98 protein-coding genes, 2 tRNA genes and 1 pseudogene are annotated in these 110,079 nt (G+C 41.1%); 49 read left to right on the top strand and 52 right to left on the bottom strand.

From position 1 onward, the window contains the following. Positions 1–112 precede the first annotated feature (112 nt). The 5 genes from RMY32_RS11735 to hsdR form a co-directional block, all read right to left on the bottom strand. Positions 113–487 carry a Fic/DOC family N-terminal domain-containing protein gene (locus RMY32_RS11735; RefSeq protein WP_322713776.1) on the bottom strand — a complete coding sequence of 125 codons (375 nt, stop codon included), beginning with the start codon at positions 485–487 and terminating at the stop codon, positions 113–115. A 61-nt stretch (positions 488–548) separates the two neighbouring features. Further along, positions 549–1,916 (bottom strand): restriction endonuclease subunit S, encoded by a 1,368-nt coding sequence (locus tag RMY32_RS11730; protein WP_322713775.1) that lies wholly within the window; start codon positions 1,914–1,916, stop codon positions 549–551. A 28-nt stretch (positions 1,917–1,944) separates the two neighbouring features. After that, positions 1,945–3,741 carry an N-6 DNA methylase gene (locus RMY32_RS11725; protein WP_322713774.1) on the bottom strand — a complete coding sequence of 599 codons (1,797 nt, stop codon included), beginning with the start codon at positions 3,739–3,741 and terminating at the stop codon, positions 1,945–1,947. Positions 3,742–3,801: 60 nt separating this feature from the next. Then, complete coding sequence (locus tag RMY32_RS11720) at positions 3,802–4,848, bottom strand: hypothetical protein (RefSeq protein ID WP_322713773.1); 1,047 nt, start codon at positions 4,846–4,848, stop codon at positions 3,802–3,804. Between the two features lie 46 nt (positions 4,849–4,894). After that, entirely contained in the window at positions 4,895–7,285 is a 2,391-nt protein-coding gene (gene hsdR, locus RMY32_RS11715) for an EcoAI/FtnUII family type I restriction enzme subunit R (RefSeq protein ID WP_322713772.1), read from the bottom strand. A 596-nt stretch (positions 7,286–7,881) separates the two neighbouring features. Between hsdR and RMY32_RS11710 the strand changes: the two genes are divergently transcribed. Both RMY32_RS11710 and RMY32_RS11705 read left to right on the top strand, forming a co-directional pair. Further along, on the top strand, positions 7,882–8,250 hold the full coding sequence (locus RMY32_RS11710; protein ID WP_409882782.1) for a hypothetical protein: 369 nt from the start codon (positions 7,882–7,884) through the stop codon (positions 8,248–8,250). Between the two features lie 122 nt (positions 8,251–8,372). Continuing rightward, entirely contained in the window at positions 8,373–10,202 is a 1,830-nt protein-coding gene (locus RMY32_RS11705; RefSeq protein WP_322713770.1) for a DUF262 domain-containing protein, read from the top strand. Positions 10,203–10,238: 36 nt separating this feature from the next. On the opposite strand, the gene RMY32_RS11700 is transcribed toward RMY32_RS11705, so the two are convergent. Further along, positions 10,239–10,451: a hypothetical protein gene (locus RMY32_RS11700; RefSeq protein ID WP_322713769.1), complete on the bottom strand. Its 213-nt coding sequence runs from the start codon at positions 10,449–10,451 to the stop codon at positions 10,239–10,241. Between the two features lie 93 nt (positions 10,452–10,544). On the opposite strand from RMY32_RS11700, the gene cas12k reads away from it, so the two are divergent. Beyond that, positions 10,545–11,528, top strand: a complete 984-nt coding sequence (gene cas12k / locus RMY32_RS11695) for a type V CRISPR-associated protein Cas12k (protein ID WP_409882779.1) — start codon at positions 10,545–10,547, stop codon at positions 11,526–11,528. 606 nt (positions 11,529–12,134) lie between these two features. On the opposite strand, the gene RMY32_RS11690 is transcribed toward cas12k, so the two are convergent. Further along, a tRNA-Pro gene (locus RMY32_RS11690) sits at positions 12,135–12,208 on the bottom strand. Between the two features lie 140 nt (positions 12,209–12,348). Between RMY32_RS11690 and lipA the strand changes: the two genes are divergently transcribed. Together lipA and RMY32_RS11680 are read left to right on the top strand one after the other, a co-directional pair. Beyond that, entirely contained in the window at positions 12,349–13,233 is an 885-nt protein-coding gene (gene lipA / locus RMY32_RS11685; protein WP_322713768.1) for a lipoyl synthase, read from the top strand. Positions 13,234–13,257: 24 nt separating this feature from the next. After that, the gene (locus RMY32_RS11680; RefSeq protein ID WP_322713779.1) at positions 13,258–14,193 is read left to right on the top strand and encodes an NAD(P)H-dependent glycerol-3-phosphate dehydrogenase; all 936 of its coding nucleotides are present in this window, start codon (positions 13,258–13,260) and stop codon (positions 14,191–14,193) included. Between the two features lie 121 nt (positions 14,194–14,314). Here the strand turns inward: RMY32_RS11680 and RMY32_RS11675 are convergent, their stop codons facing one another. Continuing rightward, positions 14,315–14,452 (bottom strand): hypothetical protein, encoded by a 138-nt coding sequence (locus RMY32_RS11675; protein WP_322713767.1) that lies wholly within the window; start codon positions 14,450–14,452, stop codon positions 14,315–14,317. A 446-nt stretch (positions 14,453–14,898) separates the two neighbouring features. Here RMY32_RS11675 and sigC point away from each other — a divergent pair, with 446 nt between their 5' ends. Both sigC and RMY32_RS11665 read left to right on the top strand, forming a co-directional pair. Next, positions 14,899–16,149 (top strand): RNA polymerase sigma factor SigC, encoded by a 1,251-nt coding sequence (gene sigC / locus RMY32_RS11670; RefSeq protein WP_322674151.1) that lies wholly within the window; start codon positions 14,899–14,901, stop codon positions 16,147–16,149. Between the two features lie 418 nt (positions 16,150–16,567). Further along, positions 16,568–17,023, top strand: a complete 456-nt coding sequence (locus tag RMY32_RS11665; protein ID WP_292844215.1) for a Fur family transcriptional regulator — start codon at positions 16,568–16,570, stop codon at positions 17,021–17,023. Between the two features lie 131 nt (positions 17,024–17,154). On the opposite strand, the gene RMY32_RS11660 is transcribed toward RMY32_RS11665, so the two are convergent. Further along, entirely contained in the window at positions 17,155–18,285 is a 1,131-nt protein-coding gene (locus RMY32_RS11660; RefSeq protein WP_322713766.1) for a peptidoglycan-binding protein, read from the bottom strand. A gap of 9 nt (positions 18,286–18,294) precedes the next feature. After that, entirely contained in the window at positions 18,295–22,425 is a 4,131-nt protein-coding gene (cobN, locus tag RMY32_RS11655) for a cobaltochelatase subunit CobN (protein WP_322713765.1), read from the bottom strand. Positions 22,426–22,520: 95 nt separating this feature from the next. Between cobN and RMY32_RS11650 the strand changes: the two genes are divergently transcribed. Next, a complete protein-coding gene (locus RMY32_RS11650; RefSeq protein ID WP_322713764.1) occupies positions 22,521–24,554 on the top strand; it encodes a GAF domain-containing sensor histidine kinase in 2,034 nt (677 codons plus the stop codon). Between the two features lie 184 nt (positions 24,555–24,738). Here the strand turns inward: RMY32_RS11650 and RMY32_RS11645 are convergent, their stop codons facing one another. The 3 genes from RMY32_RS11645 to RMY32_RS11635 form a co-directional block, all read right to left on the bottom strand. Further along, positions 24,739–25,362: a hypothetical protein gene (locus RMY32_RS11645; protein WP_322713763.1), complete on the bottom strand. Its 624-nt coding sequence runs from the start codon at positions 25,360–25,362 to the stop codon at positions 24,739–24,741. 127 nt (positions 25,363–25,489) lie between these two features. Continuing rightward, on the bottom strand, positions 25,490–26,320 hold the full coding sequence (locus RMY32_RS11640) for a RimK family alpha-L-glutamate ligase (RefSeq protein WP_322713762.1): 831 nt from the start codon (positions 26,318–26,320) through the stop codon (positions 25,490–25,492). Positions 26,321–26,402: 82 nt separating this feature from the next. Beyond that, positions 26,403–27,299 (bottom strand): hypothetical protein, encoded by an 897-nt coding sequence (locus RMY32_RS11635; RefSeq protein WP_322713761.1) that lies wholly within the window; start codon positions 27,297–27,299, stop codon positions 26,403–26,405. Positions 27,300–27,435: 136 nt separating this feature from the next. Here RMY32_RS11635 and RMY32_RS11630 point away from each other — a divergent pair, with 136 nt between their 5' ends. Further along, positions 27,436–28,353 (top strand): metallophosphoesterase family protein, encoded by a 918-nt coding sequence (locus RMY32_RS11630; protein ID WP_322713760.1) that lies wholly within the window; start codon positions 27,436–27,438, stop codon positions 28,351–28,353. Positions 28,354–28,572: 219 nt separating this feature from the next. Here the strand turns inward: RMY32_RS11630 and RMY32_RS11625 are convergent, their stop codons facing one another. Continuing rightward, positions 28,573–29,601, bottom strand: a complete 1,029-nt coding sequence (locus tag RMY32_RS11625) for a DMT family transporter (RefSeq protein WP_322713759.1) — start codon at positions 29,599–29,601, stop codon at positions 28,573–28,575. 252 nt (positions 29,602–29,853) lie between these two features. On the opposite strand from RMY32_RS11625, the gene RMY32_RS11620 reads away from it, so the two are divergent. The 5 genes from RMY32_RS11620 to RMY32_RS11600 all read left to right on the top strand — a co-directional run bounded on the left by RMY32_RS11620 (position 29,854) and on the right by RMY32_RS11600 (position 33,817). Then, positions 29,854–30,234, top strand: coding sequence for a hypothetical protein (locus RMY32_RS11620; protein ID WP_322713758.1), 381 nt, complete (start codon positions 29,854–29,856; stop codon positions 30,232–30,234). 305 nt (positions 30,235–30,539) lie between these two features. Then, positions 30,540–31,274: a DUF4079 domain-containing protein gene (locus tag RMY32_RS11615; protein ID WP_322713757.1), complete on the top strand. Its 735-nt coding sequence runs from the start codon at positions 30,540–30,542 to the stop codon at positions 31,272–31,274. Beyond that, positions 31,274–32,737, top strand: a complete 1,464-nt coding sequence (locus tag RMY32_RS11610; RefSeq protein WP_322713756.1) for a sensor histidine kinase — start codon at positions 31,274–31,276, stop codon at positions 32,735–32,737. Before RMY32_RS11615 ends, RMY32_RS11610 begins: the two co-directional genes overlap by 1 nt. A gap of 64 nt (positions 32,738–32,801) precedes the next feature. Continuing rightward, positions 32,802–33,476, top strand: a complete 675-nt coding sequence (locus RMY32_RS11605; protein ID WP_322713755.1) for a response regulator transcription factor — start codon at positions 32,802–32,804, stop codon at positions 33,474–33,476. A gap of 47 nt (positions 33,477–33,523) precedes the next feature. Next, positions 33,524–33,817: an antibiotic biosynthesis monooxygenase gene (locus tag RMY32_RS11600; protein WP_322713754.1), complete on the top strand. Its 294-nt coding sequence runs from the start codon at positions 33,524–33,526 to the stop codon at positions 33,815–33,817. A 48-nt stretch (positions 33,818–33,865) separates the two neighbouring features. Here RMY32_RS11600 and pcrA read toward each other — a convergent pair whose 3' ends face one another. Next, entirely contained in the window at positions 33,866–36,190 is a 2,325-nt protein-coding gene (gene pcrA, locus RMY32_RS11595) for a DNA helicase PcrA (RefSeq protein ID WP_322713753.1), read from the bottom strand. A 202-nt stretch (positions 36,191–36,392) separates the two neighbouring features. On the opposite strand from pcrA, the gene RMY32_RS11590 reads away from it, so the two are divergent. From RMY32_RS11590 to RMY32_RS11570, 5 genes are all read left to right on the top strand, one after another. Continuing rightward, positions 36,393–36,644, top strand: coding sequence for a hypothetical protein (locus RMY32_RS11590; protein WP_322713751.1), 252 nt, complete (start codon positions 36,393–36,395; stop codon positions 36,642–36,644). Further along, positions 36,638–37,054 carry a type II toxin-antitoxin system VapC family toxin gene (locus tag RMY32_RS11585; RefSeq protein WP_322713778.1) on the top strand — a complete coding sequence of 139 codons (417 nt, stop codon included), beginning with the start codon at positions 36,638–36,640 and terminating at the stop codon, positions 37,052–37,054. The genes RMY32_RS11590 and RMY32_RS11585 overlap by 7 nt, the downstream gene beginning before the upstream one ends. Before the next feature lie 447 nt (positions 37,055–37,501). Continuing rightward, positions 37,502–38,470, top strand: a complete 969-nt coding sequence (locus tag RMY32_RS11580) for a sodium-dependent bicarbonate transport family permease (RefSeq protein WP_322713750.1) — start codon at positions 37,502–37,504, stop codon at positions 38,468–38,470. A gap of 4 nt (positions 38,471–38,474) precedes the next feature. Further along, positions 38,475–38,786 carry a P-II family nitrogen regulator gene (locus tag RMY32_RS11575; protein ID WP_322695628.1) on the top strand — a complete coding sequence of 104 codons (312 nt, stop codon included), beginning with the start codon at positions 38,475–38,477 and terminating at the stop codon, positions 38,784–38,786. Between the two features lie 15 nt (positions 38,787–38,801). Then, positions 38,802–39,515: a carbonic anhydrase gene (locus tag RMY32_RS11570; protein ID WP_322713749.1), complete on the top strand. Its 714-nt coding sequence runs from the start codon at positions 38,802–38,804 to the stop codon at positions 39,513–39,515. 119 nt (positions 39,516–39,634) lie between these two features. Here the strand turns inward: RMY32_RS11570 and RMY32_RS11565 are convergent, their stop codons facing one another. After that, positions 39,635–41,359 (bottom strand): ATP-binding protein, encoded by a 1,725-nt coding sequence (locus tag RMY32_RS11565; RefSeq protein WP_322713748.1) that lies wholly within the window; start codon positions 41,357–41,359, stop codon positions 39,635–39,637. Positions 41,360–42,392: 1,033 nt separating this feature from the next. On the opposite strand from RMY32_RS11565, the gene RMY32_RS11560 reads away from it, so the two are divergent. Then, positions 42,393–42,830, top strand: coding sequence for a CAAD domain-containing protein (locus RMY32_RS11560; protein ID WP_322695631.1), 438 nt, complete (start codon positions 42,393–42,395; stop codon positions 42,828–42,830). A gap of 415 nt (positions 42,831–43,245) precedes the next feature. Here the strand turns inward: RMY32_RS11560 and RMY32_RS11555 are convergent, their stop codons facing one another. Together RMY32_RS11555 and RMY32_RS11550 are read right to left on the bottom strand one after the other, a co-directional pair. Beyond that, positions 43,246–44,418, bottom strand: a complete 1,173-nt coding sequence (locus tag RMY32_RS11555) for an S-layer homology domain-containing protein (RefSeq protein WP_322713747.1) — start codon at positions 44,416–44,418, stop codon at positions 43,246–43,248. Between the two features lie 145 nt (positions 44,419–44,563). Beyond that, the gene (locus tag RMY32_RS11550; protein ID WP_322713746.1) at positions 44,564–45,292 is read right to left on the bottom strand and encodes a Uma2 family endonuclease; all 729 of its coding nucleotides are present in this window, start codon (positions 45,290–45,292) and stop codon (positions 44,564–44,566) included. 262 nt (positions 45,293–45,554) lie between these two features. Between RMY32_RS11550 and RMY32_RS11545 the strand changes: the two genes are divergently transcribed. Beyond that, entirely contained in the window at positions 45,555–46,913 is a 1,359-nt protein-coding gene (locus tag RMY32_RS11545) for a sensor histidine kinase (protein ID WP_322713745.1), read from the top strand. A 504-nt stretch (positions 46,914–47,417) separates the two neighbouring features. Here RMY32_RS11545 and RMY32_RS11540 read toward each other — a convergent pair. Continuing rightward, on the bottom strand, positions 47,418–48,917 hold the full coding sequence (locus RMY32_RS11540) for a glycosyl hydrolase family 57 (RefSeq protein ID WP_322713744.1): 1,500 nt from the start codon (positions 48,915–48,917) through the stop codon (positions 47,418–47,420). Between the two features lie 436 nt (positions 48,918–49,353). Here RMY32_RS11540 and RMY32_RS11535 point away from each other — a divergent pair, with 436 nt between their 5' ends. Then, positions 49,354–50,592: a ScyD/ScyE family protein gene (locus RMY32_RS11535; protein ID WP_322713743.1), complete on the top strand. Its 1,239-nt coding sequence runs from the start codon at positions 49,354–49,356 to the stop codon at positions 50,590–50,592. A 176-nt stretch (positions 50,593–50,768) separates the two neighbouring features. Here RMY32_RS11535 and RMY32_RS11530 read toward each other — a convergent pair whose 3' ends face one another. Continuing rightward, a complete protein-coding gene (locus RMY32_RS11530; protein ID WP_322713742.1) occupies positions 50,769–51,590 on the bottom strand; it encodes an SDR family NAD(P)-dependent oxidoreductase in 822 nt (273 codons plus the stop codon). Positions 51,591–52,708: 1,118 nt separating this feature from the next. On the opposite strand from RMY32_RS11530, the gene RMY32_RS11525 reads away from it, so the two are divergent. Both RMY32_RS11525 and RMY32_RS11520 read left to right on the top strand, forming a co-directional pair. Continuing rightward, the gene (locus tag RMY32_RS11525) at positions 52,709–52,837 is read left to right on the top strand and encodes a hypothetical protein (RefSeq protein WP_322706159.1); all 129 of its coding nucleotides are present in this window, start codon (positions 52,709–52,711) and stop codon (positions 52,835–52,837) included. Positions 52,838–53,657: 820 nt separating this feature from the next. Then, on the top strand, positions 53,658–54,989 hold the full coding sequence (locus RMY32_RS11520; RefSeq protein ID WP_322713741.1) for an HlyD family efflux transporter periplasmic adaptor subunit: 1,332 nt from the start codon (positions 53,658–53,660) through the stop codon (positions 54,987–54,989). A gap of 362 nt (positions 54,990–55,351) precedes the next feature. Here RMY32_RS11520 and RMY32_RS11515 read toward each other — a convergent pair whose 3' ends face one another. Further along, positions 55,352–57,067, bottom strand: a complete 1,716-nt coding sequence (locus RMY32_RS11515) for an alpha/beta hydrolase (protein ID WP_322713740.1) — start codon at positions 57,065–57,067, stop codon at positions 55,352–55,354. A 459-nt stretch (positions 57,068–57,526) separates the two neighbouring features. Next, positions 57,527–58,441, bottom strand: a complete 915-nt coding sequence (locus RMY32_RS11510) for an ion channel (protein ID WP_322713739.1) — start codon at positions 58,439–58,441, stop codon at positions 57,527–57,529. Positions 58,442–58,763: 322 nt separating this feature from the next. Here RMY32_RS11510 and RMY32_RS11505 point away from each other — a divergent pair, with 322 nt between their 5' ends. Beyond that, positions 58,764–59,045 carry a hypothetical protein gene (locus RMY32_RS11505; protein ID WP_322637582.1) on the top strand — a complete coding sequence of 94 codons (282 nt, stop codon included), beginning with the start codon at positions 58,764–58,766 and terminating at the stop codon, positions 59,043–59,045. 379 nt (positions 59,046–59,424) lie between these two features. Here the strand turns inward: RMY32_RS11505 and RMY32_RS11500 are convergent, their stop codons facing one another. The 3 genes from RMY32_RS11500 to RMY32_RS11490 all read right to left on the bottom strand — a co-directional run bounded on the left by RMY32_RS11500 (position 59,425) and on the right by RMY32_RS11490 (position 62,844). Next, positions 59,425–60,297, bottom strand: coding sequence for a YsnF/AvaK domain-containing protein (locus RMY32_RS11500; protein ID WP_409882765.1), 873 nt, complete (start codon positions 60,295–60,297; stop codon positions 59,425–59,427). A 357-nt stretch (positions 60,298–60,654) separates the two neighbouring features. Next, the gene (locus RMY32_RS11495; protein ID WP_322713736.1) at positions 60,655–61,560 is read right to left on the bottom strand and encodes a DUF2382 domain-containing protein; all 906 of its coding nucleotides are present in this window, start codon (positions 61,558–61,560) and stop codon (positions 60,655–60,657) included. A 471-nt stretch (positions 61,561–62,031) separates the two neighbouring features. Beyond that, complete coding sequence (locus RMY32_RS11490; protein WP_322713735.1) at positions 62,032–62,844, bottom strand: DUF2382 domain-containing protein; 813 nt, start codon at positions 62,842–62,844, stop codon at positions 62,032–62,034. 236 nt (positions 62,845–63,080) lie between these two features. Between RMY32_RS11490 and RMY32_RS11485 the strand changes: the two genes are divergently transcribed. The 4 genes from RMY32_RS11485 to RMY32_RS11470 all read left to right on the top strand — a co-directional run bounded on the left by RMY32_RS11485 (position 63,081) and on the right by RMY32_RS11470 (position 66,691). After that, positions 63,081–63,815 (top strand): DUF1995 family protein, encoded by a 735-nt coding sequence (locus RMY32_RS11485; protein ID WP_322713734.1) that lies wholly within the window; start codon positions 63,081–63,083, stop codon positions 63,813–63,815. A gap of 161 nt (positions 63,816–63,976) precedes the next feature. Further along, complete coding sequence (locus RMY32_RS11480; RefSeq protein ID WP_322713733.1) at positions 63,977–64,723, top strand: NDP-sugar synthase; 747 nt, start codon at positions 63,977–63,979, stop codon at positions 64,721–64,723. Positions 64,724–64,737: 14 nt separating this feature from the next. Further along, positions 64,738–65,736, top strand: coding sequence for a hypothetical protein (locus RMY32_RS11475; RefSeq protein WP_322713732.1), 999 nt, complete (start codon positions 64,738–64,740; stop codon positions 65,734–65,736). After that, complete coding sequence (locus tag RMY32_RS11470) at positions 65,729–66,691, top strand: carbohydrate kinase family protein (RefSeq protein ID WP_409882762.1); 963 nt, start codon at positions 65,729–65,731, stop codon at positions 66,689–66,691. The genes RMY32_RS11475 and RMY32_RS11470 overlap by 8 nt, the downstream gene beginning before the upstream one ends. Positions 66,692–66,935: 244 nt before the next feature. Here RMY32_RS11470 and RMY32_RS11465 read toward each other — a convergent pair. Both RMY32_RS11465 and RMY32_RS11460 read right to left on the bottom strand, forming a co-directional pair. Next, a pseudogene (locus RMY32_RS11465) lies at positions 66,936–67,196 on the bottom strand (element excision factor XisH family protein); the annotation flags it as partial. Positions 67,197–67,302: 106 nt separating this feature from the next. Further along, complete coding sequence (locus RMY32_RS11460) at positions 67,303–70,323, bottom strand: zinc-dependent metalloprotease (RefSeq protein ID WP_322713730.1); 3,021 nt, start codon at positions 70,321–70,323, stop codon at positions 67,303–67,305. Positions 70,324–70,868: 545 nt separating this feature from the next. Here RMY32_RS11460 and RMY32_RS11455 point away from each other — a divergent pair. Next, complete coding sequence (locus tag RMY32_RS11455) at positions 70,869–72,638, top strand: pentapeptide repeat-containing protein (RefSeq protein ID WP_322713729.1); 1,770 nt, start codon at positions 70,869–70,871, stop codon at positions 72,636–72,638. A 172-nt stretch (positions 72,639–72,810) separates the two neighbouring features. On the opposite strand, the gene RMY32_RS11450 is transcribed toward RMY32_RS11455, so the two are convergent. From RMY32_RS11450 to RMY32_RS11405, 10 genes are all read right to left on the bottom strand, one after another. Next, a complete protein-coding gene (locus tag RMY32_RS11450) occupies positions 72,811–73,731 on the bottom strand; it encodes an NAD(+) kinase (protein WP_322713728.1) in 921 nt (306 codons plus the stop codon). A gap of 6 nt (positions 73,732–73,737) precedes the next feature. Next, on the bottom strand, positions 73,738–74,043 hold the full coding sequence (gene nuoK / locus RMY32_RS11445; protein WP_006199065.1) for an NADH-quinone oxidoreductase subunit NuoK: 306 nt from the start codon (positions 74,041–74,043) through the stop codon (positions 73,738–73,740). Between the two features lie 60 nt (positions 74,044–74,103). After that, positions 74,104–74,718: an NADH-quinone oxidoreductase subunit J gene (locus RMY32_RS11440; protein WP_322672193.1), complete on the bottom strand. Its 615-nt coding sequence runs from the start codon at positions 74,716–74,718 to the stop codon at positions 74,104–74,106. Positions 74,719–74,829: 111 nt separating this feature from the next. Continuing rightward, positions 74,830–75,414: an NAD(P)H-quinone oxidoreductase subunit I gene (ndhI, locus tag RMY32_RS11435; protein WP_322713727.1), complete on the bottom strand. Its 585-nt coding sequence runs from the start codon at positions 75,412–75,414 to the stop codon at positions 74,830–74,832. Between the two features lie 105 nt (positions 75,415–75,519). Continuing rightward, positions 75,520–76,638 carry an NADH-quinone oxidoreductase subunit NuoH gene (gene nuoH / locus RMY32_RS11430; RefSeq protein ID WP_322713726.1) on the bottom strand — a complete coding sequence of 373 codons (1,119 nt, stop codon included), beginning with the start codon at positions 76,636–76,638 and terminating at the stop codon, positions 75,520–75,522. A 337-nt stretch (positions 76,639–76,975) separates the two neighbouring features. Further along, entirely contained in the window at positions 76,976–78,112 is a 1,137-nt protein-coding gene (locus RMY32_RS11425; protein ID WP_322713724.1) for a citrate synthase, read from the bottom strand. A 108-nt stretch (positions 78,113–78,220) separates the two neighbouring features. Further along, positions 78,221–78,715, bottom strand: a complete 495-nt coding sequence (gene sixA, locus RMY32_RS11420) for a phosphohistidine phosphatase SixA (protein WP_322713723.1) — start codon at positions 78,713–78,715, stop codon at positions 78,221–78,223. 197 nt (positions 78,716–78,912) lie between these two features. Continuing rightward, positions 78,913–79,356: a DUF29 domain-containing protein gene (locus RMY32_RS11415; RefSeq protein ID WP_322713722.1), complete on the bottom strand. Its 444-nt coding sequence runs from the start codon at positions 79,354–79,356 to the stop codon at positions 78,913–78,915. A 175-nt stretch (positions 79,357–79,531) separates the two neighbouring features. Next, the gene (locus tag RMY32_RS11410) at positions 79,532–80,815 is read right to left on the bottom strand and encodes a bifunctional oligoribonuclease/PAP phosphatase NrnA (RefSeq protein WP_322713721.1); all 1,284 of its coding nucleotides are present in this window, start codon (positions 80,813–80,815) and stop codon (positions 79,532–79,534) included. Positions 80,816–81,474: 659 nt separating this feature from the next. Further along, the gene (locus RMY32_RS11405) at positions 81,475–81,972 is read right to left on the bottom strand and encodes an HNH endonuclease (RefSeq protein ID WP_322713720.1); all 498 of its coding nucleotides are present in this window, start codon (positions 81,970–81,972) and stop codon (positions 81,475–81,477) included. Positions 81,973–82,402: 430 nt separating this feature from the next. Between RMY32_RS11405 and alr the strand changes: the two genes are divergently transcribed. The 9 genes from alr (at position 82,403) to RMY32_RS11360 (ending at position 96,619) form a co-directional block, all read left to right on the top strand. Continuing rightward, entirely contained in the window at positions 82,403–83,590 is a 1,188-nt protein-coding gene (gene alr, locus RMY32_RS11400) for an alanine racemase (RefSeq protein WP_322713719.1), read from the top strand. 107 nt (positions 83,591–83,697) lie between these two features. Beyond that, positions 83,698–83,779 (top strand) — tRNA-Leu (locus RMY32_RS11395). Positions 83,780–84,660: 881 nt separating this feature from the next. Continuing rightward, positions 84,661–85,728, top strand: coding sequence for a response regulator (locus RMY32_RS11390; protein ID WP_322713718.1), 1,068 nt, complete (start codon positions 84,661–84,663; stop codon positions 85,726–85,728). A 62-nt stretch (positions 85,729–85,790) separates the two neighbouring features. Further along, complete coding sequence (locus RMY32_RS11385; protein WP_322713717.1) at positions 85,791–86,168, top strand: response regulator; 378 nt, start codon at positions 85,791–85,793, stop codon at positions 86,166–86,168. 4 nt (positions 86,169–86,172) lie between these two features. Beyond that, on the top strand, positions 86,173–86,670 hold the full coding sequence (locus RMY32_RS11380) for a chemotaxis protein CheW (RefSeq protein WP_322713716.1): 498 nt from the start codon (positions 86,173–86,175) through the stop codon (positions 86,668–86,670). Positions 86,671–86,731: 61 nt separating this feature from the next. Then, positions 86,732–89,542: a methyl-accepting chemotaxis protein gene (locus RMY32_RS11375; RefSeq protein WP_322713715.1), complete on the top strand. Its 2,811-nt coding sequence runs from the start codon at positions 86,732–86,734 to the stop codon at positions 89,540–89,542. A 197-nt stretch (positions 89,543–89,739) separates the two neighbouring features. Beyond that, the gene (locus RMY32_RS11370; RefSeq protein ID WP_322713714.1) at positions 89,740–92,760 is read left to right on the top strand and encodes a hybrid sensor histidine kinase/response regulator; all 3,021 of its coding nucleotides are present in this window, start codon (positions 89,740–89,742) and stop codon (positions 92,758–92,760) included. A 238-nt stretch (positions 92,761–92,998) separates the two neighbouring features. Continuing rightward, a complete protein-coding gene (locus RMY32_RS11365) occupies positions 92,999–93,436 on the top strand; it encodes a hypothetical protein (protein WP_322713713.1) in 438 nt (145 codons plus the stop codon). A gap of 150 nt (positions 93,437–93,586) precedes the next feature. Next, positions 93,587–96,619, top strand: a complete 3,033-nt coding sequence (locus tag RMY32_RS11360) for a HEAT repeat domain-containing protein (protein WP_322713712.1) — start codon at positions 93,587–93,589, stop codon at positions 96,617–96,619. A gap of 90 nt (positions 96,620–96,709) precedes the next feature. Here the strand turns inward: RMY32_RS11360 and RMY32_RS11355 are convergent, their stop codons facing one another. Continuing rightward, entirely contained in the window at positions 96,710–97,078 is a 369-nt protein-coding gene (locus RMY32_RS11355) for a DUF5615 family PIN-like protein (RefSeq protein WP_322713711.1), read from the bottom strand. After that, positions 97,075–97,305 carry a DUF433 domain-containing protein gene (locus RMY32_RS11350; RefSeq protein ID WP_292779210.1) on the bottom strand — a complete coding sequence of 77 codons (231 nt, stop codon included), beginning with the start codon at positions 97,303–97,305 and terminating at the stop codon, positions 97,075–97,077. The genes RMY32_RS11355 and RMY32_RS11350 overlap by 4 nt, the downstream gene beginning before the upstream one ends. A gap of 397 nt (positions 97,306–97,702) precedes the next feature. Between RMY32_RS11350 and RMY32_RS11345 the strand changes: the two genes are divergently transcribed. The 3 genes from RMY32_RS11345 (at position 97,703) to RMY32_RS11335 (ending at position 99,303) form a co-directional block, all read left to right on the top strand. Then, positions 97,703–97,921, top strand: coding sequence for a hypothetical protein (locus RMY32_RS11345; protein WP_322713709.1), 219 nt, complete (start codon positions 97,703–97,705; stop codon positions 97,919–97,921). A 150-nt stretch (positions 97,922–98,071) separates the two neighbouring features. After that, positions 98,072–98,644: a Uma2 family endonuclease gene (locus tag RMY32_RS11340; RefSeq protein WP_322713707.1), complete on the top strand. Its 573-nt coding sequence runs from the start codon at positions 98,072–98,074 to the stop codon at positions 98,642–98,644. 86 nt (positions 98,645–98,730) lie between these two features. Beyond that, on the top strand, positions 98,731–99,303 hold the full coding sequence (locus RMY32_RS11335; protein WP_322713706.1) for a hypothetical protein: 573 nt from the start codon (positions 98,731–98,733) through the stop codon (positions 99,301–99,303). Positions 99,304–99,444: 141 nt separating this feature from the next. Here the strand turns inward: RMY32_RS11335 and RMY32_RS11330 are convergent, their stop codons facing one another. Further along, the gene (locus tag RMY32_RS11330; protein WP_322713705.1) at positions 99,445–99,729 is read right to left on the bottom strand and encodes a DUF427 domain-containing protein; all 285 of its coding nucleotides are present in this window, start codon (positions 99,727–99,729) and stop codon (positions 99,445–99,447) included. Positions 99,730–100,511: 782 nt separating this feature from the next. On the opposite strand from RMY32_RS11330, the gene RMY32_RS11325 reads away from it, so the two are divergent. Beyond that, on the top strand, positions 100,512–100,685 hold the full coding sequence (locus RMY32_RS11325; protein ID WP_409882752.1) for a hypothetical protein: 174 nt from the start codon (positions 100,512–100,514) through the stop codon (positions 100,683–100,685). 415 nt (positions 100,686–101,100) lie between these two features. Continuing rightward, positions 101,101–101,502 (top strand): hypothetical protein, encoded by a 402-nt coding sequence (locus RMY32_RS11320; RefSeq protein WP_322713703.1) that lies wholly within the window; start codon positions 101,101–101,103, stop codon positions 101,500–101,502. On the opposite strand, the gene RMY32_RS11315 is transcribed toward RMY32_RS11320, so the two are convergent. From RMY32_RS11315 to RMY32_RS11275, 9 genes are all read right to left on the bottom strand, one after another. Then, the gene (locus RMY32_RS11315) at positions 101,499–101,819 is read right to left on the bottom strand and encodes a hypothetical protein (RefSeq protein ID WP_322713702.1); all 321 of its coding nucleotides are present in this window, start codon (positions 101,817–101,819) and stop codon (positions 101,499–101,501) included. The genes RMY32_RS11320 and RMY32_RS11315 overlap by 4 nt on opposite strands. Positions 101,820–101,832: 13 nt before the next feature. After that, positions 101,833–102,018, bottom strand: a complete 186-nt coding sequence (locus tag RMY32_RS11310) for a hypothetical protein (RefSeq protein WP_322713700.1) — start codon at positions 102,016–102,018, stop codon at positions 101,833–101,835. Between the two features lie 10 nt (positions 102,019–102,028). After that, positions 102,029–103,213: a transposase gene (locus RMY32_RS11305; RefSeq protein ID WP_322713699.1), complete on the bottom strand. Its 1,185-nt coding sequence runs from the start codon at positions 103,211–103,213 to the stop codon at positions 102,029–102,031. A gap of 376 nt (positions 103,214–103,589) precedes the next feature. Further along, a complete protein-coding gene (locus RMY32_RS11300) occupies positions 103,590–104,282 on the bottom strand; it encodes a hypothetical protein (protein ID WP_322713698.1) in 693 nt (230 codons plus the stop codon). A gap of 96 nt (positions 104,283–104,378) precedes the next feature. Beyond that, the gene (locus tag RMY32_RS11295; RefSeq protein WP_322713697.1) at positions 104,379–104,570 is read right to left on the bottom strand and encodes a hypothetical protein; all 192 of its coding nucleotides are present in this window, start codon (positions 104,568–104,570) and stop codon (positions 104,379–104,381) included. Between the two features lie 97 nt (positions 104,571–104,667). Further along, on the bottom strand, positions 104,668–104,985 hold the full coding sequence (locus RMY32_RS11290) for a hypothetical protein (RefSeq protein WP_322713696.1): 318 nt from the start codon (positions 104,983–104,985) through the stop codon (positions 104,668–104,670). Positions 104,986–105,069: 84 nt separating this feature from the next. Beyond that, positions 105,070–105,276: a hypothetical protein gene (locus RMY32_RS11285; protein WP_322713695.1), complete on the bottom strand. Its 207-nt coding sequence runs from the start codon at positions 105,274–105,276 to the stop codon at positions 105,070–105,072. Beyond that, positions 105,273–105,446, bottom strand: coding sequence for a hypothetical protein (locus RMY32_RS11280; RefSeq protein ID WP_322713694.1), 174 nt, complete (start codon positions 105,444–105,446; stop codon positions 105,273–105,275). The genes RMY32_RS11285 and RMY32_RS11280 overlap by 4 nt, the downstream gene beginning before the upstream one ends. An 83-nt stretch (positions 105,447–105,529) precedes the next feature. Beyond that, entirely contained in the window at positions 105,530–105,724 is a 195-nt protein-coding gene (locus RMY32_RS11275; protein ID WP_322713693.1) for a hypothetical protein, read from the bottom strand. Between the two features lie 233 nt (positions 105,725–105,957). Here RMY32_RS11275 and RMY32_RS11270 point away from each other — a divergent pair, with 233 nt between their 5' ends. The 5 genes from RMY32_RS11270 to RMY32_RS11250 all read left to right on the top strand — a co-directional run bounded on the left by RMY32_RS11270 (position 105,958) and on the right by RMY32_RS11250 (position 108,617). Beyond that, positions 105,958–106,368 carry a hypothetical protein gene (locus tag RMY32_RS11270; protein WP_322698426.1) on the top strand — a complete coding sequence of 137 codons (411 nt, stop codon included), beginning with the start codon at positions 105,958–105,960 and terminating at the stop codon, positions 106,366–106,368. Positions 106,369–106,442: 74 nt separating this feature from the next. Further along, positions 106,443–106,829, top strand: a complete 387-nt coding sequence (locus RMY32_RS11265; protein WP_322713692.1) for a hypothetical protein — start codon at positions 106,443–106,445, stop codon at positions 106,827–106,829. 78 nt (positions 106,830–106,907) lie between these two features. Continuing rightward, positions 106,908–107,144, top strand: coding sequence for a hypothetical protein (locus RMY32_RS11260; RefSeq protein WP_322713691.1), 237 nt, complete (start codon positions 106,908–106,910; stop codon positions 107,142–107,144). 69 nt (positions 107,145–107,213) lie between these two features. Beyond that, a complete protein-coding gene (locus RMY32_RS11255; RefSeq protein ID WP_322713690.1) occupies positions 107,214–107,954 on the top strand; it encodes a hypothetical protein in 741 nt (246 codons plus the stop codon). A 63-nt stretch (positions 107,955–108,017) separates the two neighbouring features. Beyond that, on the top strand, positions 108,018–108,617 hold the full coding sequence (locus RMY32_RS11250) for a DUF4102 domain-containing protein (protein WP_322713689.1): 600 nt from the start codon (positions 108,018–108,020) through the stop codon (positions 108,615–108,617). Here the strand turns inward: RMY32_RS11250 and RMY32_RS11245 are convergent. The 3 genes from RMY32_RS11245 to RMY32_RS11235 all read right to left on the bottom strand — a co-directional run bounded on the left by RMY32_RS11245 (position 108,541) and on the right by RMY32_RS11235 (position 109,794). Beyond that, positions 108,541–108,879, bottom strand: coding sequence for a hypothetical protein (locus RMY32_RS11245; RefSeq protein WP_322713688.1), 339 nt, complete (start codon positions 108,877–108,879; stop codon positions 108,541–108,543). The genes RMY32_RS11250 and RMY32_RS11245 overlap by 77 nt on opposite strands. Before the next feature lie 184 nt (positions 108,880–109,063). Further along, positions 109,064–109,216 (bottom strand): hypothetical protein, encoded by a 153-nt coding sequence (locus RMY32_RS11240; RefSeq protein ID WP_322666158.1) that lies wholly within the window; start codon positions 109,214–109,216, stop codon positions 109,064–109,066. Then, the gene (locus RMY32_RS11235) at positions 109,213–109,794 is read right to left on the bottom strand and encodes a tyrosine-type recombinase/integrase (RefSeq protein ID WP_322713687.1); all 582 of its coding nucleotides are present in this window, start codon (positions 109,792–109,794) and stop codon (positions 109,213–109,215) included. The genes RMY32_RS11240 and RMY32_RS11235 overlap by 4 nt, the downstream gene beginning before the upstream one ends. Positions 109,795–110,079 lie beyond the last annotated feature (285 nt).

Raw genomic sequence — 110,079 nt, 5'->3', positions numbered from 1 at the left:
TAATGTGAAGTTGCACATATCTTGATCCCCCTAAATCCCCTTAAAAAGGGGGACTTTGATAGATGTTTTTCCGGTTCCCCCCTTTTTAAGGGGGGTTAGGGGGGATCGAATTCTATGCAGCTTTATAAAAAATTGGTATTACATCAGATTCTGGCGGAGAAGGATTTATACCTGGAATGCTTAACTGTCCAGTTTCATAGGCGTAGAGGTTGGTAATATCTGCTTGGGTTCCCTCAATACGTGAAGACAGCACTGCCTCCCGGCGAATAAATGGACGGATAAGAAGATTAGGATTGGGCATAGTACGTCCTAGTCCTGCAAGTTCACCCAAGGCTCGATCGGCATCAGAAAGTGTGCGCCAAATTTCTGTATCGAGTTCTAACACTGGTGGTAAAGGGTTGGGAACAAAAGCAAAACAAGGATTTTCTCCTTGTATGATTTGCACTAATCGACCTGTTGGGCTATTTTGAAAGTATTCTGGCTTCATACGGTATTGCTATTTTCTGTGCCAACTATTTATTGGTAAAAAATCTTGTCCCTGCTTTTCTTCAAAGTTCCCCTTTAAATGCTTTGTCCAGAATAGAAGGTATAAGTGCATCAAGTTCTTTCATCGCCTGTTCTCTAAGTTGTTTCATTGTGTCTACTTTGGTTTGGAGTTCATCAAGGTAGGCGACGATGCGGTGTTGTTCGGACAGAGGTGGGACTGGAATTGAGAAAGAAGCAATATGTCCCTGATTAATTTTCCATATACCAGAGGTTGTTTTAGCAACTTCAGTTATTTTTTCTCGCATTAGTGGATTATTCCACCAAGCTACAAAAAATGAGGGCAAGATTTTATGGCTATCTAAAGGGACTAGGATAAATAAATCAGGAAATATAGTTCCTTCTGCAAACTTCTTAACAATCCCTGCTTGACCAACTAAATGTTTGCTACCATTTCCACGAACGATAAAAACATCTTCAGCTTTGACTAAATATTGTTGTGCTTCTTCGTGACTCATTGGTACTGGCTTAGAGTCAGTGCAATCTATCTGACCATCTCTGATTGCAGATAACCTTATGCACTTAATTCCTGATAGTTGCTCAGTTGCCCTGATGGATTTTCCATTCTTAAGATTTGTACGTCCTACTAACTTTTCTATAGAGATACTACTTTCTATATAATTATCAAAAATTTTTCTAGCAAGATTTTTATAAATCAAATTACTTTCCTCAAGTGCTTTTTGACGTAGCGATCGCACTTCCTCAATCTTCCCCACCAGTTCCTCAACCCGCATCATAATCCGGCGTTGTTGCTCTAGCGGGGGTGGGAGTTCTGGCAGTTCTTCAAAACTACCATCTTGTCGTTTCCTCACAACCTCCAAAAAGTTGCTGATAGCCGACTGAATCTCACTATCAACCATTGGCACTAAAATCTTCATCAATTTTTGACCATTGACGTTAGGCTGTGCAGAGCCTTCCTTTTCATCTAAAATTTGTGTCCAGTAAGCATCAGATTGAAAAAATGAATAAAGATACTCAGGTTCTACCAGTGGTTTTGGGCGAATTCGTATCAAGTAGGAAGCAAAAACAGCGTATGGAGCTTCTTTAACAAGATGTGTTTTTCCAGTTGTTGCACCAGTTCTTGCAAACAAAATGTCATTAGGGTAGATCAGATACTTTTCTGGCTCATCACATTTGCAATAGGGTACAGTATCCCAATTGATTCCACCATCTTTTAAATCAGTAATCCGAACAAATTTTGCTCCTATTTCTTCAATTGACGCACTAGCGGTAAAACCGTATTGTGGATTTTCGGCAAGTTTAGAAAGAGCTACAGATGGGTAGTATAATTGATTTAAAGTATTAAATATAATAGTTGAAGCAGCCCGAACAATTACTTCTGCTGAAGTCTGCTTAAATGTCAGTTTTAACATAGATAAGTATTAATATCACCAAGCGAATCTAACCTTCCAACATCCTCTTAATATCTGCCATAATTTCAGATATTCGCCTATCTTTATCTAAGATATCAGCCACCAACTGCTCAGGCGGTAAATGCTCAAAATCCTGCTGACTATTCGGGTTTTTGCGGTCAAGATTATAAATCGCCCAGTAAATAGCATCTCCTTTCGCTTTCTCATCTTTAGCAATCTCGCGCTGAATTTGCTCCGCAGTTTGAGCTTTTTTAACCTCATCCTTAACTATCTGAATCTGATTTTTAATCTGTGCAATATCTTTGGATGGTGAAAAATCCAAAATTGAATTCTGCAAACCTTGGATTTTCTCTGCTAATTCCTTGACTGTCTTTGCAAGTTGATTAGCTGTTTCCTCTGCTTTCTTACCAGCATCCCAATGAGGCGTTGCTTCTTTTATTGCCTGTTTATAAGCTTCCCTAAAGTTATATTTATAAGCTTGTTCATTCTCTTCTCGGTTCTTCCACCATGCCACACATTCAGAAAAATCTTCATCCTGTATCGGCTTAGTTTTCGTATAAGTTTTCCGTCCTTCTGGCAAAGGTAACTCATAGTACCAAATCTCATCCGTTTGTCCAGAACGGTCAAAAAATAACAAATTTGTAGGAATGCCAGTATAAGGCGCAAATACCCCATTAGGTAAACGGACAATGGTATGCAGGTTAAAATCCTTGAGTAAATCTTCTTTGAGTTTGGCGCAAGTATTATCCCCAAATAGCACCCCATTAGGAAATACTACTGCTGCGCGTCCTGGTTTCGATCTTTGTCTGAGACGACGCATAATCAACTGAAGGAATAACAACGCCGTTTCCTTGGTTTGTCTATCTGGGGGAAAGTTATTTTTAATTCTGTCTTCCTCCTCACCCCCAAACGGCGGATTTGTGAGAATCACGTCTACCCAATCCTTTTCACCCATCTCCGAAAGGGTAAACCGCAGACTATTTCCATCATCAATATCGGGATATTCAAAGCCATGTAACAGCAAACTCATGTGCGCTAACATCAAAGGCAAGGATTTTGCCTCACCGCCAATAATGCTTTTTTGTAATATCTGCCAATCTTGGGCGCTACAATTCTTTTTCAGGTATTCATACGCCTCCACCAAAAAACCACCTGTTCCGCAAGCAGGGTCAAAAATGGTTTCTCCCAGTTTCGGTTCCATCACCTGCACGATAAACCGCACTACCGGACGCGGGGTGTAAAACTCTCCCGAATCTCCCGCAGCGTCTCGCATTTCCTTCAGCATGGACTCATAAAGGGTGCTGAGGAGATTCACTTCTTCTGATTTATCAAAGTGAATATCATTTACCTTATTCAGCACATCCCACAGCAAAGTCCCGCTAATCATGCGGTTAGTGACATCTTTGAACACCTTGGCGATGACATCAGCGCGATCGCGTCCCGTTTTGCTTTTGAGATTCCGCAAATAGGCAAGCAACCCTGCACCTTTCGTGCCATCAGGTAAAATTGCCTCATCATTGTTGATGAAACTTTTCAGGCGATCGCCCATAAAATTTTCATTAGCAGCCCAATCCCGCCAACGATAAGGCGACTGAATTGTTGGTTTATAGGATATTCCCTCTAATTCTGTTTCCACCTCATGCAGTTTTTCGGAATCATCCAAAAGTTTCAAAAACATGATCCAAGTCAACTGGGGAAGACGGTCTAATTCTCCATTTAATCCCTTATCCGTCCGCATGATGTCACGCGCTGACTTAACCACGCTACCTAATTTTTGGGCTGTAGTGACGGGTTTCTCGTTTTGTTTGCTAGTGCGTTTGGGCATGAATATTTTAGTGCAACTATCATTATATTTAGTGAGTAACTGAAAATCAAATAATATTCGTTATTCTTGGTGATACAGTAATTTTTCTAATTGTTCAATATCATCTTTGTAAGATACAAAAATACTATTCTCCCTAAAAAAACTTGTTTCTCTTAAAAAATTGCTTTTATCCTTATCATTTAAACTGATAAACCACAATTTTATTTTACTCTCAGAAATACCTTCATATTTATCTAGTAAAAATTCCTTATGATTACGCAACTGATTAATTGCCATTTTCCTTGAAGAAGAGTTCGTTGATAATATTTTTATTTCCACCAGCCATTCTTCATTGTTACTCATCGAAGCTCTGATATCCCACGGATTATTATTTTTATAATCATGGGTATAAATATTTGTAGTTTGAGGAAGAAATATGTTATCCTCAACACCAAATAGTTTACCTGGAACATACTGATTATTAAAATTCATTATTAGGTTTTTTATTCTTGACTCTGATTCTTGAATCAGATACTTAACCCTTATAGAAATCGGTAGATTTGCCTGTCGAATCTCTGGAAGATATTTTACCTGAAAATTATTATCTTGAATATTTTTTTCTAGTAAATCAAGAAAATCATTCATAATGCTTGATATTAGCGTTATGACTTCGTTAACTTCTAGACTAACAGCATAATGAACTATTTTATTTCGATACTTTGTTAGTTCATCAATATTACTTCTTAGTGCGCTTATTTTAGATAATTCACTAATATCTAGCATAATTGCGGCACGCTCTACTGCTTTTTCAAAACCAACTGAGAATGCAGGTTTTTCTTGTTCAAATAAATCTAGTACAGACGCTTCAATTGTTTGAGGTTGATTACGCAGTTTAGCCAGTTTTTCTACTGCTGTATCTATATTTTCAAATATTAGATATTCATTAGTTTGAACGAGTAGCTGTTTGATCCCAAGTTCAATGCCATGATGAATCCAAATAACTGCTTCTTTGAGAAGCCAGCCATCTTGCTTTCTTTGCCCCTCTCCCCATAATTCGTAGCCTCTCTTGAGAGAATGGTAACAATTTTCAACTAATCCTATGCGTAAACTTGGTGGATTTTGATTCATTTAATACTCCATAAATTGAATTCTATAGTTGGCTAGGATTAAACTTTTATGCACTATACAAATATTCCTGTAGTTGATTCACCGCTTCCCTCAGTTCTTGAACTCCACCAAACCTTTGAGCGATTTCAGCCACATTGCCATATTTATCAAACTCGCGGTTAGCCTTAAATGTGGTTGGGATATTAAACTCATCAACTCCTTTGTCTGCATACTTGTCCAAAATAATCTCTAAAATTGCCCTAGCATCTTCCCCATATTGTTCAAAAAAATCAGCCTGACGACGACGCAAGCTTTCAGCCCTCTGCTTGCAAGTCAGCACTGGAGCATCAAAGGCAATATGACATAGTAAATCAAAAGGGTCAGCTTCGGGAAGCTTAGTAACTTGTTTTAACTCATCAAAATCAATATCCCTATCCGCTAACAACTCAATAATCTCTGAACGCTGTTCTGGATCTGCCCAGCATTGCTGTATTTCTATAGTGGAACGATACAGGATACGAACTTGTTCTCTGGTGTAGTCAATTAATCGAGGCAAGCGCAGTTGATTATCTGGATTTAAATCATAAATTCTTTCTTCAACAATCTCTTCGCTTCCCCCGTCAGCGTAATATTTCCGAGGTAGTATGTCATCATCATCTGGAAGTCCTGGAAATCCAGACCTTTCATCGTCTTCCAAGTCGTCTGCTTCCTCTTCTAACTCTTCTGACTCTAATTCCTCTTCATGTTCAGAGAGTATTTGCCCATTATCATCTATCTCTGATTCATTAATCAGGGCGGGTTCTCCATCAAAATCTCTATCCTCAAACAACACCGTGCTATTGGTGTAGTCGAGTATATTAAACGACCGTTTACCCCGTTCTTCTCGTACACGGGTTCCTCGCCCAATAATCTGCTTAAAGTCTGTCATTGAACGAATAACACGGGCAAGCACAACATTTTTACAGGTGGGAATATCTACCCCTGTTGTTAGCAACTTAGCAGTAACAGCAATAATGTGAGTTTCATCTAAGACATCTTTAAATTTGTAGAGATGTCCTTTACCCACATCACCAGCATCAGATGTAATGCGAGTTATATAGTCAGGATTTGTTTTGGTGATATCGCTGTTGAGGTTGCGTAATTCCTTGATCATTGCCTTAACGTGTTCCTCATCCACGCAAAAGACAATAGTTTTGGCATAGCGATCGCCACTTCTCAAAAAATCAGTAATGTGTTGTGCGATCGCTTTTGTCCGTGCTTCTCTCACTAACTTCTGCTCAAAGTCTGGAGTGAGATAAACTTCATTGGGAATTGTTCTTCCATAACGGTCAATCTGTCCAGCGTTAGGTCGCCATCCTTCGCGATCAGAACGGGTAGTAATCCGATAAACTCGATAGGGAGCTAAGAAACCATCATCAATCCCTTGTTTGAGAGAATATGTATAAAGGGGATTGCCAAAGTAGCGATAGGTATCAACGTTGTCATCCCGTAGCGGTGTTGCTGTAAGTCCTAACTGATACGCAGGTTCAAAATGTTCTAGAATTTGTCGCCAGTTACTTTCATCCCTGGCGCTACCTCGGTGACACTCATCAACAATAATCAAGTCAAAATAATCAGGATTATATTCTCTGTAAAGTCCAAAACTATATTGTGTATCACCAATAGCTTGATAAATAGCAAAGTAGAGGTCACGTCCTTTTTTCGCTTCCCCCTGAATTTTGTAAATTTTCTCTTGATTAAAGGCAGAAAAATCCTTATTCATGGGATCATCTACCAAAATATTCCGATCTGCCAAAAACAGAATTCTAGGAGAACGAGATTCTCCAGAAGTATTCCACTCCAAACTTGACAGTTTCCAAGCTATTTGGAAAGCAACAGTAGTTTTACCCGTTCCCGTTGCCATTGTTAGCAGTAGGCGCTTTTGACCTTTGAAAATTGCCGCTAGTGCAGCATTAATAGCATTTCGTTGATAGTAGCGCAGTGGTTTATCTGGAATTGGATAAAACGGAGTTAACAGTTTTTCTGCTATGTTCTCTCTAATTTGCTCCTTTGCTTCCCCAGTTAGTCGTCGCCAAAGTTCATCAGGAGTGGGAAACGATTCCATCACATCAGACTGCTTACCTGTGATGAAATCAAACTCTACAATTCCTTGTCCGTTAGTCGAGTAAGCAAACTTCACCCCTAGAAGATTGGCATAGTCTATTGCCTGTTCCAGTCCCTCATCAGGAGTTTTGTGTTTCCTTTTCGCCTCTACTACCGCTAAGGGAAATTCTCCGTTATACAGCAGCAAATAATCTGTAAACTTCCGTTGACCACGAGGTTGGCGCTTATTTTTCGGGCGAATTTTGCCATTAGTGAAGTAATACTGCTCAGTATAATCGTGAGGCTCTTTTTCCCACCCTGCATCTCTTAGTTTTGGCTCAACATACTTACGGCAGGTATTAGCTTCATTGCTCATTGCTTGCTATTTTACTAGTTAGTTTTCTAACTTAACACCTAGTTATGTCTACGCACAAAAAAATCATATTACCCTTGTTATTGAAGATGCAAATAATACTTGAGCGATAATCAGCGATCGCACTGCTTTTCTACATACATCGTGGCTCATAATATCTTTAATATAGTCACGAATCGTGAGTAAACGTGTTACTCAGATCAAGTAAGGTCATAGACATCATTCGCCCAAGGGCTGAATATAGAATCGACGCGCTCAGTGAAAAGCCCTTGGAGCCGATGGAATACTGTAAAAGATGGGTTGATATGTCCCCCGATGACCGGGGGTACAGAAAAGCCTGCATAGCCGCTCTCGCCGAAGCAACTGGGCTGAGTCCAAGGACTATAGGTAATTGGGGTTCTAATTTCGAGAAGCGCCCCAATTATGCAACGCATATCTTACGCATGGCTGATATGCTCAACCAAATCAAAAAAATAGTCCTACCCCCTGACTTTCCTCAACAATAATTTACTCGTGAATCGTGACTAAAATACTTGTGCTAAGAGCAGATATTTCTTAAGTTGAGGTCAGCAAGTATGGGTTTTGGGTGCAGTAGCTAGGTGTCTTCACAATTCCCTGCTGCTGTAACCCTTACTAACTTACGAACGCCCAAGATGCAAACTGGGAGGCAATCCCATCAAAATAAACATCAAATTGATATCCTCTGTCAGTTGCCCCTGGAACCGATGGAGTATTGTCGTCGTTGGGTTACTCACGAACCAGGACGTAATTATCGCAAAGCTTGCATTAATGCGATCGCGCAAGTTACGGGGACAAGTCCCAAAACTGTAAAAGACTGGGGAAGAAATTTTCGCTACAGGCCCAAATACGTTACCCGAATTTTACGGCAGGCTGATTTAATTAATCAATTTAAACAGCTTGTTACTCAAGGACTTATCAATTTACCTTCAGACTTTACCCAGGAATAATTTAGTCGCTAGTCGCTATCAGTTACTCTAAAAAACCATTGCAATGACTGCAAGGTTTCTTTAACCTTGACATACAGATTATCTTTTAGACGTGAGTGATGGTAGCAACAGCAGAACATCAAATGGATTCAATTTCGACATTTGATATTACAAAATATCCCTTATTCGATGTCATGAAGGACATCAAAATTGGACGCATTCAACTACCAGATTTTCAGAGGGATTGGGTATGGGACGATACTCATGTGCGTCGTTTGCTGGCAAGTATATCGCTGGCTTACCCTATTGGCGCAGTTATGATGTTACAGCAAGGTATCGAGCGCCAACAATTTAAACCGCGTCTGCTTGACGGTGTAATAAATGCTGCAATTCAAACGCCGAATTTGCTTGTGCTTGATGGTCAGCAAAGATTAACCACTTCTTTCATGGTGCTGCTATCTGAGCAACCCGTCGTTATCAAAGACCCCAAAAGCCAGAAATTGGCGAAAAAATGGTATTACCTAGATATTCAAAAATGCCTTGAACCAGAGTGCGATCGCAAAACCGCCATTATCGCTTTACCCGAATCGAAAGTTATGCGAACTCGAAACGGCGATTTTATTGACTGTTCAACTCTCGAAAACGAGTATGAAGCACTTTTATTTCCGTTATCCAAAGTATTCTTTTTCTCTGAATGGCGCAGCAAGTTTTCCAAATATTGGCAGTACGATTCTCAAAGACTCGAACTAATTGACACTTTAGAATTAGAAGTTATCAAGAAATTTGAGCATTATCAAATACCAGTCATTCAACTACGTGACTCATTGCCAAAAGAGGCAGTGTGCCAAGTTTTTGAGGATACTAATACAACCGGATGCGACCTCAATTTCTTCGATTTAATGAGTTCGAGTTACTGCGTGGGTGATTTTAGCCTTCGAGATGATTGGAAATACCGCGAAAATCGCTTTCAAACATTCAAAGTTTTGCGGAAAGTTCGTAGTACCGACTTTATGCAAGCTGTTACCCTAGTAGCTGGTTACGCTCGAAGAACCGAAGCAGCTAAACAGGGTTGGAATTTAGATAAATTACCTGGTGTTGCTTGTGGTCGTACCGAAGTACTAAAATTAACAAAAGAAGAATATCAAATATGGGCTGACCCAGTTAATAAAGGTTTTGAAGAAGCGGCTCGTTTTTTACGCGGTCAAAAAATCTTTGATGCTGATGATATTGCTTGTCCTATCCAGTTAGTTGCTTTAAGTGCAATTTTGACCATTATTGGCGATCGCTCTCGTTCGTTTCAAGTACGTTCCATGTTAGAGCGTTGGCTGTGGTGCGGGATGTTTGGTGAAATTTATACCCACTGGCACGATTCCCAAGCTGGACGCGATATTGTCGAAGTACCAGCATGGATTGAAGGTGGTTCCGTTCCCTTTGGTATCACGCAAGCAAATTTCTCGTTTGAACGACTTCTTAGCGTCAGAAAGCGACTTGGCGCAGTTTATCAGGGATTTGCGGCATTACTACGACGTGAAGGCGCAGTAGATTGGATTACAGGCGAGGAAATTAACGACGTTGTTTATTTTGAAGAACAAATCGATTCCCACCACATCTTTCCCGTAGCATGGTGTCGTAAACAAAGTATTGATCCTAAAAAATATAACTGTTTAGTTAATCGCACTCCTCTAAGTGCCAAAACCAATAAAAGAATCGGCAGCAAAGCACCTTCGGCTTACCTCAAAGAGTTCGAGCTACATGGAACTGCGGTAGCTAGCTTGGATGAAATAATGCGATCGCATCGCATCAAACTAGAAATTTTACGCAACGACGACTTTGAAATATTTTTCCAAGTAAGAGCAAAAGCATTAATGGAACTAATTGGGAAAGCTATGGGCAAAAATTTAAGCCTTGAATTAGTTGAGGATACTGATGGGAATAGTTACAGGCTAGATCCAGAAATCATCACCAAATATTAGGTAATTAGCAGTAAAGTCAAGACTTCCAAGCCAACTCTATTTCTCAGCAGATGCAGACTCTTGTTTTTTCAACCAATCCTTAATAGCATCTTCCAGCGCTGCCGTCTGGGTTAGTTCCAAACGAGCGCAGGCAATCTCAAATGCAATTTTTAACTCTTTAGGGATTCTTCCCCTAACTTCTCTTGTTTCTTCAGTCATCCCAGCACCAAGTCCCTGTCCGGGCTTAATTTTTGCATAGTATATTAACAAAAATGTATTTGCGCTATTTAACTCTTGCGCTCTTGCGTCATTAAGCTCATAATTAAATTGGGTTATTAATTACAACAATGCTTACGTGCATCTATGAGCGTGATCACGATTCAATGTCGTCTAGTTGCAGATGACGAAACCCTCCGCCATCTTTGGGAATTCATGGCAGAGAAAAATACGCCCTTAGTCAATGAAATATTGGAACGATTAGGAAAACATTCTGAATTCGAGATATGGGTTAAAACTGCAAAAGTTCCCAAAACTGCGATCAAAGAATTGTGTGATTCCCTCAAAACCCAAGAACCATTTATAGGTCAACCAGGTCGTTTTTATACGTCTGCAATAACCTTAGTCACGTATATATACAAGTCTTGGTTGGCTTTAAATAGGCGACGACAGCTTAAAATTGAAGGGAAAGAGCGATGGTTAGAAATGCTCAAAACTGATGTTGAACTGGAGCAAGAAAGTAAATCAAGTTTAGAAAATATCAGAATAAAATCAACTGAAATATTAGCTTCATTTGCAACACATAAAACTCATGAGACAAATCATAAAGTGAGAGGCAGAAGAAGCAGGAAGCCTAAAGATGAAAAAGCTGATAGACCAGATAAAGTTGTAACTATTAAACCAAGCCGTCTATTTGAAGCTTATCGTCAAACAGAAGATGCTCTGACAAGATGTGCCTTAGTCTACCTCCTGAAAAATAATTGTCAGGTAAGTTTTGTTGAAGAAGACCTCAAACAATACACCAAACAAAGACGAAAAAAAGAAATAGAAATTGAACGGCTGAAAATCCAATTAACAAGCCGAGTTCCTAAAGGACGAGATTTAACTGGTGAAAAATGGCTAGAGACCCTAGAACAAGCAGTTCAGCAAGTTGCCCAAGATGAAAAGGAAGCTAAATCGTGGCAAGCCAACCTTTTAAGAAAATCGAGTTCTATTCCTTTCCCAGTAGTTTATGAAACTACTGAGGACATGAAATGGGAAATCAACGAGAAGAAAAGACTTTTTGTGAAAAGTAGTATCACCGTAGTTGTTTCAACAACCATCCCGGCTAGGGGTGGGTTGAAAGATTAGCGTTGAGAATATTATCGATTTAATCTCGCGTTTCAACAACCATCCCGGCTAGGGGTGGGTTGAAAGTATATTTTCTATAACCCACAATCTTGATTCGTCGGGTTTCAACAACCATCCCGGCTAGGGGTGGGTTGAAAGTTCGACTTGTATTGAAACTTTCACCCGTTCTTATATATATCCGTTTCAACAACCATCCCGGCTAGGGGTGGATTGAAAAAATTTTTCATCATTACAACTTTATTAATTAAGAGGGTTGAAAGGCGCACTTCGTTCGGGATTATCCTGAATATTTGCATTTAAACCATGTCCATCTTAAAAACTGAAGGTTTTTAAACAGCCTATTGATACATGTAGCTTTTGGTATATAAGCTTTTCAAGCAATATTGATTGCAAACACCACAGGTTTAAACCAGGATAAAGTTTATATTAAACTTTGGGGAGGCTTGATTTTGAACCAGCCCCAAAAAATACAGTCGGCGACATTAATTTGTTAACGGTTGTAAGAGCAACTTTGATGACATTAATTTGTTAACAGCGATATTAATTTGTTAATAACGACATTAATCTGTTAACGACGACAAATAAAGTGTTATTCGACAAAATAAATCGGGATGACTGGATTCGAACCAGCGGCCCCTTCGTCCCGAACGAAGTGCGCTACCAAGCTGCGCCACATCCCGCCATAAAAATGGCATTGTAAATTAAGAATATCACAACCTGCACTAAATAGCAGAATTACATCTATATACATCTGATCGCTTCATCAAAGACTTTGCTTGCTAGGATTAAATTTGTATAACTCTAGTGGTAAAAGCGGATTGTGACTGTAAAACCAGACTGGTTGCGGGTGAAAGCACCTGGGCGTGAGCGCATCGGTAACGTTAAAGAAATTTTGCGGGATTTAGCCCTCAATACAGTTTGCGAGGAAGCGTCCTGTCCGAATATTGGTGAATGCTTCAACGCTGGGACTGCCACGTTTTTGATTATGGGGCCCGCTTGTACGCGCGCTTGTCCCTACTGTGATATTGATTTTGAGAAAAAACCCAAACCACTAGACCCCACAGAACCTACACGACTGGCCCAAGCTGTTCGCCGCCTGAACCTTAATCATGTAGTCATCACTTCTGTAAACCGAGATGATTTGCTTGATGGTGGTGCATCTCAGTTTATAGCGTGTATTGATGCAGTTAACTCTGTTTCACCCAACACCACAATTGAGGTGCTAATTCCTGACTTATGCGGTAATTGGAATGCTCTGGAGTCGATTCTACAGGCTGCGCCAGAGGTATTAAACCACAATACCGAAACTGTTCCACGCCTATATCGCCGGGTGCGTCCCCAAGGAAACTACGATCGCACATTAGAATTATTGCAGCGCACTCGCCAACTTTCTCCTAGCACATACACTAAATCCGGGATCATGGTTGGACTTGGTGAAACTGATGCCGAAATTCGCCAAGTCATGCAAGACTTGCGAACTGTCGATTGCGACATTTTGACCATTGGGCAATATCTCCAACCCAGTCAAAAACACTTGCAAGTAAACGAATTTGTCAATCCAGAACAATTTGCTGACTGGAAGGCATTCGGCGAAGAAATCGGATTTTTACAAGTTGTTTCTTCGCCATTGACAAGAAGCTCCTATCATGCAGAACAAGTCAGGGAGTTGATGGAACGCTACCCACGCTCGAAAGTTAGGAGTTAGGAATTAGGAATTATGAGTGAGCAGATGTACTCCAACACAAAACTTTCCGTTGCAATTCTGGGTGCAGGTGCTTGGGGTGCATCTCTAGCAAATCTCGCTGCCGCAAATGGTCATCAGGTGCGCGTGTGGTCGCGTCAAGGTTCCCAAACTCTCGAAGCAGTTTTAAAAGATGTCCAAATAGTCCTGTCCGCTATCTCAATGATTGGTGTGAGAGATGTTGCTTCCCAAGTTGAGTCTTTCCCCCTTTCTTCAGAGACAATTTTTGTGACAGCGACGAAAGGCTTAGATCCCGAAACTACCTGCACGCCTTCACAAATTTGGCAAACAATATTCCCTAACCATCCAGTGGTTGTTTTGTCTGGGCCTAATTTATCAAAAGAAATTCAAATGGAATTACCAGCAGCCACGGTGGTAGCCAGTAATATTCCCACGGCTGCGGAAGTAGTGCAGTTAGTATTTTCTTCTCATCGTTTTCGGGTATATACCAATCCTGATCCCTTGGGCGTGGAACTGGGGGGAACACTGAAAAATGTGATTGCGATCGCAGCTGGTGTATGCGATGGTTTACAACTGGGAACCAATGCCAAAGCTGCTTTAGTTACCCGTGGACTGACAGAAATGGTTCGCATCGGCAACAACTGGGGCGCTAAGACGGAAACATTTTATGGTTTATCAGGTCTAGGAGATTTGTTAGCAACGTGCAATAGTCCCTTAAGTCGCAATTACCAAGTCGGCTATCAGTTAGCTGGTGGTAAGTCACTTACAGAAACTCTCGCAAATTTACAAGGAACTGCTGAAGGAGTAAACACTTGCCGAGTTTTGATGCAACGAGCCAACCAACAAAACATCGCAGTCCCAATTACCGAGCAAGTTTATCGGTTACTTCAAGGCGAAATCACACCCGGACAAGCACTTGATGAACTGATGTTGCGAGATATCAAGCCAGAGTACAACTACTAGTTAGTGGTCTGTCAAATCAACTTGATAGCTAAATAAGTTAGTACTAAGGACTTTAGTCCTTATATCAAGCATTTCAGTGCTTACTACATAACAAGCTTTCCTTAGCTTGATGGGCTACTAGTTAGTAGTCTGTCAAGTTGAAGTTGGCACTTTCAGACTGACATGCAAAACGACGCAGGTAGATGGAAAGGGTGTTTGATAATTTATCCGCATCTTCTATCTCCGTGTCGAGAGAATTTTCGCCGTTAATGCTAATCACTTTCCCGACATCTATTAGTTCTACTTATACCTGAATAATCCTGAGAAAAAATTGCTAAATCGTCAGGATATTACTTTTGCACCCATGTAAATGTGACTATGCCAATTATAAAGATGACATTCACTGAAGGATGTTTATACTGTGTTACAAAAGTTACTATCAAAAAACCATCAAGGTTGAAATATTAACTAAGTAGTTCAAATATTCCAAACCTAGCTGTGGATTTAAATAGCTATTGGTTTAATCAAAAGTTTAGCAGCCGATTAAGTTCAGTAATTCTGTATCCAATAAAACCCTTACAGTTAATTTCTAAAAAAAATTGTAAGGGAACGTTCAACCATGTTAGTTCATCGTTAATCGCGGGAACAATAGCAACAGTTGAATAGCTGACCGTAATCTAAGCTGACCGAAATCTATTGTTACCTGGAGCCATTGAGACGATCTTTATGCCAGCAACATCTTTTTATGCAGACGCCCCCTACAACACCAAAAAGTCTAGCCAGGCTTTGGACTCGGATCTCACGGTTGATGACAGTGAGTTATCGGTAGATGACCTACAGGAGCTAGAACTGGCAACTGTAGACAATGCTAACTTTGCTGCTAGCACCAACCGTCGGAGTACAGACCTAGTACGTCTATATCTTCAAGAAATTGGTCGGGTTCGCTTGTTGGGGCGCGATGAAGAGGTTTCAGAAGCTCAAAAAGTCCAACGCTACTTACGGATGCGGATAGTACTTGCTAACGCCGCAAAGCAAGGGGATGAAGTGATTACACCCTATCTAAGGTTAGTTGAAGTTCAAGAACGTCTAACCTCGGAACTAGGACATCGCCCGTCTTTGGAAAGATGGGCTGCCACTGCTGACATAATTTTATCCGATCTCAGACCGATTTTGGCAAATGGGAAACGCCGCTGGGCTGAAATTGCTAAGTTGACTGTAGAAGAGTTGGAGCAAGTTCAGTCCCAAGGACTCCAAGCAAAAGAACACATGATTAAGGCGAATCTTCGCTTAGTTGTGTCTGTTGCTAAGAAGTATCAAAATCGTGGTTTGGAATTGTTAGATTTAGTCCAAGAAGGTACATTAGGTTTGGAGCGGGCTGTAGAAAAATTTGACCCAACTAAGGGTTATCGCTTCAGTACCTATGCTTACTGGTGGATTCGTCAGGGTATTACACGGGCGATCGCAACTTCTAGTCGCACGATCCGTCTCCCTGTCCATATTACCGAAAAGTTAAACAAAATCAAAAAAGCTCAACGCAAAATTGCTCAAGAAAAAGGTCGCACCCCAACTCTAGAAGATTTAGCAACTGAGTTAGAGATGACACCTACCCAAGTCCGAGAAGTTTTGTTGCGGGTTCCTCGCTCCGTTTCTTTGGAAACCAAAGTAGGAAAAGATAAAGACACTGAGTTAGGCGAATTACTCGAAACTGACAGTGTAACTCCAGAAGAGATGTTAATGCGAGAATCTTTACAAAGAGATTTGCATCATCTTCTATCAGATTTGACTAGCCGGGAGCGCGATGTAATTCTGATGCGGTTTGGTTTGGCGGATGGTCATCCTTATTCTTTAGCAGAAATTGGCCGCGCTCTTGACTTATCGCGCGAACGAGTCCGCCAAATTGAATCTAAGGCTTTGCAAAAGCTACGTCAACCCAAGCGCCGCAACCTCATCCGCGACTATTTGGAGTCTCTGAGTTAGTCATTTGTCATTAGTCATTTGTCATTAGAAAATTACACTTGACAAATGACTAGGGACAAAAGGATGATTTTATTCCCAGGTCAAAAGCCTTTTATCGGCTTAGAGCAAATAATTAGCATTAAACTGTATAAAAGTTGTCCCCAATCTTTGCTCAGATATCTTGAAGGTGGGGAGCAACTAAGAATTCAAATTTAACTTATGCGAAATTGAAAGTCAAGGGATGCAATCGTTACAAGTATCCTAACTATTAGCTGTATGCAAATTAAATGCACTACAGCTGATTACTTGAATTTTGCTCAAGATTTGATGAATTGTTCTTAAATATTTAGTAAGAATTCTCAATAGGCAATGATTGTTGCAAATTGCTCAAAAGATTTGTTATATTCTCAATTAACGATATTTGTTGAGAAATATTAGTATGACTGTCTACACAACTACTTCACTTAAAGCAGAATTGAACGACCGAGGCTGGCGTTTAACTCCTCAGCGCGAAACAATTTTACACATTTTTCAAGAACTTCCGCAAGGTGAACATCTGAGTGCGGAGGATCTTTATCATCGGCTAGAAACTGATGGTGAAGGGATCAGTCTGTCAACTATTTATCGGACTTTGAAGTTGATGGCAAGGATGGGAATTTTAAGGGAATTAGAATTGGGCGAGGGACATAAGCATTATGAGATCAACCAGCCCTATCCCCACCATCACCATCACTTAATTTGTGTTCGATGCAACTCAACTATTGAGTTTAAAAATGATTCAATTTTAAAAATTGGGTCAAAAACCGCTCAAAAAGAAGGTTTTCACCTTTTAGATTGTCAAATGACCATCCATGCAGTATGTCCCAAGTGCCAACGGGCGCTGATGCCGCTTTAGCACTTGGGTGGATAAATAAGACGAAACTACTCAAATTAACCAAATAAATGGAATCTGAGCAGTTCGTAATTTGCTGTTACTGGAGGCAAGCAACCAGTTGGGAACTGATACTAACGACACCAAAGCGGATGTTAAAAGCGTCCGCTCTTAAGATCCTTAAGACTAATCCCGTAGAATTCTTGGGCTTGTTTAATCGCTTTTTTGGTGTCATCTGCCATCACACCATTGAGCTTGCCTTTATAAAAACCCCGCTCCCGTAGTCGGGTTTGAATTTCTAAGGTATTAAATTCGCTTTTGCTAGTAGTATTAACTGAGCTATATAACTTAGCTCGCGTAGTTGGGCCAGCAACACCACTTGCTGCTAAGAAATTAGCCGCCTGAAATCTCTTTACAGCATCAGCAGTGTAAGGGCCATAGTAGCCATTTGGCTCTCCCTCTAAATATCCTGCCTGGATCAATTGTTCTTGAAGAATTCTAACTGGCTCACCGCGATCGCCTACACGAAGTTTGTCTCGATTGACTACCTTTGAGGGAGCCTCTTCTCCATCACCGATGCCAACTCCCGGCAATTTACTTAATGTTGCTGGGCCCGCAATTCCATCAACGCTTAATTTGTAAGAATCTTGGAACCGCTTGACAGATTCTTCGGTAATTGGGCCAAATATGCCTGTAGCGTTTCCGTAATAAAAGCCTGCGATTCTTAACCGTTCTTGCAAAGCTCTGACATCTTCACCTTCATCTCCCTTAGCAAGGTAGTTGGGATTGCGGCGTTTGCTGGTAGCTGAATTAGTAGTACTGGGCTTTTTGGCTTGTGCGCCTACAGCAGTGGTTCTCTTAGCTTGTGTAGCCCTAGTTGTAGGCTTTTTCGCTTGCCAATTTTCTAATTTTTGCAGGGTGCTTGCTCCAACAATGCCATCCACTGGTAAACCAGCGGCCTTTTGGAAGCGCCGCACAGCTTCTTGGGTGGGTGCGTCATATACTTGGGTAACAGAAGATTGGTAAAAACCTGCTGTTCGCAATTTTTGTTGTAGATTTCTGACAGAAGGGCCTCGATCGCCTTTTTCTAGTGCCATGACGCTGCTAACAGCGCCAAGAATAGATAAAGACAGAGCAAGGGGCAACATATACTTCCAAGCCCTACCTGAAAGCCTTTTCCAGTCTGGTGCAGCTGCGTCCTTAAACAAGGAACTGAGGGAGACCAATTCACTGGGTGTGCTGTCTTCGTAGGCGAAAGCTAGGTGCAAATACGCAAGATTCTCCATATTTGTTTCCTACACCATTGATTTTTCTTCGATCACTGCTTCAGCTTGATGTACTAGGTTCCTCAAAGCTTCTAATGTTCCTATATTTACATCCTCCCATAAATTGCGCTTGTGTGCTTCTAATAATTTTTCAGCAATATCACGCAGTGCGTAAGGGTTGTTTTGCTGAATAAATTCTACAACAACTGGATCGAGTAAATAAGCATCTACTATGCCTTGATACATGTAATCTTCAGCACATTTTGCGGTTGCATCGTAGGCGAATAGATAATCTACCGTCGCCGCCATTTCAAAGGCACCTTTGTATCCGTGGCGCATTACTCCTGCAATCCACTTGGGATTAACTACGCGAGAACGATACACTCGTGCAATTTCTGCTTTCAGTTGACGAACGCGTGGTTGGGCGGGTATAGAATTATCTCCAAAATAAGTTTGGGGATTTTTTCCCTGTAGAGAACGCACGGCTGCTGTTAAGCCACCCTGAAATTGGTAATAATCATCAGAATCGAGTAGATCGTGTTCGCGGTTGTCTTGATTGTGCAGGACAACTTGCATTTGAGACAAGCGTTGTTTGAAGGCTTCGGTATTGGGGACTGGGGACTGGGGATTGGGGACTGGGAATTGGTTGGTATTAGGGACTGGGGACTGGGGATTGGGGACTGAGAATTGGGGGGAAATTTTATCCTCCCCTGCCTCCCCTGCCCCTCTGCTCCCCTGCTCCCCTGCCAAGTTTTCCGAAGAATAGGCGTAAGAACTCCAGTTAATGTAGGCGCGGGCTAAATCTTCGTCATCTGTCCAGTTTTGCGATTCGATTAAACCTTGGAGTCCGGCGCCGTAAGCACCTGGGCGAGAACCAAAGATGCGATAGCGCGATCGCACTACGGCTTCTTGTATAGTTAATCCCTGGCTTGTCCACAATTCAGTCTCTTGGCGAACTGCATCTGCTAGAGGATTTTGTTCTGGCGGTTCATCTAAATCTGCTACTGCTGATACTGCTTGAGCGAATAAATCAATCAAATTGGGAAAAGCATCGCGGAAGAATCCCGATATTCGCAAGGTGACATCTACACGGGGACGCCCCAAAATCGCTAGGGGCAAAATTTCAAAATCTACTACTCGCCGTGCTGCACCATCCCAGACAGGCTGGACTCCGAGTAAAGCTAAGGCTTCGGCTATATCATCACCGCCTGTTCTCATGGTGGCTGTTCCCCACAATGATAAACCTAGTGTTTTGGGATATTCACCATGCTCTTGAGTGTAATATTCAACGAGGGTTTCAGCAGCTTTTCTGCCGATATCCCAAGCTGTTTCGGTGGGAATGGCGCGAATATCGACAGAATAAAAGTTTTTCCCTGTTGGTAGAACTTCCGGGCGGCCGCGTGTGGGTGCGCCAGATGCAGCGCTGGGGACATAACCGCCATCGAGTCCGTGTAATAAATGGGTGATTTCTTCGTGGGTTTTTTGTAAGGCTGGGAGGAGGCGATCGCGTATCCAGGTAGAGACGCGATTCGTTGCGTCTCCCTCTCCAGCAAAGACGCGATTCATCGCGTCTCTACAAGAAGAATTTTGATTTATTAGTTGTTCTACTATAAGGGCGGCGTGTTCTTCTAGGACTTCGACGATATCGCCGAGGGTACGGCATTCTGTGCCATTGACTATTGAGTATTCACCGCTAGTCATTGACAAATCGGCTGTGAGGGGATCGAAGTCTAGACCCCAATCTTGAGCTATGGCACGGGTAATACCTGAAGAATGGCGATTGGGGATGCGAGCGATCGCTACTATTAAATCTCGGAGTTGCCGTCCTTGGGGACATTGCCCAAAAATGTGCAACCCGTCGCGGATTTGGGCTTCTTTTAATTCACAAAGATAACCACCGATGGAATTCAAAATTAAAGATTCAGACTTAAAAATTTCTGTTTCATTTTGGATTCCTAAATCTAGATGGAGATTTTCTTTGACTACCAGTTCGTGAATGCGATCGCGAATTACTGGCAAACGCGAAGGATCTAAACTGTCGGCTTCATAATACTCATCAATTAAATTTTCTAACTGCTGCAAAGAACCGTAGAGTTCCGCGCGAGTCATTGGCGGCGTGAGGTGATCTATAATCACCGCTTGAGCGCGACGTTTGGCTTGGGAACCTTCACCAGGATCGTTGACGATAAACGGGTACAGATGGGGAAGTGCGCCGAAAGCTACTTCTGGATAACAATTACTCGATAAAGCCACACTTTTACCGGGTAGCCATTCTAGATTTCCGTGTTTTCCCACATGAACTACAGCATCAGCACCAAAAGTTTCTCTAACCCAATAGTAGAAAGCTAAATAAGCATGAGTTGGTTCTAAATCCGGCGCATGATAATTCAAGCTGGGGTCATTATCATAACCCCTTGCTGGCTGAATTCCCACGAAGATGTTGCCGAGTTGAATTCCGGGAACGGGGATTGGGTATTGGGTATTGGGTATTGGGTATTGGGTATTGGGAATTTTGCCACTACTAAACTCTTCCCCAGTTCCCAGTCCCCAGTCCCCAGTCTCCACTCCCCACCGTTCGCTAATACCTTGCTGAACTACTGGCGGTAATGAAGCGAAATATTCTTGGTATTCTTCCCAAGAAACACTTTGGTGTACCGGAAGCGATTCTCTACCTTCGGGATCGTTGGTTACACCATCTGTCAGCCGTTGAATCAACTCGTCTCCTTGAGCAGGTGGATTTTCTACTTCATACCCAGCTTGACGTAAAGCTTGGAGGATTTCTACACAACTTGCTGGGGTGTCGAGTCCCACACCATTGGCGAGGCGGCCATTGCGATTGGGGTAGTTTGCCAGAATTAAAGCAATTCGACGTTCTTGGGGTGGTTTGGAACGTAGACGCGCCCAATTTGCTGCTAGTTTAGCAACGAACTCGATGCGATCGCTCACTGGTTCATAAATTACCACATCTGTCTCTAAATGGGGATTACGAGTTTGCAAGGCTTTAAAAGACACAGCACGAGTAATAATCCGCCCATCTACTTCTGGTAGCGCCACATTCATCCCAATATCGCGGGGAGAAAGCCCTTGAAACTGTGATTCCCGCTGCTCAATCGATCCGCCACTGAGGATTACCTGCAACACAGGCACATCTAATTTTTGCCAAAGTTCGGTTTGGGGTGTTTCGCTTTCCAACCGTGCTAGAGAAAAACTGGTAGTATTTAGCAGCACAGCGATTGATTCAGCTTCTTTAGGTTGGAAAAATTCACTCAACTCAACTTGCACATCTGGTTCGCGCAATGAAGAAACAAATACTGGCACTGGTTGTAAATTTTTCTGTACCAAAGCTTCGCATAAAGCATCAATTACTTTAGTGTTTCCCGCTAAATAATGAGCGCGGTAGAAAAGGATGCCAACTTTGGGCATGGGGCATTGGGCATTGGGGATTGGGGATTGGAAGCCTTGAGGTTCTGAGGTGAATTCATCCAGTTCAAAGGTGGATGAATGGAGTTCCGAGGTGGATTCACCTAGTTCTAACTCTCCCCTGCTCCTCTGCTCCCCTGCCTCCCCTGCTCCCCTGCCCCCATGCCCCAGTCCCCAGTCCCCAGTCCCCAGTCCCCACTCATACAATCCCACGCGCGGAATCGGTTGAGGTGGTGCAGGATTATATGCAGTTAATAAGCAACTATCGGAGATAAATTGCAGAGCATTAACAAAATTTTCCACGCCGCCTTCGCTAAAATACTGCCATACCTGGTTAACAATACCCAAAGGCACGGTAGACTGGGAAATTAAATCGGGATCGAAAGCGTCATCCCCTGGCATTACAATGAGGGTTCTACCATTACGTTGCACAATTTCTTGCACTACTTCTAAGCCATAACCCCAGTAAGAACGTCCTCCTAATAAGCGCAAAATAATTACTTGGGCAAATTCCAAAACTTGCTCGCCATAAGTATCTATGCTTAATTGTTGCTGTAACTGCAACAGGTTGGCGACTCTTAATGCCGGAAAGCTTGCAGGTAATTTTGTCACCGCAACTGCCAAGGTTTGAATGTCGGTATCAGCAGCCGTAATCAAGACAAAAGGGGCGGGGGTTTGTTCTAAAAAAATTATACCTTCTGACTGATTCCATCCACCCGATGTGCTACTTATACGATGCATAATCCTGTGTTACCGTTTTAAATTGTTGGTTAATAGATAATCAAAACAAACTTTTTTCCCTGGATTGTGCCCTCTCTTACCAAAAATGATTGAAAATGCTTAGTTCTCCTGATTTGAGCTTTTCTCGAACCTTGCCTATTGTTGTATTTAATCAGCTTGGGGAGTTGTTAGAACAGATGGCTCAAACGGTGGAAAGTGCCGTTTTGATACTGACAGAAGCGGCGTTGGCGCGGATTTACATACCTGTGGAGTGGCAAAGGCAAAGGTTTACATTAGTGGTTTCTGAGCAGTTTAGCGTCCTTTTGGTAGGAACCTTTGAGCAAGGAAGCAGGGAAACAGAGGGGCAAGGAATTTACTCAAAAATCAATGCTCAGTTGACGTTTAATTTGGAGGCGATCGCTTCTTTTGTCTACGAGTTGAGAAACTTGTTTGAGTGCGATTCTTATACTCACCAAAATCTCGAACGCTATCAGCAAATTATTAAACCCAATGATGCCACGCTCCAAAGTCAATTCACGCTGTTGTTATTAGAATATCTCCTAACTCAGCCAAACCAAGAAATAATAGCATCTCCCAGCCCAATTGGGCCAGCAGTTTATATCTGTCAGCCAGTGGAAGATGCTTTGAAAAAACAAATTTCCCAAGAGCGGTTGTTAAATCAGGTAACAACACAGATCCGTAAAAGCCTGGATTTGCCGGTCATTATGGCAACGGCAATTACACAGGTGCGTGAGTTTCTGGAATTAGACAGATTAGTAATTTATAAATTTGCAGCTTCTCAAGTAAATACTCAACCATACCAGTCTGATACTATTCCCTTCAATGAAACGGCACTAACAACAGACATGGAACAATCGGTTAGGGAACCTGCCGAAATCTATTTTTCTCTACACGAAAACAACGAGCGACATTCGCCTTTTATATCAACAAATAATCAATCTCTACTAGGAGATTGCCAAAAGTATGGAGGTTATATTGTCTATGAAGCTCGTGCTACAGATGCGATTACATCGGTGTTGAATTACACGGAAAAAAATTGCTTTATCCGAACCTCTCAGTGTTGGGAGAAGTATCAGCAAGGTTTTACCTTAGCTGTGGATGATGTTGAAAAAACTTATGTCCTAGAAGAATGTTTGTTGAATTTTTTAAGGGAATGCCAAGTTAGAGCTAAGTTGGCTGCACCGATTATGTTTGAGGATAAACTGTGGGGATTGCTGATTGCTCATCAGTGCGATCGCCCATACCAATGGAATGATAGCGAAAAGAGCTTGCTGGTTGCGATCGCAGAACAATTAGCGATCGCTATTCACCAAGCTGAGTTAATGCAAACTCTCACCCAAGAAAAACAAAATCTCGAACAACGAGTTATTGAGCGGACAATAGCCCTGCGTGATGCTCTACTTGCGGCCGAAGCTGCTAGCCGGATTAGAAGTGAGTTTCTCGCTACTATCAGTCATGAATTGCTCACGCCTTTAACTTATGTGATTGGGATGTCTTCGACGTTATTACGTTGGCCTTTAGGTGAATTGAGCCAACGACAACGGGGTTATCTGCAAACCATCCACGACAGTGGAGAACATTTATTAGAAATGATTAATGACATCCTCGATTTATCGCAAATCGAGGCTGGTAAAACAGCTTTAAATATTTCGGAATTTTCTTTAGTAAATGTTGCTGAAAATGCTGTCAAATCGCTGCAAAAAAAAGCAGCGAGCGAACAAATTAATCTCATACTTGATTTGCAAATCGATCCCAAGTGCGATCGCTTTATCGGCGATGCCAAACGAGTAGAACAAATCCTCTGGAATCTGTTAACTAATGCGATTAAATTCACTCCTGAAAGTGGCAGTGTTACTTTACGTCTTTGGGTGGAAGATAATACCGCTATTTTTCAAGTAGAAGATACCGGAATTGGCATTCCTGAAGAACAATTACCATTACTGTTTGAGAAATTTCAGCAACTCGATACACCTTATCGCCGCCGCTACGAAGGTACGGGACTTGGACTAGCTTTAACTAAACAACTCGTGGAACTCCATCGAGGTCGAATTGAAGTAGAATCAACTGTAAGTATCGGCTCCATTTTTACTGTATGGATACCAACTCAGGCAATGAGAGTGGTAAGTTAGAAATTAGGAGTTTGGAGTGTAGGAGTTAGGAGTTAAGAGTTTTACTCTCCAACGCTACAAGGTTTAGGATTAGGGGTTAGGTATGTATTAGACTCAACTGCAAACCGATATATTAGCTAATCAAAGTAGTGAATTTTGGCGTTGATGAAAATATTAGTGTTTTGAATATGTTTTCCTAGAACGCTTATTCTGATTTTAAAACTGCTAGGAGAATTCTCATTAGTTCTTCTAAATCTTCTGGAACTCTATAACTATTAATTGCTAATTCAAAATATTTGTTGGCTCTATCTAATCTAGCAAACTGCCATATCTTACCTGTAGTTACAGAACCGATCAAAATAGGTTGCTCTGTAATTGCAGGAGATTCTTCCCACTGATCTAACGCTATCATTTCGGCAACTAATTGAGTGAATCCTCTAGTTAAATTTTCATATTTAGCTTCAACTACTAACAATTGATTTGTTTTATAAGTTCTAATTAGATAATCTAAATTTCCTTGAAGGAGATTAGAAACTTTGATGCCAAATTCAATTCTAATCTGAACATTTGTATAATGAATTAACTCTAAGACTACCTTAGATATTATTACTTCTCTTCTTGCCAACTCCGTAGTTAAAGGTACATAAGGCAGTACTTCAGTAATTCTATCTCTTAGTTCAGCTAACCTATCTAACTCTCCTTGATATAGTGGTAACATTAAATTAACTAAGACTAACTTATACCCGAAATAATCAGCTAAGTCTTCTGAATAATAACCATTTTCAAAATACTTACTAAAAGTATAATTTTGATTAGGATCTAACTTCACTTGATACACCTCTACTTTCTAAAAACCGATAAGTATTGGATGCAGAACTTGGAAATTGCTCCCGCGATGTCTACGATGGGCTACGCCTACGCTTAAATTCATACTTTAATTATGCAATGCCAATTTTTTATTTTGAGGCTAGACTAATTAGCATTTTTTCAAAAATTTTCAACACATGCTCCTCTCCATTGTCTCTAATAAAGATGCCAAAATTTGGGTGAGAGTTGATTTCAATTAACCAATATTGCTTATCTCGATCTAATACGATATCAAAACCACCATAATCAAAGTCTAACTCTTCAAAAACTGGTTGAGCAAAATTAGCAATCTCTGATAGTATTTGTGGATGGTTAATATACTTGGCTTTCGCACCATCCCAGTGTAGAGGACTGAGATTACCGGCAAATTTTGCATCAGTTATATCTTTTTCATAGAGCAGAACCAATTCTTTATTTAAGAAAACCGCTCTATATTCAGATTTGATCTGAATAAATTCTTGAGCAAGAGCGACGTAATCATACTTATGATTAATAGTAAAAATTCCTTTTAAAGCAGTTTCAATTTCATCTGGATTCTTACACAAAAAGACATTATGTCCGCTTGCACCGGAGTTTCTTTTAATAATTACTGGTGTTTCAAACTTTTCTTTTATTTCCAATACGATATCTTGAATAGTTGGAAATTTTAAGTAAATCTGATATTTGGTGTCACAAAAAGGGGAAAGAAAACCTACTGTCCGAGGAAGTTTAACTTTTTTATTTAAAACATGATAAGTATATTCTTTGTCTTTGAGCAGATGTGCTACTGCTTGGTTAAGTAAGGGAGTGCTATAGTTACAAAAATAATGCTGTTTACTATTCAATATGATTTTGACTAAATTTTCCGAAGGATGAAGAATTTCATAGCTGATATTTAAATTTTCACAAGCTTTCAGCAATAGCGAAACATTGTCTAACATAAATACTTAAAGTTCAACTCCAAATTACGAATTACGTTAGCGACGCAGGAGCGTCATTACGAATTACGAATTACGAATTATTTTAACTTGCTGTTTGCCGTTTAAAAATTACTATCTCAGTACCAACAACCGGGTTACGAGCTATCAGCGTATTTTGGGAATCGATAATTTCTAAATGAGTAAAATCAAGTTCTTGAGAGCGTTGTAATATCTCCGCAGCTAGTTTGTCTTGCTGAGATTCATTGAGAGTGTACCAATCATTACTAATTTTGACAGTCAAGTTACTGGTACGAAAGTTGGCTTGAATTGACTTTATCAGACCAGAGGCAACGCGATCGCTAATTTCAGCTACCTGATTTTCAATAGCCGCAATCAAAGCTTGTTCAGGTGTCAATTCTATGATGGGTGTCGGCGTTGGCGTGGGTGTTGGGATTGGTGTTGGCGTAGGAATTGGTTCTGGTTCTGGTTCTGGTGTTGGTGTTGGTGGCGTAATTTGTACTTCTGGCGGCGTAATTTCCTCTGTTGGCTGTGGTTCTGGTACGACTGATTCCGGTGGAGTAGTTATCGTTGGTGTTGGTATCGGAACCTCTTCAACTGGGGGAACAGTTGCTATTTCCGTAGGTTTCCCAGTAAAGATAGTTGTAGTTGTCCAAACGAGAATTACAGCAATTCCAGTTACAATTCCTGTCAAAGCTGTATCTGATAACTTTGTTGACAAATTTGATGGTAAAAATAAGCGGATTGTCCTTAACAATCCACCCCATCGCAACTGAAGCTGCTGAAAAAAACCTGGTTTTTCCTCAGTACCAGGTGGGGGTGCTGTCTCCAGTTTTTCCACCGTTACTTCTAGAACCCCAATCGTTCCTTGGAGAAGTTGGATAATTTTAGCCTTCCAAAATGGCTGAACTCTCTGGTAAGGTTTTTGGGGAGGTTGAGTTATCTGCTCATCCGTCGGTTTTGACTGATTGTCTTGTGACATGGAACTTTCACCAAAAGCAGCGAATCAAAGACAAACAACGTACATTATTACTGGTGCTGCCTTCTTTTGCATTAATGTATCACTTCATTGCTCAAAGTTTTCCGCTAAACTGACTATTTATTAAATTTGGTGAGTTATGAACCTGAAACGCCGTCAATTTTTATTTTTAAGTAGCTTCAGCGCCATTGGTACAGGATTTTTAGCCTGGATGTTTACTCATCAAAATCATCAAAGTGCTGATATTAGCGATTCAACAACAGCTATAGCCGCCAACCCAGCCAAAAAAGACTTGTTATTACGTTTTGTGTCTGTAGCAGATACGGGAACTGGGGCTAAAGGACAGTATGCTGTGGCTAAAGCAATGAATGCGTATCATCAGAAAAATCCTTATGATTTAGTCGTTTTAGCTGGAGACAACATTTACAATAACGGCGAAATTGAGAAAATAAATGCAGTTTTTGAGCGTCCTTATCAAGGTTTACTCAAGCAAGGTGTGAAATTTCAGGCTTGTTTAGGTAATCACGATATTCGTACCGCTAATGGCGATCGCCAAGTCAAGTATGCTGGCTTTAATATGAAGGGACGTTATTATACGTTTAAACGTAATCAAGTACAATTTTTTGCTTTAGATACTAACAGTAATGCTGATTGGAAAAACCAGCTAAGTTGGTTAGAAAAAGAATTAAGTCTGAGTAATGCTCCTTGGAAAGTAGTGTTTGGCCATCATCCGATTTATTCATCGGGCCAGTATGGGAGTAATCCAGATTTTATTAAAACTTTTACTCCTCTATTTCAAAAATACGGCGTTCAACTTTACATCAATGGTCACGAACATAATTATGAACGCACTCGTGCTATTGATGGTACAACTTATTTAATTTGTGGTGCTGGTGCTGGTAATCGTCCTGTAGGGCGTTCTGAGTGGACAGGGTATTCTACCAGTGACTTAAGTTTTGCCTCTTATGAAGTGTATAAAGATAGAATAGAAATAAGTGCGAGCGCTACTAATAATCGCGTTTTTGATCGAGGGATTATTCAATTAAAATCAGCTTAGTTATATGACTCAACCAGAACTTATATCAATTTGAAAAAAGAATGCAACAGATACATACGGACATACCTTTGTGATGTCTGGCTTTCTTAATTTTGAATTTTGTTAGCGCAGCGTTAGCGAGTCCGCGAGCGTCATTTTGAATTTTGAATTGGTATTACTTGTGCGATCGCCAATATTTTAGGGGAGATGAAAGAGAAATAACTTCTGACTCAGCACTTTTCAGATCCCTTTAAATCCCATACCTTGTTCTACTTGAGTTGCAACTTTACGAGAAATCTGAAAGCGAATACCAACTTGGCCCAGGAATATTCCAGCTAAAATCAAGCTACCACCGATATATTGAGCTAAGGTAGGAACTTCACCCAGTACCAAATAAGCAGCTAGGATTCCGATGATTGGAGTAAAGGAGCCAGCTAAGGAAGCCCCTGACACGGTAGAAGCTCTCAAGCCTTTGAGCCAAAATGATTGACCTAAAACCACAATCACAGCAGCATAAACAAGCATCCACTGCCACAAGAAAGGTGAAAATACATCCATAAAGTGGTCGCTGCCATAGAGAATTAAAGCAGTAAAGAAAAATATTACAGTTCCTAGAGCAGTACGAAAGATACTAAAAATTCCCGCTGGGATATCGCAAAGCCATTCTTTAACAATAATTGTTGAAACTACTGAAGCCACGGCTGCGATCGCCGCCAATAATTCCCCAATACCTAATTTTAAAACACCCATATTGATCGTAGTCATCTGTGAGGGTTGTAGGAGAATAGTTAGGGTAACACCGACAAATGCAGCGATCGCTCCTACAACTTGCCAAAGATTTACCCGTTCCCTCAGTAACCAGACTGATAAAGCCATAGCCAGAGGTGGTTCCAAGCGTCCAATCAAAATAATATTGTTCACCCCTGTTAATGCTAATGCCTGAAAAATTAAGCCAGGGACAAGCGCTCCTGATAAAATAGCTACTGCTATCAGCGCTAACCAATCTTTCTTTGACAGTTGTTGCAAAACCTTTTTGTTCCACTGTCGCCGATAAATAGGTAACATAACTATCAAGGCACATAAATTCCCTACGAACAAAACATTACATAAAGAAATCGGATTTCGACCATCCATGAAATGTTGAGCGCCAATTTGTGTCAACTTGCGGGTAACTGCACTCGAAGCTCCAAAAATCAAAATTGCTAGCCAGAGATAGGTTTGACCTGGAATTTTATAGATAAAAGGACGCCATCTTCTCGGTCTGCTCATAATAAATAGCGCTGCCAAAAATACTCTTTACTATACTCAGTTGACTTGGGTAATTTAAGGTGAGATGAATCTGAGAAAACACTTTCAACAAGCTGAAATTGAAAATATCAGAGTTTTCTGAGAATATGCTGAGTTTAAACTAAATTTTTCTAAGGAATAAATTCAGATAATTACTAGATTAGTTTCACTTGAGCTTCAGTAGCAGATGAGATGCTTTAGTTCATCAGGAAACTTAAACATAAGGAAAAACAAATGAAAATTGCTTCTTCTCTGCTTACAAGTGTTGCTCTTGTTGGTATGCTAACAGTCTGGGATGTTCCACTTAAAATTGTCAGTCCTTCACTGGTGCAAGCATCAGCCGCAGAAAAGAAAGATGTTACAGGTTTGACTACTCAACAAAAGATTGATTTGGTCATCAAGCATAAGGGTCAGTTTGGCGGTGGTGATGAACTCCGTCGTTTCTTTTTTGGGGATCTTGAACCGCTAGGTATTCAACCCGGTGGTGCAGGTATGGTGGTTAATCTTTACAATAAAGCCAATAATGTCACCTTTTCATACTGTTCTACCTTTGATGTAGTAGTTGCGGTTAAAAAAGGTAAAGTAACAAAGTTTGAGGCTGATGAGGTCAAGTAATCCTTAGTTACAAGTAGGTAGGGCTATTTTCTTCTCATCTAGCCCCCCTGAGAAAAAATTCTGAGGCTAATAGCACTCATTCGTCTAAAGACGACTAATAAAGGCTTTTAATCCACCAAGCGTGGACTTGGGCTATGAGCCGCAAAACTTTAGTTCTGGGCAGTTTGTGTTTAGAACGAAATAACCCTAATTAATGGGTAGACATAAATAATTTAAGAAGAATTCAGGGGCGTCTTTAGCTTTGTTCCTGACTTATGAATTCTGTTTGATAAAAACTAATTTGTAACTTTGATCGGAGGTCAGATATGGAATTTAGAGATGCTATCTTGTTGTTACATCCAGCGATCGCTGTACTAGTAGTATTTCCTTTAATTGGCGTCATTGTCAACCGCGCTTTACAAGTCCGTCAACGCCGATTGCAAACTTTAGCTATAGGTAAGAGTAAAATTCCCGCCACTGTAGGACAAGAGCATACCCAGTTGGGTCGCTGGCTAACGGGAGCAGTTGTAGGTCTTGTTTTAATAGCGTTTGCCTACGATATTTTTGGTAATATTTTAGAAAATCAAGTTTGGATGAAAGCACCATTTAAGGTAGTCTTTCTCGGATTATTGTTTGTGGCTGCGATCGCTTCTCTGTATTTCCTCTATCAGGCAAAACAGAAAAACTGGCGTGCTATATTTGCAACCCTCACAGGAATGGCATTAGTGGTGCTTGGATGTCAAGATGGCATCTACCGCAAAACTGACCAATGGTATATCTCCCACTATTATTATGGGCTAGCCTCTGCTCTGCTGATGATTATTTCACTCTCCATTTTGCCAGAAATTTATAAAGATAAGACCAATCGTTGGCGCAAGGTTCACATTACTATTAGTTCTCTTGCTCTATTACTATTTATCGGGCAGGGGATAACAGGAACGCGCTCATTGTTAGAAGTTCCACTTACTTGGCAAGAACGCTATATCAATATGCTTTATGAGCACAAATGTGATACTAAACCTTGTACAATCCAGCCACTATCTCTACCTAAAAATCAATAATGAATAGAACTCACAATATTTTCAATCCCCTACACAAAACTAAAAGTGAAGCAACTACAAAGATTTGGATAAATCTCGATCCTTTTTCACTGCAATTACGTTTAACCATTGGTATTGCTACATTTTCAACTTTAATATTAGGTAGTTTTGCTGCATGGATTAGTTGGAAAATGCAGCAAATTTTGATTGATAGTCGTAAGCATGATATAGAACAAATCGCTAAACGTTTGCCGCACGATGTGCAACTTTATAGTGAAATGATGCAACCTGAAACTGGATTGCAAAAGGCTATTAACAACTTGGCAAGTACCAATATACTTTTATGGGTAAAAAGTCCTGATAATAAAATTTTGATAAAATCTGCTAATTTTGATTTGTTATCTGACTCTACTGTGAGTGAGTTAATGTCCCTTAGTAATATGCAGATTAAAGCACAAATTTATCAAGTTAATCAAAGCTACTTTGTTATGAGTAGTAGTTCTTTGCAAGTGCAGGGTCAGTCTCTGGGTAAGCTATTTGTCGTACATGATATTACTCGCGAACAGACAATGTTTATGGTAATGCTGCGGAATTTGAATGTTAGCAGTATTTTGGCAATTATTTTAATAATAACTATAAGTGCATTTTATATTAAGCGTTCTCTACAACCACTGCGCCAGCTAAGTCAGATGACTTCTGTCATTTCTATAGAAGATTTAGGACAAGCACAACTATATGTTGATAATGCACCCAGCGAAGTCAAAGAATTAGCTCAAACTTTAACCATGTTGTTATCGCGCCTCTCGCAATCTTGGCAGCAAGAACGAGAATTTGTGAGTAATGTTTCTCACGAATTACGTACACCATTAACGATTGTACATGGTTACTTACAAAGCGTATTGCGACGGCAGAATAACTTAACCGAAATTCAACAAGAAGCTTTAGAAACTGCTGCCTCAGAAGCCGAGCGTACCATTCGCTTGCTGCAAGATTTACTTGATTTAGCACGAGCAGATAGTGGTTATTTGAATTTTCAGATGAAATCTTATGTGTTGAATGACTTAGTTGAAGAAGTTGTGGTAATGGCACAAAAATATAGCGATCGCTTAATTACAATCGAATCAACAACTTATCCCATCGAAGTTAAAATAGACTACAGCCGTTTTAAACAAATATTGCTCAATTTGATTGATAACGCTATTAAATATTCTGAAGCTAGCATGCCGATAATTTTAAAGTTAAATCAGTTTCATGACAAAGCGATTATTCAAGTTTGTGACAAAGGTTATGGTATTCCTTTACAACACCAAACACGGATTTTCGAGCGATTTTACCGCGTAGATGAATCCCGCTCTCATGCGACTGGCGGCTGTGGTTTGGGTTTATCCATTGTTAAAACACTTGTAGAGGGTATGGGTGGTAGTGTATCTGTGCAATCAAAATTAGCAGAAGGGAGTGTGTTTACCATCACTCTACTTACATAGCTAGTCAAAGTCAGGTTAAAGTAAACACTTTGATTGTCACCCTGTACACTTTAAAATCATAAATATGACAGCAAATATCCTCTTGGTTGAAGATGAAGTTAAACTGGCGCGATTTGTCGAACTAGAACTAAGTAGCGAAGGTTACAATATAAGCGTGGCACATGATGGCATCGCTGGTTTAACGTTAGCACGGGAGTTATCGCCAGATTTAGTCATTCTTGATTGGATGCTTCCAGGGCTGTCAGGCTTGGAAATCTGTCGTAGATTGAGGGCAACTGGTATCTCAATACCAGTAATTTTACTGACAGCAAAAGATGAAGTTAACGATCGCGTGGCAGGTTTGGATGCAGGAGCTGATGATTATGTAGTCAAACCATTTAGTATAGAGGAACTGCTAGCTAGAATCCGCGCTCATCTACGCCGCACTCAAGAAACAGATCGCGATATTTTTCAGTTTGAAGACTTGAGTTTAAATCACCGGACTCGCCAAGTTTACCGGGGTAAGCGGGCAATTGAGTTAACCGCTAAAGAGTTCGATTTATTGGAATATATACTCTCACATCCCCGTCAGGTATTTACTAAAGACCAAATTCTACAAAAAGTTTGGGGTTACGACTTTATGGGTAATTCCAATATCATCGAAGTATACATCCGCTACTTGCGTCTAAAACTAGAGGAAAATAATGAAAAACGCTTGATTCATACGGTGCGCGGTGTGGGCTATGTACTTCGGGAATAGTAAATTGATACTATATAACATTGTTTTAATTATCACCGAAAAACTTTATGATTCTTGAGGCAGTTATGCTTCATGTTAAACCTGGTTTGGAATCAGATTTTGAAGCTGCTTTCAAAAAAGCTTCTAATTTTATTTCCTCAATGGACGGATATTTATCTCATGAATTGCATAAATGTATAGAAGTTCAAGGTAAATATTTATTACTTGTCAAATGGGAAACTTTAGAATCTCATACTGTTGGATTTAGAAATTCTGCTGAGTATCAAGAGTGGAAAAAACTTCTGCATCATTTTTATGAACCATTTCCCACTGTTGAACACTTTGAAGAAATTAAAATATGAAAAACAAGAACCCCGACTTCTCTAATAAGCCGGGGTTCTGCGATTGTATCACTCGACTCGTTGCAACTGCGCTACTCTTGGGTCAACAATTTTTTGTCCCAAGCTGGAAAATTTAATTGCTACAGACATCTTATTACCCGTTCCGAAAACATGAGTGATTTCACCAAGACCAAAAGTTTTGTGTAATACTCGATCGCCTACTTGCCAATTCTGCTTCGTGTCTTGCTTTCCATTGGGAGTAGAGGCACTTTTAGTATAACTTTGACGACTTAGACGTTGAGTAGTTAATAATTCTTCTGGTAATTCGTCGAGAAATTGCGATCGCACCGCAGGTTCGCGAGAACCATACAAACGGCGTTCCCGCGCGTGTGATAAATACAACCTTTCTTGGGCGCGAGTAATCCCTACATAACACAAGCGGCGTTCTTCTTCCAAAGATGCGGGATCGCTGAGGGAACGAAAGCCGGGAAATAGCCCCTGTTCTAATCCCACCAAAAATACTACGGGAAATTCCAAACCTTTGGAAGCGTGCAAAGTCATCAAAGAAACGGCTGTCTGGCCTTCTTTTAAGTTATCCAAATCGGAACTGAGGGCGGCACTATTGAGAAAGTCTCGCAGGGAAATTTCTTCGTTTTCTTCTTGAAATTGCAGTGCAGCGTTATAAAGTTCCTGAACGTTTTGTACCCGATCTGTGGCTTCATCTGTGCCTTGATTCATCAAGTCTTGAACGTAACCAGAATCTTCTAATATTCCTTGCAAAACCTCTGTCACTGGAAGCGTAGCAACTTGTCCTTGCCAACGGCTAATCATTGCAGCAAAGTTATTTACAGCTTTTGCCGCCCGTCCAGCTAATGTATTAACTGATGTTTCATCGCTAAGTATTTCCCACAAAGTTGTCCCTAGTTGCCCAGAGGCGTTTACCAAAGCGTCAATAGTGGTTTTGCCAATTCCTCGCCGGGGAGTATTAATAACTCGTAATAAACTGACTGTATCAGCTGGGTTAGCGATCGCTCTTAAATAAGCAACTACATCTTTAATTTCTTTGCGATCGTAAAACCTCATTCCCCCCACAACTGTGTAAGGAATTTGATATTTCACTAACAATTCTTCAAAGGGACGAGATTGGGCATTTGTCCGATAAAGTATGGCAAAACTACCCCAGTTTAACTCTGGATTTTGGTTTTTTAAAGTGCTAATTTGATTAATTACAAATGCCGCTTCTGCAAGTTCTTCATCGGCTTTGTGATAAGTAATTTGTTCGCCCGATCCTCGCGTTGCTTTCAGGACTTTATCAATCCGTTGGGTGTTATTTTCAATCAGTTCATTAGCCGCTTGCAGAATATTTTCACAAGAACGATAGTTTTCTTCTAGCTTAACCATCGTTCGGGTGTCATCATCTACCAAACCATCGCCAAAGTCTTCCTGAAATCCTAGCAAGATGGTGAAATCTGCCATCCGAAAGCTGTAAATTGATTGGTCTGCATCGCCAACAACGAAAACTGAGCGATTTTCCCATTCCCATTCGCTCTTTTTGGTTTCGCCATTAGTAACTAATAAATTAATCAGTTGATACTGAGTGCGGTTAGTATCTTGGTATTCATCTACGAGGATATGACGAAACTTGCGATGCCAGTAACCCAATACTTGCTCGTTTTGTTGAAATAATCTTGTAGGGACAAGAATCAGATCGTCAAAGTCAAGAGCGTTGTTTTGTGCTAATTTATCTTGATATAAATTGTAAACTTGGGCAATTACCCGTCCGCGATAATTAGGTTGATCTCGCTCAAATTCTTGGGGTGATAAACCTTGGTTCTTAGCGTTACTAATAGCGTAACGAACAGAACGGGCATCAAACTTTTTATCATCTAAATTTAGCTCTTTATTAACGATTTCTTTGATTAGACTGATTACATCTGATTCATCAAAAATAGAAAAATTGCGATTCCACTTGCGTCCTTTTTCGTCTACGTATTTTTCAATATCAAAGCGGAGAATGCGAGAAAATAGACTGTGGAAAGTGCCACACCACAAATCTTTGATCGTATCTTTGTAAACTTGCGATCGCAGTAGCGTTTGTTGGTATTCTGTCAACAAATCCAATCGCTGACCGTGTTGTTTCATCGCCAGTTGTTCGGCAAACAGCCGTTGAATCCGTTCTTTCATCTCCCGCGCGGCTTTATTCGTAAAAGTAACCGCCAAGATATTTTCTGGATCGACACGGTGTTTCAGAATTAGATTTGCAATGCGATAAGTCAGCGCTCGTGTTTTACCGGAACCTGCGCCAGCAACAACTAGCAACGGGCCGCAGTAGTGTTCGACAGCTTGACGTTGGCTGGGGTTAAGGTGACTGAGAAAGTCGATGGTTGTTGTCATAGATGTGAAAAAGCGATGTCTCCGACGGTCACTGAGCGCAGCCGAAGTGCGGGCTACGCCTACGCCTGGGGTCACATCAATAGAAAGTCGCTATTGCCCAGATTACAACATCCTAACGAAACTTGGTCAACAAAGATTGTGTGGCAATCTTCTTAACCAGAATGGTACTGTATCATGATTTATGTAGAAGTAAGAAAAAGCTATGCTGTCAGTCAAAGGCACATTCCAAAACGGTGTAGTTCATCCTAACGAACCAATTGAAGGGCACGAGGGGCAGTCAGTTATAATTGTGTTTGTCGAAGAAAACCGCACACCTGGCCCAGCAACGCCAGAAGACTCAGATTGGGATAAGCTGAGGCAGTTGATTAAAAATTGTGCAGTTGATACAGATATTAGCGATTTGGCACAGCAGCATGACCATTATCTCTATGGAATGCCAAAGCGAGAATCATAACCTTAACGAAAGTTTTTGTAGATACAGCTGCCTGGATTGCTCTTCTTAATGTTAGGGATAATCTTCATCACCAGGCAAATGAGGTAATGGATAGACTTCTGCGCTTAGAAACGCCTTTAGTGACAACAGAATTTGTACTATTGGAGGTTGCAGATGCTCTGTGTACACCAGTTAGCCGTATTCAGACAGTTGCTTTCATCAACAGTTTGAGAGTTTTAAAAAGTGTGCAAATCATTCCTTTCGACCAAAAATTGCTGGATGAAGGTTGGATGTTATATAGCCAGCGTCCTGATAAAGATTGGGGACTAACTGACTGTATTAGCTTTGCGGTGATGACACAGGAGGGGATTACTCAAGCCTTTACATCTGATCGACATTTTGAGCAAGCAGGATTTACAAAACTGTTGTAAATCAAAAAATTCTGGGATTTAGACAAAGTTTGTGTTGTGGGAATTCATAATTGCCATGACAATACGTTAATTTTTCTACGTAGAAAACTTAGCCACTAGTTATTCCGGCGCGTTGTGTCGTAAAATCAGCCACGGGGAATCAAACATCAAAACATCGCGAGCAAGCTCTAACTTGTTCTGTTGTCAACAGTAGGGGCAATTAAATTAATAAATTGCCCCAATACGTTTTCGTGGGGACATAACAATGTTTCCTAGACCGTGGTTTATTTGCTTGAAAAACACTGTAATACCTAACTGAAAGTATAGTCACCAATAAGACTATTCACTCTTTGAGTACCCAATTGACATTAGGTAACAATACCAGATACATCATCATTGAACCGTTAAATTTTTAAAGATGAAAAATTTCTTGAATTGCAGGTTTCACAAGTATAAAGAGGGGTGGATATGGATTTTAGCTTAATTGTATCCAACATTTTGAATCCGCCAATTCTGTTTTTCTTTTTAGGCATGACTGCTATTTTTGTCAAGTCTGATTTAGAAATTCCCCCACCAGTACCCAAACTTCTTTCGTTGTATTTGCTGTTTGCAATTGGTTTTAAAGGAGGGGTAGAACTAATCAAAAGCGGACTGAATCAGGAAGTAATTTTAACACTCCTGGCAGCAATGTTGATGGCTTGTGTTGTTCCAATTTACACCTTTTTTATCCTGAAGTGGAAACTGGATACTTACGATGCTGCGGCGATCGCAGCAACCTATGGTTCTATCAGTGCCGTCACTTTCATCACTGCTGGTGCTTTTCTCACAGAGCTTGGTATTCAGTATGATGGTTACATGGTAGCAGCTCTGGCCCTGATGGAATCTCCGGCGATCATTGTAGGTCTGATCTTGGTAAGTATATTCACCGCTGATGAAAAGCGAGAGTTTGCTTGGTCGGAAGTTTTGCAAGAAGCATTTCTTAATAGTTCAGTTTTTCTACTAGTCGGTAGCCTCTTAATCGGTGTCTTGACAGGAGAACGTGGTTGGCACGTATTAGAACCCTTTGCTCAAGGATTGTTTTATGGCATTCTCACCTTCTTTTTACTAGATATGGGACTAGTGGCTGCCAGAAGAATTAAAGACTTGCAAAAAACCGGAGTTTTCCTGATTTTATTTGCCATACTAATTCCAATACTCAATGCAGGCATTGGATTAGCGATCGCCAAATTCATCGGTATGCCTCGCGGAGATTCGCTGTTGTTCGCTGTATTGTGTGCCAGTGCTTCTTACATCGCTGTCCCTGCGGCTATGCGGATGACTGTTCCCGAAGCAAATCCCAGCCTGTATGTTTCAACCGCTTTAGCAGTAACATTCCCGTTCAATATTATTGTGGGAATTCCGTTATATCTCTACGGAATTAACCTATTTTGGAGGTAATAATATGCACGTAGTTAAAAAGATAGAAATTATCGCTAACTCCTTTGAGCTTGCCAAAATTTTAGATAATTTAGACAAGTCGGGTGTACATAACCATGCCGTAATCCGAAATGTTGTTGGTAAAGGATTACGAGGAACGACAGAAGATTTAGACATGACCATGCTTGATAATGTTTACATCCTCGCGTTTTGTATGCCAGAACAACTCAAGCGTGTTGTCGAAAATATCAAACCAGTCCTTAATAAGTTCGGAGGTACTTGTTACGTTTCCGATGTCATGGAGATTCGCTCTGTCAGATGTGTTGCGTCAATGTAAAAAAGTTATAAATCAATGAAGCATTTCATAGAACGTCGTGAGTTTTTGAAGTTAGGAATGACCGGGGCGTTTGGGATGATGCTATCTGCCAGCGATTTACTTTGGCGGGTAGAACAGGCTAAAGCTGCCGAAATTCCCTCAACTTCCCCTGAATCTCTCAGTCCCGATGCAGCATTGCAAAAGCTGATTGATGGAAATCAGCGCTTTGTCGCTCATCATCCCCAATACCCCGATCAATCTGAGCTGCGGCTGCACGAAGTTGCTCAAGCTCAACATCCATTTGCAACTATTCTTAGTTGTGCGGATTCACGAGTACCCGCAGAAATTGTTTTCGATCAAGGCATTGGAGACATTTTTGATGTTCGAATTGCCGGAAATATTGCCACACATGAAGCGATCGGCAGTATTGAATATGCAGTTGTCTTATTAGGTTCTCCACTGCTGATGGTGATGGGTCATGAGCGTTGTGGCGCAGTAACCGCAGCTGTCCAAAACGAATCGTTACTCGGTGATATTAGTACTTTTGTGAAGGCAATTAAGCCAGCAGTGGAAAAGGTCAAGAGTCAGCCGGGTGACGCGGTTGAAAACGCTGTAGTGGCAAATGTGCAATATCAAATCGAACGATTGAAGCGCTCAAAGCTTTTAACTGAGCAGGTGGAATCAGGCAAATTGAAAATTGTCGGAGGACGTTACGACTTGGATACAGGAAGGGTGAGTATCATTACTTAATTCAGGGGATGAGGGGGTAGGGGGGCAGAGAGGCAGGGGAGCAGGGGAGCAGGGGGAGAATAACTCTAACTCATTACTCATTACTCATTACTCAGCACTCCTAACGCCCAATGCCCCATTCAATCCTGCACAGTCATTGGCAGACGAATAGTGAAAGTAGAACCAATTCCTGGCTGACTTTTGACAATAATTTCACCACCCATCATTTGACAAAAGTGGCGGCTAATTGCCAAACCCAGTCCTGTACCTCCATACTTTTTCGTCGTTGAAGTATCACCTTGGGTAAAAGGTTGAAATAACTGCTGCTGTTGACGGTTAGACATACCGATACCGGTGTCGGTAACGGTGAAAATAATGCTGCCCAAAGGAGCCTCCGGTCGGAATTCATCCTTTTCTCTGTTGACTGTCAATGTCACCTTGCCGTTTGTAGTGAATTTACTGGCGTTGCTGAGTAAGTTTAACAATACCTGCCGCATCCTAGTTTGATCGGCGTACATTGTGCCAAGTTGCTCATCAAAATTTACTTCTAAAACATTGGCATTTTTTTCTATAGCTGGTTTGACTGTGAGAACAACATTATGAATTAGCGTTGCAATCTCGAATGTCTCAGGATACAGGGTCATTTTCCCTGCTTCAATTTTTGACAAGTCAAGGATTTCGTTAATCAAGTGCAGTAGATGCTTACCGGCAGCGTTAATTGTTTCTAAGTCGGTGATAAAGTCTGGCGATAAACCAAGATCCGTAGCGTCGTCTTCTAGTAGTTGGCTTAAGCCAATAACAGCATTTAACGGTGTGCGTAATTCGTGGCTGACATTGGCCAAAAATATGCTTTTTGCTTTGCTAGCAGCTTCGGCTAATTCTTTAGCTTGTTGTAGTTCTTTTGTTCGCTCAGATACGCGCTCAATCAGACGATTTAGAGATTTGGCGAGTAGGCCAATTTCATCTTCAGTGGTAACAGGCGCTCGCAAATCAAAATTATGTTTCCTGGCAACTTGTTCGGCTACTTGGGTTACAGTGATCACTGGTTCAGCGATCGCTCGACTAGTACGCCAAGCTACAATGGCTGCGATCGCTACCGAAACCAGCATACTCACGATCACGATCAATCGCTCAACTATTCTCGCCTGCTCAACGGCATTTTGCCTTTCTTGCTCTTGATCTTGGGCTGTTTGCAGGATGTTAGTCAAGCTTTGAGAAAGCTGGTCTAGCTGCATGGCTGTTTCACCACGCATTATTGTTAATAACTGCGATCGGGCCGAAGAAATCTTCTGAGGCTGCACTTTTGAAGAGTCAATTTTCTGTAAGACGACCTCGATTTGGTCAACGTAGGATTTTAAATTAGTCTTATAATTCAGCAATAAGGTCTGCAAAGTCGAACTTGTTGCTGCTAGTCTTTTAGGTTTACTATCGAGAAATCCGCCAATTTTTGACTCTAGTTGCTTGGCTTTTTCAACATTCTTCAGAAAATCAGCTTTTTTGCTTTGCAGTTGTTGTGAATTTTCTAATACAGCAACTAGGTTATAACTATGTAATTGCGCCCCTACTACTGCATCTTTATAATTACTCAGTAGTTGTCCTTGTTCATAAGCTTGATTGAATTGTCTAACTTCCCTTCCTCGGTAGTAATTAGCAATCACTAACCCAGTCAGTGAGCCAAAAAAGCCAATTCCAATAGCTACAAAGTATCCATAACCAATTTTTTGATGGATACGCCAAGAACTAGCTTTGAGTTTCCCTCGTGAAGGAAATTCTATAGTTGGGAATTCGTCTGTCGATGGCTCTTCGGCTGACACTTTTTTGCTTTCTGAACTGCTGTAGATAGGGGTTGGCTTTTGAGTCGGCATTTCTCAAACCTCCTTGCCTTCCCGCAAAAATAATCAAATTAGTCTAGATTGTCAAAATACCTTAATTAGTCATTAACATCTACATTATCTTCTTTTATCGCAAGAGCAAATCATTGCTTGCTAGATAATTAGTACCACCTTAACTTATATAAGTAAATTTTCCAACTACCAACCTAAGTATAATTACTGTTTTAAGATAACTTACTTTTTTTAGGATCGACGATATAGTTTCCTCCACCAAAGACCAACCTGAGAGCGTCTTCTCCTGACTACACTACTTTCCACAATATGCGGTTGATAGCAAGCAATGAGTTCTTGCGATCGCCTACGCGATTACTCTACCTTATTGCTTCCTTAGAAAATTAATACAATCAGGAAAAAAACAAAAGGTTTGATACTTATTGGAAATTGGGCATGAAGAAGAGACAAGGTAGACAAAGAAGAGGGGGAAGACTTGGGAGAGATTTGTTCAATAATTCCCCCTTGTCTCCCTTGTCCCCCTTGTCCCCAAGTCTTCCCATATCCTGGCACACATATCATAAAACAGGTTAAAAGTCTAGTCTATATGAACGCGCAAAAATTTTTATTACGTATTAATATCAATACGAATGCGTGAATTGACGAACGCGGCTTAAGATAGCTTTAATATCGGATAAAATCGGCTTCTAGGCTTATATAAATGAGTAGTGGAGTGATTTTTGCATAATTTGTACTTAGATTTAGTACGATTATGAGCAAATGACACGCAATGGGATAATCACAACCTGAGGATTCCAGTTGATTCCAAAAATAAAACTCAGGAAGTTGATTATAATACATCCTGCTGCCTTCTGAGTTCTATCCTCCTACTGACTGTCTATCTTGTAGTTGATGCAGTAGATAGTATGGGGCAACTATGGTTATAGGACACTAAAATCTTTTTGTGCCTTTCACCAAATTGTACTGATTCACAAGTACATTACCTAATCAACAATCTTTTGGTTGTAATTATCCAGATTAGAAAAACTCAACTGTCAAATTAATAGGAGTGAAAATGCCAGAACAAGAATTTACCGAAACCCCATCTAAAGAGACTACAGTGGCAGAGATCAACAGCCAAACAGGAACCATCACCAAACTCCAGCCTCCGGCACAGTCTCAAGACGAATGGCTAAAATACGGGGAGCAAATTTCTACCTTTTTAGCAACATTACCAGATTATGTGGGAAGCTTCTTTAATCAATATAAGCAACCCCTGGTAACAGTTGGCTTGATTGTAGGATCAATTGTTGCCGTTAAAGTACTCTTGGCAATATTAGATGCTTTGAATGATATCCCTTTGGTAGCACCTACTTTTGAGTTGATCGGTATTGGTTACTCTGCCTGGTTTGTTTACCGTTATTTACTCAAAGCCTCAACCAGGAAAGAGTTAACGAGTGAAATCACCACTCTTAAATCACAAGTTGTCGGCAAACAAATTCCAGAAGCTTAATATCTAATTATCAAGGAAGGCAGTTCTTGCTGGAGGAAAACTGCCCGGTTGTTGAGCGTAGTCGAAACACTGTTTCTTGCCGTGAGCAAACGGGTCTTGGGTTTAAGACCACCACAAAACAAGAAAATTTGGGGCTGCTTATTAAGGAGGGGTCTGAATCCCCTTCTTAATAAAACCTCCAGCATAGCTGCCTACTTCAACGCTTCTCTATGAGACGCTACGCGTAGCTTGCTCTTTGTAGAAGTACGCTCTAATTCCAAATCCCCGAAGACTGGACGCCGGAAGTCGGTGTCCAGTCTTTTCTCAAAGTTGCTGACCAAATCTTTAACAGTTTGTAATATTAAGACTACACCCATAACGCTAGTAGCCGTAGAAGTTGCTTCCTGCGATCCTTGGTTTAATTACGAATTAGTAATTATTGTTGAGGCGAACCTCCGGTGGGTAATTTAACTTTTGGGTTTGGTTTTGGAGTCTGTGGAAGTTCTGGAGATATTTTGGGCGATGCCTGCGCCGGGCTATCCCTACGCACTATATTCGGAGATGTAATTGCCGCCAGTTTGCCCCGTTTGACTAAAGCTTGATGAATCATCGCCGCCACTTCCGCCCGACTAGCTACTTTGTTGGGATCGAGGACTTGGGGATTTGGGTAGTTAACTACCAGACCATTAGTTGTAGCGGCAGCGATTTTGCCGATAGCATAAGGTGGAATATCTTTAGCATCTTTATAGAAACTGATAATCTGATTTGGGGAAGTGGGTGCTTTCAAATTCAACCCGCTAACAAGGGCAACTAAAACTTGCACTCGTGAAATATTTTGTTGTGGTTTGAAGGTTTTTTTCGGGTAGCCCTTGAGAAAACCCGCACTGATGGCTTGGTCAATTGCTGAAGTTGCCCAGAATTTTGTTGGTACATCTTGAAATGCGATCGCAGTCTTAGACGGTTCTTGGTCAAAAGCTTTTTCTAGTATGGCAGCAAATTCAGCGCGGTTTACAGGCTGATTTGGTCTAAAAGAATAATCAGGAAATCCTTTGAGAATCCCACGGGCAGAAAGAACGTCTATAAAACGCCTACCCCAAAAGTCATTAAGCACATCGTTAAATGCAATTGGCGGCGGAATGATTGATTTTGGTTTTGCCGGAGTTACTAAAGGCAACGCTGATGATTTGAGTGATGACTCAAGTTCTGTTGCAGGAGATATAGGTCTTTGTGGTTGTGGGGATTGAGTTGGGATTACCAGAATAGATGGTAACATTGCGCGGTAAGGAGTTGCGCTGTTAGTTGGGAATGAAGGTGTCTTGGGTTCAACAACAGCTTCAGGTGAAGAATAGGGCAAAACGTTGTTGGGGACTGTATAAGGTTCTACCTTGGCAGTAGGAGAGGGCAATACTTGATTTGGTTGAACGCTAGGAGATGGAGTAGAGGAAGGCAACAGCAGTCCGTTTAAGTTCCAGCTAGAATCTCTGCGGGACAATGACCAAAAAAGAATCGCTCCGATAGTGGTGAAGGCAACCAAAATGGCTATAAATTCATCAAAGCCAAGGGCAGTTTTTGGGGATGACTCCGGTTCGGAAGGAGGTCTATTTGTCATCGTGATTACCCTGGTAGCAGTAAAATTTGTGTCTAAACAAATTAAGCCACAGATGACTCTTTTACACCAGCCCTTTTTTAATTCGTAATGACGCTCCTGCGTCGCTAACGCTACGCTAACGTAATTCGTAGTTTGTAGTACGGTATTAGATTTCTGGTTCAATGCCAAGCGATCGCAATTGGGCAGCTAGGCGATCGGCTCTTTGGGATTCTTGTTCGGCTCTTTCATCGCCACTCAACAACAAATTCCCTTGTAAATCCCACCAACGCAACCAGGGTAATTCCACATTCTGATATTTTCCCTGCCATAAGCCTAATTCAACACCCAAAGCAACTATAGGATAATGTCCTCGTTCATTTACTGGTAAAATCTGATACTGTCCTTCAATCAGATGATAAACTTCTAGGCTGGCTTTACTCGCTTCATAAATGCCGTAGAAGGCAGGACGAATCACCTGCTCATAAATCCAAAATTTACCCTTCAAAGGAGTTTTATCTCGTTCTTCACTACCGTCCCCAGAGACAAATTCTAAGACAATCAACGGGGCAATAAATTCTCGCCACATTACATAAGAACGTCGGGTTTGCCCATTGAGCAAAAATGGTACATTCGGGACATAAAACCAATCTGGTGCTTCTGCGCCTTTTTCAAGGGGATCGGTCAAGCGCCAGTAAATGCCTAAGTCCTGCCCTATACAGTATTCACCTTCAGGATTTAATTGCTTGAGGAGGGGTGTAATTGAGTCAGTTAGTAGGAGGCTTTGGGGATGCTCTTGCCAATTTTTCACAAACGTACCATTAGACTCAGGAAGCTGGGTATGATCGGGGAAGGGGAAAGGAGCGAGAGCGTTGAGTGGATCGGTTACAGAAGTCATAACGCTACCTTTGCACTTTTGGTAAAGGTTATTTTTAAGTTTAGCTTGCGTAGGCGTAGCCCGTCGTAGACATCGCTTTCTCAATATTCTCCACCCGGATTATAAATTGCACGCCAATTACTTCCAGTCGCCTGAGAAAGATTTTCTGCTTGATAGACCATTAGTTTTATTAGATACCTAAACTAAAACCGGATTTTGAGGGTGGCAGAATGTAAAATATTAACTTATTCTTTACCTGTCTTTGAAAAAATCAGGGTGTCTAGTGCCAGAAGAATTTAGTTGCCAAATCTCACCGCCATTTTTGTCTGAGGGTAGCGATCGCGATCTTGGTTTAGATTCAACCCTCCAAGAACTACCAATGTATAATTTCTCGGTGGAAATTAGCCACACCGGGATGGAAGTGGCTAGTTTTTTGGACAAATACCCCCTCCTACCAGGAGTAATTTTGGTAGAACAGGGACAGTTTATTGGGATGATTTCGCGGCGGCGACTACTAGAATTTTTGATTCGTCCATTCGGACAAGAGTTATTTGTTCAGCAACCATTAGCTGTTCTCTACAGCTATGTGCGGACACCGATGTTGCTAGTTACTGATACAACATCGATTTTAACAACAATGCAACTTAGCTTAAAGCGATCGCCAGAATTATTAGCAGAACCAATTGTCGTAGAAACGGAATCTGGTGCTTATAGATTGTTAGATGTTCAAGAATTGAATATTATTTCTTGGCAAATTCGGGGAATTGACAATCTGATTCGTTATGAACGCAGTCAAGCCCAAATGATTCAAAATGATAAAATGGCAAACTTGGGGCGTTTAGTAGACGGTGTAGCCCACGAAATTTTAGACCCAGTGGGTTTTATTTGGGGTAATATAATTTATGTTTCAAACTACAGTCAAGATTTACTCAAACTAATAGCAGCTTACGAGCAAGAGTTACCATCAGTTTCTCCGGCAATTAATCAGATTAAAGAAGAAATTGAATTTGATTTTTTAGAACAAGATTTATCGCGATCGCTTGCTAGTATTCGCACAGGAGCGGAAAGATTAAAAAAACTTGTTACTAGCTTGCAAAACTTCTGTCATATTGATGAACTTTTTCCCAAACCAGTAGATTTACACGCTTGTATAGATAGCATAATTTTATTAATTAATAGCCGTCTTCAAGGAGAAATTGAAATCGTCAAATACTACGGTCAATTACCCCCAGTGTATTGCTTTATGGGGCAATTTAACCAGGTTTTGATGAATATTTTAAGTGAAGTTGTGGATACTTTACTCAATGAAGCAGTGCGACAGCAGTTACATTTAGAAGAGACAAAGACTGTTCAAAAACCACGAATCGAGATTACCACAGAAGTGATATCACAAGAAGCAAGCAACCCAGATGCACCCGATTCTCGCTGGGTTTTAATTCGCATTGCTGACAATGGCTCTGGAATGTCTGAAGAATTACAACAGCAAATTACGGAGTCTTTTTCTCTGGAAACAAAGAATGGTAAAAATACTGGTTTAGCAGTAAGTTATCGAATTATCACTGTGAGACATGGCGGAAAATTAAATTTCCATTCACAGATTGGTATAGGTACAAAATTTGAAATATTGTTACCTTTGGTGTAAAAAAATATATTGATAAAAATGACTCATATATTAACAATTTTTTCAAATAAATAATTGCTCAAATACTGATTCTGAAATCAGCATGAGTTCGTGTTGAAGTTATTCTATTATAACTTTAAGATCCTTAGATAGTATTTAAGGTTTCCCAAAAGCTGCTTAATGCAGTTAAGGAACGCTGTCCTAAATACTTCCTGGTCTTGTTCTAATCATTGCTAAAATGTCATAAATATTTTTCATTTTATTGCCTATTTAGAAACTAATACCAATTTTTTATAAAGCTGCATAGAATTCGATCCCCCTAGCCCCCCTTATAAAGGGAGGAACCAGAAAAACATATCAAAGTCCCCCTTTTTAAAGGGGATTTAGGGGGATCTAGATATATGTAACTTCACATTAAATTGGTATAAAATACTTGATTTAGTGATATTTTACCCCGCAATATATCCCCAGCCCCACCTTTAAAAAAGCAGGGCTGTTTCATTTTCTCAACTGAGTTCTTTATTATTAAAATATCGTTTTTAGCAAACTTTCGCCACGTTGGTAAATTTCCCGTGCGTGATCAGTCCAAGCACCTTGTCCCCAATAACGAAAACAACTGGTTTGCAACAACAGGTTATGTAGAAGAACATTACGATAATGAGATTGTCTGGTTACAGATTCTGCTGAGTCAACTTGTTGTAATGGATCAAATTTCTGATGGAATAAACTGCTTAATTGATACATGGGAGACAATACGTTTTCATATCCTTTTACCCAACTGATATGATTTGTCCATGAGGCTCCATCTAAATGAAAATTAGAGTTTGTTTGCTTTAATTCTTGAATGGCATTCTCTACAGCTTCCGGTTGAATATTATCTAGTGAAACTCGCTGCCAAATTTGATGTTGTCCCACTGGCTGACAAGTTGGATAATCTTCAGGTGTGCATCCCGCTGCTTCGATTAATTCTAAATATTCTGTACCACACATTCCAACTACACCTGATTTTCCTCCGCCATTATTTACCATATCCCACCAAGCTTGTTTAAAAGCGCTAGGAAATTCATTCATCATCACGCCGCCATTTTCACCATCGCCAATTTGGCTAACTATTGGTGGTATAGACACATTACCAAGTTGTTGTTTTGATAATGTTTTAGCTTCATAATAAGGCTGCATCTGAGCAACTAATTTAGTATCAGAACCTTGGGTTTTAATTAAAGCTGTGATGCTAATTGTTTCGCCTTGAGAATTCCGAGCAATTAGACGATGTGGTAAATGTTTATGAGTGAGAGATTGGCCAGTAAGAGTTTCTACAGAATGTTCTTGAACAAGTAACCAGCGATATCCACATTCTTTTAGCGCTTTCACAAATTCAAAAAGAGCATCCGGGTGATTTGGTAGGTGCATTTCTGGCGGCGAAAATCCTTTGACTCGCGCTAGTGCTTCCCAGCCAAAAATTGCTGCAAAGTGATGTTGCCATGCAACGATATGTAATTTAATATCTGCTATGGGTGTGGAAGGAATAACTGCATGACCCCACATTGTACCCAGCCATTCTACATAAGGTTGATAAGTGCGATCGCAAGTAATCCGTTTGAGATTATCCAGCACATCACCGCGTCCCATTTGCCGCAGTCCCCACAGCAGATTACCGGAGTAATCTAACATTACACGCGGATTGCAACCTTGATTGACAAGTTCGGGGATCAAGTCACCCATGCGGCTGTAACAATGGGCAAAAGGATCTGCATTGTGGTTATCCCCTTGATGAGGATGTTCAAACATATATTGCAGATTGCCGATCAGTGTACCGCCATTTCCAGCAGGTATAGTTGGCTGGTGCATGTGCAAAGCGATCGCAAATACAGCATTTATATCTTCTAAGCGGATATTCGTGGTTGGTAAAAATACAGGCGCATCATGGTTAACCACAGAGAGAACCTCTGTTTCCCAACCAGAAATATTCGGCAAGCCATCAATGATTTCGGGCAAAGGAGTCAGGGTTGTGGGGAAGGAAAGCATTTCTGATTGCTCCGAAACAAGGTATGTCTAATTATGCGATCGCCCAGCAATTTCTGAACTGCAACTTTATTTATTGATGCAAACTGCGATCGCTTTGTAGTCCCGCAATATCTGTGTATTTCAACAGTTTTGATATCATACTTGTATAAAAAGCGCTAAAAGATAGACAGTAATTCTATTTAATTTTGTTGCTATAAGCGTACATTTGTACCTCCCTATAGTCGATTCATTATGTTGCAAATATTTTTGAAAATGGTATGATACAACTCAAAATTCAGAAATTCAAATTTCATCTGGTTTTCTGGGCTTGAATCTGTTTTGCTTTTTTAAATAAGCTATAAAATCCACAAAAACTATAAACATTAAATATTATTTTTTTTCAAGATAAAAATTTTTATTCTATGCTTTACGCAAATTCAATTTGAGGATAAGTCTAATGAAACTAAAACAATTTGGAATCACATTTTTGAGTGTTTGTATTGCTGCTTTTTCAGGAATAAAAGCAGCAGAAGCAGCATCATTTTCAGTAATTGCCGACGATCTTAATAGTCCACGAGGTCTAAATTTTGGCCCTGACGGCAGCCTTTATGTCACAGAAGCAGGAACAGGCGGAAATGGAGCTTGTGTTCCTTCACCGAGTGCCGCAGGTCAATCTTTATGTTATGGCACAACTGGTGCAGTGACAAAAATTAGAAATGGTACGCAAGAGCGTATACTTACAGGACTTCCTTCTTTAGCATTACCAAATGGTACTGATAGTAGTGGGCCTCAAGATATCAAATTTGATGCTACTGGTAAGCCTTATATTGCAGTTGGGTATGCTTCTAATCCCACATTTCGCGCCACATTAGGTAACACTGACTTAGGAAAAATCATCACTGCTAATTTCAATACAAATTCCTGGACTAGTGTGGCTGATTTAGCTAATTATGAACTTGCAAATAATCCTGATGGAGGCGATCTAATTAGCAATCCCTTCTCTCTTCTTTTAGATGGAAATAAGATTGTTGCAGTTGATACTGGTGCTAATGAATTACTCAGCGTCGGGACTGATGGAAGTAATTTAAAGGCGATCGCCACAATTCCCCGTCAGACATTAACTAATCCAGTTTTTCCCACTGGTGCATCGTCATCGCCATTTGAAATCCAAGCAGTACCCACAAATATCGCCAAAGGCCCAGATGGCGCTTATTATATTAGTCAATTAACTGGTTTTCCTTTTCCAGAAGGTGAAGCAAAAATTTACCGAGTTGGTGCTGATGATAAACCAACAGTTTATACTGATGGCTTTACCCAACTTACTGACTTAGATTTTGATAGTCAAGGTAATTTATATGCTTTGCAGTACGCCAATCAGTCACTCTGGAAAGGTAATCTAGATGGTTCTGTAATTAAAATAGCTCCTGATGGGACTCGCACAACTATTCTCAGTGGCAATGGATTAGAATCTCCTACTGCTTTGACTATTGGTGCTGATGGTGCTATTTACGTGACAAACCGAGGCGATGGCCCAGGACTTGGACAAGTTATCAAAATTGAGAATTCCAAGTCTGTTCCTGAATCTACTTCTACTTTCAGCTTATTAGCATTTCTTGGCACTGCGAGCCTTACTTTTTTGCACAAGGGTAAAGCCAAAAAACTAAAGATTTCGGAGAAGTTTATTCAGGAGTGTTGAGTCAATACGGTTCGGATAAGATCCCCCCGCCTACGGCGACCCCCTTAAAAAGGGGATAAAGAGGGGAAAAAGCCCCCCAATTTATCGGGGGGTTGGGGGGATCTTCGAGAGATAAATATGTTAACCAAACTGTATTGAGTGTTGAGTCAGCGATCGCTCTCAGCGTCTCCCCTTCTCTACGAGACGCTACGGGAAGGGGTAAGTTTTTCAATCAGCCGTTGTCTGCTTGGTGCTGGCGGTGTTGCTATGCGTAAAATTAGCTCTAACAACCAAGGGGCGAGGCGTTGACACAACACGGCTAAATGACTTTGCCATCCAACTAAAATTTCTGATGAATCATTCTGCATTCCGGTGACGAGTGCTTTAGCCACTTGCTGGGGAGTCATGGGAATCGCCCAGCGAAATAATTTTAAGTCGCGCACCATGTCTGTGTCTGTCAAGGAAGGTAGTAATGCAATGACGCGGATATTGTGTTCAGCTAATTCTTGGCGCAAGGCTTGGGTAAATCCTAAGATGGCAAATTTGGTTGCTGAGTATGTCGCCATTGTTGGTGCTGCAACTTTCCCCATCAGGCTCGATACATTGACAATTGTCCCTTGTTTTTGGCTGGCCATGCGTCGAGCAATCAGACTAGTGAGGTTGTACATTCCTAACAAGTTCACAGAAATTTCTTCTTGAACTTGGGGCATTTTAGATTGCAAAAATGAGCTTTGGTATGCGACTCCCGCACAATTAACTAGCAGGTGAATCTGTCCGTAATTGCGCCACAGTTGGGCAACAGCGATATTTACTTCTATTGTCTGCGTCAAATCTAAAGCTACGATCGCAGCTTCTGTACCCATCGCCTCGATTTCGTTGGCTACCTCCAATAACTTGCGGCGATCGCGTGCTACCAATATCATCCGTTTGATGCCTTGTTGCGCTAATTCGAGAGCGATCGCTCGTCCAATTCCACGCGAAGCCCCTGTAATTAAGGCAACTTTACCTTGAATCTCCATTAGTTTTATTCTCCAAAATTTAAGTCTTACCAAACTCTTCGTTATTGCCGATACACACAAGCAAGAGCTACTTACTTGTCGGCACATAGTAAGACAAATAATCAATCGCAATTCAAATCAAACTGAAACTAAGCCTTTAGCAACGAGACATTTCTTGGTTAATCTGCAATCCCTCATAATTGTCTATACGAGGCAGAAATTTCTCGTTTTGAACCCGTCAAAGCCTAACACACTTGGCTGAATGGGTATAGCTCATAGATTTTATTTCTCCTAGATCCGAGCGTTCATCAGCATCGCTGTCATACACACGTTAGCAATTAAATCAAGCTGTTGCAATATTTTTTAATAAGAATTTCTTAATACTTCTTAACGACAAGTATATATATACAAAAGATTTTATTAAATAAGTTTTTATGAATCCCTCAGTACCAATATCTCATTTTCCTGACAAATAGCCTTGTTTTAGGAAATTGTGATATCTAATTCATCCCTTAGAAACAAAAAAGACATATAGCATTTTGGCTGATGGTTGCAATAGTCAGAGTTTTTAACTCACAAAATTACATCAGTATATTTACTGTTTTATTGAAAATAAAGGTTGACGATCTTTATTGATTGAAAATAATCAAAAATGGCTAGATTGTTGTCTAAAATTATCAGCCAAAACTTTAGAATAAATAGTAATTTCTTTAGGTTTAGCTTTGAGTTCATCAAAGTAATGCTTGAGACTTGCTTTGTCTATAACCAACTTCAATCATTCATTAATAATAAGATCCCCGATTTCTTTAAGAAGTCAAGGATCTGAACTGTAAGTCAATATGATTCCTAATAGATCGTTTTGCCGAAAATTGCACTCCGTACATTTACGTAACTATTAATTATTACTCCACGCTTAAATCGACTTACTTGCAGCAAGGATAGATATCAATATTGCTCGGTTAAAAATATTCATAAGTTCGGTTGAGCGTAAGCGCTACCCAAAAAACCAAGCAAAATGTTGGGTTCCGTTCCTTAGAGGATGTCTGAGAAGTATTCAATATTTCGCTTGATCCCCCCTAGCCCCCCTTAAAAAGGCTACGGTGTACACACAAGTGGTAGCAGCAAGGGTTTCAGGCTTTATGAACCCTTTAAATGGTCATTACGAGCGCAGCGAAGTAATCGCATTATCCAGTAGTTTTTGTGATTGCGTCGTCGTTCCTCCTCGCTGCGGACAAGGTTTGGGAGCGATCGTACAACAAGATAGCTAGGCGACGAAACCAAGTGTCAGGTAGGATTTCAAGACTTGTGTGTACACCGTAGCCTTTTTAAGGGGGGAACTGGAATCAAAGTCCCCCTTTTTAAGGGGGATTTAGGGGGATCTACAAGTCTCGAATACAACACCAAAAAGTTTTCAGACATCCTCTTAGCCCAGAGCAGGACTTTTGATCTCAAGAGTAAATTTAAGTGCGATCGCGATTTTATTGCCCAATCAGATTTTTTAGTCACCTGACTTTTTTGCTTGAAACGCTTGTAAATCAGCGCTTTTTCGGGAACGAAACAGCCCTGCTTTATAAGGGGCGTAATTTAACTTGTATATACACCCTAGCTTACCAAGGGGGGACTACAGGGGGGTTAAAACGATCTCAAATTCTCACGAATGATTTAGGAACTGCTATATAAGCAACAGATACCTCGAAGTCGTTTTGAGGTACTCCAAAGTCGTTTTGAGGTACTTCAAAGTCGTTTTGAGGTACTCCAAAGTCGAAACAAACTTGATAACTATAAGATATATTGATAGGGGAAAACTTATATTGGCTTAATTAATTATTTATCGGAAAAAGCTTTTCACATTACATAAAATTTTTACAATGAAATGAAAAAAGGGTAAAATTAAGAGGAGAATTATAAAGATTTGGTATTGAGCCTAAAATCGCTAGTTGATGTTTAGACTTATAATATATGTGTGAATATATGTGAATTTTGTCTTTACATAGCAATACATCCAGGCTAAGTCTTGGTTATTAAGCGAAAGCCAGCAAGATTTTTTTGGCGAGATTATTTGCATAACCAAAATACTTTTTAGCGCTCATGCTCATTGACCCCCAACCAGACTTTCTTCGCCCAGTTGAAAGCGACGAATATCTTCCTCCGATTAGCAGTTGGACATGGCTGGGAGGGATATTTTTAATTGGAACTGTTGGCGCTGCCTTCGGTCTTGCAAGTGTCATTCAATACAATGTAGTAGTGAGAGCAGATGGTACTGTCCGTCCCACGGGAGAAATACGGTTAGTGCAAGCAGCAACAGAGGGGACGGTTAGAAGCATTAGGGTGAAAGAAAATCAAGTTGTGAAAAGGGGAGATGAGATTGCACTGCTCTACGACACCCAATTACAAAGTAAAAAAAGCCAAATTGCCGGCAATATTCGGCAGAATCATTTACAAAGAACGCAAATCGATGCACAACTAAGAGCGCTACAGAATCAAATCACAGCTGAATCCAATTCGATGGGACAGGCGATTATCTCTGCGCAAGCCGATCTTAGTCGTAATCAACGGGATTATGGAGACAAGCGAATTACCAGTAAGGCAGAAGTGGATGAAGTAGAAGCCTCTGTGGAGTTAGCAAGGGAAGAACTGAAGCGGTATCAGCAGTTAGCAGAGACTGGAGCGATCGCAGCTTTACAGATTAAGGAAAAAGAACAAGCTTTTAAGGCTGCACTTGCCAGATTAGAACGGATCAAAACTGGACTCAATCCCACTAGCGCAAATGTGGAGATCGCCAAAGAACGCATTGCCCAAGAACGAGCAAAGGGTGAGTCTATGCTGGCAGCATTGAACAAAGAAAGACAAGAACTTATTGGGCGTCAAGTAGAAATTCAAAATCAAATCAGCAGCGCTCAAGAAGAGCTAAAACAACTCTCAACAGAACTGCAAAAAACTGTAATTCAGGCTTCAGAGGCAGGTACTATCCTAAAACTAGAATTAAGGAATCCTGGGCAAGTTGTTCGTGCTGGGGATGCGATCGCTCAAATTGCTCCTAGTAAAGCACCTCTGGTGATCAAAGCCCGTGTTGCCGCTTCTGATATTAGCAAAATACAGGTGTGTAAAGTCGTACAAGTAACGAAATGTTCGCAAGGGGAAGTACAAATGCGGCTTTCTGCCTATCCCTACCCAGATTACGGCATCCTCAAAGGATCTGTTAAAGCCATAACCGCCGACGCTATTACATCTCAAGTTAACGGCAATCCAATTCCACCTTACTATGAGGTGACAATTGAGGCAGAGAGACCTTATTTAAAAAAGGGCGATAAATCCTATCCCATTCAACCGGGGATGGAAGTTACAGCTGATATCATTTCCAAAAAAGAAACTGTAATGACATTTATTCTGAGAAAAGCAAGGTTGCTAACAGATTTGTAAGCTTTTTCTTGTATTCCACGCCATTGATAACCACTCAGGATTTATGCATTAGACCTCTTGCACGGTTCCGATCCCCCCTAACCCCCTTAAAAAAGGCGGAACTAGTAGTCTGCCAACCCAAAAATGCGCTTGTGAGGGCTGGGGAAAGGTTACTGGGTTTGGGATTTAAACCCTTTACCCCGCTTGCGTTCGCTTGGCGAACTACTAGAATCAAAGTCTCCCTTTTGAAGGGGGATTTAGGGGGATCAAACCACATTTTGCACTAAGCATAGAGATGTGTGTACACCGTAGCCTTTGGGAGAGGGATTTAGGGTGAGGGCTTTTGATCCCTCCAATCCCCCTGCAAAAGCAACAGGGCTGTTTCATTGCCTCAAAGGTTGATAAGGGGTGGAAGTAGGTTGAGGATTTGATGGTTTGCTAGACTGGGGAGTTGACCCACTCCAAACTCGATCGAACTGAGCTACCGACAACGACTGTAAAATACTAAGATTAAGCGGCTCTTTGCTGATAAATGTAGCGTAGGAAGGCTGCAAATAAGAACGGTATTCAGGGCGGTTAAGGAGATGGGTTTCTAAAAAAGCGACGCTGAGGGCGTTGAGATAAGAATAAACAGCAGCACGATCGGGGCCTAGTAAGGCAGGTGGTACAGGTAAGACATCGTTTTGAGGAGTAGGTTCGGCGATCGCTGAAAAGTGGGTGGCATTTTCAATCAAAGCCAGGTACTTATTGGAGTCAGAAAGCCAGGTAAAGGGGCGAATTTGCTCAGATACGGGTGGTGCGAAAACATCTTGACTACCTGCTACCAGCATGACGGGAATTTTAATTTGACTGATTCCCCCCTGACCCAAAACTGAACTGTCAATGGGATTAATGGCAATGATGGCCTTGATGCGATCGTCTTTGAGTTCGTAATTTATTGGTGGTAAATCGTTTGCTTGACACTGCAAAAACACCGACAAATTTAAGGATGAATTATCGGGATTGCAATCTTGCCTGAGTTGCTCAAAGTTAATATTGGCTCCTGCTAAAGTCAAAACAGTATAACCACCAAAGGATTGACCGATCGCCCCAACTTGCTGAAAATTGAGTTTTCCTTGGAGGGTAGGATCGGATTTATCTAGACGCTGGAGTTCATTTAGTAGATATTTGATATCCAAAGGTCGGTTGATAAATTCTGCTGCATCTGGCGGCCCTGCCAATCCCGCAAAGTATAGCTGAAAGCGTTCGGCATTACTACCAGGGTGTTCTAGTACAGCAACAGCAAAACCATAGGATGCTAAATGTTCAGCCAGGTAGACAAAGGTAGAGCGATCTGAAGCCAGTCCATGAGAAATTACAATCAGGGGAAAGGGTGGTGAGAGTAAATCTCCAGTTTTTTGTGAACCTGCTGACGGCAAATAGATATCTACAGGTAGACGGCGCGAGCGAGAAATGTCATTTAACTCTAAGCTTTTTTTCTGCCAGGTGAATTTTCCTGGCGATCGCAAATCTGGTTTTTGAGAGAAATCAATTTTGGAAGTGGCTGCTTGAGCGATCGCTTCTTTTTGCAGAGAGGCAAAAACTTCATCCTTTTTTTTAATCAATTGCGACAAGTCATCGACTATCCTTAATCCCTCTGTGAAATTTACCCGGATAGTATCGCTAGGAAATTTCCGCAGTAAATTCACAACCGTTAACCCCTCTTTTCGATCGGCAGCAGACAAAATTAAAGAGGCACGTATGGCATAGAAGCCATTCTTTCGAGACTCAGTGAGCAGTAATTTTCCTAGTTGTTGCACCAACCGCTCGCCTATCGGTGAGTAGGTAACTTGAGATACTAGTGTAGGAGTGACATCAAAGCGTTGCTGGAGTAGATCCCGCAGTTGGGCAAGTTGTTCGGGAGTCGCACGGCTAGCATAAAAGGACAAATCTTGATCGATTTTGCCCTCTTTAGCAAAGGTTTCCAGCGAGTCTACCGATAAGGAAAATTCGCCGAAAGGAGGATAATAAAAGCTAATGCGTTCAGCCCCCAATCCGGGAGTAGCAGTCAAGAACGTAGATAGCAAACCTAAACCCAAATATTTCAAAAATTTTTTCATTAGAAAAACCCACTATCTAACCCTGCTTAAACTTATTTGGGCAGGGAGGAAAGCGGGGCGGGATCTATAACCGCTTTCCTGTTGAATTGGTTTAGATATATCAAACAAGCTACAAGCACAATAAAGCAAGTACTTACGAGAAATTTGACAGGAGCTTTGAACGAGCAAAATACATGAGTAGCAAATTTTTCAACCAAACAGCATCAGTAGCGCGATAATAGATATAGAGATCAAAATTAAGTTATATGTCCTTTGCTTCCTGCGCCTGTTGTGTTGTCGTCCTCAACCAACAACAAGAGCAAAATATCTCCCACCAAAAGCAGTGCCAGGATGTGCCAGTTAAGCCCAGTAAGAGCACGGTTAAAAGTTGTACTGTAATTGAAAATGGCCGGGTGGTCGTTAAACCCTTACAACCACCACTCAATCAGGCTTCCGAGTAACTTTTAGAAATTTCCTCCTTCACTCTAAGGGTAAAACATCGTGGAAGCAGTTGTAATCAATGTAGCGATGTCCATCGGGTGTGTGGTAAAAGATATCGACAAATTGATTGTTCCACAAAATCTCGTTAGCACCATAGCTATGACGGGCATGAACAACCTGGGCAACCGTTTCATCAATGCCACTCAAAGAGACAATCAGCATAGTATTTGTCTGGGTTAACGATTCTGGTGTCATCCCATACAAGGGACTAAACTCATCAATGACATGCATCACTGACCAGCTTAACGTGAAGCTAGGTGTTTGGTTCCTCACCAGTTTAAGATCGTGGAACCGACGTATGAACTGTCCTTCTAGGGTTACTTCGTCGCGCATCAAGTAGACTCGCATCTGCGCTTCCAGAATCGTATTGCGACGCTTATTAGCGCTGCGAAATATCAGAGTCGGCATCGCATTATGAGCTGTAATGACAGCAACACGGCTAAAAAGTACACGGGCTGTAGGTCGAGAGAATCGAGCAAACGCCAGTCCTGTCATCACTGCAATTCCCACCAAACCGATCATTGCTTCAATTGTGACAATAATGTTGGCGTAAGTTGTTTTCGGATACATTGCCCCATAGCCAATAGATGCTAGGGTTTGGACGCTAAAGAAAAAGACATCTAAAAAAGAGCCAGGTTGGGCGTTGGCAATACAATCTCCTCCGATTAAGTAAGCTAGGGCAAATAGAGCATTAATAGTTATATAGAAAGTACAAATCAGCAGCAGAAAGCCAGTCCAGGGGATCGTTAACAGCAGATGATAGGGATCGCGCCAGTAGGAATGCCATGCACCCATACCTATAATTTCAAATTTTCCATCTTGAACTTGAATCTTAATCGGTGGGATCGAACGCTGTCGTTTCTTGGGTGAAAGTCTCTTCAGTCGAAATTTCATTGCAAGTAGCCAAAAGAACGGCAACTACTTAGTATTGTAAATTAAGTTGCATTAGAGACATTCACTCTAGACACAATGGCACTAAGAAAAGTCCAAAGGCTTGTGTCGCCTTGTTCCCAGTCTCCAGGCTGGGAATGTATTTAAAAGAGGCTCTGCCTCTTGTCAAGAAGATCGGAGGCGGAGCCTCCCAGAATGGGTTCCCTACCTAGAGGCTGGGAACCAGTCAACAAGAGTGAAATTTTTAGCTTAAACAAGTATTTTTACTAGCATTGTTTGTATCCAAAATGTAATAAAATCAACACGGCAAACACAAAAATAAAATATGTCAAGTAAAGAATCGAGAGAATGGCATTTAACCCCTAATGGATGGGTTGCTGGAACATTGCAACACGATAGTGGACGTAATCCCATTTCGCCACCTGACAATAAAGTTCTAACTTGTATCTATAAAGAGACTATACTTCCTGATGCTATGGCATTATCAGGTTATGGTGAGCCAGACTTTAATCTATCTAGTAATGTTAGCGTCATTTGGCGTTGTTCAAATCATCAGCTTATATCTGAGCTTTTAGATAAATTTGGTTCATGTCCTGAGAGTATATAAATTCTCAAGTATCTATTTTTTTATAAACATATATGGGTCAATTTATTACTGAAACCCTTATTTTTGGTGTTGTTTTAATTCCACTAGCTTTAGGTTTAGGTCATTTTTTAGATTTTGACAAAGTTCAAGGTATGAGCCAGAAAGAATATAATTCTTATATAAAAATTATAATTTTTAAATGTTGGATAATTTTATTCTTACCTCTCAGTCTGTGGCTACGATTCCAAGCAACTCATGAATGTACTAAAAATTTATTTTAAAGAATCACCGACAGATGGGGTATCAAATAAATGAAAACTGCTGTAAATCAGCAAAAAAATAGGGTGTGCAATGCCCACCCTACTAATTTATCTGCTAGAAACTTATTAAAAACTTGTTGCTATGGCTTTAGTGATTGACCTTTAGAACAGCGGTCAAACCACTCCTGGTATTTTTTCTGGTGCGATTCATCTTCAACTGCAATGGTAACACGCACCTGCTTGCAACCGTTATTTCGCTCTAGTGCGATCGCATTCAATAATAAATTAGCAATTCTAGGTGAGCTAAACTCGCCGCTTACCGTTAAACCGTTGTCATGTGTAACTTCAAGTCTTTCTACTTCGGTCAAATCAACGCCAGGAATTTCTTCTTGTCCTAAATCAATTTCTGCGAGTTGTTTGTGTTCTGGGTTAATTTGTTCCACAATCAGCTTTTCACGCCGGACAGGAACTTGTACAATCCGAGTTTCAATGACTTTGCGAACAATTACCTCACCAACTTTACGCTTACTGCTTTCAACAACTAGTCGTTCTTCTAGTAGACGAATAATCTGTTCTTCAGGAATCTGTTCTAAATTATTTAATGACTCAACTGAGCTATTTGTCGTTTGATTGTTAGCTACTTGCTCAGTTGAGTTAAAATCGCCTGGTGTTTCTGATTCTAAATATTCAGGCATATATTCAATTTCTGATTTGTTTAAGTCTATGAAAACAGATTGAGTCGGCTTGTCTATTTTTTTGATTCTCTGGCTCTGCAACTGAAATAAAGAAGGATGTTTATCAGTTAACTGCTGGCTAGATTCATGGTTCGATATTACGAGGTTTAGCCGACGATTAGCATCCACAATTAAATCATGAACTACTCCTACTAGCTGACCTTGATTATCAAACACAGCAAAATTGTTCACCTTCTTTCTTAAATCTACCAGCGAGGAGATAGTGCGAGAATTACCCTTTGCCTGTAAAGTGTTTTTTGCCATAATTTGGCTATTCATCTGGAAAGTTTACTAACTGCTTTCTACTTAGCTAAATTAAATGTATTAATCATCTGGATACCATTTAGATAGTATTTGCGCTCAATGGATTTATCCAACTCATATCCAGAGTAATATTCGCAATCAAAAATACTAAGTGGTATCAATACTTTTCGCTTAAGGAGGAAAGGGGAAAGGGTGACGATTTTAATTTATCTTTACCCCTTTCCCCAGACCAAAAGAGAGATTGTTGGGTTTATCCGAAAAGTATTGTAAGTGGTATCAGCGTAAGGACAGGTAAAGCTAATTCAACAGCTTCACCTGTACTGTGTAAAATTAATTATTAGTCATTAGCTAGTAACTAATGACTATATATAGTTAGCGTTCTTCAATGGGAAGATTACCAGAATTCACATCTAACTCTTCACGACGCACAGTTTCTTGAGTTTCAACTGTGTCTTGCTCGACCACTTTTCTAACTCTGACTTCTTCACGCAAAAATGCTTCTTTGCGAATATCAGGAGTTTCTTCATGGATTTCTATGCGAGCAACTTCGCCTTCACGGAAGTCTGCTTCGCGCCCAGAAACAGGCGTACCCGCATCTGCTGGAGTTACACGTTCAATCACGACTCGTTCTCTTTCTACTGGCACTGCAACCCGTGCGGTATCAGTTTCAACATGCTTGCCAATCGTTACTTCTCCAGTTTTTTGGCGTCGTTTGCTGGCAATCAACCGTTCTTCATACAATCTTAGAGTTTGATGATCTTGCTCGTTTAAACCGTATAAAGCAGGCTCATTTTCGTAAGTGTAGCTATCACGGGCGTAAGTAGGAGTTGTACCCAATGGTGCTACAGGCGTTCCTAAAGGATCTAATCCTGCTAAAGGGTCTAATGGTGTTGCAGCTTCTACAGGAAGGTTGTAGTCTGTGGGTTGGCGATATACCCCACGCACCCGTTCTTCATAGTCGTAATCAAGGGTTTGACGTTCATCGAACTCAGGCAAATCTTCAGCTTGCTCTCTAGTCAAACCAATTGTGTAAACGCGATCGGTATTATAGTCGATACGGGCGCGGCCAATTGGTAGTAATACTTTTTTACCAAAAATCCAGAAGCCTAAGTCAACAACTAGATAGCGAAAATGACCTTCTTCATCAACTAAAACATCGCTAACAGTACCAACTTTTTCATCAGTTCCCTGTGTATAGACACCCAGCCCTTTAATGTCATGACCATCAAAACTCTCTTGATAGCTAGGCTCAAAATCTTCTAGTTTGTAAAGAACCATTGTTTTTAACCTCAAATATTTTTTGTCAATCTCTTAATAACTAAAGTAGACATTGATTTATTTTTGTACATCCTTCTGCCGAATGAATTATTTCCAGAGTTAAATAATCGAAAGTTATAGATAATTTTGAGCGATATGGCTAACTAGAGACATGAAATTAGGAGCATCTCACTTGAATCTTGTAAAGATATGTCTAGCTTTAGTACGCAGGGTTCAATAGATATATTAAGATTTTCAATGCAAAGTTTTGTATTTGGTATCTTGTATCTTTGAATCTGTAGATGGTTTCTCAAAATATAATTTTTTGAATGTTAAGATTCCTACTTTTTAGAAAGTTGAGAATTTTGTTATTGAATAAAAAATACAGGCAGAGATAAAATTAACTTTGCCTGTATGATAATTTTTAGATAAATCTATCAAACAAATTTATAAACCAGCTAATTAAATAGCTTTATATGCAGTAACACCAGATTATTGCACATCTAAATTACCCGCAGTATCAACATCTAATTCTTCTCGACGAATGGTGTCTTGTGCTTCCACAATGTCCTGTTCTATTATTTTTTTCACCCGGACTTCTTCACGCACAAAGGCTTCTTTCTGTATATCAGGCGTTTCTTCGTACACTTCTATGCGTGCTACTTCTCCTTCTTGAAACTTAAGTTCATTGGGATTTACAATCTTTCCTGCTTCTGTTGGCGTAACTCGCTCAATCAAAACTCGTTCTTTTTGAACGGGTACTGTAACGCTTACAGTTTCTGTTTCAATATGCTTACCAACCGTGACTTCTCCGGTTTTGATGCGCTGTTTATTGGCAATTAATCGTTCTTCATAGAGTTTAAAAGTTTGATGAGATTGCTCATTCAATCCATATAAATTGGGATTTTCTTGGTAATTGTATGTATCGCGATCGGAAGTCACACCGCTAGTTGGAGAACGAAATACACTACGTACCTTTTCTTCGTAATCATTATTAACGATCGCATCTTCTGTATGATCGGGTAAACCTTCTATTTGCTGTCTGCTCAACCCATCAACATAGACGCGTCTTTCTAGATAACTGATCCGGCAAAGACCAGTTGGTAGTAAGATTTTCTTGTTAACAAAATCTAAGCTGATATCAATAATTAAATAGCGGAAATGACCATCATCATCAACTAAAACGTCAGCAACTGAGCCAACTCTGTCCCCACCCTCAGTATAAAGATCCAACGCTTTGAGATCGTCTCCGCCAAAAGTATCTCGATAATTTGGGTCAAAGCGTTCAAGTTTATGAAGAGGCATACGCTGTTCCTAAGTTGTTTATAAGGTTTATTAACGAGTGTAAAAAATATTGAGCTAAGTATCCTCCTGCTGGCGACTGAGTTTAATGGAAATATTTGAGGATTTATATTATTAGGGGAATACTCAAGTGAAACAGTCCTGCGTTTTAAGGGGATTGGGCAATCTCATCTGCGTAAGTCCTAATTAAGAGCCAATACTGAAACAATGGGAATAGAAACTACAGAACCATGCAGATTATGAGTGAACTTCCAAATAGTCTTGAAGATGCGATCGCCCAATCTCGTGTAGCCGTTCAAGCTGCCCTTGCAGATGGCTGTACTCGCTTACAAGTTGAGTTCCTATTCCCAGAACTGAAGTTTATGCCGATAGCGGAACAATTTCTGCCGGCGTTTACAGATTATGATTCCCGTTTGAAGATTTTCTTTGCTGACGCTGGGGCTGCGGCCCTAGCCCGACGTGATTGGGTAGATTCGCCATTTCAAATTTTGGATATTGGTACGGGTAGGGCTGCTTCTTTGCAGACAAAAATTCAGCCAGAGGATGAAATTTTCTTATTCATCGCCCCCACATCGGTAGAAGTGCCGCAGTTGGAAAAGCTGTGTGAAGTAATAGGCGATCGCCCTTTAGTTTTGTTAAATCCCCGTTTAGAAGATTCTGGAACCGTGGGCATTGGTTATACAGCCAGAAAAATCCGCGATCGTTTTATCAGTACCATTGAATCTGCCTATTACGTGCGCCCCATAGACGAGCAAAGTGCCCTATATCGCTGCTACCCAGGACAGTGGGAAGTTTGGCTGGAAAACAAAGGGGAATATCAAAGAATTGCCGAATTACCCACAAAACCATCAGGTGATGATTTGGATCTGATTGTTTTAAAAGGACAACCGCAAACAACAACAGATGCGACACCTGCGAGAAAACCCAGTGTATTTAAGAGTTTGCAACGATTTTTAAAAGCATTGAGTAGTTAGGATAATGCAGAGGTAGCAGAGGTAGATTTTATTATCTGCTGCCTCCTAAGCAGTTTTACACTTGATTTAATCCGCATTCCTACAGAAGGGATTATGGTCGGGATCAAACTTTGGAGAAGAATATATAATTAATTTTACTTAAGTACTTAGAGGACTATCCTATGACTATTGATAATAATAGCTTTAGCCAAAAATTCACAAAAGAGAACGCTCCAGAAGCTATAGTTCTTGCCGCTGGTCGTGGAAGTCGTCTGCGTCCATTGACAGACGATATACCAAAGCCATTATTAAAAGTGAAAGGCGTTTCACTTATTGAACGAGTGATTAAGAATGCAAAGCAAATAGGCATTACTAGATTTCATGTAGTGGTAAGATACCTTCAAGATAAAATAATTGAATGCCTTGGCGATGGAGCTAAGTTAGGTGTTCATATTGATTACGCATATCAAAGTGAAGAATCAATTGGAATTCCTGAGAAAGGGTTGCGAGCTGGCCTTGCGGTAGTTAAAAGTGATTTCGTATTTTGTTTTTGTGGAGATGATCTAATAAAAGCGTCTCATTTACAGCAGCTAAAGGCTATGCTCGACAGTAGTTTTGAAGGAGTTTTGTTAGTGAAGACAGTTTCCGAGACAGATTTACCAAGAGTCGCGTTAAACGAACGAATGCAAATAATAGGAGTGTCTAATGAAAAATCTGCTCCGATACTAATTTATAACTTTGGAATTCGGAGCAAACTACTACGGAAATGGATGGATATTTCCACTCAATTTAATGAGCCGCTTATCTATTCATTGGAACAGATAATATATGCCAATAAATTGGGCGCTGTTAATTCTGACAATTTGATTACAATCAATACTATCGAGAATTTAAACCAAGCAGAGATGCATTGTGATTCTGCAAAATGAAAAAGAGAGAATCTATGTTATATGTTATTCCTATTGAATCATACGATCAAAGATATACTGAACAATGGAATCGATGGTTCCCAGCATATCTCGATTCTCAAAATATTCCGCATAGAGTTATTTATGGAAATACTGAAATTGCATCGTTGAATGAAGAAGATGTATTAGATTTATTTGGTACACACCGATATAAATACGATCAATTAAGCCAGATCGTCTCTCTTATCCAATCCGGTGAGATCACTGATGGCGATATTATCTTTTTTCATACACTTTGGTTTACAGGGATAGATTCTTTGCAGTACATAAGGCAGAGTCTGGGAATCAATTTCAAACTCGTTGGAGTGTTGCATGCTGGCTCTTATGATCCGTGGGATTTTCGAACAAGATATGGTATGAGGTCATGGGCAATATACCTTGAACGTTCATGGCTCGCTTTTATCGACAATATACTGGTTTCGTCAAAGTTCCATAAGAGTCTTATTCTGGAAAGTATTAATATACCCGAGGAGAAAATAAAAGTTGTTAGATTACCCATTGTTGTTGCTGAGATATTGGATGGGCGTAAGAATAAGAAGAAAGAGGACATAGTTGCTTTTCCGCATCGGAATGTGCCTGAAAAAGATCCAGATATAGTGAATCGCCTCCGACAAAAATTGCCGAACGTAAAGTTTGTACAAACACGAGAAATCTGTAACACAAAACAAGACTTCTACGATCTTTTGGCTAAATGTAAAATCTGTATCAGTAACTCATTTCAAGAAACATTTGGATACTCAGTGATAGAAGCTACAGTATTGGGGTGCATACCACTTGTCCCCGATCGCCTATGCTATTCTGAAATGTACCCTGATGAATTTCGTTTTCAAAATGAAAGTGATCTAGTAGAAAAGATAGAATATTACTTGAACAACTGGTCTGATCCAAGAGAAAGCAAAAGTATAAGTAAATTGATTGTCGAGTGTGATAATGCTGTGCACGACATAATCGAAGTAGTTCTCTCGTGTGCGTAAGAGAAAATCTCATAATAACGATATGGTAAATGAGAATATAACTCGGCTCGAAATAATTGGCCATATCGGAGTTGAGGAGCATATACTGATAAATCCGCCAGTCAAATACGGAACGAATGTTGTTTCTAAAGAGCTTGCAATAGAAATCCTTGAACGTACAGTAATGATAGGAGGGGCTGCTGCATTTGGTTATTTGACAACGCTAGAACTTGGTGCTCAAGCTTCAATTTTTACTTGTGTTGGTAGAAATGATCTATTTGCAGAGAAAATCATTAGGACGTTAAATAAAAACTTGAATTATAGCAACAAATATATTCGCAAAGAACTCACTAATTACTTTTTATCCATTTGGGATAAAAATTCAAAACAAAAACAACTATATTTCCATATTGATTCGGACTTATCTATAGATGACGTAAAAAACATAGAGAAAACTGAATCAGATGCACTATTACTGTTTGGCTTAACTCAACCATCAACTACTATTGAGATTCTGAAGCGTTATAAAAAATTTGGAATACCTGTAAGTTTTGTCCCGAATCAAACAATTATAGAGTATAGACAGGATCATGAATCTATACTTTCCCAAATTAAGTTATTGTTTGTAAATCAAGCCGAAGCCTTGAACTTTACTAAAACCTCTAGTATTGACGAAGCTATCAAAGTCTTGATTAGACTGATTCATACTTACCCGTCAATAGCCGCAATATGTGTGACGCAGGGCGATCAGTGCGTACTTCTTATTGAGCAAGAACACTCAGTAAAAAAAATCAGATTACCAAACAGAATTGAGTTTACACTTGGAGGTGGCGATGTATTTGCCTCCGCAGTAACAACTATGTTCTTTTCTGGTGAAAATATTGAAATAGCGTGTCACAAATCAACAAGTATAATCAATGCTTTGCTTGAAACATTGAACCCTTTTAGCAGTTATAACCCGCTAGTACTTCAATAAGGCATTGACAGAGAGGTAAAATAGTGTTTCGTAAAAAAGTGCCGTGTACTTTCAAGGTATCGAAAAATTAGAAAGATCAGCAAACCCTCGACAGCGCAATGCGATTGCCCAGTACGGCCTGTTTTTTTACTGTTGAGGACATTTTCTCTAGTTCAAAAGTTCGAGACTTTCTTCGCCGCCTGATTTTGCCCAAGTTTCCATATTTTTTGTTGTATCGTATTTTAGAAGACGAGCGGATTCATATTTTGAATGCATATCGATAATTAATAAACTGTCCCACCGCAGTATGAAATTCAGAAATAGTTGAAGTACCGATGAAACTTTTAACTTCAACCGCTATTATTTGTCCCTCTCTTTCTGCCGCAATAATTCTCTCTGCTCCCAAATCGATGTACATATCGGTAATATTTTCTATACGAATTAGCAAAGGGTCATGAGTAATTCGCCATCCGTCCTTTTGTAATGCCGATTTCACAACATGGTGAAATTTATCTCTAGCTGACATCAACTATTTTTTCAGCCTGTATGAGCATTCTAAATATATTTTGCCAAAATTAGGGGAAAAAAGAGAAGTGAGGAATTTTACTATTAACTCCTCACTCCTAACTTTTTTAATTTGTTTGTAACGGCGCATTCAAGACTTTATCGATGCGATCGCGCGTTTCTAATAAGTGCGCTTTGGTGTATTCATCCTCGGAATTAACTCCTTTAAGTTTTTCATCAAGCTGTTTTAGTTTATACCATGCCAAAGTACGAGCATCTTCTGGAACATTTTCTTTTCGCAATACCATACTAGTCAAAATGTCCAAATACTGACGCTGCAAGCCTCGCCGCAAACTGGCGATCTTCATTGGTTTACCTTTTGGTTTGATGACTTCCGTCCAAATATCTGATTGTAAAGTGTCAAATAGTTCTGGTAGAGTCAGTGCTTTTCCTTCGGGAGTTTTGAGTTCAATATCTTTGAGACGAGAGAGGCGATCGCTTGAGAGTAAATCTCGCAACACAGAACCCTGCATCAGTAACACCAAGTCATGAATGGGAAAATCCAAACGACCGACTTGTGGAGAACTACCCCAATGTCGCCAACGAGAAGGTGCTAATTTATTCAGTAATTCTGGTGAAAAATTGAGGGCATCTTCTGCAAATACATATTTTTGTAGCGTTTCTAAAGCTTGCCGTTGTTCTTCAACAGGTACTGGTACAAATGGTAAACGGTGTTGGGTGACTCCAGAGACTTTCTCAGAAGGTATTTCGCTGGGGTGAATGCGGTAGAAAGATTGTCCCCCGATGTATTTTGTGGTGTAATATATTTGCTGAAAATAGTTACCCAATACTGTACTAAAACGTTCGCTGACATCGCTGTAACTATCACCAGCCATTGGGAAACGCTTATCCAGACGTTCCCACATCACCCGCGAATTATTCAATTGCCACTGAGAATAAAGCAGCACATTAGAGCTGTTATCCCAAGCATCAGCTGTGGGGTCGAGGTCATACACATCTTCATCTGTGGAATAACTTAACTCTGGCTTGTAGGATTGTGCAGCAATTTCCTCCAAAATTGGCTTTTCTGCTAGAGGGGTTGATGTTTGAATTGTTGTGTAGCCGTACTTAATTGCCCATTCATCATAAGGCCCCACCATACTCGGAAAATAATCTCCTTGTTTTGTACCTTGAGGGGCGATATTTGGGGGAATATAGTCCATGACAGAAGTTGTCAGACCTTTATTTTTGGTAATTTCGATATTATTCATCTCCTGTGGTGGTAGCAGGGTACTACCACGGAAGTTATGACGTAAACCAAGAGTATGTCCAACTTCGTGAGCGATGATTAAACGTAAATATTGATTAATATATGCTTTTACCTTGTCTGGAGTAGCCATAGTATCAGGCAGCAGAGACATTGCCAGTGAACCAAAGGCAAACTGGTTAGCAGCTTCCATGCCATAGCATAAATCGTACTCGCCTGCCATTTTCGATAAACGATTCAACAACCCCTCTTGTCCTTGCATCTTCTGGGGGACACCATTGTTTTTCCCATCTAAACCATTGGCGCAAAGTAAACGATTTTGCATCAAAGCTGATAAAGTCGTGCGATTTTCTGTTTGGCTGGGTTGGACGATTTTGCGATATTCACCCTTGAGTGCCCGGATAAAGCTAGCATCTACGAGAATATCTGCATCCAAAATTTCCCCTGTCAATGGGTTAACGCGAGATGGCCCCATTGCAAAGTAGCCATCGACTGTGTTTATCCAGCGAATTGTGTTGTAACGAATATCTGCCGGGTCCCAGGTAGCATCATCTGGCATTTGGCGGACTTCAATTGCATCCTTGAATCCAGCTTTGAGAAAGGCTTTGTTCCACATGAGAATGCCTTCTTTCATGGCATCGCGGTATTCTAAGGGTACAGCGTTATCAATCCAGAAGACAATCGGTTTTTTGGGACGAGAAATGGCTGCTTTCGGGTCTTGTTTTTCTAAATGCCAGCGATTGATGTAGCGGACAAAAGAATCGCCGCGATCGTCGTCTTTGGATAAATCTTGATAGGCGGTGATGAAATAGCCAACGCGATCGTCAGCAAGGCGCGGTCGATAATCTAGATCGGGTAGTTGGGAGAGGCTGTAGTGAACGCGCAGGGTAAAACCACGGTTGTCAGCTAGCGACCCAAAGTTTGCCGCTTCACTGTTGGGTTCAGCACTATCAGAGTAATTCAAAATTGATTCGACTTCTAAGTTTTGAGGAAAGGCTTTAGCAGTCCCAAAATAGGACTGGCTTGTGCTTTTTGGAACTCCTAAACCTACAGATAATCCAGCTAAGTCTGTGAGTAACAAATCTTCTAAGTCAATGAGAATAGTTTTGCGTTCTGGATGAATGCTTTTAATGGGAATGGTATAGAGAACAGAATCACTAAACGATCGCGTCAGCGATCGCACTTGGGGATCTCCCTCACGAGTGCGAAAATTCACATTGCGGATGACAAAGTGTAATTTATCATCTACCCGTTTGAAATAAAATAAAAAATCTTGCAGAGGCATACCACTGTAAATACCTCGTTCGCCAATTCCCGATTCCAGGGTTGCCGTAGCTAGGTAATTTTTATTAAGTTGTTCTGGCTTAATTTCTAAATAAATCTTATTCTTTTCTTTATTACGATAAAGGGTAAACAATCCCCCAGATTTTTGGGTGTTTTTAATTACTTCGTTAAATGGCTCTAAATCATCCTTTGCTGCTGGTTTCGCGGTAGTACTAGGCTTTGCGTTTGCTTTCTCTAAGGCGTTTGCAACTTGTAAAAATGGTTGTTGACCTGCTTGTTTCAGGTTTTTTACTATCCAAATAAACGGTTGAGGCTGTGCGTGTTTATTTTGATTAACTACCCAAACTTGATTTGATGGTAGCCTCTGTTTCTGAGGAATATTAATATTATTTAATGATAAGGTTGAGATTTTCGTTGAAGAAGTTTCTGTCGATAACTGACTATTGAACTTCTCTCCACTTCTGACTGTTACCACATTTTCTCCAACAATATGCTTGGCTGTATCAACATTGTTAACAAACGGTGACTTAGCGCTAGCTGTCGCTATGCCTAAAAATAAACTATGTAACAAAATCATATAAAAGGTTAATCTGTTCATCGCATTCATTACCTGATAACTATCTTTCGTTAATTTTTAACTTTTGCAAAGCCATATAGCCTGCCCTATGGCGATTATCTTAGCTGCTTTATATTAAGCAATAAACTTTCAGCTTAAATTTTCATTGCCATTTTTCAGCTTTGTTGTGCTGTTTTAATGTAGGATTTTTTCTAACAATTGCATCTTCTACAAACAGTAAGTATGATTTTTACATCATACTCAGAAATTTATTGGAGAAAAAGTATCACAAATTAGCTAAATCATAGAATTAGTTGAGCGGGAAAATAATTTTGAAGTTAACACTTTATTTACATTATGAGAGGAAGCTTAAGGCTACTACAGGTGAGCAAGAAGCCGCCATCCAAAAACGCCGTTGGCAAATTCATCAGAAGTAGCCTGCCCTAAATATCGTCAACTCATGATTTTTTTACTATAGTATTTATTTATACTATTGATTATTGGGAATGCAAAGCCAACTGGCATAAAAAAGTTTTTAATTCAGGATTATCAAAAACAGTTATTTAAATGTAACAACGGAAACAAAAATGTCAACATATTTATCTCAAGTTTGGCAGCTGCTGAGAAATTATGTGAGGGGTACAAGGTTACAAGAGATGCCAAAGGCCACATCCCTAGAAACTGAAGCAGTTTTACCTCTAGGAAAAAATATTAAAGAACCAGACAAAAGCGTTAGATTAGCTCAAGATAATTTGCAAGAATATTTATACTCTGCAAGACTGCAAAAAAGCTTAGAAAAATGGACAGTACCAAAGAACGGTTTGAGTTCTCAGATAGACGATCGCACATTGGGCACTTTATCCACTGGGTTTTGCTTTAAAGTATGCGATCGCCAGATGCATGAAGAGATTTATGATTTATTAGGCAATGCTGCCCTGAAACCGGAGATAGTCAAGCAACTAATGGAATTGGTTGTGACTGGTCAAAAAATTCGTCTAGAATTGCTTTTTCGGCGGCTAGAAGATTTTTATCGTCGCTGGTGTCAGGGAGAATTTATCGATGGCACACCAGATGATAACCTGCCTCAGCAAACAAAGTTAAAGCTAGCGACACAAAATATTGCGATCGGGTTGAGACAGGTAGACATATATACAGGGCTGAACGTACTGATTTTATTACTAGAGTTACACCGTTACGCCCAAGGGCAAGATGAACTCAAACAAAAAATCAACTTTTACCCATCTGCCCAACCGGACACAGACAATTTTTTCACATCCCAACTGCTGCGGATTATCAATTATAGCGATGCCCTGGAAATTGGCAACTTTAGCAGTATAGTTGGACAATTCCTCAAAGGCGGCAACTTTAGGGGTGCTTACCTGGGCGATGCCAACCTTACCGGAGCAGACTTTAGCGGTGCCGACCTTAGCCTTGCTTATCTTGGCGATGCCAACTTAACTGGCGTAAATTTCAGCGGTGCCAACCTTAGCGGTGCTAACCTCGGCGATGCCAACCTCAGCGGTGCCAACCTCAGCGGTGCTAACCTTAGCTGTGCCGACCTCAGTAGCACCAACCTCAGTGGTGCTAACCTTAGCTGTGCCAATTTTAGCCGCGCCGACCTCAACCGCGCCGACCTTAGCAATACCAACCTGAACCGCGCCGACCTTAGCCGCGCCGACCTGAACCGTGCCGACCTTAGCAGCACTAACCTCAGCCATGCTGACTTAAATAACGCCATCCTTTTCGGTGCAAATCTGAGTGAAGCCAACCTTAATAGCGTCAGCTTTAGCCATGCCGACCTTTGCCGCGCCGACCTCAGTGGTGCTGATTTGAGTCATGCCATCCTCAACGGTACTAACCTCAGTGATACAATTCTTTTCAGTACCAACCTCAGCAATGCTATCCTGGTTGCCGCAGACCTCAGCTATGCCAAACTTAATGGTGCCAAACTTAACAATGCCAGACTTAACGGTGCAATGTTCTTAGGTGCCGACCTCAGCGGTGTAGACCTGAGTCGGGTGATTCTTAATGAAGCTGACCTTAGCGGCGTGATTCTCAACGACGCCGACCTCAGTGGTGCTGACCTCAGCGACGCCATCTTGTTTGGCACAGACTTCAGCTATGCCAACCTTAACAGTGCTAACCTCAGTGGTAGTAACCTCAGTGGTGCTATTCTCAACGGCGCGGATCTCAGCCATAGCAACCTCAGTTACGCCATTCTGGGTGGTGCAGACCTTAGCGACGCCAATCTAGAAGAGATGATCTGGGGTAAAAAGCAGCAGTGGGAAGGTGTGCGGGGATTAGAAACAGCAGTTAATGTACCAAAGGCGTTGAAGGAAGAACTGGGACTAAATTGAGATGAGCAAGATTTTATACTAAACTTTAAAGAGCTAATACATTTATGTATAGGTTTCTCTCCCGAAGTAGAAAGCCCCCAGACGAATCCAGGGGCTTGGGTAATTTTGGTTGCGATCGCATAACAACAATAGGCGATCGCAATCTGCGGTAAATGCACTCTCAAATACTTAATTAATTACGGTGATTATTGCTGTAGTGAACCCTTGTACCAGCCCAAAGCAACTTCTCCCGTAGCGTCTGATAGTAGGAATTGTTCTCGCGCAAAATAATAAATTTAGCCCGACACTCTGCCATCCGCACATCAACGCGGTGTCCGGGCCAAATAGAAGTCCCTAAAACCCCATCTGTCCACAGCTTGGTACTCAAATCGTAATCCCCCAAAGGCCAAATGCTCACCACAGAACCAGGGGGTAAAACGAGGGGACGACTAGAAAGACTCATTGCACAAATAGGAGTAATGGTAAGCGCCTCCATACCATCATGCATAATTGGCCCATTCGCAGAAACGGTGTAACCTGTGGAACCTGTAGGAGTGGAAATAATCAACCCATCCCCGACATATTGATCGACTACCTCACCATCGATTTCCATTTCCAGAATTGAGGTGATCATTCGGTCAGCGGAGGCGGGTTTGACACAGAATTCATTCAAAGCCAGGTAACGTTCGCTCACTGGTTCTAAATTAGATCCATGACCCTCATACACCGCAGCTTGTAACATCATCCGTCGTTGGATAGCATAACGATCCTCAAACAGCCGATCCCAAACTTTCTCTGTATCCTGAAACTCTTCCACTGACTCAGTTAAAAACCCCAGATGGCCTCCTACATTCACTCCCAGAATTGGGATACCAGCTGGGGCTAAATGTCTGGCACCAGTTAAAACAGTACCATCGCCACCGAGTACCAAAGCGAGATCGATTGGTTGACCCGCCGAAGCCAAAAAGACTGGATAAGGGTTGTCTTTCGGCCCGCTAGGCCCCATCAACACTTGGCAATCGCGGCTTTCTAGTTGTTTCGCACAGATTTCTGCCCATTGTTTACTCCGGGCATCCCGCGCTTTATAAGCAATGATTATCTGCTTGAGTTGCACGCACAATTACCACTTCAGGAGATTAAACTGCTCCATATCGACGGTATCGCGGTTGCGATAAATGGCCAGCACGATCGCTAAACCCACCGCCGCCTCGGCTGCGGCCACGGTAATCACAAATACTGTGAAAACCTGACCCTTAATTAATGTTGAGTCGAGGAAGTTGGAAAATGCCATTAAATTCAGATTAACAGCATTAAGCAGTAATTCAATTGACATTAGCACCCGCACAGCGTTGCGGCTAGTAATTAAACCGTAGATGCCAATGCAGAATAAAGCTGCTGCTAGTAATAAAAAGTACTGGAGTTGCATGAATCTGAGTATCCCTCCTGAAAAAATCTGGCTGTTTATCTGCGACTCAGGTTGCAAATATTACTCTTTTGTTTCGCTGGTTGTTGATACTAGTTCTCTGGGGCGTTCTTGCAAAGTCAAAACAGTTTGCCCCAGTTTGGATGGTGTCAACAGGTCTGGCAAATACTCGCGGCGTGCCAAAATAATTGCTCCTACCATTGCTATCAGCAGCAAAATGGAAGCTAGTTCAAAAGGCAGTAAAAAGTCAGTGAAGAAATGTTCTCCAATTAAAACTATAGAACTTTCGCCACCCGCCACAGGAGCAGCTGAGTAAGCCCAGGGAGTAGCCAGCACCATCGTACTTAAAAGACCAAACAATCCTACACTGACTACACCTGTAAGTGCTTTCCGCACCCAAGAGTTGGGAAATGCTACAAAATTCTGCCGCTTGTTCACCAACATAATGGCAAACAAAATCAGCACGTTAACCGCCCCAACGTAAATTAGTATTTGTGCAGCTGCAACAAAATCAGCATTTAGCAACAGGTACATTCCCGCTATGCTGATAAACACACCCCCCAGCAAAAAGGCAGAATAAACGATGTTGGAGAACAGCACCACACCAATGGCTGCCCCAATCATCATCACGCCCAGTATGCCAAGTGATACTAACTGTACTCCTTCTGCTAGATTCACTGTTTTTTGTCCTTAGTCAATTGTCATTGGTCATTGGTCATTGGTCATTGGTCATTGGTCATTAGTTATTAGTCAAATAACAAAGGACAAATGACAATGGACAAATGACATTTATTTTTCTGCTTGTTCTACCAAGTCTTCTGGACGCGCACCTGCACGTGGCGCATCTGCGGGCAGTGCATGTGGTTCGAGGACGCCTTTGGGTAGGTAAACTAGTTCGCGCAGTGGTGTCACCATTGGATCGTCTGTTACTTTATACGGCAGACGACCTAGCGCTACGTTGTCATAGTTCAATTCATGGCGATCGTAAGTGGAAAGCTCATACTCTTCTGTCATCGATAGACAGTTAGTGGGGCAAAATTCCACACAATTACCGCAAAAGATACAAACTCCAAAGTCAATGCTGTAGTGGTTGAGTTTTTTCTTTTTGCTGGCTTTGTCGAATTCCCAATCTACTACAGGTAGGTTAATTGGACAAACGCGAACGCAAACTTCGCAAGCGATGCACTTATCAAATTCAAAATGAATCCTACCGCGAAACCGTTCGCCAGGAATTAGTTTTTCGTAAGGGTACTGTACAGTAATTGGACGCCGCCGCATGTGATCGAAGGTGACAGAAAGGCCCTGACCAATGTAACGCGCAGCTTGTACTGTTTCTTTGGCGTAATCGCCAACTTGTTTTAGGAACTTTAGCATTGTGCTTCACTCTCTCTTTTTAAGCTATCAGCGTTATTTGTCCTTTGTCCTTTGTCCTTGGTCATTAGTCATTAGTACAAATAACTAACGACTAATGACTAATGACTAACCACCAAAAGCAAAGGGAAAGGCTAGTTTCAGGGCGGCGGTTAATAGGAGATTAACCAAACCAACTGGCAACAAAAACTTCCATCCTAAATCTAACAGTTGGTCAATCCTTACCCGTGGCACTGTCCAGCGCAACAGGATGGCGACAAACACTAGTAAATAAGCTTTGAACACAGTCATGGTGATACCCAAAGCCGCAGTTACTATCTGGAACACGGGATTTAATTCACTAACTCCCAGCCAACCAGCGATGAGGTTGAGGGGAAGGGGAAAGTCCCAACCGCCCAGGTAGAGAATTGCTACTAGTAAGGAAGAAAGGATTAAGTTAACGTATGAACCCAGGTAGAACAGACCAAATTTCATGCCTGAGTATTCAGTCTGATAGCCTGCGACGATTTCTTCTTCCGCTTCGGGTAAGTCAAAGGGTAATCGTTCGCATTCAGCGAGGGCAGCTATCCAAAAGATCAGAAAACCAATTGGTTGTCGCCAAATGTTCCAGCCCAGAACGCCGTAGCCAGACTGCTGATTGACAATATCAACGGTGTCGAGGCTATTAGACATCATAGCGATCGCTAATACCGCTAACGCCAAAGGAATTTCATAACTAATAGATTGCGCTGCTGCCCGCAAGCCCCCTAAGAGGGAATATTTGTTATTAGATGCATAGCCAGCCATCAGCAAGCCAATGGGTTGAATGCTTGACAAGGCAATCCATAAGAATACGCCCATGCCCACATTACTAATTACGATATTCTGTCCAAAGGGCACAATCAGGAATGACAGAAATACCGGAATTACAACAATAATGGGGCCGAGGGTAAACAGCCAGGGATCAGACTTGGCTGGTACTATATCTTCTTTAAATACCAGCTTTAGACCATCCGCTACAGGTACTAGCAACCCAAAAGGCCCTTGGTATTCTGGCCCAATTCGCTGCTGTGCAGAGGCAGAAATTTTCCGTTCTAGCCAAGTAGCAACTAATACCCCCACTGTTGCTCCAATCAGCATCAGTATCATTGGCAGTGGCATCCAAATCGCTTTAGCTGTTCCTGCTGGTATACCTAAATCCCGGAGGGATTCAATAAAAGTTCCTTGGAGGTCAATTCCTGAATTCATGTTTGGTGCTCTTTAAGACATAGAGTCATGGTGAGTTACAACTATTAGTTAAATTAATACCTGTAAATTCACCCATTTTTAATTTTTGCTGTGATGACGCTCGATTGAAGATTTGTTGCCAATTCCCATGCCTAGTATATCGTTGGATGGTTTGACCACCCTGAAGCGAGATGAGAATTCTACTTATGGTTGGCATTGAGATTGACTATTGTGAGGAGACGGGGATGGGGGCAGGGGAGCAGGGGAGCAGAGAGAGAATAACTCCTAACTCAGCACTCATTACTCATTACTCAGCACTCCTAACGCCCCATGCCCAATGCCCCATACCAAATACTAGTTACCGTTGCTCAATGGGAGTATAAGTAACTTCGTGCAGACCGTTGTAAACCTGGGTAGGACGGAAAATCCGGTTTTCTGCTAGTTGTTCTTTCCAATGGGCTAGCCAACCGGCAACGCGAGCGATCGCAAATATTGGCGTAAATAAGTCTGTAGGAATACCCATTTTCCTATACACCAAACCGGAATAAAAGTCAATATTGGGATAAATCCCCTTGCTACCGAGTTTTTCTCCTACCACTTGTTCCATCTCTAGGGCAATGTCATAGAACTTGTCATGCCCAAACTTTTCAAACAATTGCTCTGCTAGACCTTGTAAAATTATGGCTCGTGGATCTTTCACTTTATAGACACGATGTCCAAAGCCCATAATTTTAGATTTAGTTTCCAGACAATGCTCTATGTAGGGACGGACATTCTCCACAGAGCCAATTTTTTCCAACATCTGAATTACTTCTTCATTGGCTCCACCATGTAGAGGCCCGCCCAAAGTTCCCACAGCACTAGCAACCACAGCATAAGGATCGGTCAAGGTGGAAGCTGTCACCCTAGCACTGAAGGTAGAAGCATTCATTGTATGCTCGACTTGAAGTATCAAGCAGATATCAAAAATCCGCGCCATCAGAGGATCGGGTTCTTGCTCATTGAGCATGTATAGAAAGTTGGCGGAATAGTCTAAATCATCACGGGGACGTACCGGATCGTTGCCTTTTCGCATCAGTTGGAAGGCCGCCACCATCGTCGGAATAGTTGCTATTAGCCGCACTACTGAATCTCGAATGTAGGCAGGATTATGTAAATCCCGGAGCGAATAAAACAAACCTAAAGCCGCAGCAGAGGCTTGCAAGGCATCCATTGGGTGGCCGCTTTCTGGAAAGCATTTCATCATGTCCCGAATGCGGTATTTTATCCGCCGATGGTAACGAACTTCATGCTCAAATGTTTCCAGTTCTTCTTTGCTTGGCAGTTTACCCCAGATTAAGAGATAAGCAGTTTCTAGGAATGTACTTTTTTCTGCTAATTCCTCAATCCTAATGCCACGATATTCTAGTATTCCCTTTTGCCCATCAACATAGCTGATACTTGATTGAGCGGCGGGAATGCCTTCTAGACCAGGCTTGTATTCGCACACCATCATGGCACCACCATTCGCTTTGTGAAATATCTGATCGTGCTAACTTACCAGAAATTTATTATCGCCATAACAGTAGCCGTTCTAGCAACAATCGAAAATGTTGAAAAACTGTTACAGCAGGTACTTGGGTGGTGTCAACCAAAACATCTGACTCCGACCCAGAGGAGAACCTGTTTCTGGTAGTTTTATCCCAATCATACCTGCTTTTTTCAAGACAAAACTTTCTTTGACTTCTCCCCACAGGAGAATTTCTGCCCAATTGGTTAAATCAGGTTCGTGTCCAACCAGCGCCAGTTGGGTCTTTTGGGAATAATTTCTTGGCTCTAACCACTCTTTTAGCCAACTAGAAATTTGACCGTCGTGAGCGAGGTGGCTAGATTCCTCTAACTGGGAGCTTAGTTTTTCTGCTATCAGGATTTCAGCCGTTTGGCGCGCCCGCACTAAGGGACTGGTGAGAATTAAATCAAAGTTTAAACCTAATTTAACAAGTTTTTGGGCAACTTTCTCAGTTTTTTGCCTTCCTTCTTTGGTGAGGCTGCGCTCCTCATCTTTGATGCCTAATCCCTTGTCTTCGGCGATACCATGACGAATTAAATATAGTTCCATACTTTAATTTTGTGAGCGTAGCAGGGTGTTGCCCGTTCTGAGTTAGGAGTTACGTGTGGTGTGACTTAACCTATCCTAATCTTAATCATTATTACGTATTGGTTGATCTGTCATCTGTTCTGTATAAGGCGAAGTCTCGATAACTCTTGCTGGATTATTTTTGATACCTCTGAACAAAAAATGAAGATGATTTTGCATTATTCAACAGCAGGACACCATTTACAGGGACAGGCGATCCCAAAGTTATCTTCTGATAAACTTGTTTCCACCATTGCCTCTCGCCGCGCTCTTTGATAGGTAGTATTTATCCACTCGGCATCATTTAAAAAACGCTGCAAGCTAGGACTTTCTTGCAGCAATTCATCTATATTCAGTCGCTCACGGGTAATGGTCACTTGCCAACTGTGACTACGACGTTCTGGTTGATACTTCCATTTCAACAAATGCGATAAGACTAACCGCAACGCATTTTGCAAAGCTCGTTGTTGACTCTTACCCAAGTCCACCACTTCTTCTATTAAGTGTTCTAAATCCAGGGTGTCCCAGTGGTGCAATCGCAAAAGCTCTGCTGTCTGCTCTACCCAAGCATAAAAATCTTGCTCATACAAAGTTTGTAAGATTTGGAGTTTTATAGACTTCATAGCGCTTCTTCTTCACAAATAAATAGGTAGGCGCAAGTTAACTTTGATTTAGTTCAGTATTCGCCATAAAACCCAAATTCCCGACTTTTATCAAAAATCGGGAAGGGATACTATCTGAACAAACACTTTGACTGCTGTATTAGTTAGGAGTTCTGCGCGTCTCCTTGAAATCTCTCTACTCCGATTGAATCGGGTTGTCTCTGGGGTTAACTAACCTCAGCAGTTTTTGCTTAATTTGAGCGTCGAATACTTCCCATTTCATTTTCGCATAGGCGGAATTTTCGTTACTGCCAGATAAGAAGCCCATTGGGATTTCAAAGCCACCTGCGCTTGTTCTTCCACCGCCGAAAAAGCGCCCTGTGCTATCTTGCCCAAAAGCTTCTTTGATGAATTCATCGGGGTCAAGGGTAAGTTTGCTAGTTCTCAGGGAGCCGATGACTATTTCCAGTTCTTCGTCTTCATCGTGAACAATGCCGTAAACTACGGCGGTGTGGACGTTTTCTTCGGTAACGAGAAAATCAGCCGCTTGGGGGATGGCGTCACGGTCTTCGTAGCGTAAATAGCCAACACCAGCAATGGAAAAGTTATTTTGGACGATGCGGTTTTTCAGCGATCGCTCGATCACATCCATTACCCGCTTGGAACGGTTCGCCTGTAAAATAGCATTCAACAGTTGAGCGTCATAAAATCGGCTTAAATACGCCGCTGCCATAAAATCTTCTTCTTGCGCTTGCATTAGCCGATCTGTATCCGATCGCAAGCCATGCATCAAGGCAGTAGCACATTTGACGTGTTGATTTATGCTGCTATCTAATGCCAATAATCCTGTTTGGAGGTATTGAGTAAAAATTGTTGCCGTTGCTCTTACATAAGGACGGATATCCTCAAACTCTGATTGCAGATCGCCTTGGATACTGTGATGATCGACGAGTACCACTAAAGGAATTCCAGCTTGCTGCACTGCTGACAGTAGTTGTGAAGTGGTTCCCTGGTTGTCAATTAATACAAAACCTTGATAAGATGACAAATCTTTTGTTTTCAAGGTTTGGGTTGTCCAGCGTTGGATAGGTAAATTAGTCAGCCTTACCAAGGCAATATTTTCTTGATGGCTCAATGCACCAGCATAAATGATTTCACACTTGATATCATATTGCTGGGCAATTAACTGATAAGCCCAGGCGCAAGAAAGCGCATCAGGGTCAGGAAAATCTTGCAGAATTACCAGTTGGCGATCGTGTCGGTGTGCCAAAAGGGTTTTTTGCAGTTCTTCTGACTTTTGTTGTGCCAGAGAATTACCACGGTTACTGAGATATATCGCTCCATCACCTACCGATGGCGGTAGTGACGGACTCTTAAATGCAACTTCCACTGGCGCTTTCTCGATTTCAGGTTCCTCTGGGTTTGGCTCTGTGGTCAACGACAAACTCTCAAACTGAGTAACGGGAGAATTAAAGTACATAGGGAACTTTTTTTAAGTGTGAGGCTCCTTTAATTCAGAAATACTACGAGCAGCAATTACCTGAATTTAGCCACATTAATTACGATCTTCGCAAAAATCTCAAGACATTGCACTATACATCTAAGTATATTTCTTGTCAGTAACAGCGCTCAACAATCAACTAACTTCCACTAAAGGGCATACAGCAAGGAAGTTTAGGATATTGGGCTGTATCTGGCAGCATAATGTTTTAGGAGTTTTGTTCTCTTTCGTAAATTCAATCAGCGAGATTTTTATCTAACTTAGGGTATACTTACTATCTTATACTTTGGAATTAGTCCCTGATATTTGAAATATTCTTATGCTTAATATTCTCATTATTGTGACTATTGAGCAATTAACAATTATTTTTCATGAACAACGCGTGTTTACTATCCCCTTTGAAAATTTTGAAAATTTAGAGTAAAGTCCAATGAAAAAGGGCAAAATACAGGGGGAGTAAAGAGCAAAAGGGAAACTCTATATACATACAACAAATTTAAAAGCTTGATATTTGATGCAATCGCCTTTGTTGCAAGCCACATAGCCACCAATTTTTTAACAGTCGATAACTCAAGTTATTGGTTATCTCCCAAAGAAAGAGGTATTTCTTCTTTTTCCTTTGCTCCTCTGTTTTTTGCTCAAAGACCTATAACATATTTTTGCCATTCTGTATGCAGTCCACTCTTAAGATGTTTGCTGACCTCGAAATAGAGACTGCTATAAGGTTGGCGCGGGGGATGACGCAAAGGCATGTGAGCTTCGTGGGGATTCCGACTGCCTTTTTTGACATTACAACGGACACAAGCGGTAACAATATTCTCCCAAGTATCGCCTCCGCCGCGCGATCGCGGTATTACATGGTCTAGTGTCAATTCATCCCCTGTGTAACCACAGTATTGACAAGCATGACCATCACGGTGCAATATATTTCGGCGAGTTAGAGGGATTTCTTTATAAGGAACGCGTACATAATGACGCAACCGGATCACGGTCGGCAACGGGAAATCCGTGTACAGAAATTTGCCGTTGTGTTCCACGCGTTCTGCTTTGCCCTTGATTAAAAGAACTACAGCGCGACGCCAACTCGTTATATTGAGAGGTTCGTAAGAGGCGTTTAAGACTAAAACCTTCCCCATTATTTGCGCTCAGGGTATGAGTTTTACAATATATTAACACAAATACACCCTGCTAGGGAGATGAGAAGAAATTATACTTTCGGAAGAATTTGAAAATTAAGTTATGAGTAAAGAGTCACGAGTTAGGAGTGAAGAGTGAGGAGTTAGGAGTTGAAAAGTCAAATTTATTACTTTATCAAAATTATTACTTAGACTGACGCAATCGCGCAGCGTCTTGTAGACAAGAACAAAGTGAAAAGTTAAGCCGTAAGATTTACTTCTAACTTATAACTCATAACTTCTAACTCATAACTTTTACTTAGCGCCGTAACATCTTGTATCAATTCCAATCTGAAGGTTAAACTTCCTATTTAATCTGATCTCGCTTTTAGGAGCGTGTATAGATAGATAACTTGAAAGTTTAGCCGTGGCGGGATAGGAGTCAGTACAAATGTTAAGTCGCAAACAAATCCCTGGTGTAGTTCCTAATCAGCAATGCGATACCTACGCGTGGTTTTCGCAACGAGCTTGGGTAGAAATTGATTTAGAAGCGTTGTCATACAATGTAAAGCAACTGGTGCAGTTTTTATCGCCGCGTACCCAGTTAATGGCAGTAGTAAAAGCTGATGCCTATGGACATGGAGCAGTAACAGTTGCCCAAATTGCCATCCAATCGGGAGCTAGTTGCCTGGGAGTGGCTACAGTTCCAGAAGCTATTCAATTGCGAGAAGGCGGGATTCAAGCTCCCATTTTGATTTTAGGGGCAACTCATACACTAGAGCAGATTCATGCGATCGCCCAATGGAAACTTCAGCCCACACTCTGTAGCCCTAAACAAGCTTTAGTATTTTCTGATACCTTAGAGTCGATGAATCATGGTTCTCCAGTGCCCGTACACATTAAATTAGACACGGGAATGTCTAGGTTGGGGACTGATTGGCGGCAAGCTGGCGAATTTGTGCAACTAGTGCAGCGATTACCACATCTATCTATTGCCAGTATTTATTCTCATTTAGCGACAGCAGACGATCCCGATACCACGGCAATGGAAGAACAGCATAAACGATTTGAGGATGCGATCGCTCAAATCAAAGCAATGGGAATTGAACCGCCTTGCTTGCACTTGGCAAACTCAGCCGCCGCACTTACAAATTCAGCATTGCACTACGACATGGTGCGTGTAGGTTTAGCTGTTTACGGACTCTATCCAGCACCGCATTTACAAAATGCGATCGATCTCAAGCCTGTTTTGCAACTTAAAGCAAGAGTTACCCAAGTTAAAACAATTGCCGCAGGAACAGCTGTTAGCTATGGTCATAAATTTATTGCCCCGCGCGAACTTCGCCTTGCTGTTGTGGGAATTGGCTATGCTGACGGTGTTCCTCGCAGTCTTTCCAACAAAATGCAGGTGTTAATTCGCGGTCAGCGCGTGTCACAAATTGGGACAATTACAATGGATCAGTTAATGCTGGATGTAAGTGCCATACCCAATATCCAAGAAGGAGAAATAGTCACCTTATTAGGAGAACAGGGAAAAGAACAAATTTCAGCAGACGATTGGGCAGAACAACTAAACACTATTTCTTGGGAAATTCTCTGTGGATTCAAGCATCGTCTGCCTCGTGTTGCGGTTATGTAATTGGGCATGGGGCATGGGGCATTGGGCATTGTTATTCTTTTCCAACTTCCCCAGTCCCCATTTCCTATTCCCAAAAATAATTTCTTATGGTATGATGGTAAACTGATGCGGATGTGGCGGAATTGGCAGACGCGCTAGATTTAGGTTCTAGTTCCGAGAGGAGTGAAGGTTCAAGTCCTTTCATCCGCATTTCTAATAAATCGAATTGCCTGATCTAGGCTGGTACTTATACTTGAGTTAAAAGTTCAAGAATAGTTACCAGCCTATTTAAATATCGCTTAAATAAAAATATGTTTCGCCAGCATAGCTTCAAATACAAGAGGATATTTGAAAATTTGTTTGTGGTAAAATGCACCTGTGAACAAGACAGGGAAAGACTTTTAACTTAATAAGTCTGTTCTCCAAATGATAGTAAATGTGTCAAAGTGCATAAGTCCTAATGGATTTAATAACCTACAATTTTCGTAGGTAGGATGTGTTAGGGACATAACGTACCATTCTGAGAACTTTCAGTACCTATTCTCGGCGGTAAAACACTCTACAAAAAATAAGTTTTGCATTCTGTTTCATCTAAGTTATTAAATACAAATAACAAAAAATACATTTATTGCTTTCAATAAATAAGTGTTATTACTGTGGTCAATTTGAAGTTGCTCGATGCAAAGTGGCTTCATTATTTCTTACTTGTTTAAAAAATAAATTTCAACTAAGTGTAAATACAGAAGCTCAAAGAGATCGCCATTAATAAAATCAGTATTATTCCTGTGGTCAGATTGGGGTTACTCAATGGAAAGTGGCTTCATCTAGTCTTGACATTTTTATGTCTTATTTCTCGAAAGATGTTGATAAATCTCAGTAACACTAAGTAGATTAATCACAATTTACGAATTTACTAAGATTTGCTCATCTGAAAATAACGCTACTCTCGTTGAGTTTCACCACAAATCTAGATGTAAACTGATGTACTTTAAAATCCAAAAGTTTAATGCTTTTTACTTGATTTTGATTGTGGAATAACTTTACACGAATTTAGCTTACACGTATCGAATTTTAGCTGAAGTAAAAGCAAAATGAGCACAACTCCTATAGGTAGCTACAGGTTGTTCCAGAAACTACATCCGCTATCTCTGTTGGCACAATTAACAAGTCGGCGTGCTACGGGTTGCTTAAGCGTATTTACCGGGATAGTTTCTTGGTCAATCTATCTAGAGGACGGTAAACTTACTTATGCCTCCTATTCAGATAAACTATTTGAGCGCCTTGACAGTCACTTACGGCGCTTGAGTCAGCAAATTCCAGCTCTCAACAGCGCCACTCGCGTACAGATGCGGCTGATGTTTGAGACGAAAAATGAACATCAATCAATACCAAATGCAGATTACCAAGCTATTTGTTGGTTAGTAAATCAGGACTATATTACCTCTGTGCAAGCAGGAAGCCTGATAGACGAATTAGCAAAAGAAGTAATGGAATCATTTTTGTGTTTAAAAGAAGGTAGCTATGAATTCAGTCCAGAAAGCTCTTTGGATGAACTACCAAAGTTCTGTCACCTGGATTTAAGGTTGCTTGTTGAACACTGTCAAAAACAGTTACGAAATCGGCAAAATATTCAGTCATCAATTCCGGCTGGTGGGAATTCCCAAGTTTTTTCTACAACACAGTCTTCTCAAATTCAGCCACAGTTGCAAATAAAGATTGGGCAAAACTTGCCAATTCCAATCAATTTTGATATTTCGGAAAATAATAAAACCCCTCAGTCATCTGTTGGCAAAAAACTATATACAATTGCCTGCATTGATGATAGCCAAACTGTTTTGAATTCTATCAAACACTTTTTAGATGAAAACACATTTTCAGTTGTAACAATCAACGATCCGGTAAAAGCTTTAATGCAAATTTTACGGAGTAAGCCCGATCTGATTTTGCTAGATGTTGAAATGCCAAGTTTGGATGGCTATGAGCTATGTTCCTTATTACGTAAACATTCAGCTTTTAAAAATACACCGATCGTTATGGTGACTGGTAGAACAGGATTTATCGACAGGGCAAAAGCTAAAATGGTCAGATCGTCAGGATATTTGACTAAGCCTTTTACACAATCCGAATTGCTAAAAATGGTTTTTAAGCATCTTGGTTGATTGAAATAAGGCAAATAAAAATAACAAAATATGTTTAATTTATTTTTTTAGGAGATTTGATAGTGAGCCTGACTTTGCTTGGCACAATTTTGATTGTAGAAGATTCTCCCAGTGAATTGGAATTAATGAGCCATTATCTCAAAGAGAGTGGTTACAACGTAATTAAAGCAAGTGGTGCAAAAGAGGGTTTAGAAAAAGCTGTGTTAGAAAAACCAGATGCGATCGTTACTGATGTAGTAATGCCAGAAATGAGCGGATTTGAATTATGTCGTTCTCTGAGAAGAAATCCAATTACTGCAAAAGTGCCGATTGTAGTTTGTAGTTCCAAAAATCAAGAAATTGATCGTTTGTGGGCGATGAGACAAGGTGCAGATGCCTATATAACTAAACCTTACACCCGCGAACATCTGCTACGTACTATTAAATCAATGGTAATTTGAATCAATGACTAGTACAAACATTACTCTTTCTTCAAAACCAATCCCGAATAATTTAGCAGATAGTTATCTGAAGTTTCAGCTAAATCAACAAACTACTGCTGTTTTATCAATGAAGCATACGCAAGAAGCAATTCTTGTGCCTGTTGAATCTATTACGTCAATACCGAATATGCCATCCTGCATATTAGGATTAATGAATTGGCGGAGTCGGATAATTTGGGTAGTTGATTTACCAAGAATGCTCAATTTAGAATCCCTAGATTATCGACTGCGACAATACAATGTAATCGTTATCCAAGTGGAATCATTGGTGTTGGGATTAGTTGTACAAGAAATAAAAGGTACAACCAAGTTCATAGTTGATGATATTCATTCTCCTATCGGACAAGTGACATCCAGTTTAGTTCCTTATTTATGTGGGTGCGTTGTACAACAGGAAGAAATATTACTGGTATTAGATGCACAGGCAATTGTGCAATCTTCTATTCTCCGCAGTGATTAGATTTTACTACTAAAAACAGCTTTTTAGGGTTCTTATTCACATATTTAGGAGAACTACTTTTATGTTTAATAAAACTAACACGAATCAAGGTAATAGCGCTCAAAATCGAGCATCGCTGATTTCATCTCAAAAAGCTATTGGAACTGTAGTAAAGCTACCAACTAAGCTGACTACTGAAAGTGCTAATAATTCTGCTTGGAATCAGGGGATTGCCTCTTTTACCAGGCTGGGATTGGTTAAGAAAGCGACTATTTTAGCGATCGCAATTGGTACAATACCAGTTTTGGGCATCGGTGCGATCGCTTTTGGTTTTGCCAACAAATCCATTACTAAGCAAATTACCCAATCTCAACAAGCCGAAGCCACTGGATTGAGTGATAAAGTTAACCGCTTTATGCTGGGACGCTACGGTGATATTCAAGTAATATCAAACTTACTATTTTTGACAAATTCTCAAGCTAGTATTAGTACTCAAGAAAAGCAAGCAGTCTTAGATCGGGTTGTCGAAGCCTACAAAGCTTATGACAGTATTGCTGTTTTCGATCGGCAAGGTAACTTGATTGTCCAGTCTACAGGTGAACCCTTGGAAAATCAAAAAGACCGCACCTATTTTCAAGACGCTTTACAAAAAGATACTCCTGTCATCAGCCAACCGGAAGCAGCAAAAAATACTGGTGTTGTGAGTATTTATCTAGCCGCACCTGTGAAAGAAACCAGGACGGGCCAAACCATTGGCGTGGTACAAGCACGTATGCCCGTAAAATCTTTAGAGGAAGTTACCAAAAACTACGCAGCCAACGGACAACAATATTATTTGCTTGATGCTTCGGGAACAGTTTTCTTGAGTCCCCAAAAGGAATTATTGGGGAAAGAGGCCAAGGCAGAGTATTCTAATTTACCTAAACTGCTAGCAGCCAAAAAGGTAAATAGTTTTATAGAAGTTCCGAAAACTCAGAAAAAACAAGAACTAGTCAGCTATGTACCAGCTAGTACCATAGATGGCTTACCCGATCTAAATTGGCAGGTACTTTTAGCTACAGATACCGCAACTGTATTTGAGTCGCAAAGACAATTATTGTGGACTATAGCCATCGGTACAGCAGTGACAGCATTGATTGTAGGTGCGATCGCATCTCGGTTAGCTAAACTGACTACACTACCAATTCTCAATGCAACTGCGGCATTAGCAAAGTTAGGTCAAGGTAAATTTAATACCCGTCTGGAAATTGAAAGAGAAGACGAATTAGGGGTATTGAGTGCAAATATCAACCTGATGGCCGAACAATTGCAGGTCTTAGTTAAAGAACAGCAGCAGGAACTAGACGTTGAAGGGACAAAATTACTAGCAGATATTACCCTACGGATTCGGAAAGTTCTTAAAACTGAAGATATTTATCACGCAGCAGTCAAAGAAGTTCAGCGAATCCTTAAAACAGACCGGGTAATCATTTATAGTCTGAATTTAAGTACTTTGACTGGCGTTGTCGTTGCGGAATCGGGAACTGATAATTGGCCCAAAATGCTGGGAGTGCAAATTGACGACCCTTATTTTAAGGAACATTATCTAGAAAGCGATCGCAATGAACAAGTGCAAGCAGTTGCCGATATTCATCAAGACCAAAGCCTGAAAAATGCCGATAGTTACATCCAACTGTTGGAAAAATTTGCTGTCAAAAGTCATTTAATTGTACCGATTCTTGCCCAAGAAAAACTTTTAGGCTTATTAATTGCTCATCATTGCGAAACTCCTCATGTTTGGCAACAGCCGGAAATTGACTTGTTTCAACAGATAGCAACTCAAGTCGGCTATGCCTTAGAACAAGCCAAATTATTAGAAGAGATAGAAAAAGTCAGAAATGTAACTGTAACTGGGTCAGACGAAACACTGCAACAACAACTTTTACAACTACTCAACGACGTAGAAGGTGCAGCCAGAGGCGATTTGACAGTACGTGCAGATGTAACCGCTGGGGAGATTGGTACTGTTGCCGACTTCTTCAACTCCATTGTGGAAAGCCTCCGAGATATTGTTACCCAAGTTAAACAAGCTGCCATCCATGTAAATAGTGCCATTGGCTCTAACGAAGGAGCCATCCGCCACCTAGCAGAAGAAGCGCTAACCCAAGCTGCCGAAATCAACCGCACCCTTGATGCTGTTGACCACATGACCCAATCCATGAAAGCCGTAGCCGAAAGTGCCGAAAAAACTGCCTTCATTGCTAACCATGCTGCTCACACCGCTACCAAGAGTGGACACGCAATGGATTTGACAGTACAAAACATCCTCTCTTTGCGGGAAACTGTGGGTGAAACTGCTAAGAAAGTGAAACGTTTGGGAGAGTCTTCGCAACAAATTTCTCGCGTGGTTTCCTTGATTAACCAAATTGCGATTCAAACCAACTTGCTTGCCATTAACGCCGGTATTGAAGCAGCGCGTGCGGGTGAAGAAGGTCAAGGTTTTGCCGTAGTGGCTGAAGAAGTCGGCGAACTAGCAGTTAGGAGTGCCGCCGCAACCCAAGAAATTGAACAAATTGTTGAAAATATCCAACGAGAAACCAGTGAAGTAGTGCAAGCAATGGAAATAGGCACTACCCAAGTCGTAGAAGGTACTCGAATTGTGGAGGAAGCTAAACAAAGTCTGAGTGAAATTTTGGATGTATCTTCTCAAATTGACTCTTTAGTGCAGTCGATTTCTACCGCGACTGCATCTCAGGTTGAAACATCCCAAAGTGTTAGCCAATTGATGAAAGATATCGCTGCTATATCACAACGTAGCAGCGATTCTTCTCGCCAAGTTTCTGAATCTCTGCAACAAACTGTGGATATTTCCCAACAGTTGCAAGAGACTGTCGAGGCTTTCAAAGTTAGTTAATGTTTGTCATTTGTCATTTGTCCTTTGTCCTTTGTCATTTTACCAATGACTAATGACTAATGACTTTTGTTATTTGTCCGTTGTCATTTGTCCTTTGTCCTTTTACTAAGACTAATGACCAATGACTAATGACCAATGACCAATGACCAATGACCAATAACTAATGACCAATGACCAATGACTAAGGAACAAAAACCATGCTACAAGACAAAGAATTAGAAATCCAGATGCAGTTTCTGGAAGAAGCAACAGATTATTTAAATACCTTAGAAGGGGTATTGCTGGAAATCGATACTAGTAACCGTATCGATTTGGATAAAATCAATGCTGCACTCCGGGCCACTCATTCTATTAAAGGTGGTGCGGGGATGATGGGATTTAAATCGCTAAGTGATTTATCTCACCGTCTGGAAGATTCCTTTAAAGTTTTAAAAACTAAAAAAAATTCTTTAGAAATCGATACTCAGTTGCAAAGTTTATTGCTATCTGGAGTTGACTGGCTGCGTCAAATTGTAGAATTGCTTGCAGAAGGGAATGTTGTCGAAGATCAGTGGTTAGCAACTTTTTGTTATCCCATCTTCGATGAGTTGCACGATCGCTTGGGCGACCCCACCCCAGAAGATGCCTCAACTATGCTATCCCCAGAGGACGGGCAAGACGTTATTCCTTTGCTATTTGCCACAGAAGTAGAAGAGTGTTTGCAACGTCTAGAATCTATATTGGCAGATAGCGAACAAGCCGGATTGCATGAAAATATTGCGATCCTAGCAGCTGAATTAGGCGGTTTGGGAGAAATGCTTCAGTTGCAAGCTTTTAGCAAGCTTTGTGAGTCGGTAACGCAGCATTTGGAAACTGTTAGTAGAGAACGCATTCCCGAAATTGCCCAGTTAGCATTGCAAGCATGGCGGCGATCGCAAGCTTTGGTGCTGACAAATCAGCTAGATAACTTACCTACAGCCATTGACTTGGTTAGTTCGCAATCCCTACCGCTATTACCAGCAGAAGTGATACCACAACTTCTCCCTACAGATGTCCTCGACACAGAAGTAGCGTCAACAGCGGTTTGGCAAGCAGAGATAACTCCAGAAACTTGGGTGAAAGATGAAGCAATCGCAGCCAATTTTACATTTGTAGATGCAGAATTTGCTGAGGATGGAAATGCTGTCAATGTCACCGAGCATAATACAATCTTTGCTAAAGAAGAGAATCCTCCAGATGGTAAAGTTAGCGAAGCTAAAGGAGAGCCAATTACCGTTGGTAAAGAACGAGAAATTCATGAAAATAGCGTCCGAGTTCCTAGCAAACAGTTAGAGCAAATTAATGATTTATTTGGCGAACTGATTGTTCAGCGAAATGGCTTAAATTCACAACTAGAAAGATTACGCAAACTCGTTCGCAACCTCAACCAGCGAGTCCAAATTCTCGACCGCGAAAACCAAGAATTACGTATAGTCTCCGATAAGATTTCCACTCAAGCTACCATATTTAATGGAACGCATCTACAAGCTGAAAATGCCCACCAAGTACAAAATACAAACACAGAATTTGATGCTTTAGAAATGGATCGCTATAACGAATTAAACCTGCGATCGCAGGAAGTTATGGAAACCATTGTTCAGGTACAGGAAGTCACAACAGATGTGCAACTCAGTGTAGATGATACAGACCATATTGCTCGTAAACTAAACAAAACATCAAAACAGTTACAAACCAAGCTAAATCACATCCGAATGCGGCCGCTGTCCGATTTAATCGAACGTTTTCCGAGAGCTTTACGCGATTTAAATGTCGAGTATGGCAAAAATGTTCAGTTAAAAATCGAAGGTGGCAACACTTTAATTGAACGCAGCATTTTAGAAGCTTTAAATGAACCTTTAATGCACCTATTAAGGAACGCTTTCGATCATGGTATCGAAGACTCTGCCACGCGTCGCCTTTTAGGTAAACCAGAACAAGGATTAATTGAAATTACAGCTACTCATCGCAGTAATCGCACCATCATCACCATCCGTGATGATGGTTGGGGCATTTCTCTAGAGAAAATTCGCACCCGCGCCCTAACTATGGGATTAGATGCTTCTTTACTCGCTAATGCTAGTGATGAAGAACTATTATCACTAATTTTTGAACCAGGTTTTACTACCTCCGAGCAAGTCACAGCATTATCTGGCCGCGGTGTCGGTATGGATGTGGTTCGCAATAACCTCAAACTAATTCGAGGAGATGTGAAAGTTGATACCGAACCAGGAGTTGGTACTACCTTCACTTTATCAGTACCGTTTACACTTTCCGTTGCACGAGTTTTGCTGGTAGAAATCAACAAAATTCTATTAGCATTTCCCACAGATGTGATTTCAGAAATATCTTTACTCCAAGACGAGCGAGTTTTTGAAATGGCTGGTAGCGAAGTTTTAAATTGGCAAGGAACCATGCTGCCATTGATTCGCTTAACTCGTTATTTAGAGTTTAATTGCCTACGCTACGATAGCGCAGAGTTGGAAATTCCGGCAGCCATTAGTACTAACAGTGTGTTAATAGTCAAAGGTAATAATCAGCCAGTCGCAATCCAAATAGATCGTTGTTGGGGCGAACAAGAAGTTGCGATTCGCCAAGTTGAAGGAAATATACCTTTACCTGAAGGCTTTAGCAACTGTACAATTCTCGGTGATGGTCGAGTAGTACCACTAGTTAATGTGAATGAGTTGCTGTATTGGATTGCTACAAATCAGCGGACTCCCAGAGGTACTCAATTACCATCAGCAAGATTAAAAACACCATTCCTGATATTTGATGAAGAGAAAATATCAGCAGCATCTATTAAGCAGAAAGGTACAATTTTAATCGTAGATGATTCGATTAATGTACGCCGCTTTTTAGCTCTGACTCTTGAAAAAGGAGGGTATCAAGTAGAGCAAGCTAAAGATGGTCAAGATGCTTTAGAAAAACTCCATAGTGGATTAAAAGTGGAGGCAGTAATTTGCGATATTGAAATGCCTCGCCTTGATGGTTATGGCTTTTTAGGTAAGGTAAATTCAGATGTGGATACAAAAAATATTCCAGTGGCGATGTTGACTTCTCGTAGCAGCAATAAACATCGGCAACTAGCTATGCAATTGGGAGCTCGGGCTTACTTTTCTAAACCTTATAACGAGCAAGAGTTATTGCAAACACTGGAGGAAATAATTCATTCGGTTGCAGAACAGGCAGCTTCTAATTAAAAATTGTTAATTCATAATTAGGTTTTAGATATTTTTTTAGGTGCGTTATGCCAAAGGCTAATGCACTATTTGTTTTAACTTTTGGTGCCTTGGTGACTATAAGTCACGGCTACACAAACAAAACCCGCCTGTGCGGGTTAAAAAGTGAGTTATGTCAGTAATAATCGCGCAGCTTTTGCGTAATACTATTTGTGTGAGTTGAAAGAATTTCTATATCAATTCAATTTGTAGTGAATTTATGGTAACTGTAACACTGACGGCTGTTGCTACTGCGATCGCAACTACACTTTGGACTAAAGCACAAGAGAAAATCGGCGAAAACATTGGTGATGCTACATGGACGCTAGGTGGTAAGTTAATCGGATTACTCCGCCAAAAGAATCAATCGCCATTACTCACCAGTGCTGTAGAGGGAAATGAACCGCAGCGATTAGATTATGGTCAAGCAGTGCTGGAACTCAAAGCAGCAGCAGACGCAGACCCAGAAATTGCTCAAGCTGTTGTGGGAGTGGAAGCAGCAGTCAACAATGACCAATCTGAGAGTGCTAAGGAAATTAAAAAATTAGTAGAACAAATCAACTCGCACCCGTCAGTTGTCAACAATGCAAAGTTAGCAGATGAGATTAAGAATGTTTTCCAAGGCAATCAATTTAACGCCCCAGTTACATTTGGCTGACCGCAGTCGTCCCCAGGGGAGGATGGGACAAAGTTAACTCCCGATGACTGGCGTAAAATCTGCTGTGAAATACTTGCAGAACGGCGAAAGCTGACTACAAATCCTCTGACATTAACTGAGGGAGTCGCCCTGCAAGTTGATGATGTTTACGTGCCACTGGGATTAGTTGAGCGCAAAAAACCATCTAAGCGTCAAGGTGATATTTCTCTAGAGCAGGGGTCAGAACTGTACAAGGAGACAGAAATCACCAGAACATTTGAGCATGATGTTTTTTTTGAAGAAGTTCTTAAACAGAAGAATACGCCTAAAAGTCAAGGTAAGCGAATTGCAATTATTGGCGAACCAGGCGCGGGAAAGACAACACTTTTACAGCAGATTGCTGATTGGATATCTCGTGAGATTCACCAGTCCATTGTTATTTGGGTATCTTTAGCTGATTTGCGAGGGAAGGAACTAAAAACTTATTTATTCGAGAGTTGGCTAACTCAGGTAGCTGAGAAAACAGGTAAAGCTGAAGCCACTGAGCAACTGAAGAATGATTTTGTTGTTCTGTTTAATCAAAATAATGTGTGGCTGCTGCTAGATGGATTAGATGAAATGTCCGCATCTTCAGGTAATCCTCTAACAGAAATTGCATGGCAATTCCGTGAAGCAAGATTAATGTCTCAAGCGCGAATTGTGCTGACCTGTCGGGTTAATCTGTGGGATGGCAGCATTAATGCACTTGATGATTTTGACACTTATCGCACTTTAGATTTTTCTTATCCAGAACAGGTAGAGAAATTTATTCACAAATGGTTCGCTGCTATTCCCAAAACTGGAAAGCAGTTATGCACTGGTTTGAAAGAATCAGGTAAAGAAAGGATTCAGGATTTAGTCAAAAATCCTCTGCGATTAACGCTGCTGTGCTTGAATTGGCAATCAGGAGACGGTAAATTACCTGATACTCAAGCGGGACTTTATCAGCAATTTGTTGATGACTTCTACAAGTGGAAAAAAGAGGAATTTGCTACAAACTTTTACCAGCGTCAGCAACTTAATGTCAAATTGGGAGAATTAGCTAAAGCAGCAATAGATAAAGAAGCAACCCGTTTTCGTTTGCGGCAATATTTTATTAATCATTTCTTGGGAGATGCTGAGGATGAAAATTCGCTGCTGAAATTGTCACTGAAATTAGGCTGGTTGAACTGTGTTGGGATAGATCCGAATAGAAAACCTGTTTACGCTTTCTTTCATGCTTCATTTCAAGAGTACTTTGCTGCTAAAGCAATTGATGAGTGGCATTTCTTTCTCAACCATGTTACCGAAAATCCTAGTCAAGGAACTTATCGCATATTTGAACCGCAATGGAAGCAAACAATATTACTTTGGTTAGGGCGAGAAGAAGAAAACCTCAAACAGCAGAAGCAACAGTTTATTGATGCTTTAGTTAATTTTCAAGATGGATGTCAAAAATGTTATGAATATCGCGCCTATTTTTTAGCTACCGCAGGAATTGCAGAGTTTAGAAATTATTCTAGAGCAGATGAAATAATAGTGGAAATTATCAAGTGGACAATTAATAGTCCAAGTTTAATTATAAAGGAAGCTGTGTTAGCAGCATTGCAACAAACAGACCGTACAAAAGAGATCGCCGCTTTGGTGCAACTACTGCAATCAACTTCTGTGGATGACTACACCCGTAACCAGGCAGCACAAAGGTTAGAGGAAATCGGCACAGGCAATGAAATTGTAATCGCCGCTTTGGTGCAACTGCTGCAATCCAAAAATGTGGATGACTACACCCGTAAGCAGGCAGCAGAAAGCTTAGGGGAAATCGGCACAGGTAATGAAATTGTGATCGCCGCTTTGGTGCAACTGCTGCAATCCAAAAATGTGGATGACTACACCCGTAGGGAGGCGGCAGAAAGCTTAGGGAAAATCGGCACAGGCAATCAAACAGCGATCGCCGCCTTAATACAATTGCTGCAATCCAAAAATGTGAATGATAACCTCTGTTGGTGGGTAACAAAAAGCTTAGTGAAAATCGACACTGGCAATAAATTTGCGATCGCTGCCTTGGTACAACTGCTGCAATCAAATGATGTGGATGACTACATCCGTTTAGACGTAGCAAAAAGGTTAGTGAAAATCGACACAGGCAATGAATTTGCGATCGCTGCCTTGGTACAACTGCTGCAATCAAATGATGTGGATGACTACATCCGTTTGGACGTAGCAGAAAGCTTAGGGAAAATCGGCACTGGCAATGAATTTGCGATCGCTGCTTTGGTGCAACTGCTACAATTAACTACTGTGTCTGACACCACCCGTTGGCTGGCAGTAGACAGTTTAGAGAAAATCGACCCAGGCAATGAAATTGCGATCGCTGTTTTGGTGCAACTGCTGCAATCAAATCATGTGGATAACTACACCCATAGGGAGGCGGTAGATAGTTTAGAGAAAATCGACCTAGGTAATGAAATTGCGATCGCCGCCTTGGTGCAACTGCTACAATCAACTACCTTGTCTGACTACACCCGTAGGGAGGCGGCAGATAGCTTATGGAAAATCGACCCGGGTAATGAAATTGCGATCGCCGCCTTGGTGCAACTGCTGCAATCAAATCATGTGGATGAAGACATACGCTGGCACGCAGCAGATAGCTTAGGGCAAATAGACCCAGGTAATGAAATTGCGATCGCCGCCTTGGTGCAACTGCTGCAATCCAATCATGTGAATGACTACATGCGTAGGCTGACAGCACCTAGGTTAGGGAAAATCGACACAGGCAATCAAACAGCGATCGCCGCCTTGGTGCAACTGCTGCAATCAACTACTGTGTCTGACTCCATCCGTAGGGGGGCAGCATCAAGTTTAAGCAAAATTCTACAGGATAATAAACATCACTTTGAGGTAGTCAAAGCTTTAAGCGGTTATTGGCAATTAAATAATGATTACTACGATTTAGCCTGGAAATGCTCCCAGAATATGCCTTACCCCGATTTCTATCAAGCTTGGCATCAGCATCAATATAGTTCAGTTAAGGAAATTTATCTGTTAAGGGAGGTAGGGGGAGTAGAGGAGGCAGGGGAAGCAGGGGAGAAAATAAAAGGTTTAACTGAACCGTATTCGCATCAGCATAATTTTGCTACTCGTGCAATGCGAGCCTTAAAGAGAATCCTCTTCACAAGAATAATTTAACTACTTTTGCAGCAGTGACGTTACAAATCTAGTTGTGGTGGTAACGAACTTCGTTATATTTGTGGTAAAGGCTTAAATCAAAGCTGTCAGCTATTTACGAATTGGTAAAATACGCACCCTAGATTGAGCTTGGTCAATAGTAACCAATGCACCTGACTCCAGTAAGGATTCAAACTGATTCAGGGCTGAAATGACTAGATTTTCGATACTGTTTGGCAAAATATCCTGAGCGCGAACTTGAATTACACTGGGGGTATCAGCACCTGTTGCAGCTAACAAAGTACCAAAGTCTAAATCGTGAGTAAAGACGATATAACTGTTAGTTCTTGCCCACTCCATAATGATTGCATCTTTCTCACGCGGGTTGCCAATGGTAGACCAGTGGACAGACGAAATATTGTACCTCTGAAAAACTGCAACCCAATCAGGGGAAAGGTTCATATCAATCAGAATTTTCATGCACTTTTGAGAGGAACTTCAATTTCTTCAACTCGCCATGCAGCATAGGCAAGTGCCTCATAAATATCAGCTTCTTCGAGGTAGGGATATGCTTTAAGAATATCGTTATTGCTGTGTCCAGATGCCATTAACCCAACAATAGTACCAACAGTAATACGCATTCCTCGAATGCAGGGTTTACCACCCATCACTTCTGGATTGCGGGTAATTCTGGTGAGATTTTGCATGGTTGTTACCTCGTTATGTGAGGTTATCAGATTGAAGAATTATAAATATAGCAGGAGGCAGGGGGCAGGAGGCAGCTATGCTGGAGGTAAAAACATTACTCTTCCTGACAATCGTGAATGTCATTATGTCCTAACCTATATAACTACGGCTATAACTGCGTCCATTTTTCTATTATCCGATCTTTGGCGTTAAGCATTAGAGGTTGTTTTAAATTAGATGTATGTTGCGTGAAGCGCAGTCCAACCCAACATGGATCTTGGTGTTGGGTGTCGCGATGCTCTACCCTACATACATTTCAGTATCATGTTGTTACTCGTGCGATGCAAAGCTTAAAGAAAATCCTCTTCAGAAGAATTTGAGCAATTTTGCAGCAGCAACGTTACAAATGAAGTTCCTGTGGTAACAACAGCTTGTCCATTTGTTACTAACACAACCTGTTTGGTTACGAATGCAAATCCCTTAGTAACGAAAACTTATGCGTTCGTTACTAACACAACCTGTTTAGTTACGAATGCTTATCCATTTGTAGCAAACGCTTATGCGATCGTTACCAACACAACCTGTTTGGTTACGAATGCTTATCTATTTATGGCAAAACTTATGCGATCGTTATAACAGCTTAAGTAAAACTTATCAATATAAGTCCTAACCATACCTGACAGCTATTTTTAGGTAAGCAGCAATATCAAGGAGAATAGGCTCATTCCCTAAAATCCAAGGATAGAAAATGCTAAGATTCCAATCAAATATGGCATTTGCACAGCTATGACACCCACGCTGCACAAATCAATCTCCTTAGCAGAGTTCCTCAAACTGCCAGAAACCAAGCCTCCTAGTGAATTTATAGACAGTCATCGTATCTACCAGAAACCAATGCCACAAGGCAAACATTCCCGGCTACAACTAAAACTTTGTAATGCAATTAACCAAATTGCTGAAGAACAAGAAATTGCCTTGGCTTTTCCAGAATTACGCTGTACGTTTGGCGGACGTTCGATTGTCCCAGACGTGAGTGTATTTGCTTGGGAACGGATTCCCTTTGATGTTAATGGAGAAATTGAAAATACCTTTGGAATTTATCCTGATTGGACAATTGAAATTCTTTCACCAGAACAGAATACAACCAAGGTAATTATAAATATTCTTCACTGTCTAAAACATGGCACTCGATTAGGGTGGTTGATCGATCCAGATGAACGCTTAGTATTAGTATTTTTGCCAGGACAGCAACCTATAGAGATGACTGGAGACGAAATATTGCCTGTACCTGAATTATTACAACTTAATTTAACAGTTACGCAGGTTTTTGCATGGCTAAAACCAACAACAATTAATTAATGAAGATGATTAGTATTCAGTTAAAAAATCTAAGGCTAATATTTCAGAGTTTTTGAATTTTGAAAAGTTAATCCGAGGAGTTTTAGGTGACAAAAAACAATAAAAAAAAGGCTATTGCTCAAGCTATTTCTACAGCCGTTGCTCTGGGTTTAGTGATAATGCAAGTGGAATCAGCACAAGCTGCTACCTTGGTGGTTAATAATCTCAATGATAGTGGCGTTGGCTCGTTGCGAGATCCGATCGACATTGCAAATAGTAATGACGTGGTAGAGTTCCTATTGGGTAATAATCCCAGTACAATTACCCTGACAAGTGGGGCACTTACGATGCCTGCGGCTGGCTACGCCTACGCTAAAAATCTTACTATTAATGGCCCAAGTGCTAACTTACTTACCATCAGTAGCAATAATCACTTTCCCGTGTTTGACATTAACGCCGCGAATGTTACACTTTCTGGGCTTGCGATCGCTGCTGGTAATATTAATTTAAGATCAGCAGGCAACATAACTATCAACTCTGGTACTTTGATATTGAACTCTGGTGCTATTATATCGAAACCAGTACCCGAACCAAGTGCGATCGCTGGTAGTATACTTGCTGGTAGTCTGCCTTGGCTGGCGAAGACAAAGCAAGCAGCATTTCGCAAGGCAAAGGTATAATTACATATTAGAATAAATTCGCAAATAGTTTAAATACGAAGCCCGCTCAGACTTCTCTCTGCGCGGGCTAATTATTTTATGGGCAATTAGCCGGACGTAATATTAATGTCCCTGCAACTAAAATACTTCCAGGAACCTTTATTAAGCCTCAACCTTTACGCCCTTCCAAAAGGCGACATAACCTTCAATATTCTTAGCTTTCTCCTTAGCGCTGGGATAATACCAAGCAGCATCTTTGTTGACTTGTCCATCAACTTCGATACTGTAGTAACTGGCAACACCTTTCCAAGGACAAGTAGTGTGGGTGTTACTTTCAGTAAAATACTGCTTGTTAATGGCGTCAACAGGGAAATAATGGTTGCCCTCCACAACTACGGTATTATCACTCTCGGCTAAAGTAGCTCCATTCCAAATTGCTTTCGGCATAAATGACTTTGTAAATAAACTATACATATAACATTTTGACACTATCAGCTTATTTGTAGTGAATTTATGGAATCCATGACGCTGCCAAAATAGTTCAGATGTCACGAAGAGGCAATGAGTTACAGGATTTTCCTCTAGATATTAGTTGCAATCACTTTTATTTATCAATTTGAAAATTAAAAGCATTTGCTTACATCATGACGATTTTCTAACATATTGGTATGGAAAGTTTATTAGTCAAAAAAAGTTAGATTTCGGTTGATAGCCTCAAGCAAAAAATCTTTAAATATGTAAGTAAGCGATGCCTGCGGTGAGCGACGCTAAGGCACCTTTTGGCAATGCTTGTCAGCTAAAGATTTTATTTAACGTGAGTTCGACAAGTCCTTTTTTGAGCTTTTCCCCAACCCTTTTTGGACACGGAGAGCAAAGCCAAAACCATAATTTCTCCTTGCTCTCCCTTTCCCCGTGGGAGAGGGAGGTTGTCCAGGAGAGGTTCATCGAACTCACGTTTATTTAGCATATCTTTGCATGTTTGAAGTTTTGATTAAACCTACTCCAAATGTTTAATTTATCCAATGTGGATGAATTGTACCAACCCGTTTTAGTAATTAAAAAAAATCAACCGATTAAATGAACCGATCCTAAAAGTTTGAGATTAATAAACAGTTGACTCTATTACTAGAGAATACCGATTTCTATTGCATTTTGTTCTAATTGAGGATAACTCTATGAAATTTACCAATTCGCTAAAATCTGCACATATTATTGCTTGGATTAACTCTATGACTAAAATCACTTGCCTTCATAAAGCCAAGAATCATAATAGTCTATCAATAAAAACAGCCGTCAACTCTGAAATTTCCCCTAGCTATTCTACTAATGTCAATTATCTCAAACCTTTTGATACTGCTTTTATTGCCTATTACATGATGGGTTTTGGTAATAATTTTGAATGAGCTAATACCAATTTTTTATGAAGCTGCATAGAATTCGATCCCCCCTAGCCCCCCTTAAAAAGGGGGGAACCGGAAAAACATCTATCAAAGTCCCCCTTTTTAAGGGGGATTTAGGGGGATCAAGATATGTGCAACTTCACATTAAATTGGTATAAGTTACTTCTGTGCTTTTGAGGTGTAGCTTATATCATTTTATCCAGTACAGTTTTATTTAGAAAATACTTCATTTTTAACCTGGAGTAATTCTCTTAAAAAAGTTTTTTATCAAGCTTTCAGAGAATTATTTATCTTAAATATATGAGTAGTAAATAGTAAATGAATAAAACCGATTGGTTAATTACCTAAGCTTGAAATTGCTAAAAAAGAAAATTTTCTTACTTGAAAACATTAAATAATTTCTAATAAGGATAAAATCATGAAATTCACAACTTTGCTCAATTCTGCATTTATCATTACTTCTATGGCTTTTATGCCAGGAATTGCTGGCGCTCAAACAGTTAATACTAACAATGGTGGTGGACAAATAAATACAGATGTCAACTCTAATACTTTAGCTAACAATCCTACAGATACTAAATATCTGCAACCTTTTAATCTTGCCTTTCTCGCTTATCAAGGTTATTTAAAAAAGCAGGGTATTCCTAGTTATGGTACTTTGTTATTCAAATACCAAACCGGATACTTGACTGGGAAAGATGTGGTTCAGGCTGCTATTAGGGCTAATAAGTTACCAGCGGAAGTTTTGAACGATCGAGGTTATGTCAACGCAGTTGAGTTACAGATGAAATCATTTGGCGATACTAATGATTCACTCTAATCATTTGAAAGCTTAAAAACTTGAGTGCATATTTTCAGATGCCCCTCTATTGCTTCATTCCAAGTTGGGTGAAAGTTCCTTTTTCCATCCATTACCCCACCCATGACCAATGTTTCAAATACCATCGGTTGAGAAAGCGAGTTGCAACTGCCAGGGTTTAAGTCTATTCCCACGAATCTAGTTGAAATTATAGAGTCTTTAAGTTCATTGACCATAACTATGGTGCTGGCTGACATTATCCACAAAGACCACTCCATGAAGGACTCAACAGGAATTGGGGTTTGTCCTTCTAATTTGTAATAGTACTGATTAGACATAATCTCCATTTTGTCACTTCAAAAAATCCCAGCTTTCAGCCAAAGGAATCACCCAGACAAAGACCTCGTTATATTCGTCAGTTCGGGGATGCTTTTTAAAAGCCCTGCCACCACTAATTAATACTTCTGGGTAGTCTGACAGTTCTGGGAGTTTAATTGTTTTGCGCTCACCATCACTACGAATTAAAACAACTTCCATTCCGTTTTTGTCACTTCAAACTTTTAACTAATTCTCTAAATAACAGCCGCGCTCCTTTGGCTGCAATCCGATTCCTGACAAGTTTCACCGGACGACCCGCCAATTTTTCAGCGTCTAACTGTTCACCCAAGATTTTACCAATATCATTTTTCAGACGCGATCGCTTCGGTTCAATGCGAGTGAACACCCACTGCCACAAAGACTTACGACACAAATCAGATCCGCCCACTACTTTAGATTTACGGCTATCGCCTGATGCTTCCATTGAGGGAGCAGCGCCGAGGGCTTTTTGAAATCTCCTCAATGAAAGGTGGCGTTTGGTGGGCTTTTTCGAGTTTCGCCCCTGGCGTATCCTCACCTCTGGTTTACCGTCTAGTAAGAATCCCTCAATGGGGTATATCTGGGAAATAATCACCGACGAGAGGCGATCGCCAAACCCAAACATTTTAAAAACTGTGCGGTAATGGTCAAAGCGAGAGTCGGCAAGCAATTCTCGTAACTCTCCCTCGATGACGTGTTCCTCACTTTGCAGATTGCAAATCCTCAAAGCGTGTTGGCGAACGGTGTCAGTGATGCCCAAGCCTACTGTTTGGGAGTAAAGGCAGTCATAACGCTTACTTTTGCGAATTCCAGCAAGCCAACCCCAGAGCAAAGGCGCTTCACCAGATTCACCCCGCCGGGACTTTACTAGTGCAACTTCTGGAAACTGCCACGCTAAATCTTGACGCACCCGATTCATGATCGGGGATTGAACGCGGTTGAGGTGAGCAAGTCTCAGCACGAGTTCGCGGATTTTGACAATGGCGCGATCGCGGATTTGCACAAATCGCCGCGGGTCTTTTTGGTAGTCAAAGTAGTAACAGGCAAGGGCGAGAGCATCAGCATCATCATCTTTATCTGGTAGTGCTAGGTGGTTGGCTCGATAATTCCTCAGTTCTTTGTGACCAACCAAGCGCACTTCTACCCCGCTTCGTGCCAAGTGAGTACCCCAAAGCTTGCTATAGTTATTGCCAGTCGGTTCTAGTAGTGCGATGTCCGCGTTGAGGGCGAGTAAATCTTGAATTCCCTTTGCATCAGCGCTCAACTTAAAAAACGGACATTCGTAATAAAATTGACGTGGATCTTCGGGCTTTTCCGTAAGCAGACAAGCCGAAACTGAGGACTTGCTAACATCAAGCCCCAAAATTCTAATCATTCAGTTATCCTCTGGGTGGTTTCGTCTTGTCCCTGATGCCATGCCTGCGAATCACCCGAAGGCCACAACAGCCTAGTTCACTCTCAAGGCAAAACCAGAAACGGTAACTTCTGGTGACATAGGGAGGGAACAGCACACTCACAGCAGCCGAGCTTATGAATCATTGAAAGCCATAAGCTTGTTTCACAATAAAAGCCCTAAGCTGCTGTATGTCTGTGCTGTACGTCTGGGTTGGACTCCAGTCCGCGACGTGAGATTAACTCACGTTTCGGCTACCGAATCAAGTAGCCCGCGCCGTAGCGCGATCGCAACAATTGCGATTCATCAGGCGGTTCTAGAATTATCTAAAGTTAGTAGTTTAGTTGCGAAACTTTCATCATTCATAAATTTCATCATCATCAAATTCATCATCATTAAAATTGTCATATCCAACTAATGAATATGAGTTTTCTGGGTCAATTTCGTTAAGAATGTCAACTGTTGCTCGACCCATGAGAACGTCAAAAACTGAGTAGCCACCATTAGCTATCACACGGTCAATTTTCATCATCTTAAAAGCTTCCTCTAGTTCCGGTGTCCTAAGTCTGGGGTCAATATCCTCAATGGTGTTTATTGGCGTTGGTTCTTCGTTGCCGTCGATCCAGCGCTCATACTGACTGTTGCAGAATTCAACAAAAGCTTGAGCGCCAGCAGGTGTTTCTGGATTTGGCGCAGTTTCTAAAAAATCGCCCAGTTCCTTACTTCGGGCAAACCCTTCCTCCCAACACTTCATAGATTCGATCCACTTGGCATTAATAGCAAAGCCGCCTTTAGAAACTGCCTCGGTTGCAACTTCAAGCGGATCGGCGTTGTGGTGAATTGCAATAATTTGGGCTAAGGCTTGTGACTGGAAACTACTCAAGCGTTCAATATCAGTTATCCACAAGGCAATCACATCACCGTCATCTGTGGTCACGCGCTCTAAGGCGAATGGATCGCGCATGGGTATCATCCCATCTGGGAACAGGTCTAGGATTGGTTCGTAGGGATTACCGGGCTTGAGCTTCACCCAAGTGTCATGTTTGGTCATTAGTCCATGATTATGTGCTATTTTTTACTTGTTTGAATTGATTTTTTTTAGCTGCGATCGCACCCCTCCCGGTACTGCGATCGCAAAAATTTTCAGCTATCCTTGGTTAACAACTCCCTGTGGTTGGGGTACGTCGTAAACTACCTCAAACACTCCTCCCCCTTGGCGGAAAATGCTTATGTAAGCATCGGCTTCGGTGCGAGTCCGAAGTCTAGCAACACATTTATTTTTACCGTTGGCTAGACGTTGGAAAATTGCCCACGGTGTTAATTGGTCGCGGTAATTCATAATTCAAAATTCCTAATTTTCAAAAAAAAGACCAGCGCAAACTCTCCAGCCTGCGCTGGCGCAACCTTATATTTTCAGAGTGTTGTTGTTAGTGGGTTTATTGCTGCATAGGCGACTCCTGTTTCTCAACGACAAAGTTTTGACCCCAGCGGATTTGGACGATAATCGCTTCCATGATTCCTGTTTGGTCCGCGATGGTCAGCTGTTCGATCATCTGCTTGGCAATGGTGAATATTTCCTCTCGACAATCACCTTCTAGTTGACAGCCGACGTGTGACGCCAGGGCGGTGAGGATAACCAACTTTTCTCGCTTGCTGATTTTCTCGAATGCTGCGCCATACTTATCCTGCAATGTCGCAAGCAATGTATCGTCACCTGGGGTGGAATTGGTGTAATATCCGAGCGGCTTACTCATTGGTACAATTTCCTTGATGCAAATAAATAGTAGACTTGGCGATCGCTATCCAAAATCAGGGATGGTAGGCGATCGCCTTTTCAATTAGCCTTCCTCCTCGTCGTCGTCATCCTCCATATCCGTGGTAATTACGATATTCACCTTGAATCCAGTGGTGTTTAATGCTTTGTCTAGTTTGGTTACTTGGTGGATATCTCTAATGAAAAATTCCTGACGGTCAATATCTTTGATGGCTATCTCTGCCTCTGGCTGGAAGCCTTGCAGTTTTTCAATCAGATATTTGACCTTCATTTCATCTCCTCCTCTGCTTTACTGCCGACGAGGATATTCAAGCCTTTGGCTTCGGACTTGAAATCAACGATCTCAAATTCTTGATCGTCGGCAACAGTTTTTATAGTTACCACCATTGCACCGGGGTAGTCTTCCAGGACATCAATTAATTCTTGAACTGTAGTTGTCATCTGGTTTTTTTAGTTGTAAGTGTGCAGACATCAAAATATCACCGCTGAGTGAACAGCGTTATGTAACTGTTATGTGATTGGGATTAGTCCTCCATTACCTCTGAGTCGAACTCAACCTCTATGTAACGGCGGACATCTGTGCTGTTGCGATTTGCATAATTTTCACTTTCACTTACGAGTGACAGTGCAGTAATGCTTTGCTCAACTTTGTGCAGGAATTTACTAAAGGCTTCTACGTCTCTGGGGCCTCCTGTTATACGAATTTTGATTCTGCCCATTATGTTTACCGATTGACTGTTGACTTGAGGGTGTTTCCGCGCCGGGGCACAAGGCAGTGGCGTGGGTGCTTGCTCCTGAATGGGCCCTCACAGGCTCAATGGCAAGGGTGAGGGGGGAGCTAAAAAAATAGTTTTATATGTGAAAAACTAATGTTGTGTTAATCATACAGAAAACGTCTTGTCAAGTTTTCTATATGAGAAATTGATTTTCTATATGTAAAATGGGGGTTGACGTGAGTAACTTAATCGGAGATGGCAAGACCAAAGAAACTAGCGGAGGACGCGAAGAACGTCAGCCTGTTTATCAGCGAGAGCGACTGGCTGAAATTCAACAGCAAGGCCAAGGAGATGGGTATGAGCAGGGCGGACTTGATAGCAGCTATAGCTCAGGAAAAAATTTATTTAGTAGAATCGAATCCCTTATCGCAGGAGGAGATTTCGATCCTGGAAAAGTGTTAGAAGCCGTTCGCATGATCAGGGATGCACATTTATCTTATGTACGCGCACACAAGCAACGGCTGAAAACAAGACTTAATGAGGCTGAAGATAACGAAACTGATTTTATCAAATCCTGTGACCTAGTAGAACAAAAAATCCAGGGTTTTATAGACAAAACAGAAACAGTATCAAAAACCGAAGATTAAACCGTCCTGCCACTGTGGTATGGGCGGTTTTGTTTTGTGAAGAGGGTGCGAAGTTACAAATGCGGGATCTCCCGATGTCTCAATCAGGTTATTTCCCGCATCGTGGAATTGAACATCTACTTTCAATTCCTGTGTACATTCTAATCAGCCTTCTGCTCAACCTTTGCATTATCTATTACTGCATAGTCGCCTTAATAGCAGTGTTTCAACAGGTTCGCCGCCAGTGGCAAATCCTTGTATCTAAATTCACTAGCCAACCCCAACCACGCAGCAGAGTATCCAATTCATACCGCAACGACCCCAGAAACAGATACCTACAAGCCGATCTACTAACCTTGCTCAAAGGTGACGTGGCATCCGCCAAAAGACTTTTGGCACAGCAGCGGCGAAAAAACCCAGGTCAGTCAGATAACTGGTATTTAGAGAAAGTTATTTATGACCTAGAGAGAGATCGGCGATAACCAACTGCGATCGCGGTGTGGGGTTGGGGGAGGGGTGCGATCGTGCAGCGCTAACTAATAACTAATGACCAATGACCAATGACTAAATCAAAAATTACATCAAAAGTAGTTCGAGCCAGAAGCCTTGCAATATATGAGCTAGAGAAATTCATTGGATACATCGGCACTATCGACCCAGAACTGAGTCCCGATAAAACGATAGTGCTAACAGCATCATTACTGGCAGGAATGCCAACACTATTTGAAGAAAATCCCGCGATGCTGAATTACGTAAAAGAGATGGCAGCTAGTATCAAGACCTCTCCACTGAAATAAAAAAAAACAAAAAGCCACCGGAAGATTTAGCGATCGGGGTGGCTCTCTGAAAAACAAACTAATAGTATTATGCCAGAAAATTCACTTAAAAATTCACTTCCGTGGACGGAAGCACACGAAGCATTCTGCTATCAACACCATATTCCACCCGCCGCAAAAATACTTTGGCAGTGGCTCATAAGGCAAGGACAAATTGCAAGTGAAATAGAGCCAGATTTATCAGAATTTAATACCTGGGTAGCAAAAAGCAGAGGGAAACCATACGCTCATAATTACCTCAAAAAGATATTTGAAATACTGGTATCATGCCGTGTTGTACAAGTAATCAAACAATATTCTTGGAAGATAACCAAGTTACTTGTAAGACCCCTCTCATGGTTAAATCCACCCAAAAAGCCGCGAGAAAAAAAGTTATATAACCATAACTCTAGTTACAATTCACCCCCCTCAAATGATACTAATGCTGAACCAGGGGTAAACAGCAGCAGCAATAATATTACTCCTACAACCGCGGAATTTATAGAGTTAGAAAGACAACACGAGATACTGACAGCTTGTGCTGAGTATGAAATATACTTTGATCCAAATAAACGAACAACTAGACAACTCTTTGAGTTTGCAATTGAGGAAGTCAGATTAGCTCTAAAGCACTTTGTGAAACGTGGTGGAAATCAAGCAATTAACAATCCTCAAGGGTGGTTAATCAACTGTTTGCATAACTCTTATTGGGAAGACGAAACGCTTAATTTATATCAATTTTTGATTGCTTTAAAATCTTGGTTCCCTAGCAAGCTCCCAAGGGATTACTAGGGAATAACTGCATAAAAAAACTGCTTCCTCCTGGAAGCAGCGACCATAATAACCAGTTTGATTATGAACCAACCTACACTTTTTGATTTAGAAGCTTTTACTAAGTCCCCAGTCCCCATTCCCACTTCCGATCCTTACTGGGATGAAGAAACTGCGCCCCAACATCCCCAACCAGAAACCAGATGGAATCCCGCTCACTTTGGTGAGGTTGACCGCAAAGTTGAGCATGACGGACAAGTTTCTATTTTTTGGGATGACAGCGAGGAGCCACCAGACCCAGACGACTATTTAACCCTGGATGATTACGAGCAAGCCTGGGCTGAATGGGAATTACGTGTTGGGGCGCAAGTTACATCTGACACAACCGTAGAATCATGTGTTGGGGCGCAAGTATCACAAGTTACCCAAAAAGTTGCGCCCCAACACGATACCCACTGGGTAGAGAAGTACTGGGTAGAGCGCTCAAATAATAAATATTGGTATTTTCGGTACTGTTGGATGCAGGGACGGAAGAAAAACCGCCGTTACCTGGGTAGCGTCGATAGTGCGATCGCAAAACAGAAAAAGGCAGATGTGGAAATTGCGATTAGCGATGGGCAGTCACCCCAGGAGATTGAAAAGTTGATTCGTCAGCAGCGTGGGAAAGCGCGATCGCACTCCTGAAACGTCGTAATTCATCCCAGCGCCGACTAGTAGTCGAGCCAGTACGACTGTACTGATTAGGATGAAATTCTGCAATTCTTTCTTCTACAAAAGAGTCAATAGCCCGTAAAATCAGCTGTTGATCCATGACGTGACCAGAGTCAACGGCATAAGCGTATTCTAAAATTTGTTCTGCAAGTGCAATCGGTACGCGGATCGATTGAGTTTTACCGTGATTCCAAGCTGGTTGCCAGCTGGTGCGATTCTTCCCCGGCTTTAGCATTACCATTACCTTGAAAGGCCTGTTTCAAGGCAGGATACAGCGTTTTTGGTGCAATTGCTAGTCCCCAGTCCCCAATACCCAATGCCCAATAAAAAGCGATCGCGCTAAATAAGATGAACGCGCGATCGCAAGAAAAGGTTAGGTGTTCTAACCGAGTCCAGCCTATCCTCCATGTCTTGCTTTGTCACAGATTGGGGTAAACGCGGTCTACTTCATCCCATGCTTGGTTAGTGAGATTTTCCAATGCCATAGCCAAATATACAGGGTGGTCGTATTCCCCTTTCTGCAAGCGGTCGAAAAATATCTCAATTTGCAGGAATAGCAGGTTGGGGTTCATAGAGTTGCGATCGCGCTTTTGACTTCATCAAGTTCGACATCGATATAAGGGTCAAGCCCTTTGTTATCACGGTGTCCAGTGATTTTGCGAATCACATCCTTATCAACAGAATTTTTCCGCAATCGGTTTACCAAGCTCCGGCGGGTACTGTGAGTTGAGATTCCCTTGGTAGTCATTCCTGCCTTTTGGGTGGCCCGCTGGAGAATGTCGTAAGCGTTCCGCCAGGTAATTGGTTTTGTGCCGCAGCGTGAAGGGAAAAGCCACCCAGAGTTATCAGGCTCAAATGTTTGAAGAGATTCTTTCAAACTTTCGTGAACTGGAATCTCCACAGTTTCAGCTGTGCCATCTGGGCGATGTTTTCTGACCATTGCCGGAAAAATCAGTACGTCTTTGGGTAAGCCATTGCGATCGTAAACATCTTCAGTTTTCAGTTGAACCAATGCCCCCCAGCGCTCACCTGTATACCAGGCTAAATCCATTAGTAATTTATACTTATCGGTTTTGACTTGTCTTTTGATTTTGACAAACTCACTATCTGAGATGACCGCGGCTTTTCCCTTTCTGTTATTCTTTGGCATAGATATAAAAAAGAAACTTATAGTATTCCGCTTTTACCTGGTTCAGAGGTAAAAGTGGAATTTCCTAAATATTCACTATTAGTAAATATTCGCTCAATCCTATTCCCAGCAAAGGATACGCGTCGTCAGTAAATATTCCACTTCTACATAAAAGTGGAACATTTACTGTTTTTTGATAAAAGCATAAAACAGATTTATTCACTCACAAAAAAATCTGTTTTATGGCAGAACCAAGCTTGACTTCAGTATTCGGTGCGAATGCTTCTCAAACCTCCACCGACCTTG

Source organism: Nostoc sp. ChiSLP03a (assembly GCF_034531215.2).
Classification (GTDB): domain Bacteria; phylum Cyanobacteriota; class Cyanobacteriia; order Cyanobacteriales; family Nostocaceae; genus Nostoc.
The sequence above is the reverse complement of the archived record's forward strand: the minus strand, read 5'-3'. Positions and strand labels throughout refer to the sequence as shown.

Bases quoted from the DNA above. Each gene is read 5' to 3' on its own strand.
- RMY32_RS11735 (WP_322713776.1), bottom strand. From the start codon at position 487: ATGAAGCCAGAATACTTTCAAAATAGCCCAACAGGTCGATTAGTGCAA.
- RMY32_RS11730 (WP_322713775.1), bottom strand. From the start codon at position 1,916: ATGTTAAAACTGACATTTAAGCAGACTTCAGCAGAAGTAATTGTTCGG.
- RMY32_RS11725 (WP_322713774.1), bottom strand. From the start codon at position 3,741: ATGCCCAAACGCACTAGCAAACAAAACGAGAAACCCGTCACTACAGCC.
- RMY32_RS11720 (WP_322713773.1), bottom strand. From the start codon at position 4,848: ATGAATCAAAATCCACCAAGTTTACGCATAGGATTAGTTGAAAATTGT.
- hsdR (WP_322713772.1), bottom strand. From the start codon at position 7,285: ATGAGCAATGAAGCTAATACCTGCCGTAAGTATGTTGAGCCAAAACTA.
- RMY32_RS11705 (WP_322713770.1), top strand. From the start codon at position 8,373: ATGGATTCAATTTCGACATTTGATATTACAAAATATCCCTTATTCGAT.
- cas12k (WP_409882779.1), top strand. From the start codon at position 10,545: ATGAGCGTGATCACGATTCAATGTCGTCTAGTTGCAGATGACGAAACC.
- RMY32_RS11680 (WP_322713779.1), top strand. From the start codon at position 13,258: ATGTACTCCAACACAAAACTTTCCGTTGCAATTCTGGGTGCAGGTGCT.
- sigC (WP_322674151.1), top strand. From the start codon at position 14,899: ATGCCAGCAACATCTTTTTATGCAGACGCCCCCTACAACACCAAAAAG.
- RMY32_RS11665 (WP_292844215.1), top strand. From the start codon at position 16,568: ATGACTGTCTACACAACTACTTCACTTAAAGCAGAATTGAACGACCGA.
- RMY32_RS11660 (WP_322713766.1), bottom strand. From the start codon at position 18,285: ATGGAGAATCTTGCGTATTTGCACCTAGCTTTCGCCTACGAAGACAGC.
- cobN (WP_322713765.1), bottom strand. From the start codon at position 22,425: ATGCATCGTATAAGTAGCACATCGGGTGGATGGAATCAGTCAGAAGGT.
- RMY32_RS11650 (WP_322713764.1), top strand. From the start codon at position 22,521: ATGCTTAGTTCTCCTGATTTGAGCTTTTCTCGAACCTTGCCTATTGTT.
- RMY32_RS11640 (WP_322713762.1), bottom strand. From the start codon at position 26,320: ATGTTAGACAATGTTTCGCTATTGCTGAAAGCTTGTGAAAATTTAAAT.
- RMY32_RS11635 (WP_322713761.1), bottom strand. From the start codon at position 27,299: ATGTCACAAGACAATCAGTCAAAACCGACGGATGAGCAGATAACTCAA.
- RMY32_RS11630 (WP_322713760.1), top strand. From the start codon at position 27,436: ATGAACCTGAAACGCCGTCAATTTTTATTTTTAAGTAGCTTCAGCGCC.
- RMY32_RS11625 (WP_322713759.1), bottom strand. From the start codon at position 29,601: ATGAGCAGACCGAGAAGATGGCGTCCTTTTATCTATAAAATTCCAGGT.
- RMY32_RS11620 (WP_322713758.1), top strand. From the start codon at position 29,854: ATGAAAATTGCTTCTTCTCTGCTTACAAGTGTTGCTCTTGTTGGTATG.
- RMY32_RS11615 (WP_322713757.1), top strand. From the start codon at position 30,540: ATGGAATTTAGAGATGCTATCTTGTTGTTACATCCAGCGATCGCTGTA.
- RMY32_RS11610 (WP_322713756.1), top strand. From the start codon at position 31,274: ATGAATAGAACTCACAATATTTTCAATCCCCTACACAAAACTAAAAGT.
- RMY32_RS11605 (WP_322713755.1), top strand. From the start codon at position 32,802: ATGACAGCAAATATCCTCTTGGTTGAAGATGAAGTTAAACTGGCGCGA.
- RMY32_RS11600 (WP_322713754.1), top strand. From the start codon at position 33,524: ATGATTCTTGAGGCAGTTATGCTTCATGTTAAACCTGGTTTGGAATCA.
- pcrA (WP_322713753.1), bottom strand. From the start codon at position 36,190: ATGACAACAACCATCGACTTTCTCAGTCACCTTAACCCCAGCCAACGT.
- RMY32_RS11590 (WP_322713751.1), top strand. From the start codon at position 36,393: ATGCTGTCAGTCAAAGGCACATTCCAAAACGGTGTAGTTCATCCTAAC.
- RMY32_RS11580 (WP_322713750.1), top strand. From the start codon at position 37,502: ATGGATTTTAGCTTAATTGTATCCAACATTTTGAATCCGCCAATTCTG.
- RMY32_RS11575 (WP_322695628.1), top strand. From the start codon at position 38,475: ATGCACGTAGTTAAAAAGATAGAAATTATCGCTAACTCCTTTGAGCTT.
- RMY32_RS11570 (WP_322713749.1), top strand. From the start codon at position 38,802: ATGAAGCATTTCATAGAACGTCGTGAGTTTTTGAAGTTAGGAATGACC.
- RMY32_RS11565 (WP_322713748.1), bottom strand. From the start codon at position 41,359: ATGCCGACTCAAAAGCCAACCCCTATCTACAGCAGTTCAGAAAGCAAA.
- RMY32_RS11560 (WP_322695631.1), top strand. From the start codon at position 42,393: ATGCCAGAACAAGAATTTACCGAAACCCCATCTAAAGAGACTACAGTG.
- RMY32_RS11555 (WP_322713747.1), bottom strand. From the start codon at position 44,418: ATGACAAATAGACCTCCTTCCGAACCGGAGTCATCCCCAAAAACTGCC.
- RMY32_RS11550 (WP_322713746.1), bottom strand. From the start codon at position 45,292: ATGACTTCTGTAACCGATCCACTCAACGCTCTCGCTCCTTTCCCCTTC.
- RMY32_RS11540 (WP_322713744.1), bottom strand. From the start codon at position 48,917: ATGCTTTCCTTCCCCACAACCCTGACTCCTTTGCCCGAAATCATTGAT.
- RMY32_RS11535 (WP_322713743.1), top strand. From the start codon at position 49,354: ATGAAACTAAAACAATTTGGAATCACATTTTTGAGTGTTTGTATTGCT.
- RMY32_RS11530 (WP_322713742.1), bottom strand. From the start codon at position 51,590: ATGGAGATTCAAGGTAAAGTTGCCTTAATTACAGGGGCTTCGCGTGGA.
- RMY32_RS11525 (WP_322706159.1), top strand. From the start codon at position 52,709: ATGAACCCTTTAAATGGTCATTACGAGCGCAGCGAAGTAATCGCATTA.
- RMY32_RS11520 (WP_322713741.1), top strand. From the start codon at position 53,658: ATGCTCATTGACCCCCAACCAGACTTTCTTCGCCCAGTTGAAAGCGAC.
- RMY32_RS11515 (WP_322713740.1), bottom strand. From the start codon at position 57,067: ATGAAAAAATTTTTGAAATATTTGGGTTTAGGTTTGCTATCTACGTTC.
- RMY32_RS11510 (WP_322713739.1), bottom strand. From the start codon at position 58,441: ATGAAATTTCGACTGAAGAGACTTTCACCCAAGAAACGACAGCGTTCG.
- RMY32_RS11505 (WP_322637582.1), top strand. From the start codon at position 58,764: ATGTCAAGTAAAGAATCGAGAGAATGGCATTTAACCCCTAATGGATGG.
- RMY32_RS11500 (WP_409882765.1), bottom strand. From the start codon at position 60,297: ATGAATAGCCAAATTATGGCAAAAAACACTTTACAGGCAAAGGGTAAT.
- RMY32_RS11495 (WP_322713736.1), bottom strand. From the start codon at position 61,560: ATGGTTCTTTACAAACTAGAAGATTTTGAGCCTAGCTATCAAGAGAGT.
- RMY32_RS11490 (WP_322713735.1), bottom strand. From the start codon at position 62,844: ATGCCTCTTCATAAACTTGAACGCTTTGACCCAAATTATCGAGATACT.
- RMY32_RS11485 (WP_322713734.1), top strand. From the start codon at position 63,081: ATGAGTGAACTTCCAAATAGTCTTGAAGATGCGATCGCCCAATCTCGT.
- RMY32_RS11480 (WP_322713733.1), top strand. From the start codon at position 63,977: ATGACTATTGATAATAATAGCTTTAGCCAAAAATTCACAAAAGAGAAC.
- RMY32_RS11475 (WP_322713732.1), top strand. From the start codon at position 64,738: ATGTTATATGTTATTCCTATTGAATCATACGATCAAAGATATACTGAA.
- RMY32_RS11460 (WP_322713730.1), bottom strand. From the start codon at position 70,323: ATGAACAGATTAACCTTTTATATGATTTTGTTACATAGTTTATTTTTA.
- RMY32_RS11455 (WP_322713729.1), top strand. From the start codon at position 70,869: ATGTCAACATATTTATCTCAAGTTTGGCAGCTGCTGAGAAATTATGTG.
- nuoK (WP_006199065.1), bottom strand. From the start codon at position 74,043: ATGCAACTCCAGTACTTTTTATTACTAGCAGCAGCTTTATTCTGCATT.
- ndhI (WP_322713727.1), bottom strand. From the start codon at position 75,414: ATGCTAAAGTTCCTAAAACAAGTTGGCGATTACGCCAAAGAAACAGTA.
- nuoH (WP_322713726.1), bottom strand. From the start codon at position 76,638: ATGAATTCAGGAATTGACCTCCAAGGAACTTTTATTGAATCCCTCCGG.
- RMY32_RS11425 (WP_322713724.1), bottom strand. From the start codon at position 78,112: ATGATGGTGTGCGAATACAAGCCTGGTCTAGAAGGCATTCCCGCCGCT.
- sixA (WP_322713723.1), bottom strand. From the start codon at position 78,715: ATGGAACTATATTTAATTCGTCATGGTATCGCCGAAGACAAGGGATTA.
- RMY32_RS11415 (WP_322713722.1), bottom strand. From the start codon at position 79,356: ATGAAGTCTATAAAACTCCAAATCTTACAAACTTTGTATGAGCAAGAT.
- RMY32_RS11410 (WP_322713721.1), bottom strand. From the start codon at position 80,815: ATGTACTTTAATTCTCCCGTTACTCAGTTTGAGAGTTTGTCGTTGACC.
- RMY32_RS11405 (WP_322713720.1), bottom strand. From the start codon at position 81,972: ATGGGGAAGGTTTTAGTCTTAAACGCCTCTTACGAACCTCTCAATATA.
- alr (WP_322713719.1), top strand. From the start codon at position 82,403: ATGTTAAGTCGCAAACAAATCCCTGGTGTAGTTCCTAATCAGCAATGC.
- RMY32_RS11390 (WP_322713718.1), top strand. From the start codon at position 84,661: ATGAGCACAACTCCTATAGGTAGCTACAGGTTGTTCCAGAAACTACAT.
- RMY32_RS11380 (WP_322713716.1), top strand. From the start codon at position 86,173: ATGACTAGTACAAACATTACTCTTTCTTCAAAACCAATCCCGAATAAT.
- RMY32_RS11375 (WP_322713715.1), top strand. From the start codon at position 86,732: ATGTTTAATAAAACTAACACGAATCAAGGTAATAGCGCTCAAAATCGA.
- RMY32_RS11370 (WP_322713714.1), top strand. From the start codon at position 89,740: ATGCTACAAGACAAAGAATTAGAAATCCAGATGCAGTTTCTGGAAGAA.
- RMY32_RS11365 (WP_322713713.1), top strand. From the start codon at position 92,999: ATGGTAACTGTAACACTGACGGCTGTTGCTACTGCGATCGCAACTACA.
- RMY32_RS11355 (WP_322713711.1), bottom strand. From the start codon at position 97,078: ATGAAAATTCTGATTGATATGAACCTTTCCCCTGATTGGGTTGCAGTT.
- RMY32_RS11350 (WP_292779210.1), bottom strand. From the start codon at position 97,305: ATGCAAAATCTCACCAGAATTACCCGCAATCCAGAAGTGATGGGTGGT.
- RMY32_RS11340 (WP_322713707.1), top strand. From the start codon at position 98,072: ATGACACCCACGCTGCACAAATCAATCTCCTTAGCAGAGTTCCTCAAA.
- RMY32_RS11330 (WP_322713705.1), bottom strand. From the start codon at position 99,729: ATGCCGAAAGCAATTTGGAATGGAGCTACTTTAGCCGAGAGTGATAAT.
- RMY32_RS11325 (WP_409882752.1), top strand. From the start codon at position 100,512: ATGACTAAAATCACTTGCCTTCATAAAGCCAAGAATCATAATAGTCTA.
- RMY32_RS11320 (WP_322713703.1), top strand. From the start codon at position 101,101: ATGAAATTCACAACTTTGCTCAATTCTGCATTTATCATTACTTCTATG.
- RMY32_RS11315 (WP_322713702.1), bottom strand. From the start codon at position 101,819: ATGTCTAATCAGTACTATTACAAATTAGAAGGACAAACCCCAATTCCT.
- RMY32_RS11310 (WP_322713700.1), bottom strand. From the start codon at position 102,018: ATGGAAGTTGTTTTAATTCGTAGTGATGGTGAGCGCAAAACAATTAAA.
- RMY32_RS11305 (WP_322713699.1), bottom strand. From the start codon at position 103,213: ATGATTAGAATTTTGGGGCTTGATGTTAGCAAGTCCTCAGTTTCGGCT.
- RMY32_RS11300 (WP_322713698.1), bottom strand. From the start codon at position 104,282: ATGACCAAACATGACACTTGGGTGAAGCTCAAGCCCGGTAATCCCTAC.
- RMY32_RS11295 (WP_322713697.1), bottom strand. From the start codon at position 104,570: ATGAATTACCGCGACCAATTAACACCGTGGGCAATTTTCCAACGTCTA.
- RMY32_RS11290 (WP_322713696.1), bottom strand. From the start codon at position 104,985: ATGAGTAAGCCGCTCGGATATTACACCAATTCCACCCCAGGTGACGAT.
- RMY32_RS11285 (WP_322713695.1), bottom strand. From the start codon at position 105,276: ATGAAGGTCAAATATCTGATTGAAAAACTGCAAGGCTTCCAGCCAGAG.
- RMY32_RS11280 (WP_322713694.1), bottom strand. From the start codon at position 105,446: ATGACAACTACAGTTCAAGAATTAATTGATGTCCTGGAAGACTACCCC.
- RMY32_RS11275 (WP_322713693.1), bottom strand. From the start codon at position 105,724: ATGGGCAGAATCAAAATTCGTATAACAGGAGGCCCCAGAGACGTAGAA.
- RMY32_RS11265 (WP_322713692.1), top strand. From the start codon at position 106,443: ATGTCTCAATCAGGTTATTTCCCGCATCGTGGAATTGAACATCTACTT.
- RMY32_RS11260 (WP_322713691.1), top strand. From the start codon at position 106,908: ATGACTAAATCAAAAATTACATCAAAAGTAGTTCGAGCCAGAAGCCTT.
- RMY32_RS11255 (WP_322713690.1), top strand. From the start codon at position 107,214: ATGCCAGAAAATTCACTTAAAAATTCACTTCCGTGGACGGAAGCACAC.
- RMY32_RS11250 (WP_322713689.1), top strand. From the start codon at position 108,018: ATGAACCAACCTACACTTTTTGATTTAGAAGCTTTTACTAAGTCCCCA.
- RMY32_RS11245 (WP_322713688.1), bottom strand. From the start codon at position 108,879: ATGCTAAAGCCGGGGAAGAATCGCACCAGCTGGCAACCAGCTTGGAAT.
- RMY32_RS11240 (WP_322666158.1), bottom strand. From the start codon at position 109,216: ATGAACCCCAACCTGCTATTCCTGCAAATTGAGATATTTTTCGACCGC.
- RMY32_RS11235 (WP_322713687.1), bottom strand. From the start codon at position 109,794: ATGCCAAAGAATAACAGAAAGGGAAAAGCCGCGGTCATCTCAGATAGT.